At 53.3% G+C, this 115,343-nt stretch carries 88 protein-coding genes and 1 other RNA gene (2 of these 89 cut by a window edge); 43 read left to right on the top strand and 46 right to left on the bottom strand.

What is annotated here, in order from left to right:
* The 9 genes from CRO19_RS12915 to xerD all read right to left on the bottom strand — a co-directional run.
* Positions 1–433: the 5' portion of an urea carboxylase-associated family protein gene (locus tag CRO19_RS12915; protein ID WP_097097654.1), read on the bottom strand. Its footprint begins 215 nt before the window's first position; the window shows 433 of its 648 coding nt (coding positions 1–433); the start codon lies at positions 431–433; its stop codon lies beyond the left edge, outside the window.
* On the bottom strand, positions 417–1,049 hold the full coding sequence (locus tag CRO19_RS12910) for a DUF1989 domain-containing protein (RefSeq protein WP_097096164.1): 633 nt from the start codon (positions 1,047–1,049) through the stop codon (positions 417–419). The genes CRO19_RS12915 and CRO19_RS12910 overlap by 17 nt, the downstream gene beginning before the upstream one ends.
* A gap of 2 nt (positions 1,050–1,051) precedes the next feature.
* A complete protein-coding gene (locus CRO19_RS12905; protein ID WP_097096163.1) occupies positions 1,052–1,888 on the bottom strand; it encodes a transporter substrate-binding domain-containing protein in 837 nt (278 codons plus the stop codon).
* A gap of 261 nt (positions 1,889–2,149) precedes the next feature.
* Positions 2,150–3,001, bottom strand: coding sequence for a MurR/RpiR family transcriptional regulator (locus CRO19_RS12900; RefSeq protein WP_097096162.1), 852 nt, complete (start codon positions 2,999–3,001; stop codon positions 2,150–2,152).
* A gap of 131 nt (positions 3,002–3,132) precedes the next feature.
* The gene (gene lysS, locus CRO19_RS12895; protein WP_097096161.1) at positions 3,133–4,653 is read right to left on the bottom strand and encodes a lysine--tRNA ligase; all 1,521 of its coding nucleotides are present in this window, start codon (positions 4,651–4,653) and stop codon (positions 3,133–3,135) included.
* 9 nt (positions 4,654–4,662) lie between these two features.
* A protein-coding gene (gene prfB / locus CRO19_RS12890; RefSeq protein WP_097096160.1) for a peptide chain release factor 2 occupies positions 4,663–5,761 on the bottom strand; the annotation gives its coding sequence in 2 pieces (ribosomal slippage) (positions 4,663–5,685 and positions 5,687–5,761; 1,098 coding nt in all).
* Positions 5,762–5,959: 198 nt separating this feature from the next.
* The gene (recJ, locus tag CRO19_RS12885) at positions 5,960–7,687 is read right to left on the bottom strand and encodes a single-stranded-DNA-specific exonuclease RecJ (RefSeq protein WP_097096159.1); all 1,728 of its coding nucleotides are present in this window, start codon (positions 7,685–7,687) and stop codon (positions 5,960–5,962) included.
* A 6-nt stretch (positions 7,688–7,693) separates the two neighbouring features.
* Positions 7,694–8,407 carry a bifunctional protein-disulfide isomerase/oxidoreductase DsbC gene (dsbC, locus tag CRO19_RS12880; protein ID WP_097096158.1) on the bottom strand — a complete coding sequence of 238 codons (714 nt, stop codon included), beginning with the start codon at positions 8,405–8,407 and terminating at the stop codon, positions 7,694–7,696.
* Between the two features lie 22 nt (positions 8,408–8,429).
* Complete coding sequence (xerD, locus tag CRO19_RS12875) at positions 8,430–9,323, bottom strand: site-specific tyrosine recombinase XerD (RefSeq protein WP_370659792.1); 894 nt, start codon at positions 9,321–9,323, stop codon at positions 8,430–8,432.
* A 100-nt stretch (positions 9,324–9,423) separates the two neighbouring features.
* Between xerD and fldB the strand changes: the two genes are divergently transcribed.
* Positions 9,424–9,942, top strand: coding sequence for a flavodoxin FldB (gene fldB, locus CRO19_RS12870; RefSeq protein WP_097096157.1), 519 nt, complete (start codon positions 9,424–9,426; stop codon positions 9,940–9,942).
* On the opposite strand, the gene CRO19_RS12865 is transcribed toward fldB, so the two are convergent.
* Positions 9,939–10,358 carry a protein YgfX gene (locus CRO19_RS12865; RefSeq protein WP_097096156.1) on the bottom strand — a complete coding sequence of 140 codons (420 nt, stop codon included), beginning with the start codon at positions 10,356–10,358 and terminating at the stop codon, positions 9,939–9,941. The two genes, fldB and CRO19_RS12865, sit on opposite strands and share 4 nt — an antisense overlap.
* A complete protein-coding gene (gene sdhE / locus CRO19_RS12860; RefSeq protein ID WP_007890277.1) occupies positions 10,333–10,599 on the bottom strand; it encodes an FAD assembly factor SdhE in 267 nt (88 codons plus the stop codon). The genes CRO19_RS12865 and sdhE overlap by 26 nt, the downstream gene beginning before the upstream one ends.
* A 218-nt stretch (positions 10,600–10,817) precedes the next feature.
* Here sdhE and ygfZ point away from each other — a divergent pair, with 218 nt between their 5' ends.
* The gene (gene ygfZ, locus CRO19_RS12855; RefSeq protein WP_097096155.1) at positions 10,818–11,801 is read left to right on the top strand and encodes a tRNA-modifying protein YgfZ; all 984 of its coding nucleotides are present in this window, start codon (positions 10,818–10,820) and stop codon (positions 11,799–11,801) included.
* A 239-nt stretch (positions 11,802–12,040) separates the two neighbouring features.
* Here the strand turns inward: ygfZ and trhA are convergent, their stop codons facing one another.
* The 9 genes from trhA to CRO19_RS12810 all read right to left on the bottom strand — a co-directional run bounded on the left by trhA (position 12,041) and on the right by CRO19_RS12810 (position 23,121).
* Positions 12,041–12,694: a PAQR family membrane homeostasis protein TrhA gene (gene trhA / locus CRO19_RS12850; RefSeq protein WP_097096154.1), complete on the bottom strand. Its 654-nt coding sequence runs from the start codon at positions 12,692–12,694 to the stop codon at positions 12,041–12,043.
* Between the two features lie 241 nt (positions 12,695–12,935).
* The gene (locus tag CRO19_RS12845) at positions 12,936–13,679 is read right to left on the bottom strand and encodes an SDR family oxidoreductase (protein ID WP_097096153.1); all 744 of its coding nucleotides are present in this window, start codon (positions 13,677–13,679) and stop codon (positions 12,936–12,938) included.
* 185 nt (positions 13,680–13,864) lie between these two features.
* Positions 13,865–16,738, bottom strand: a complete 2,874-nt coding sequence (gcvP, locus tag CRO19_RS12840; RefSeq protein ID WP_097096152.1) for an aminomethyl-transferring glycine dehydrogenase — start codon at positions 16,736–16,738, stop codon at positions 13,865–13,867.
* A gap of 100 nt (positions 16,739–16,838) precedes the next feature.
* On the bottom strand, positions 16,839–17,225 hold the full coding sequence (gcvH, locus tag CRO19_RS12835) for a glycine cleavage system protein GcvH (protein ID WP_097096151.1): 387 nt from the start codon (positions 17,223–17,225) through the stop codon (positions 16,839–16,841).
* 23 nt (positions 17,226–17,248) lie between these two features.
* Positions 17,249–18,346 (bottom strand): glycine cleavage system aminomethyltransferase GcvT, encoded by a 1,098-nt coding sequence (gcvT, locus tag CRO19_RS12830; RefSeq protein WP_097096150.1) that lies wholly within the window; start codon positions 18,344–18,346, stop codon positions 17,249–17,251.
* Between the two features lie 422 nt (positions 18,347–18,768).
* Entirely contained in the window at positions 18,769–19,971 is a 1,203-nt protein-coding gene (ubiI, locus tag CRO19_RS12825) for an FAD-dependent 2-octaprenylphenol hydroxylase (RefSeq protein WP_097096149.1), read from the bottom strand.
* Between the two features lie 20 nt (positions 19,972–19,991).
* Entirely contained in the window at positions 19,992–21,170 is a 1,179-nt protein-coding gene (ubiH, locus tag CRO19_RS12820; protein ID WP_097096148.1) for a 2-octaprenyl-6-methoxyphenyl hydroxylase, read from the bottom strand.
* A complete protein-coding gene (gene pepP / locus CRO19_RS12815; RefSeq protein WP_097096147.1) occupies positions 21,167–22,489 on the bottom strand; it encodes a Xaa-Pro aminopeptidase in 1,323 nt (440 codons plus the stop codon). The genes ubiH and pepP overlap by 4 nt, the downstream gene beginning before the upstream one ends.
* A 50-nt stretch (positions 22,490–22,539) precedes the next feature.
* Positions 22,540–23,121 carry a YecA/YgfB family protein gene (locus CRO19_RS12810; protein ID WP_097096146.1) on the bottom strand — a complete coding sequence of 194 codons (582 nt, stop codon included), beginning with the start codon at positions 23,119–23,121 and terminating at the stop codon, positions 22,540–22,542.
* A gap of 170 nt (positions 23,122–23,291) precedes the next feature.
* On the opposite strand from CRO19_RS12810, the gene zapA reads away from it, so the two are divergent.
* From zapA to CRO19_RS12795, 3 genes are all read left to right on the top strand, one after another.
* A complete protein-coding gene (zapA, locus tag CRO19_RS12805; RefSeq protein WP_007890288.1) occupies positions 23,292–23,621 on the top strand; it encodes a cell division protein ZapA in 330 nt (109 codons plus the stop codon).
* A gap of 39 nt (positions 23,622–23,660) precedes the next feature.
* A non-coding RNA gene (gene ssrS / locus CRO19_RS12800) (6S RNA) lies at positions 23,661–23,844 on the top strand.
* A gap of 80 nt (positions 23,845–23,924) precedes the next feature.
* On the top strand, positions 23,925–24,521 hold the full coding sequence (locus CRO19_RS12795; RefSeq protein ID WP_097096145.1) for a 5-formyltetrahydrofolate cyclo-ligase: 597 nt from the start codon (positions 23,925–23,927) through the stop codon (positions 24,519–24,521).
* A gap of 38 nt (positions 24,522–24,559) precedes the next feature.
* Here the strand turns inward: CRO19_RS12795 and serA are convergent, their stop codons facing one another.
* Together serA and rpiA are read right to left on the bottom strand one after the other, a co-directional pair.
* Positions 24,560–25,798: a phosphoglycerate dehydrogenase gene (gene serA, locus CRO19_RS12790; RefSeq protein WP_097096144.1), complete on the bottom strand. Its 1,239-nt coding sequence runs from the start codon at positions 25,796–25,798 to the stop codon at positions 24,560–24,562.
* A 279-nt stretch (positions 25,799–26,077) separates the two neighbouring features.
* Positions 26,078–26,737 carry a ribose-5-phosphate isomerase RpiA gene (gene rpiA / locus CRO19_RS12785; RefSeq protein ID WP_097096143.1) on the bottom strand — a complete coding sequence of 220 codons (660 nt, stop codon included), beginning with the start codon at positions 26,735–26,737 and terminating at the stop codon, positions 26,078–26,080.
* Positions 26,738–26,917: 180 nt separating this feature from the next.
* Between rpiA and CRO19_RS12780 the strand changes: the two genes are divergently transcribed.
* A complete protein-coding gene (locus CRO19_RS12780) occupies positions 26,918–27,823 on the top strand; it encodes a LysR family transcriptional regulator ArgP (RefSeq protein WP_097096142.1) in 906 nt (301 codons plus the stop codon).
* A gap of 38 nt (positions 27,824–27,861) precedes the next feature.
* Here CRO19_RS12780 and CRO19_RS12775 read toward each other — a convergent pair whose 3' ends face one another.
* On the bottom strand, positions 27,862–28,590 hold the full coding sequence (locus tag CRO19_RS12775; RefSeq protein WP_097096141.1) for an oxidative stress defense protein: 729 nt from the start codon (positions 28,588–28,590) through the stop codon (positions 27,862–27,864).
* A gap of 216 nt (positions 28,591–28,806) precedes the next feature.
* Here CRO19_RS12775 and CRO19_RS12770 point away from each other — a divergent pair, with 216 nt between their 5' ends.
* The gene (locus CRO19_RS12770; protein ID WP_097096140.1) at positions 28,807–30,114 is read left to right on the top strand and encodes an MFS transporter; all 1,308 of its coding nucleotides are present in this window, start codon (positions 28,807–28,809) and stop codon (positions 30,112–30,114) included.
* Here CRO19_RS12770 and CRO19_RS12765 read toward each other — a convergent pair.
* Complete coding sequence (locus tag CRO19_RS12765; protein ID WP_097096139.1) at positions 30,101–30,799, bottom strand: IclR family transcriptional regulator; 699 nt, start codon at positions 30,797–30,799, stop codon at positions 30,101–30,103. The genes CRO19_RS12770 and CRO19_RS12765 overlap by 14 nt on opposite strands.
* A gap of 57 nt (positions 30,800–30,856) precedes the next feature.
* Between CRO19_RS12765 and CRO19_RS12760 the strand changes: the two genes are divergently transcribed.
* On the top strand, positions 30,857–33,115 hold the full coding sequence (locus tag CRO19_RS12760; RefSeq protein ID WP_097096138.1) for an FAD-dependent oxidoreductase: 2,259 nt from the start codon (positions 30,857–30,859) through the stop codon (positions 33,113–33,115).
* Here the strand turns inward: CRO19_RS12760 and argO are convergent.
* From argO to tkt, 6 genes are all read right to left on the bottom strand, one after another.
* On the bottom strand, positions 33,112–33,735 hold the full coding sequence (argO, locus tag CRO19_RS12755) for an arginine exporter ArgO (protein ID WP_097096137.1): 624 nt from the start codon (positions 33,733–33,735) through the stop codon (positions 33,112–33,114). The genes CRO19_RS12760 and argO overlap by 4 nt on opposite strands.
* 130 nt (positions 33,736–33,865) lie before the next feature.
* On the bottom strand, positions 33,866–34,741 hold the full coding sequence (gene mscS, locus CRO19_RS12750; RefSeq protein WP_097096136.1) for a small-conductance mechanosensitive channel MscS: 876 nt from the start codon (positions 34,739–34,741) through the stop codon (positions 33,866–33,868).
* Between the two features lie 188 nt (positions 34,742–34,929).
* Positions 34,930–36,009: a class II fructose-bisphosphate aldolase gene (gene fbaA, locus CRO19_RS12745; RefSeq protein WP_097096135.1), complete on the bottom strand. Its 1,080-nt coding sequence runs from the start codon at positions 36,007–36,009 to the stop codon at positions 34,930–34,932.
* A gap of 103 nt (positions 36,010–36,112) precedes the next feature.
* Positions 36,113–37,276 (bottom strand): phosphoglycerate kinase, encoded by a 1,164-nt coding sequence (gene pgk / locus CRO19_RS12740; protein ID WP_097096134.1) that lies wholly within the window; start codon positions 37,274–37,276, stop codon positions 36,113–36,115.
* Positions 37,277–37,327: 51 nt separating this feature from the next.
* The gene (gene epd, locus CRO19_RS12735; protein WP_097096133.1) at positions 37,328–38,347 is read right to left on the bottom strand and encodes an erythrose-4-phosphate dehydrogenase; all 1,020 of its coding nucleotides are present in this window, start codon (positions 38,345–38,347) and stop codon (positions 37,328–37,330) included.
* 346 nt (positions 38,348–38,693) lie between these two features.
* Positions 38,694–40,685 (bottom strand): transketolase, encoded by a 1,992-nt coding sequence (tkt, locus tag CRO19_RS12730; RefSeq protein WP_097096132.1) that lies wholly within the window; start codon positions 40,683–40,685, stop codon positions 38,694–38,696.
* A gap of 273 nt (positions 40,686–40,958) precedes the next feature.
* Between tkt and loiP the strand changes: the two genes are divergently transcribed.
* The gene (gene loiP, locus CRO19_RS12725; protein ID WP_097096131.1) at positions 40,959–41,711 is read left to right on the top strand and encodes a metalloprotease LoiP; all 753 of its coding nucleotides are present in this window, start codon (positions 40,959–40,961) and stop codon (positions 41,709–41,711) included.
* A gap of 73 nt (positions 41,712–41,784) precedes the next feature.
* Here the strand turns inward: loiP and CRO19_RS12720 are convergent, their stop codons facing one another.
* Together CRO19_RS12720 and speB are read right to left on the bottom strand one after the other, a co-directional pair.
* A complete protein-coding gene (locus CRO19_RS12720; protein WP_097096130.1) occupies positions 41,785–42,189 on the bottom strand; it encodes a YidB family protein in 405 nt (134 codons plus the stop codon).
* A 54-nt stretch (positions 42,190–42,243) separates the two neighbouring features.
* On the bottom strand, positions 42,244–43,164 hold the full coding sequence (speB, locus tag CRO19_RS12715; RefSeq protein WP_097096129.1) for an agmatinase: 921 nt from the start codon (positions 43,162–43,164) through the stop codon (positions 42,244–42,246).
* A 920-nt stretch (positions 43,165–44,084) separates the two neighbouring features.
* On the opposite strand from speB, the gene CRO19_RS12710 reads away from it, so the two are divergent.
* From CRO19_RS12710 to rfbC, 18 genes are all read left to right on the top strand, one after another.
* Positions 44,085–44,453 (top strand): hypothetical protein, encoded by a 369-nt coding sequence (locus tag CRO19_RS12710; protein WP_097096128.1) that lies wholly within the window; start codon positions 44,085–44,087, stop codon positions 44,451–44,453.
* A gap of 19 nt (positions 44,454–44,472) precedes the next feature.
* The gene (locus CRO19_RS12705) at positions 44,473–46,248 is read left to right on the top strand and encodes a polysaccharide biosynthesis/export family protein (RefSeq protein WP_320204481.1); all 1,776 of its coding nucleotides are present in this window, start codon (positions 44,473–44,475) and stop codon (positions 46,246–46,248) included.
* A gap of 53 nt (positions 46,249–46,301) precedes the next feature.
* Entirely contained in the window at positions 46,302–47,102 is an 801-nt protein-coding gene (locus CRO19_RS12700) for an ABC transporter permease (protein ID WP_097096127.1), read from the top strand.
* A gap of 11 nt (positions 47,103–47,113) precedes the next feature.
* Complete coding sequence (locus CRO19_RS12695; protein ID WP_097096126.1) at positions 47,114–47,764, top strand: ABC transporter ATP-binding protein; 651 nt, start codon at positions 47,114–47,116, stop codon at positions 47,762–47,764.
* 15 nt (positions 47,765–47,779) lie between these two features.
* Positions 47,780–48,982: a Wzz/FepE/Etk N-terminal domain-containing protein gene (locus CRO19_RS12690; protein WP_097096125.1), complete on the top strand. Its 1,203-nt coding sequence runs from the start codon at positions 47,780–47,782 to the stop codon at positions 48,980–48,982.
* Between the two features lie 256 nt (positions 48,983–49,238).
* Positions 49,239–52,550 carry a glycosyltransferase gene (locus CRO19_RS12685; RefSeq protein WP_097096124.1) on the top strand — a complete coding sequence of 1,104 codons (3,312 nt, stop codon included), beginning with the start codon at positions 49,239–49,241 and terminating at the stop codon, positions 52,548–52,550.
* Entirely contained in the window at positions 52,547–53,545 is a 999-nt protein-coding gene (locus CRO19_RS12680) for a hypothetical protein (protein ID WP_097096123.1), read from the top strand. Before CRO19_RS12685 ends, CRO19_RS12680 begins: the two co-directional genes overlap by 4 nt.
* Positions 53,526–54,620 (top strand): hypothetical protein, encoded by a 1,095-nt coding sequence (locus CRO19_RS12675; protein ID WP_097096122.1) that lies wholly within the window; start codon positions 53,526–53,528, stop codon positions 54,618–54,620. Before CRO19_RS12680 ends, CRO19_RS12675 begins: the two co-directional genes overlap by 20 nt.
* Positions 54,608–56,221, top strand: coding sequence for an aldolase catalytic domain-containing protein (locus tag CRO19_RS12670; protein WP_097096121.1), 1,614 nt, complete (start codon positions 54,608–54,610; stop codon positions 56,219–56,221). The genes CRO19_RS12675 and CRO19_RS12670 overlap by 13 nt, the downstream gene beginning before the upstream one ends.
* Complete coding sequence (locus CRO19_RS12665) at positions 56,205–56,861, top strand: HAD family hydrolase (RefSeq protein ID WP_097096120.1); 657 nt, start codon at positions 56,205–56,207, stop codon at positions 56,859–56,861. The genes CRO19_RS12670 and CRO19_RS12665 overlap by 17 nt, the downstream gene beginning before the upstream one ends.
* Complete coding sequence (locus CRO19_RS12660; protein WP_320204480.1) at positions 56,858–57,433, top strand: cytidylyltransferase domain-containing protein; 576 nt, start codon at positions 56,858–56,860, stop codon at positions 57,431–57,433. Before CRO19_RS12665 ends, CRO19_RS12660 begins: the two co-directional genes overlap by 4 nt.
* 582 nt (positions 57,434–58,015) lie before the next feature.
* Entirely contained in the window at positions 58,016–58,921 is a 906-nt protein-coding gene (locus CRO19_RS12655; RefSeq protein WP_097097651.1) for a glycosyltransferase family 92 protein, read from the top strand.
* 86 nt (positions 58,922–59,007) lie between these two features.
* Positions 59,008–61,026 (top strand): glycosyltransferase family 2 protein, encoded by a 2,019-nt coding sequence (locus CRO19_RS12650; protein ID WP_097096119.1) that lies wholly within the window; start codon positions 59,008–59,010, stop codon positions 61,024–61,026.
* Positions 61,014–62,042, top strand: a complete 1,029-nt coding sequence (locus CRO19_RS12645; protein ID WP_097096118.1) for a glycosyltransferase family protein — start codon at positions 61,014–61,016, stop codon at positions 62,040–62,042. Before CRO19_RS12650 ends, CRO19_RS12645 begins: the two co-directional genes overlap by 13 nt.
* A gap of 287 nt (positions 62,043–62,329) precedes the next feature.
* On the top strand, positions 62,330–63,403 hold the full coding sequence (gene rfbB / locus CRO19_RS12640) for a dTDP-glucose 4,6-dehydratase (RefSeq protein WP_097096117.1): 1,074 nt from the start codon (positions 62,330–62,332) through the stop codon (positions 63,401–63,403).
* A 1-nt stretch (position 63,404) separates the two neighbouring features.
* Complete coding sequence (rfbA, locus tag CRO19_RS12635; protein ID WP_097096116.1) at positions 63,405–64,286, top strand: glucose-1-phosphate thymidylyltransferase RfbA; 882 nt, start codon at positions 63,405–63,407, stop codon at positions 64,284–64,286.
* 9 nt (positions 64,287–64,295) lie between these two features.
* The gene (gene rfbD / locus CRO19_RS12630; RefSeq protein WP_097096115.1) at positions 64,296–65,183 is read left to right on the top strand and encodes a dTDP-4-dehydrorhamnose reductase; all 888 of its coding nucleotides are present in this window, start codon (positions 64,296–64,298) and stop codon (positions 65,181–65,183) included.
* Between the two features lie 59 nt (positions 65,184–65,242).
* Complete coding sequence (gene rfbC, locus CRO19_RS12625; protein WP_097096114.1) at positions 65,243–65,818, top strand: dTDP-4-dehydrorhamnose 3,5-epimerase; 576 nt, start codon at positions 65,243–65,245, stop codon at positions 65,816–65,818.
* Between the two features lie 80 nt (positions 65,819–65,898).
* On the opposite strand, the gene CRO19_RS12620 is transcribed toward rfbC, so the two are convergent.
* The 8 genes from CRO19_RS12620 to speA all read right to left on the bottom strand — a co-directional run bounded on the left by CRO19_RS12620 (position 65,899) and on the right by speA (position 94,251).
* Positions 65,899–67,143 (bottom strand): capsule polysaccharide biogenesis protein, encoded by a 1,245-nt coding sequence (locus tag CRO19_RS12620; protein WP_097096113.1) that lies wholly within the window; start codon positions 67,141–67,143, stop codon positions 65,899–65,901.
* A 13-nt stretch (positions 67,144–67,156) separates the two neighbouring features.
* A complete protein-coding gene (locus CRO19_RS12615; protein ID WP_097096112.1) occupies positions 67,157–69,274 on the bottom strand; it encodes a capsule polysaccharide biogenesis protein in 2,118 nt (705 codons plus the stop codon).
* 289 nt (positions 69,275–69,563) lie between these two features.
* A complete protein-coding gene (locus CRO19_RS12610) occupies positions 69,564–70,790 on the bottom strand; it encodes an HlyD family type I secretion periplasmic adaptor subunit (RefSeq protein ID WP_097096111.1) in 1,227 nt (408 codons plus the stop codon).
* Positions 70,787–72,958: a type I secretion system permease/ATPase gene (locus CRO19_RS12605; RefSeq protein ID WP_097096110.1), complete on the bottom strand. Its 2,172-nt coding sequence runs from the start codon at positions 72,956–72,958 to the stop codon at positions 70,787–70,789. The genes CRO19_RS12610 and CRO19_RS12605 overlap by 4 nt, the downstream gene beginning before the upstream one ends.
* Complete coding sequence (locus tag CRO19_RS12600) at positions 72,955–74,406, bottom strand: TolC family outer membrane protein (RefSeq protein WP_097096109.1); 1,452 nt, start codon at positions 74,404–74,406, stop codon at positions 72,955–72,957. Before CRO19_RS12600 ends, CRO19_RS12605 begins: the two co-directional genes overlap by 4 nt.
* 74 nt (positions 74,407–74,480) lie before the next feature.
* Positions 74,481–90,554, bottom strand: a complete 16,074-nt coding sequence (locus CRO19_RS12595; RefSeq protein ID WP_097096108.1) for an Ig-like domain-containing protein — start codon at positions 90,552–90,554, stop codon at positions 74,481–74,483.
* A 315-nt stretch (positions 90,555–90,869) separates the two neighbouring features.
* Positions 90,870–91,559, bottom strand: a complete 690-nt coding sequence (locus CRO19_RS12585; RefSeq protein WP_097096106.1) for an EAL domain-containing protein — start codon at positions 91,557–91,559, stop codon at positions 90,870–90,872.
* 712 nt (positions 91,560–92,271) lie between these two features.
* A complete protein-coding gene (speA, locus tag CRO19_RS12580) occupies positions 92,272–94,251 on the bottom strand; it encodes a biosynthetic arginine decarboxylase (protein ID WP_097096105.1) in 1,980 nt (659 codons plus the stop codon).
* Between the two features lie 792 nt (positions 94,252–95,043).
* Between speA and metK the strand changes: the two genes are divergently transcribed.
* From metK to ruvX, 8 genes are all read left to right on the top strand, one after another.
* A complete protein-coding gene (metK, locus tag CRO19_RS12575; protein WP_097096104.1) occupies positions 95,044–96,198 on the top strand; it encodes a methionine adenosyltransferase in 1,155 nt (384 codons plus the stop codon).
* 545 nt (positions 96,199–96,743) lie between these two features.
* The gene (locus CRO19_RS12570) at positions 96,744–98,138 is read left to right on the top strand and encodes a sugar porter family MFS transporter (protein WP_097096103.1); all 1,395 of its coding nucleotides are present in this window, start codon (positions 96,744–96,746) and stop codon (positions 98,136–98,138) included.
* A gap of 234 nt (positions 98,139–98,372) precedes the next feature.
* Positions 98,373–98,885, top strand: coding sequence for a SprT family zinc-dependent metalloprotease (locus CRO19_RS12565; protein WP_141400239.1), 513 nt, complete (start codon positions 98,373–98,375; stop codon positions 98,883–98,885).
* Positions 98,886–98,976: 91 nt separating this feature from the next.
* Positions 98,977–99,684 carry a deoxyribonuclease I gene (gene endA / locus CRO19_RS12560; protein WP_097096102.1) on the top strand — a complete coding sequence of 236 codons (708 nt, stop codon included), beginning with the start codon at positions 98,977–98,979 and terminating at the stop codon, positions 99,682–99,684.
* 73 nt (positions 99,685–99,757) lie between these two features.
* Positions 99,758–100,489 (top strand): 16S rRNA (uracil(1498)-N(3))-methyltransferase, encoded by a 732-nt coding sequence (rsmE, locus tag CRO19_RS12555; RefSeq protein WP_097096101.1) that lies wholly within the window; start codon positions 99,758–99,760, stop codon positions 100,487–100,489.
* Positions 100,490–100,528: 39 nt separating this feature from the next.
* Complete coding sequence (gene gshB / locus CRO19_RS12550) at positions 100,529–101,473, top strand: glutathione synthase (RefSeq protein ID WP_097096100.1); 945 nt, start codon at positions 100,529–100,531, stop codon at positions 101,471–101,473.
* Positions 101,474–101,555: 82 nt separating this feature from the next.
* Positions 101,556–102,119: a YqgE/AlgH family protein gene (locus CRO19_RS12545; protein WP_097096099.1), complete on the top strand. Its 564-nt coding sequence runs from the start codon at positions 101,556–101,558 to the stop codon at positions 102,117–102,119.
* Positions 102,119–102,535, top strand: a complete 417-nt coding sequence (ruvX, locus tag CRO19_RS12540) for a Holliday junction resolvase RuvX (protein WP_097096098.1) — start codon at positions 102,119–102,121, stop codon at positions 102,533–102,535. The genes CRO19_RS12545 and ruvX overlap by 1 nt, the downstream gene beginning before the upstream one ends.
* A gap of 90 nt (positions 102,536–102,625) precedes the next feature.
* Here ruvX and CRO19_RS12535 read toward each other — a convergent pair whose 3' ends face one another.
* Positions 102,626–103,618: a type IV pilus twitching motility protein PilT gene (locus CRO19_RS12535; RefSeq protein WP_097096097.1), complete on the bottom strand. Its 993-nt coding sequence runs from the start codon at positions 103,616–103,618 to the stop codon at positions 102,626–102,628.
* Between the two features lie 16 nt (positions 103,619–103,634).
* Between CRO19_RS12535 and CRO19_RS12530 the strand changes: the two genes are divergently transcribed.
* From CRO19_RS12530 to hemW, 4 genes are read left to right on the top strand one after another with little or no spacing between them, the layout of a single operon-like run.
* Complete coding sequence (locus CRO19_RS12530; RefSeq protein WP_097096096.1) at positions 103,635–104,342, top strand: YggS family pyridoxal phosphate-dependent enzyme; 708 nt, start codon at positions 103,635–103,637, stop codon at positions 104,340–104,342.
* 12 nt (positions 104,343–104,354) lie between these two features.
* Entirely contained in the window at positions 104,355–104,909 is a 555-nt protein-coding gene (locus CRO19_RS12525; protein WP_097096095.1) for a YggT family protein, read from the top strand.
* 20 nt (positions 104,910–104,929) lie between these two features.
* Entirely contained in the window at positions 104,930–105,523 is a 594-nt protein-coding gene (locus tag CRO19_RS12520; protein ID WP_097096094.1) for an XTP/dITP diphosphatase, read from the top strand.
* A complete protein-coding gene (gene hemW, locus CRO19_RS12515; RefSeq protein ID WP_097096093.1) occupies positions 105,516–106,658 on the top strand; it encodes a radical SAM family heme chaperone HemW in 1,143 nt (380 codons plus the stop codon). Before CRO19_RS12520 ends, hemW begins: the two co-directional genes overlap by 8 nt.
* A 32-nt stretch (positions 106,659–106,690) precedes the next feature.
* Here hemW and CRO19_RS12510 read toward each other — a convergent pair whose 3' ends face one another.
* The 3 genes from CRO19_RS12510 to trmB all read right to left on the bottom strand — a co-directional run bounded on the left by CRO19_RS12510 (position 106,691) and on the right by trmB (position 108,555).
* The gene (locus tag CRO19_RS12510; RefSeq protein WP_097096092.1) at positions 106,691–107,407 is read right to left on the bottom strand and encodes a YggN family protein; all 717 of its coding nucleotides are present in this window, start codon (positions 107,405–107,407) and stop codon (positions 106,691–106,693) included.
* Positions 107,408–107,509: 102 nt separating this feature from the next.
* Positions 107,510–107,836 (bottom strand): YggL family protein, encoded by a 327-nt coding sequence (locus tag CRO19_RS12505; RefSeq protein WP_097096091.1) that lies wholly within the window; start codon positions 107,834–107,836, stop codon positions 107,510–107,512.
* Positions 107,836–108,555 carry a tRNA (guanosine(46)-N7)-methyltransferase TrmB gene (gene trmB / locus CRO19_RS12500; protein WP_097096090.1) on the bottom strand — a complete coding sequence of 240 codons (720 nt, stop codon included), beginning with the start codon at positions 108,553–108,555 and terminating at the stop codon, positions 107,836–107,838. Before trmB ends, CRO19_RS12505 begins: the two co-directional genes overlap by 1 nt.
* 154 nt (positions 108,556–108,709) lie before the next feature.
* On the opposite strand from trmB, the gene mutY reads away from it, so the two are divergent.
* From mutY to mltC, 3 genes are read left to right on the top strand one after another with little or no spacing between them, the layout of a single operon-like run.
* Positions 108,710–109,795, top strand: a complete 1,086-nt coding sequence (mutY, locus tag CRO19_RS12495) for an A/G-specific adenine glycosylase (RefSeq protein ID WP_097096089.1) — start codon at positions 108,710–108,712, stop codon at positions 109,793–109,795.
* Entirely contained in the window at positions 109,795–110,067 is a 273-nt protein-coding gene (locus tag CRO19_RS12490; protein WP_097096088.1) for an oxidative damage protection protein, read from the top strand. Before mutY ends, CRO19_RS12490 begins: the two co-directional genes overlap by 1 nt.
* A gap of 54 nt (positions 110,068–110,121) precedes the next feature.
* Positions 110,122–111,201: a membrane-bound lytic murein transglycosylase MltC gene (mltC, locus tag CRO19_RS12485; protein WP_097096087.1), complete on the top strand. Its 1,080-nt coding sequence runs from the start codon at positions 110,122–110,124 to the stop codon at positions 111,199–111,201.
* A gap of 73 nt (positions 111,202–111,274) precedes the next feature.
* Here the strand turns inward: mltC and CRO19_RS12480 are convergent, their stop codons facing one another.
* Positions 111,275–113,422: an ornithine decarboxylase gene (locus CRO19_RS12480; protein WP_097096086.1), complete on the bottom strand. Its 2,148-nt coding sequence runs from the start codon at positions 113,420–113,422 to the stop codon at positions 111,275–111,277.
* Positions 113,423–113,718: 296 nt separating this feature from the next.
* Between CRO19_RS12480 and acuI the strand changes: the two genes are divergently transcribed.
* Positions 113,719–114,702: an acrylyl-CoA reductase (NADPH) gene (gene acuI / locus CRO19_RS12475; protein ID WP_097096085.1), complete on the top strand. Its 984-nt coding sequence runs from the start codon at positions 113,719–113,721 to the stop codon at positions 114,700–114,702.
* A gap of 74 nt (positions 114,703–114,776) precedes the next feature.
* Here acuI and CRO19_RS12470 read toward each other — a convergent pair whose 3' ends face one another.
* A protein-coding gene (locus CRO19_RS12470; protein WP_097096084.1) for a heme ABC transporter ATP-binding protein crosses the window boundary here: on the bottom strand, positions 114,777–115,343 show its 3' portion. It continues 213 nt past the right edge of the window; 567 of the gene's 780 nt are visible here — the last part of the coding sequence; its start codon lies off the right edge, out of view; the stop codon is at positions 114,777–114,779.

Genomic DNA, 115,343 nt, shown 5'->3' with positions numbered 1-115,343 from the left:
GATCGGGCAGCTTCGGCACCACCCGACCAAGACGTGCCAGCTCGCCGCGCACGCCCTCAAGGCAACCCTCGCCCTGATAGCCACGCTCGGCGAGAAACGCGGTGGTCGAGGCGGGCAGCAGCAGATCGTGACGCTTTACGCTGTCTTTGCCCAGCACCATCATCGGACGGCGACGGTTATTCACCAGACGCATCCCGGAACCGAGCAGATAACTGTTGCTGAATACCCGCGTGTGGTGCACCGACAACCATACGGCGGGATCGGCAAGGCTAAAGCCAAACAGCGACGCGACGGCCCCCTCGCCCAGCGCGGTGATGCGCAGCAGCTGACCGCGCAGCACGCGAATCGAACCTACGCTGCCCGGCGCAACCTGCACCGGTTCAGCCAGCGTGCGCACGGCGGTTTCTTCATAACTTTCACGCATTAACAGCATGATTCATCTCCTGAGCGTGAAAATGGTCGCTGACCACGATGTCGATGGGCGTCACCTGCAAACCGTTGCCGGGAATGATGTCCTGCGGGCAGGATGACACCGCGCAGATCAGGTCGCACAGCGCTTCAAAGGTGATGCTATCGCCCGCTTTGCTGTTGGGATCGGTGACTTCCATGCGGCCATCGGCGGTAACCGGACCGTTTTGGAACAGGTTGAACGGCTCCGGCAGCGAGAAGTAGGTCACCCCAAATGCCTTCATCCCTTCCAGCAGGTTATCAACGCAGTTGCGATGCCCTTCCACGCCGAAATCGACGCTAAAGCGCGTGCGATCGCAGGCCGGTACGTTGGCATCGTGAATGCCGATGCTGTCGGCAAGAATGCGCAGCATCGGGCGGTTTTCACTCGACCACAGCGCATCGCCGGGTTTGAAGAACAGCGACCGCAGCTGCTGGCGCGTATGCACCGGCGACAGCTTTTCGTTGAGATCGTCGGCGTTAACCGCGACAAAATCGGCGGCCTGCTGCCCTGCACTATCAATTACGGTAATAAACTGGCCTTTACGCACGCGAAAGGTTTTGCCAAAGCCGGCGGGCACCGTCAGGTTGGACTGGCACATAGTTACTCCTGCGGAATGAAGTCGCTGGCGGGCACGGTGAAGGTGGTGCCGAGATACTGCTGTTGCAGTTTGGTCAGCTCGCCATCTTTCTGCATCGCCAGAATATGATCGCTAATGGCTTTGTTCAGGCTGCCATCTTCTTTACGCGTCGCCCAACCCATCCACTGTGACGGACCAACTTCGCCCACCTGTGCCACTTTACCGGCGTATTTTTTCGCTACCGGCGCCAGTACTGAGATGTCGTCATAGACGAAATCGGCGCGTTTGGTCATCAGCGTGCTGACGGTTTGGTCCAGCGAATCCACGTTGATAATGACGATGGGTTTTTTACCCTCTTTCTTCAGCTGCTCGTTGAAACCCTTGAGCAGCTGTTCGGGCACGCTGGCGGTTTTCACTGCGCCGCGCAGGCCAGACAAACTTTCCGGACTCAGGGTTTTACCGCTGAAGGTTTTCGCCTCTGCTTCGCGCACCAGCACGCCGTTAACGGTTTTGCTGTACGGCACGGTGAACAACACTTTCTTCGCGCGTTCAGCGGTAACGTTGAGAGAGGAGCCTTCAGCATTGAAGGAGCCAGAGATCAGGCCCGGCAGAATGCCGCTGAAGGCGGTTTTCTGAAACTCGAGTTTCACGCCGAGATCTTTTGCGAAGGATTGCATGATCGCCACGCTGTAACCGGTGATCTCGCCTTTGTCGTCGGTGTATTCGTATGGCGGAAAGGTTGGATCGATACCGACGGTGATTTTGCCGCTGCTTTTGATGTCGGACAGCGTGTCGGCTTGCGCCTGCGCCACGGTGCCAACGGAAAGAAGTGCGGCGATCAGCAGTGCTGTTTTTTTCATTATGGTGTTTCCCTGGTGTTGGTGAAATGTCTTTTTCTACTGAGCATGTTTTGTGCCAGTTTTTTCACCACTGCGCAGAGGGCATCACGCCAGGTCAATCTTTAGCTAGTAAAATCAATTGGAAACAACTGTTTCTTTTTTTTATTTTTAATTTCTTTGGTTTCACAGGCGAGCGGGACGGCGGCTGTTGCTGGAGAGAGAGTTGGCAGGATTGCACTGCTTTGGTGAGATTTCTGGCGCGCAGTGCGCCAGCACGGCGCACTATTCTAGTTCATCGAGGGATTGGTGCAGCGCTTCAATTTGCGCGAGATGATCGTTACTGGCTTTACCCATTTGTCGGGCCACCAGTGAGCAGAGCAGATTACACACACCAGAGAGCGCGGCGGTGCTATCGAAGATCAGGCTGCTATCGGTATGGCAGCGAATCACCCATTGCGCGTGGCGCGCCGGTTTGCCGGAGAGCACGTCGGCGATATACAGCATGGGCACATTGCGCTCGGCTAATGCATTCATGGCCGTTTCCAGCGCCGGCATACGGCGGCGCAGTCCGACGCAAATTACCACGTCTTGCGCCGTCAGCGCCGCCATATGTTCCGCCAGCGAATCGCCCGGACGCGGCAGCAGGCGTACATCAGAATGGATATGAATCAGATCGCGATAGATCAAATGCGCAATGGTTTGGCTGTGGCGCCAGCCCATCACCACCACACGGCGTGCCTGGCTGATAGCCGTCACCGCCTGCTGCAGCTGTTCGCTATCCAGCGTGCGATAGCTGTTGACCAGGTTGGCGATCTCTTTTTCCAGGTGCTGCTGCATGATGCTGGCCAGTGGCGATGCGCTGGGTGCCGGTTGCAGATAAAGCGGCGAACCGCTGCTCTGCATCTCGCGCGCCTGACGGCGTGCGGCTTCATAACTCTCATAGCCGAGATGGCGAAAGAAACGTGTGGTGGTGGCTTTCGAGACGCCTGCGCTGTGCGCCAGTTCAGTGGCGGTGTTCATGGCTAACTGCCCGGGCGCGGCGAGAAGCACGTCGGCTAAGCGCTGTTCGTGGCTGGAGAGCTGATCCCAGTGCTGACGAATCCGGCCCTCTAACGTTGCCGCTTTTGCACTCATGGTGTTTCCCTGAAAATGAAAAAAACCATCCTGCACAGAGCGTGCCGGGTTGTCATCAGGAATTTTGTTTTATGCCGCTGGAATAAAAAAAGGTCGCCATGAATGGCGACCCTACGAGATATCGGAGAGGATTACTTGCCGGTTGGACGCAGTGCCGGGAACAGGATCACGTCGCGGATGGTGTGGCTGTTGGTAAACAGCATCACCATACGGTCAATACCAATACCCAAACCTGCGGTTGGTGGCAGGCCGTGCTCCAATGCGGTGACGTAATCTTCATCGTAGAACATCGCTTCGTCATCACCGGCATCTTTGGCATTCACCTGCTGCAGGAAACGCTCAGCCTGATCTTCTGCATCGTTCAGCTCCGAGAAGCCGTTACCGATTTCACGGCCGCCGATGAAGAATTCAAAGCGATCGGTGATTTCCGGGTTCTCGTCGTTACGACGCGCCAGCGGGGAAACCTCAGCCGGATATTCGGTGATGAAGGTTGGCTGAATCAGGTGCGCTTCGGCGGTCTCTTCGAAGATCTCCGTGACCACGCGGCCCAGTCCCCAGCTCTTCTCAACTTTGATATGCAGCGAGTTAGCAATCGCCACCGCTTTATCGAAGTCTTCCAGATCGCTCAGGTCGGTTTCCGGACGGTATTTCTTGATCGCTTCACGCATGGTGAGCTTCTCAAACGGCTTGCCGAAATCGAAGCTGTGATCGCCATACGGCACTTTGGTGGTGCCCAACACATCCTGCGCCAGAGTGCGGAACAGGCTTTCGGTCAGCTCGATCAGATCTTTGTAATCCGCATACGCCATATAGAGCTCCATCATAGTGAACTCTGGGTTATGACGCGGCGAAATACCTTCGTTACGGAAGTTACGGTTGATCTCGAACACGCGATCAAAACCGCCTACCACCAGACGCTTCAGGTACAGCTCTGGCGCAATACGCAGGTACATATCGATGTCGAGCGCATTGTGATGGGTGATGAACGGACGCGCAGAGGCACCGCCAGGAATCACCTGCATCATTGGCGTTTCCACTTCCATGAAGTCGCGGTTAACCATGAACTGGCGAATGCCGGCCATGATCTTTGAGCGTACTTTGAAGGTGTTACGTGATTCGTCGTTAGAGATCAGGTCCAGGTAACGCTGACGATAACGGGTTTCCTGATCGGCCAGGCCGTGGAATTTATCCGGCAGCGGACGCAGCGCTTTGGTCAGCAGACGCAGCTCAGAGATGTGGATCGACAGCTCACCGGTTTTGGTCTTGAACAGCTTACCGCGCGCGCCAAGGATATCGCCGAGATCCCACTTTTTGAACTGCTCGTTGTAAACGCCTTCTGGCAGATCGTCGCGAGATACGTAGATCTGAATCTGGCCGCCGACATCCTGCAGGGTGGCGAAGGAGGCTTTACCCATGATGCGGCGCGTCATCATACGACCGGCCACGCTCACTTCGACGCCCAGCGCTTCCAGCTCTTCGTTGCTCTTTTCGTCATAGCTGGCGTGCAGCAGATCGGCCGTGGTATCACGGCGGAAATCGTTGGGAAACGCCACGCCTTTTTCACGCAGCGCGTTGAGTTTTTCGCGACGCGCTTTCAGTTCGTTATTTAACTCAAGGGCGGCATCAGCGCTCTGCGGTTGTTGTTCAGACATGTCGGTTCCTTATAGCCCTGCTTTTAAACTTGCTTCAATAAAACGATCGATATCGCCATCCAACACCGCCTGGGTGTTGCGGGTTTCTACGCCGGTGCGCAGATCCTTGATGCGTGAATCGTCGAGAACATAAGAACGGATCTGGCTGCCCCAGCCGATATCAGACTTGTTATCTTCCGCTGCCTGCTTGTCCGCGTTTTTCTTCTGCATCTCATATTCGTACAGCTTGGCGCGTAACTGCTTGAAGGCCTGATCTTTGTTCTTGTGCTGTGAACGGTCGTTCTGGCACTGCACCACAATGTTGGTCGGCAAGTGGGTAATACGCACCGCAGACTCGGTTTTGTTAACGTGCTGGCCGCCCGCACCGGAGGCGCGGTAAACGTCGATACGCAGATCGGCGGGGTTAATGTCGATATCGATGTTGTCATCCACTTCCGGGTAGATAAACACCGAACTGAATGAGGTATGGCGACGGCCGCCGGAATCGAATGGGCTCTTACGCACCAGGCGATGAACGCCGGTTTCGGTGCGCAACCAGCCAAACGCGTAGTCGCCGATGATTTTAATGGTAGCGGATTTGGTACCAGCCACTTCACCGTCTGACTCTTCGATAATTTCGGTTTTATAGCCTTTGGCTTCGGCCCAGCGCAGATACATACGCAGCAGCATGCTGGCCCAATCCTGCGCTTCGGTGCCGCCGGAACCGGCCTGAATATCCATGTAGCAGTCAGCGCTGTCATATTCGCCAGAGAACATGCGGCGGAATTCCAGTTCGCCCAGCTTCACTTCCAGCGCATCCAGCTCGGCAACGGCTTCGTTGAAGGTCTCTTCGTCGTCGGCTTCTACCGCCAGATCCAGCAGGCCCTGCACATCTTCCAGGCCCTGACGCATATGATCTAGGGTTTCAACCACCGCCTCAAGCGAAGCACGTTCTTTACCCAGCGCTTGCGCGCGATCGGGTTCGTTCCAGACGTCCGGCTGTTCCAGCTCGGCGTTTACTTCTTCAAGGCGTTCTTTCTTGGCATCGTAGTCAAAGATACCCCCGAAGAACGTCGCTGCGCTCACTGAGGTCCTGAATACGATTTTTGACCGGATTAATTTCAAACATGGCTTTTCAGTCTTTTTTGACGATTCGGTGAAAGGAGATAAAAACTAACGCGCTAGTTTACCCGAAAGCACACCCACTTTGTAGCGGCGCGATTTATCGCGCATTGAATTGCGCCGCTACCATGTGTGCTTTCGATAATGAGGGTTTTTCATGCCTTAACGGACAACCAGTAGCGGATTGATGGCGACTTCATTTTTCCTACATCGGCCAGAGATGATCGATGATCAGCTGCACCGAGCGATTGCCGCGATACTCATTGATATCCAGTTTATAGGCCAACTGCACCTGCCGCACGCTGGTGTCTGGCCACAGCGTAGTATCCACGTTGAAGGCGATGCCATCTAACAGCGGGCCGCCGCCGATAGGCTCGATCATCACTTTCAGATGGCGTTCGCCCACCAGGCGCTGCTGCAGCAGTTTGAATTTACCGTCGAATACCGGTTCCGGGAATGCCTGACCCCATGGACCCGCTTCGCGCAGCATTTCAGCGGTGTGCAGCGTAAACTCCTGCGCATGCAGTTCGCCGTCTGACCAAATCACGCCCTGCAACGCTTCGCCATCCAGCCACTCATCAATAAGCGCGGCAAAACGTTCACGGAATGGTTCGTACTTTTCGCTTTGCAGCGACAAACCTGCCGCCATCGCATGACCGCCAAACTTAATCATCATGCCGGGGTACAGCGTGTCGAGACGCTCCAGCGCATCGCGCAGATGTAAACCGGCAATTGAGCGACCGGAACCTTTCAGCGTGCCGTCGCCGGCAGGCGCGAAAGCAATCACCGGGCGATGAAAGCGCTCTTTCAGCCGCGAAGCGAGGATGCCGACCACGCCCTGATGCCACTCCGGATGATAGAACGCCAGGCCAAGCGGCAGATCGGTATGCTGGCGCTCGAGCTCATCGCACAACGCCAGCGCTTCGCTCTTCATGCCCTGCTCAATCTCTTTGCGCGTCTGATTGAGCGCATCGAGTTCATTCGCCAGCATGCGTGCCTGAGAAATATCCTCGGTGAGCAGCAGCGCCACGCCGACCGACATATCATCCAGACGACCGGCGGCATTGAGACGCGGACCGACAGCAAAACCGAGATCGCTGGCGGCGAGCTGACGCGCATCGCGATTGGCAATTTCTAACAGCGCGCGAATACCCGCGCGGCACTTACCCGCACGAATGCGGCTTAAGCCTTGCCACACCAGAATGCGGTTATTGGCATCAAGTGGTACCACGTCCGCCACGGTGCCCAGCGCCACCAGATCCAGCAGTTCCGCCAGATTTGGCTCCGCACGACCGGCACTAAACCAGTTTTGCTGACGCAGATGCGCACGCAGCGCCAGCATCAGATAGAAAGCAACGCCAACACCCGCCAGCGAGCGCGAAGGGAATGCGCTGTCGTTGAGATTGGGATTCACAATCGCTTCGGCGGCGGGCAAGGTGTCGCCCGGCAGATGGTGATCGGTAACCAGCACCGGAATGCCATGCTGATGCGCAGTATCGACGCCGGCGTGCGAGGAGATACCGTTATCGACGGTGAGGATCATCTCTGCACCGCGCGCTTTGGCCTGCTCAACCACTTCCGGACTCAATCCGTAGCCATCTTCAAAGCGGTTTGGCACCAGATAATCAACGTTACCGCCCAGGCTACGCAGTGCCAGCACGGTTAGCGCCGTGCTGGTGGCGCCATCGGCATCAAAGTCACCAACTACCACGATGCGCTTGCCGGTTTGCAGCATCTGATGCAGCAGCGTAACTGCGCCTTCAATACCGCCGAGGGTTTGCCACGGCAGCAAATGTTTGGCACCACGTTCCAGTTCCAGCGCATCTTTCACGCCGCGTTGCAGGTACAGACGACGAAGCAAAGGGGGCAAATCAGCGGGCAAGCTGGCGTCGGCCTCAGCTTCGCGCCGACGGAGTTCAACAGAATGAATCACTGTGCGTTAACCGCCACGCTTCTGGCCGTCAAGCACTTGCTTCAGCTCTTGCGGTCCCTGATAGCCAGGAATCATCATACCGCTATCGGTAAGAATGGCCGGCGTGCCCTGAATACCAAACAGGATGCCCAGTTTGTACTGCTGTTCGATATTGATTTTGCAGGTGGCGGGCGCATCCATTTGCGGCGCATCGCCTTTCATCGCGGCATCGAAAGCTTTGTTGCGATCGGCACTGCACCAGATGGCACGCATGGCTTTTTCAACCTGACCGTTCAGCCCTTCACGCGGGAAAGCCAGATAACGAACGGTGATGCCGAGCGCATTGTAGTCCGCCATCTGCTCATGCAGCTTACGGCAGTAGCCACAGGTGATATCGGTGAACACGGTAATGACGTGCTGCTCTTTAGGCGCTTTGTAGACAATCATGTCAGGCGCCAGCGCGCTGACTTTTTTGTCCAGCAGCTGATTGGTGACGTTAACCGGCTGAGTGCCGCTAACATCATAAAGCGGCCCCTGAATCATATGTTTACCGTCTTCAGAAACATACAGCACGCCACTTTCTGTCAGCACGGTTTTCATGCCCGGCAGCGGTGAGGGCTGGATTTCCGCCTGTTGCAGGCCCAGTTTTTTCAGCGTTTGCTGAATGGCGTTGTCATCGGCATGCGCCAATCCAGTGAATGCGCTGACCAGCAGAGCCAGCATCGTGAGCTGCTTTTTCATCTTAAATCCTTGTTACCGCTTCTTAAGCGCGCGGATGATGCTGTTGATGTAACAGACGCAGGCGCTCAGTGGCGACATGCGTATAAATTTGCGTCGTCGAGAGGTCGCTGTGGCCCAGCAACATCTGTACGACGCGTAAATCGGCGCCATGGTTCAGTAAATGTGTGGCAAATGCGTGGCGCAACACGTGCGGCGACAGCTTTTCGCTATCAATACCGGCAAGGGTCGCATAGTGTTTGATGCGATGCCAGAAGGTCTGTCGCGTCATTTGTTGCGCACGCTGGCTGGGGAACATCACATCCAGCGTTTGCCCATTCAGCAGCCACGGCCGGCCATGTTCCATATAGTATTCAATCCAGTAAACCGCCTCTTCACCTAAGGGCACAAGGCGCTCTTTGTTGCCTTTACCGATGACCCGCACCACGCCCTGGCGCAGGCTGATATCACTGATGGTTAACCCTACCAGCTCGGTAACGCGTAATCCGGTGGCGTACAGCAGCTCCAGCATCGCTTTATCACGCAGTTCCAGCGGCACATCAATGCTGGGTGCCTGTAACAAGCGTTCAACCTGATTTTCGCTGAGATCTTTCGGCAAGCGCTGCGGCAGCTTAGGGGCAGAAAGCAGCGCGCTGGGATCGTCGCTGCGCACTTTTTCCCGATACAAATATTGGCACAAGCGGCGAATGGCGCTGAGGGTGCGCGCGGAGCTGGTGGCTTTATAGCCGCCCTCGACGCGCTCGGCGAGAAACTGCTGTAAATCAAGCGCTTCTAGCGTCAACAGCGTACGATCGTGATGGTGCAGCCAACCGATCAGCGTTTGCAAATCCTGCCGGTAGGACGCGAGCGTGTTCTGCGCCAGATTACGTTCAATCCAAAGCGCATCGAGAAACTGTTCGATCAGATCGCTGTCCTGCACTGTTATCTCCGCCCGTGTGAAATCGTGCTCATTATGCCTGAAAGTAGCCTGCTTCTGGTACAATTGCCCCCGAGTCAGTTTCAGTCAGAGCATTAATTGCATGAATATTGGATTATTTTACGGTTCCAGTACCTGTTACACCGAGATGACTGCGGAGAAAATTCGCGACTTTATCGGCGAAGAATTAGTCACGCTGCACAATTTGAAAGATGACGATCCGTCGCTGATGGAGCAGTACGATTTGCTGATCCTGGGTATTCCCACGTGGGATTTTGGTGAGTTGCAGGAAGACTGGGAAGCGATTTGGCCGCAAATCCCGGCCCTGAATCTGCGCGGCAAAATCGTGGCGCTGTACGGCATGGGCGACCAGGGTGAATATGCCGAATGGTTTCTCGATGCGCTCGGCATGCTGCACGAGCTGCTGCAGCCAATGGGCGTGCAGTTTGTCGGTTACTGGCCGCTAGAAGGCTACGAGTTCACCAGTAAAAAACCGCTGACTGCCGACGGCGCACAGTTTGTGGGTTTAGCGCTTGATGATGTGAATCAGTTCGAATTGAGTGATGAGCGCATCGAACAGTGGTGCGAACAGATTCTGACAGAAACCGCGGCGCTGCTTTAGGGCAGCGTTTGCTCCTCATGCAGAAAACAGCAGGCGCGTAACGTGCGCCATTCGCCGGGCGGCAGATTATCGTGCATCAGCCACAGCCGCCAGCGCTTACCCTGCTGATTACGCAGCACCAGCAAGACGCCAAACGGCAGCCAATCCGCTTTACGTTCTGTTCGCCAGCGCGCCTCACGCCACAGCCACTCGCCGTTCACGTCCAACGCCAGACAGCCTACGCGCTGCACCAGATGTCGCTCGTTACGCCAGCCTTCCACCAGCAGCAGTACTAAAATCGGCGCTATACACCACGCCCATTCGTCTGGCCAGCTCAGGCTCAGCAGTAAAGCCACGCACAGCGCAAACAGCGCCACATTCAGTGCTCGCGCACTGGGTGACGCCCGCAGATTACATCGCCACCGGACCGCGTTCACGATTGCGCTGCTGAATCAGTTTCACCATGCGTTTGAACTCGGGATCCACCGGTTCACCGTGATTCATCAACCAGTTGAACAAGTCAGGATCGTCACTCTTCAGCAGCGCGATAAACACCTGTTTGTCGGTATCATTAAGCGAATCATATTCGTACTTAAAGAACGGCATAATAGCGATATCCAGTTCCAGCATACCGCGGCGGCACGCCCATTGGACGCGGGCTTTGTCATTAATTTCCATGTCTCTCATTCCATGGCTAAAAACAGTGGAGCTCAGTGTACCTGCTTTTTTTTCTCGCTGCAGGCGCTGTGCTTATCCCTGTGCAATGTCTCGGCGTTACGGCCCTTGATTTGCAAAGGACATCACGCGATTTGTGCGCCAGATTCAGTAAACAGGTTGCAAAGCCGCACTGCTCTTTTACCATTGCTACCTATTACCTCATTAATCAGGAATGACCCATGTCGATTTTTACCCTTCCTCCCCGCCAGCCTGCTGCATCGGCACGCCTGCCTTTAACCCTGATGTCGCTCGACGAATGGGCACTGGTTAAGGTGCAGGGCAAGGACAGCACCTCTTATCTGCAAGGTCAGTTGACGTTGGATGTCGCCGCCATGGATGCAACACAACATCGCCCGGCCGCACACTGCGATGCTAAGGGGAAGATGTGGAGCAACATTCGTCTGTTCCATCGTGGTGAAGGTTATGCCTACACGGTTCGTCGCAACCTGCGCGAGCAGCAGCTGAATGAGCTGAAGAAATATGCGGTGTTCGCCAAGGTAACACTCGTCGCTGATGATGATGCGGTGTTGCTGGGCGTCGCCGGTTTCCAGGCACGTGCCGCGCTGGCAAACCTGTTCAGCACGCTCCCGGATGCGGAAACGCCGGTGGTGCAGCAGGATGAGAGCACGCTGCTGTGGTTTGCGCAGCCCGCTGAGCGTTTTCTGCTGGTGACGACGCCAGAACAGGCGCAGGTGCTTAAAGAGAAACTCGCCGGTGAAGCACAGTTTAACGACAGCCTGCAGTGGCTGGCGCTGGATATCGAAGCGGGTATTCCGGTAATTGAAAGCGCCACCAGCGCACAGCTGATTCCGCAAGCCACCAATCTGCAGGCGCTAGATGCCATCAGTTTCAAAAAAGGCTGCTACACCGGCCAGGAAATGGTTGCGCGCGCTAAATTCCGCGGCGCTAACAAACGTGCACTTTATTGGCTGGCTGGCAGCGCCAGCAAGGTACCCGACGTTGGTGGCTCGCTGGAACTGCAAATGGGCGACAAATGGCGTCGTACCGGTACTGTGCTCACTGGCGTGCAGCTGGATGACGGCAGCGTGTGGGTGCAAGTGGTGATGAACAATGATCTGGAGCCGGAAAGCGTGCTGCGTGTGGAAGGCGACGAAAGCGGCAAACTGACGATTCAGCCGCTGCCGTATTCATTGGCAGAATGATTGACGCTGTTTTAGGTGCACATGAATGTGCACCCTACGAAGTTCGTGCGGTTCTAATGTAGGGCCGCCATTTATGGCGTAATGCCCGTTAGTTAAGCGTGGATCGGTCACCATGAATGGTGACCCAACGTGGATATAGCCGGGTTTTTGTAGGGTGCGCATTCATGCGCACCTGCATAAACAGGAATTTTTTGCTTAAGTGACCAGCATTACGCCACTTATGGCGACCTGGCCGCAAGTTACATCACATAAAAATAGATTGCGCAGAAGTGCAATACGCTGCCACCAAGCACAAAGCCATGCCAGATAGCGTGGCTGTAAGGAATGCGGCGCGAGACGTAGAAAATCACCCCGAGCGAATAGACCACGCCACCGGCTGCCAGCAGCCAAATCCCGCCCGGCGACAGTTTGATTGCCAGCTGATAAATCACCACCAACGACAACCATCCCATGCTGAGATAGGTCACCAGCGACAGCGCTTCAAAGCGGTGGGCAAAGGCGATTTTGAACAGCACGCCGATCAGCGCCAGACTCCAGATCACCACCATCAAGCCCTGCGCTAGCGGCGAGTTAAGGCCTACCAGCAAAAACGGTGTATAAGTGCCGGCAATCAAAACATAGATGGCGCAGTGGTCGAATTTTTTCAGCCAGTATTTGGCTCTCTGATGCGGAATTGCATGATAAAGCGTTGAGGCAAGGTACAGCAAAATAATGCTGCCGCCATACAAACTGTAGCTGGTAATGGCTGTGATGTTAGCTTGAGATTCGACGGCTTGCGTTAGCATTAAGACCAAGCCGATGATGCCGAAAATGCAGCCAATTCCGTGGCTGATGCTATTGGCAATCTCTTCTGCCAATGAGTAGCCCTCGGCAATAATTCGGTTCTGTACCATGGAAGGGGATTCCTGAACAACGGAAAAAGCGAGTGTGCTATTTCTGAGCAACCAGAGTAGCGAAGATAAATTTCAGAGTACACATGTACGCTAAAATAAATGTGTCAGCGGGTGTGAACGGCTAGCGCGCAAATTTGGCTGCATTAACAGGTATCAGTCGCCATGAATGGCGACCCTACAATATTCGGGTACGATTTTGGAACGGCTTTTATAGGGACAGCATACATGCCAAACAGGTCAATTAGCGTCCGCCGGCGGCATCAATAAAAGTGCCCGTCACGTACGACGCAGCATCACTTGCCAGCCAGACAATTGCCTCGGCGATCTCTTCCGCCTGGCCGCCGCGCGCCATGGGAAGCGCACTCGCTAAACGATCCACTCGGCCCGGTTCGCCGCCATCGGCGTGCATTTCGGTATAAATCAGGCCTGGACGCACGCTGTTAACGCGAATGCCCTGCGCCGCCACTTCCAGCGATAAGCCTTTAGTTAGCGTATCCATCGCCCCTTTCGACGCGGCGTAATCCACATATTCACCTGGCGCACCAAGGCGTGACGCGGCAGATGACACATTGACGATGGCACCACCTTTGCCACCATGATGCGTGCCCATGCGTTTAACCGCTTCGCGGCAGCAGATAAAGGTACCGAGGACGTTGGTGGCGAACACGCGCTGAATGCGCTCGGCATCCAACTCTTCAACCCGACACTGGGTAAACAAAATTCCGGCGTTATTCACCAACACGCGCAGCGCGCCGTCTTGCTCATCCAGTTGGGCAAACATGCGCATCACCTGTGCCTCATCAGCGATATCGGCTTGTAGCGCAAAAGCGCTGCCGCCCTGCGCTTCGATTTCTGCCACCACGCTCGCCGCTTCAGCTGCACGCTGGCGATAGTTAATCGCTACACGATAACCGGCCTGCGCCAGCAATAAGGCCGTTGCACGTCCAATGCCGCGACTGCCGCCCGTCACCAATGCCAGATCCATTTTTGCCTCCAAAACAAAAGGGCCGAATAGTCGGCCCTTAATAAAATATATCCGGAATTTTAGCCTAGATAATTTGAGATGCAGCAAGGCGGCAAGCTCGTACATCCTCGGGAGCTTACATCGGTAAGTGACCGGGATGAAGGACCGCAGCCAACGCCGCTGCAGCTTAAGGTATGACGGCTAAATTACTGGTATTCGCTCATGGGTACACACGAACAGAACACGTTGCGGTCACCAAATACATCGTCCAGACGTTTAACGGTCGGCCAGTATTTGTTAGCGCTGCCTGCCGGGAACACCGCCAGCTCGCGGGTGTACGGGTGTGCCCAGTCACCGACGATTTCTGTCTGCGTGTGCGGGGCGTTCACCAAGGGGTTATCCTCCAGCGGCCACTCGCCATCGGCAACGCGGTCGATCTCCATGCGGATGGCCAGCATCGCATCGATAAAGCGGTCCAGCTCAATTTTGCTTTCCGATTCCGTTGGCTCAACCATCAGCGTACCCGCAACCGGGAATGACATGGTAGGTGCGTGGAAACCGTAATCGATCAGACGCTTGGCGATATCCAGTTCGCTAATGCCGGTTTGCTCTTTCAGCGGACGAATATCAAGAATACATTCGTGCGCCACGCGGCCATCGCGACCTGCGTACAGAATCGGATAAGCGGATTGCAGACGGCTGGCGATGTAGTTGGCATTCAGAATCGCCACTGAACTCGCCTGCTTCAGGCCTTCCGCGCCCATCATGCGGATATACATCCAGCTGATTGGCAGAATCGAGGCGCTACCGAAAGGAGCTGCAGAAACTGCGCCCTGCTGCGTCAGCACGCCGTCAATTTGTACCACGCTGTGACCCGGCACGAACGGCGCCAGATGCGCTTTCACGCCGATGGGGCCCATGCCCGGGCCACCGCCGCCGTGCGGGATGCAGAAGGTTTTGTGCAGGTTGAGGTGCGAGACATCCGCGCCGATGTAACCTGGCGTGGTGATCCCCACCTGCGCGTTCATGTTAGCGCCGTCGAGATACACCTGGCCGCCGTGCTGATGCACGATCTGGCACACTTCGCGAATGGTCTCTTCATAAACCCCATGCGTTGACGGATAGGTCACCATAATGCACGAGAGCTGCTCGCCAACCTGTGCGGCTTTCTCACGCAAATCGCCAAGATCGATATTGCCTTGTTTATCGCAAGCCACAACGACAACCGACATGCCCGCCATCTGCGCTGACGCCGGGTTGGTGCCGTGGGCCGAGCTTGGGATCAGGCAGACATTACGGCCGCCTTCGTTGCGGCTTTCATGGTAACGACGAATCGCCAACAGACCCGCATATTCACCCTGTGCGCCTGAGTTTGGCTGCATGCACAGCGCGTCGTAGCCAGTTAGCTGTACCAGCCATTGCGATAGCTGACCAATCATCTGCAGGTAACCCGAAGCCTGATCTGCCGGGCAGAACGGATGCAGCTCGGCAAATTCAGGCCAGGTGATCGGAATCATTTCAGCAGCGGCGTTAAGTTTCATGGTGCACGAGCCGAGTGGGATCATCGCCTGATTCAGCGCCAAATCCTTTTTCTCCAGACTGTGCATATAACGCATCATCTCAGTTTCACTGTGATGACGGTTGAACACCGGATGCGTCAGGAAGGCGCTTTCACGCACCTGACCGGCCGGAATCGCACTGTTTTCCGCCGCCACCGCCGTATCCAGCGCATCAATATCCTGGCCGTGCGCATCGCCCAGCAGGATGGCGAACAGTGCCAGCACGTCTTCACGCGTGGTGGTTTCATCCAGCGTAATGCCAACGGCATTATGGATATCACTGCGCAGATTGACGCCAAAGCTCAGTGCATGGTTCAGCACCGCGGCTTTATCAGCAACTTCTACCGTCAGCGTATCAAACCAGCTGTTGTGACGCAGTTTCAGGCCGCCGTTCTGCAGGCCAGCGGCCAGAATGCTGGTCAGACGATGAATGCGGGAAGCAATGCGCTTCAGGCCAGCCGGGCCGTGATAAACAGCATAAAGACCGGCGATATTCGCCAACAGCACCTGAGAAGTACAGATGTTGGAGTTGGCTTTCTCACGGCGGATATGCTGCTCACGGGTTTGCATCGCCATGCGCAGCGCGGTGTTACCGGCGGCATCGCGTGATACGCCAATGATACGACCCGGCATCGAGCGCTTGTGTTCGTCGCGACTGGCGAAGAACGCAGCGTGCGGTCCGCCATAACCCATCGGCACGCCGAAACGCTGTGCGGAACCGAACACGATATCTGCGCCCTGCTTGCCTGGCGCTTCTAACTGCACCAGCGCCATAAAGTCTGCCGCGACGCTCACCACCACTTTGCGGCTTTTCAGCTCGGTAATCAGTGAACGGTAATCGTGCACTTCACCGTGCGTACCCACCTGTTGTAGCAGCACGCCAAACAGATCGTCGTGATCCAGCGCCTTGTCTGCACTATCAATAATCAATTCGAAACCAAAGGTCTCGGCGCGAGTTCGCACCACATCCAGCGTTTGTGGATGAATGTCATTGGCGATGAAGAATTTTGTCGCGTTTTTCAATTTGCTGACGCGCTTAGCCATCGCCATGGCTTCTGCGGCGGCGGTGGCTTCGTCCAGCAACGAGGCGGACGCGATGTCCAGACCGGTTAGATCCAGCGTCAGGGTTTGGAAGTTCAGCAGCGCTTCCAGGCGGCCCTGCGACACTTCTGGCTGATACGGCGTATACGCGGTGTACCAGCCCGGATTTTCCAGCATATTGCGCAGGATAACCGGCGGCGTGATCACCGCGCTGTAGCCCATGCCGATCCAGGATTTGTAGCGGTGGTTCTGACTGGCAATGGCTTTCAGCTCTGCCAGCGCTTGCTGCTCGGTCGCGGCATCGCCCACTGCAGGCGGGCCTGGCAGCTGGATATCGGCAGGCACAATAGAACTGATCAATGATGAGAGCGAACGGGCACCAATCGCTTCCAGCATTAAGGCCTGTTGTTCCGGCGTAGGACCGATGTGGCGCTCAATGAAAGCACCGTTATGTTCGAGCTGGCTGAGAGTCTGGGTCATTTGCAGTAAATCCTGAATCGGGCTGGGTTACAAAAATGGCGTTAAGTCAAGCAGATAAAAAAAGAAGGCGCCGCTGTGCGTCACCTTCTGTCACTACCGGTTACTCGTCAATCGCGGCTTTGTAGGCATCGGCATCCAGCATGGAGTCGAGCTCTGATTCGTCGCTGGCTTTGATGCGGAACAGCCAACCCTCGGCGTACGGCGCGCTGTTAACCAGTTCCGGCGAATCGCCTAGCTGATCATTCACCGCGACGATTTCACCACTTAAGGGTGCATAGATGTCAGAAGCGGCTTTCACCGACTCCGCGACCGCGCAGTCATCACCGGCCGCGAAGGAGACGCCGACGTCTGGCAGATCGACAAACACCATATCGCCCAGCAGTTCCTGTGCGTGTTCGGTGATACCTACCGTGAAGGTGCCGTCAGCTTCTTTACGGACCCATTCGTGGCTATCGCGGTATTTCAATTCACTTGGCACATTGCTCATTGGCCATTTCTCCTGAAAAAAAATTACTGGGCGACCGGCTTACCGGCGCGAACAAAAATCGGTTTAGTGACTTTTACTGGCATTTCACGATTGCGGATTTCCACAATCGCCTGCTCGCCAATTCCCGCCGGCACACGTGCCAGCGCAATGCTGTAACCCAGCGTTGGCGAGAAGGAACCACTGGTGATAATACCCTGCTGCGGCTGGCCTTGTTCATCGGTGAAGCGCACAGTGAGACCGTTACGCAGCACCCCTTTTTCGGTCATCACTAAACCAACCAATTTTTCGGTGCCTTTTTCGCGCTGCGCTTGCAGGGCATCACGACCAATAAAATCACGATCGGCGGGCTCCCAGCTGATGGTCCAGCCCATGTTAGCAGCCAACGGCGAAACGCCTTCATCCATCTCCTGACCATACAGATTCATGCCCGCTTCCAGGCGCAGCGTGTCACGCGCGCCTAAACCCGCCGGTTTAACACCTGCGGCCAACAGCTGCTGCCAAAAAGCAGCGGCTTCAGTGGCAGGCATGGCAATCTCGTAGCCTGCTTCGCCGGTGTAACCGGTCGTTGCGATGAACAGGTTTTCCGCTTGTACACCGAAGAACGGCTTCATGCCGGTCACGGCGTCTCGCTGAGCGGCGCTAAACAGCGTTTGCGCTTTCTGCTGCGCATTCGGACCTTGCACCGCAATCAGCGCCAGATCGTCACGCTCAGTCAATTCCACGCCAAACGGCTGCGCATGCTGTTTAATCCACGCCAAATCTTTCTCACGCGTGGCGGAGTTAACCACCAGACGGAAGAAATCTTCGCTCATAAAGTAAACAATCAAATCATCGATGACGCCAGCCGAGGCATTCAACATGCCGGTGTAAAGCGCTTTGCCGGGCTGAGTCAATTTGGCGACATCATTTGCCAATAGATAGCGCAGAAACTCGCGGGTACGTGCACCGCGCAGATCGACGATGGTCATGTGGGAAACATCAAACATGCCGGCATCGTTGCGCACCGCGTGATGCTCATCCATTTGCGAGCCGTAATGCAGCGGCATCATCCAACCGTGGAAGTCCACCATGCGGGCACCGCATGCCTGATGCTGTTCGAATAGAGGCGTTTGCTGAGTCATAACCATCCTGTGAAAACAAGTAAGTGTGACGCGCCTGCGTCGCCTTATCAGGCTGACGCAAACGTTCTCTTTGTGCTGAAGTTATCACCGAATGCGGCAATTAACCATAAGCAAAACGAGGGTGAAACCCTAGCACTTTTCAACACCTCATCGAACACAGAACAGCATAAATCACTGCATTATTGTGATTAGCCTCGCACAAAATACGACTAAATTACTTTCATGCAGCAAACTGAGTGAATCAGGACCACAAACTTAAGGATGAGCATGGCGGCAACACTGATGCAGCATGAGATAAACTAATGCGAATTAAGGGGTAAAATTAGAATAAATCAAACGAGGCGCGATCGCGGTGCAGCGGTGCATCTTTACGGTGCAATAGACAAAAACGGCGCCCAATTGGGCGCCGTCAGCAAGGTGAATTAGCGGATCCAGCTGGGCAAGTCGTTCAGCCCCATTGCCTGTTTAAGCATCATGGGTTTAACGCCCGGTAAAGTATCGGCCAGCTTCAGACCGACATCACGCAGCAGTTTTTTCGCCGGATGCGTGCCGGCAAACAGCTCGCGGAAACCTTGCATCCCCGCCAACATCATCGCGGCACTGTGCTTGCGGCTGCGCTCATAGCGGCGCAAATAGAGATGCTGCCCAATGTCTTTACCTTCCTGATGCAGTCGACGGATCTCACCAATCAATTCTGCGGCATCCATAAAGCCGAGATTCACACCCTGTCCGGCCAGCGGATGAATGGTGTGTGCTGCATCACCCACCAATGCCAAGCGGTGCGCGGCGAAGTTACGTGCATAACGTGCCGTCAGTGGGAAGGTTCTGCGCTCACTCTCGACCTGACACAGGCCCAGGCGCATATCAAACGCCACCGACAGCTGTTGGTTAAACAGCGCTTGCGGCATGGATTGCAGGCGCGTAGCTTCCTGCGGCGAGAGCGACCACACAATTGAACACAGGTGCGGATCCTGCATCGGCAGGAACGCCAGAATGCCATCGCCATGAAACACCTGACGCGCGATGGCATCATGCGGCATGTCGGTGCGGATATTGGCCACTAATGCATGATGCTCATAATCCCAGAAGGTGAGCGGGATATCGGCTTTATCACGCAGCCAGGAATTTGCGCCGTCAGCGGCAACCAGCAAACGTGCGCTCATCATGCTGCCATCTTGCAACGTAATGAAGGCTTCGTTATCGCCAAAGGCCACCTGCTGCAACTGCGCGGGCGCAAACAGCGTGATATCGCTGCTGTTGCTGGCACGCTGCCACAAAGCGCTATGAATCACTTCGTTTTCGATAATATGGCCGAGATGCGATAGCCCCTGCTGTTCATCATCAAAGCTGATCGAGCCGAAGCTGTCCTGATCCCACACTTCCATACCGTGATAGGCGCTGGCACGCAGGGCCAGAATGCTTGACCACACGTCAAGCTTTTGCAGCAGACGTTCGCTGGCAGCATTGATGGCAGAAACGCGAATCGACGCGTTAGCCGCCGGATCAAATTGTGGCTCAGGTGCCTTTTCCAGCACGGCAACGCGTAAGCCGCTACCTTGTAATCCGCAGGCGAGGGCCAACCCCACCATGCCGCCACCGGCGATTGCCACATCAAAAGTTTGCATTGCTGCCCCTTAGTTCGTGCTTAACGCTTCACCCAGCCGAGCGTGCGCGCGGCAAGTGGGTTTCGCAGCCAAGGCAGATGGTCCATTGCCACCAGCCCAAGATTTCGTCCTGCTACTAACGGCGCATAGCGGTTAGCAAACAGTCGGACTAAACCGTCTGTAACGCCAATTGTGGCGGCACGATCGGGCTGACGCCGCGCGGCAAAGTGCTGCAATACGGCAAAACTGCCGGGATCGTGCTGCTGACGCCACGCCCCTGCTAACGTCTCTGCCAGTGACATCACATCGCGCAGGCCAAGATTGAAACCTTGTCCGGCGATCGGGTGCAGCGTCTGCGCCGCATTGCCCACCAGCGCCAGCCGATGCGTTACCTGACGTTCGGCGGTTTGCAGCGCCAGGGGATAATGTTCGCGTTGCCCGGCGTGGGTGAAACGCCCCAATCGCCAGCCAAACGCACGCTGGAGCGCTTGCAGGAAAGTCGCCTCGTCCCATTGCTTAATGGTTGCTTGCGCAGCAATCGGGTGACACCACACCAGCGACATACGGTTGCCGGACATCGGCAGCAACGCCAGCGGGCCATGTTCGGTAAAACGTTCGAAGGCGCGGCCCTGGTGCGGCAATTGCGTTGCAACATTGGCGATAACGGCCAACTGTTGATAATCATCGCGCTGCCAGGTGATGCCGCAGGAGGCGCCCAAAGGTGAACGCGAGCCATCGGCGGCTACTAATAATGCGCCATCCAGCTGTTCGCCGCTGCTGAGCGTAACCTGTACGCTATCCGGCGTGCGTGTCACAGAAGTGACGTGATCCGGACAGCGTAGCGTAACGCCGGGAGCCGTTTTCAGACGCTGAAAAAGGCGCTGCCCAACATCAAAAAGTTCCACCACCTGACCGAGCGCAGGCAGTTGATGATCGTCCGCTTTGAGCGAGACGAAGCCGGTATGACCGCGATCGGAGACGTGGATATCGGTGATAGCAGTGGCGCAATCCGCCAGTGAACGCCATAGGTCGATATCGGCTAATTGCTGGCAAGTGCCAGCCGCCAATGCAATGGCACGGCCATCGAAGCCCGGATGCGCACGGCTATCGGGTTGGCTACGCTCAATCAAGGTGACCGGTAGCTGGCCTTGCGTCAGGTGAGAAATCGCCAGCGCCAGAGTCGCACCAGTCATGCCGCCGCCGGCAATTAAAATACTCATGCGTGGCGTGCCGCCGCCATCAGCGCTTCGATCGCGTCAGCATCTTTCACCACGCTGTCGGTAAGATTTTCGTTGCCGTCCGCGGTGATGACGATGTCATCTTCGATGCGAATACCAATGCCACGATATTGCGGCGGCACTTTGGCATCTGGCGCGATATACAAGCCAGGCTCAACGGTCAGCACCATGCCCGGCTCAAGAATACGGTCGCGGCTTGGCGTGCCGTAATGGCCGACGTCGTGCACATCCAGCCCCAGCCAGTGGCTCAAACCGTGCATAAAGAACGGGCGGTGCGCCTGCTCTTCAAACAGCGTATCGATATTGCCATCCAGAATGCCGAGATCGACCAGGCCGGTAATCATGATGCGCACCACTTCGTCATTAACGTCATGGATGCTGATACCCGGGCGGAACATCGACAACGCTTTGTACAGCGAAGCGAGCACGATGTCGTAGATGGCGCGCTGCGGCTCACTAAACGTGCCGTTGACCGGGAAGGTGCGGGTGATATCACCCGCGTAGCCATGGAATTCGCAGCCAGCATCAATCAGCACTAAATCGCCGTCGCGCATTTCCGATTCGTTTTCGGTGTAGTGCAGAATGCAGCCGTTTTCGCCAGAACCAACGATAGTGTTGTAAGAGGGAAAACGCGCGCCGTGGCGATTGAATTCATGATGAATTTCACCTTCCAGCTGATATTCGAACATACCAGGACGACAGGCCTGCATGGCTCGCGTGTGCGCCAGCGCGCTGATTTTGCCCGCACGGCGCAGAATCTCAATCTCTTGCGCACTTTTGAACAGGCGCATCTCATGCACCCACGGACGCCAGTCGGTGATCGTATCCGGCGCACTGAGGTTTTGACGGAAGCCGCGACGCAATTTATCCAGCGCGCTAAACACCAGCTGATCCGCCTCAGCGTATTCGCCCTGCGCGTGGTACACCACGTCCAAACCATTCAGCAATTGATGCAGCTGCTCGCCGATGTCATCCCAAGGCAAGGCGCGATCGACACCCAATTTAGCCGGTGCGGCGTCCTGACCAAGACGGCGACCAAACCAGATTTCGGCGGTCAGATCGCGCACACGATTGAACAACACGCTGTGGTTATGCGTGTCATCGCTTTTGATTAATACCAGCAGCGCCTGCGGTTCGTTAAAGCCCGTGAAATACCAAAAATCACTGTTTTGACGAAAGTTATATTCGGTATCGTTGCTGCGCGTCACTTCAGGTGCAGCAAAAATCAATGCGGCACTGCCTGGCGCCATGCGGGCAATCAGCGCCTGACGACGCTGTTGAAACGTATCCAGAGTAATCATGTTTGCACTCCCTGTTGAAAACGGGCCACAACGTACCCGCATTGACGCGCTTAGTGTAACGTCGGTTTCTGCACTTCGGGTGCCGTTGGCTGATGCTGACGTGTGAAGGTGTCGTGGCACAGCAGAGCGGCTACGCGCACGTACTCAATCACCTCTTCCAGCGACTGCTCCAGCTCTTCCTGATCTTCGTCTTCGTCATAACCAAGTTGCGCGATGGTGCGCAGATCGTCGATGGCTTCACCGGTTTCGCCGGTGACTTTTTCCAGCTTAGGTTGTGTAACCCCTAAACCGAGCAGGAAATGGTTTACCCAACCGGCCAGCGCATCCGCGCGATCGAATACCGTGATGTCATCATCTTCCGGCAACATCAACTGGAACATAAAGCCTTCGTCTTCCAGCGTATTCGCCAGGCTTTCATGCAGCGCCTGCAACGGCTGAGACAGGCTTTGTGAAAACGCCATGCCTTCGTTGGTAAGATCGTGAACCATGGTTTTCCAGCTGGTATCCTGATTGCCGCCGCACAGAATCCCAGAGAGAAGTCCGTGCATTTCGGCTGGCGTCATACCCACGCCCTGCTGAGAAAGGGCCGCGGCCAGCGCGTTGTAACTAGGCGATGCGTTCGGTAAAGACATAAGCTTTGGTCGTCGTTGACAGAATAAGTTCGTGTTATGCTACCACCAGGTGCCTCTGGGTTTCCAGAAAAGGGGTTGTAAGTTATAACTCGGGTATATATAGTTTCGCTCCTCCCAACCCATTGACCGGTAAGGGAGATGCGATCGAAGTAATCAGTCAGGATGGTGGCATGTCTGCACAACCAGTAGATATTCAAATTTTTGGTCGTTCATTGAGAGTGAATTGTCCGCCTGAACAGCAAGATGCGCTGAATCTGGCCGCAGAGGATCTCAATCAACGGTTGCAAGATTTAAAAGTTCGCACTAGAGTCACCAATACAGAGCAACTGGTGTTCATCGCCGCGTTAAACATCTGCCACGAGTTGGCACAAGAGAAAGGTAAGACGCGCGACTATGCAGCAAACATGGAACAACGTATCCGCATGCTGCAACAGACCATTGAACAAGCGTTAGTTGAGCAAGGTCGCATAACCGATCGCCAGGGCCCTAATTTTGAATAAAGCTTCATGGTCCTCATGCTAGAGTGACGGTGAAGTACATTTTCTCTGAGATGTTTGCAAGCGGGCCAGTCCCCTGAGCCGATATTTCATACCAACAGAATGTGACGCTCCACAATTTGTGCGCATGCTCGGTCCGTCCGAGAAGCCTAATAGTTGTGACGGCATGTTCACCTTGAACCAAGGGTTCAAGGGTTACAGCCTGCGGCGGCATCTCGGAGATCTCCCTTCAGTAGTAAATCTGTTTCCCCGGTTCGCATGATATAATCGCTTTTAAAAAGCGATTATTCCGGGGATGTAGATACCATGCCAGCGCCCTCACTTCTCGACCGTCACGATATTCGTCAACATGTGCGCCATTTGCGCCGCAACCTCACGTCTGAGCAGCAGGAACAGGCCGCCGATCAGCTGGCTGAACACGCCATTAATATTGCGCCGATCGCCAATGCCCAACGCATCGCGCTGTTTTTATCGGTTGATGGTGAAATCAATACCCGACCGCTGATCGCCAAACTGTGGCAGCAAAAAAAGCAGGTTTATCTGCCGGTGCTGCACCCTTTCTCGCCAGGCAATCTGCTGTTTATTCGCTACACGCCCGAAACCACCCTTACGCCTAATAAACTGCGCATTCCGGAACCGCCGTTAGATATCACGCAACTGGCCACGCTGGACCAATTAGATGTAATGCTGGTGCCGCTGGTGGCGTTTGACCATCAGGGCCAACGTTTGGGGATGGGCGGTGGATTCTACGATCGCACGCTGCAAAACTGGCAGCAGCATGGTTTTCTTCCGGTGGGCATTGCGCATGATTGCCAGCGCGTGGATGCACTCCCCGTCGCGGCATGGGATGTCCCGCTGCCAGCAATATTGACGCCATCTAAACTGTGGCAATGGGAAGCGTAAGCAGAAAAAACAAAGGGCGCCAACGGCGCCCTGTTCGATCAGTACAACAGACGAGCGCGAATGGTGCCTGGAATGGCCTTCATCGCCTGTAGCGCTTTATCCGCCACATCTTCTGACGCATCAATATCAATGACCACGTAGCCCATTATCGGTGTGGTTTGCAGATACTGCGCAGCAATGTTGATGCCCTGCTCAGCAAAAATCTGGTTGATAGCCGTCAATACACCCGGACGGTTTTCATGGATGTGCAGCAGACGGCTGACGCTGGCTGCGTGCATCGGCAATGACACTTCCGGGAAGTTAACTGCAGACAAAGTAGAGCCGTTGTCAGAGTACTTTGCCAGCTTGCCAGACACTTCTAAGCCGATATTTTCCTGCGCTTCCTGGGTTGAACCACCAATGTGCGGCGTCAAAATCACATTGTCGAACTCGCACAGCGGAGAGTTGAAAGGATCGCTGTTGGTGGCAGGTTCAACCGGGAAGACGTCAATAGCGGCACCGGCCAGATGCTTGTTTGCCAGCGCATTACACAACGCGGGAATATCAATCACGGTTCCGCGCGCGGCGTTGATCAGCAGCGAGCCGGGCTTCATTAGCGCCAGCTCTTCAGCACCCATCATATTTTGCGTCGATGGCGTTTCTGGCACGTGCAGGCTGACCACATCGCTCATGTTGAGCAAGTCAGAGAGATGACGAACCTGCGTAGCGTTACCCAGCGGCAGTTTGCTTTCGATATCGTAGAAGAACACGTGCATACCCAGGCTCTCGGCCAGCACACCCAGCTGCATGCCGATATGGCCATAGCCGATGATACCCAGTTTTTTGCCACGCGCTTCGTAGGAACCGTTAGCGACTTTATTCCAGATACCACGGTGTGCTTTGGCGTTCGCCTCCGGAATACCGCGCAGCATCAGCAGCATTTCGCCAATCACCAGCTCAGCAACCGAACGGGTATTCGAGAACGGTGCGTTGAACACCGGTACGCCGCGTTTCGCCGCAGCGCCAAGATCAACCTGATTAGTACCGATACAGAAGCAGCCGACAGCCACCAGCTTTTCAGCGGCAGCAAAGATCTCTTCAGTCAGTTGGGTGCGGGAACGGATACCAATGAAGTGCGCATCGCGGATGGAGGATTTCAGCGACTCCGCATCCAGCGCCCCTTTGTGAAACTCGATGTTGGTGTAGCCTGCTGCACGCAGGTTTTCCAGCGCACTCTGGTGAACGCCTTCCACCAGCAGGAACTTAATCTTGTCTTTTTCCAGTGATACCTTTGCCATTTCCCGACCCTATTCAGAATTCAACGAGGACTACCATAAGGTAGCCTTCTGTCAAAATATCAAATATTTCGTGCGCAGCAATACAAACGATTGCCTGGCGACCAGCACGCGCCCATGCGTAGACAGCACAAAGCCGTACAAAATCATGGCATCTCTATAGGACAGAGTACGAACCTGCTGCTGATGAACCTTTTGTGACATAAGTCACCAAATTTCAGCCTGGCGAGAAAAGATGTTTTGCGCATGGAAATAACCGGCGCACTGCCTGCGCCGGACAGATCATTTTACGATGGTTTTCACGCCTTCAGCGCTGCCAATCAGCGCAACATCGGCACCGCGCGCGGCAAACAGGCCAACCGTCACCACGCCTGGCAGCGCGTTAATGGTTTTTTCCAGCTCGATGGGATTAAGAATACGCAGATTATGTACGTCGAGAATAATGTTGCCGTTATCGGTGATAACGTTCTGACGATACTCGGGCAAGCCGCCCAGCTTCACCAGTTCACGTGCCACAAAGGAACGCGCCATGGGAATGACCTCAACCGGCAGCGGGAAGTGGCCCAGTACATCAACTTCTTTCGACGCATCCGCAATACAGATAAATTTCTTCGCCACTGCGGCGACGATTTTCTCGCGGGTTAGCGCGGCGCCACCGCCTTTGATCATCTGCATCTGCGGGTTGATTTCATCAGCACCATCTACGTAAACCGACAGCTCATCAATCTCGTTAAGATCGAAGACATGGATGCCTAAGGCTTTCAGTTTCTCGGTTGAGGCTTCCGAGCTGGAAACCGCGCCTTCAATCTGATTCTTGATGGTGCCGAGCGCATCAATGAAATGCGCTGCGGTTGAACCTGTACCAACACCGACAATCGTGCCCGGCTCTACGTATTTTAGCGCTGCCCAACCTACCGCTTTTTTCAGTTCATCCTGGGTCATGGTATGTTTAAAACCTGTGCGACATCGAAGTGTGCGTAGTATAAAACAAGGCGTCGTAAAAAAGCGCGACTGTTAAACCGCCGATTTACGTCTTTGGAAGCCAGCCCGCAAAAAAGCGCCGCAGCACAATTTGACAGTTTTATGGCATAGTAATGTCCACCTGAACGAGAGAGAACAACAATGAAACGCCCGGATTATCGAACGCTTCAGGCGCTGGATGCTGTGATTCGTGAGCGCGGCTTTGAGCGCGCGGCACAAAAACTTTGTATTACGCAATCTGCGGTTTCTCAGCGTATTAAACAGCTGGAGAATTTATTCGGTCAGCCGCTGCTAGTGCGTACCGTACCGCCGCGTCCCACCGAGCAGGGACAAAAATTGCTGGCGTTATTGCATCAGGTTGAGCTACTGGAAGAGGAGTGGCTAGGTGACGATAACGGCGGAACAACGCCACTGCTGCTGTCGCTGGCGGTCAACGCCGACAGTCTGGCAACCTGGCTGCTGCCGGCGCTAAAAGATGTGCTGGCCGATTCGCCTGTGCGTCTGAATTTGCAGGTGGAAGATGAAACCCGCACCCAGGAACGTCTGCGTCGCGGTGAAGTGGTTGGTGCAGTGAGTATTCAGCCGCAACCGCTACCAAGCTGTTTGGTGGATCAACTGGGCGCATTGGATTATCTGTTCTGCGCATCGCCAGAATTTGCCGCACGCTATTTCCCAAACGGCGTTACGCGCTCGGCGTTACTGAAAGCGCCGGCGGTGGCATTCGACCATCTGGATGATATGCATCAGGCATTTTTACAGCAGAACTTTGACCTGTCGCCGGGCAGCGTGCCCTGCCACATCGTTAACTCATCAGAAGCCTTTGTGCAGTTAGCCCGCCAGGGTTCCGTGTGCTGTATGATTCCGCATCTGCAAATTGAGCGCGAGCTGGCGCAAGGTGAGCTGGTGGATTTAACGCCGGGTTTGTACCAGCGTCGGATGCTGTATTGGCACCGTTTTGCTCCGGAAAGTCGCTTGATGCGCAGCGTAACAGATGCGCTGATCGCGCATGGTCATCGCGTGCTGCGTCAGGATGTTTCGCCGGTGTAATGTTCAGGTCGCCATAAATGGCGACCTGATATCAAGCGTTACGGCGTATTCGGTTTGATTTCGAATACTACATCCACCTGATCGTCGAAGTGAATGCTCTGCTGCTCGTAAGTTTGCTGCGCGGTGGTGTCTGCGGGTGCGGCGGCGGCTTTATACATGCGCGCCATCGGCATTGGCTGGTAGTTAGCAACGTGATAACGAATGCTGTACACCGAACCCAATTTTGCGTTGAAACCTTCTGCCAGCGCATTTGCCTGCTGCGTCGCATTGGCGATCGCCACTTTACGCGCCTGCTCTTTATAGCTGTCCGGATTCGCCACGCCCAACTCCACTGAACGGATCTCATTCAGGCCCGATTTCAGCGCACCATCCAGCAGTTCGTTCAGCTTATCTAGCTTACGCAACGTCACCTGGACCTGACGCTCAGCACGATAACCTTTCAGTACTGACTTACCCTCTTTGGTGTAGTCGTACTCCGGCTGCGTACTCAGGTTTGCCGCATCGATATCTTTTTTCTCAATACCATTCTTTTGCAGGAAATCGAAGTATTGCGCCACGCGGTCATCAGCTTGTTTTTTTGCTTCCGCCGCGTCTTTCGAGGAAACATTAACCACAATAGCGAGCGTCGCAATATCGGGTTTGGCATCAACACTTGCTTGCCCAGAAGTCACCACATGCGGTCCATTTGGCAATTCACCCGCCTGGACTACACCGGACATTGCGCCAGTGCTCATTACGGCGGCTAGCGCCAGTGCTTTCAGTTTCACGAAAGTCCTCCTTGAGGGATTCAATTTGCAGGTCGCCACTATGGCTAAACCCAAAACACATTACCATGCGTGATGGTCTGAGTTTTGAATTGACAAAAAGTTCGGGCAATCTGCTGTTTTAACGTCGCCGCGATCGCAAAGTTTGGTGAACAGATTCGCCAAAATCCCACTAAATCGTTTCTATTAAAGAAACACTCGGCATTCGGGAGTTGCATAATGACTGAACAACCGCTTAGCCAAACCGCTACCAGCATGCGAGCAGGACGTACCCGCTTTCTGATGCTGGGTTTGGTGTTTATTAATATCATTATCAACTACATGGACCGCACCAATCTGTCGGTTGCCGCCACTGAGATGGCTGGCGAATTACGCTTCACGCCGATGGAGATGGGGTTAATCTTTTCCGCCTTCGGCTGGATCTATGCCGCCTTGCAGATTCCCGGAGGATTTCTCATCGATCGTCTCGGAGCTCGCCTGGTCTACGGGGTTGGCTTATTTGTCTGGTCGCTCATTACCCTACTGCATGCTTTTGCCAGCACGTTCGCCGCGCTGTTTGGCCTGCGCTTGGGTGTCGGCGCGTTTGAAGCACCGGTGATGCCCGCCAATAATCGGGTGATTTCCAGCTGGTTTCCGGAGCACGAGCGCGCCAGCGCCATTGGTATCTACTCATCCGCACAGTTTGTCGGGCTGGCCTGTATGACGCCGCTGCTGTTCCACGTGCAGGATGCGTTTGGCTGGCGCGGCCTGTTTCTCATCACCGGGTTGGCGGGCATGGTTTGGGCGCTGCTGTGGTATTGGCTTTACCGCGAGCCACATCAACATAAACGGGTCTCCGCAGCAGAACTGAACTACTTGCGCCATAACGGCGCGCTACTGCAGAGCGAGCAAGGCCATCACCCCACCAAAGCATGCTGGCGTGATTTAGCGCAGATGTTCCGCAGCCGCAAATTGGTCGGCATCTATATTGGACAATTCACCATCTCCGCCACCTTCTGGTTCTTTCTCACCTGGTTTCCCACCTATCTGGTGGAGTATCGCCACATGGGGTTCATCAAAAGTGGCTATGTGGCATCGGTGCCCTACTTCGCCGCTTTCTGCGGTGTGCTGCTGGCCGGATTTGCCTCAGATCGCATGATGCGACGGGGTGTATCCACCAGCGTGGCACGCAAGTTACCGGTGATCCTCGGGCTGTTCCTGACGCTTTTCATCCTCGGTGCCAATTACACCGACGATTCGACACTGATCATTGTGTTTATGTCGCTGGCATTCTTCGGCAACGGTTTGGCAACCATCACCTGGGTTTTTGTCACCGCACTGGCTCCGCGCCATTTGATTGGCCTGGCGGGCGGCGTGTTTAACTTTACGGGGGCGCTCTCTTCCATCGTGGTGCCAATTGCCATTGGCGCCTTGATTGATGGCGACAACTTCGCACCAGCTTTGGCGTTTATCGCCGTGCTGGCCGCTATTGGTATCGGTAGCTATCTATTTATTGTGGGGAAAATTGACCATGTTAGTGCGGGCTAATCAAAACCTGCGCCAGAGTTTGCAGCTGTTGCAGACGCTCCGCGAGATGCGCCTCATCAGGCTGCCAGATTTTAGCAAAGGCCAGCGCCGCGCGATTGTTATCGATTGGCTGCGCCATGCTGATTTCACCGTCATCACGATGCCAAATCAGATGGTCTTCACCACGCTTGCGCGCCAGCAGCGGAGCAATTTGTTGCCACTGCGCATCGCTAAAGCGCGGTTGCAGCGCCTCATCACTTTCAGCCGCCAGCAGCGACACGCCAATTACCGATTGCCAGGCAGGCAGCATACGAAAGCCAGCCAGCGCCTGACTGGCGCTGGTACGTTCGCCGGGCTCAGAGTGCCAGATATAGATCACCTGATCTTCCCACAGTACGCCCAGGGCAACCACGATATCACGCGGCGCGTGAAGTTCCAGCTGTGGCAAAGCCTGCGCAAACAGCGAAGAGCCGCGAATCGCCTGCGCCGCCAGCGCGTGAATGCCAGGACCAGGCAGATAACGCCGATGTTCATCCTGCGTCGTCAGACCTATTGCAGCCATGGTCATCAGCAGCCGATTAACCCGCGTGCTATTCATCCCCATCTGACGTGCCAATTCACGACAACCTACGGCTTTGTCGCTGGAAACCAGATATTGCAGGCAGCGAATACCATCAATCAGGCTTTGGTTGGGTTGAGAAGACATAGATCACCTGCGGCGGGTAAAACTCAATCTTAGCCTTAGCCATAGAGGAATGAAATGATGCAAATTTTCTCATCACAAAATGCACGCGACTTTCCTCAGCAACAGCTGCAGGCAGACTTATTGGTTGCCGGTGGAGGTTTAGCGGGCGTGTGTGCCGCTTTAGCCGCTGCACGCGAGGGGCTGAGCGTGGTGTTGATTCAGGATCGCCCGGTGCTGGGCGGCAACGCCTCCAGTGAGGTACGCCTGTGGGCTAACGGTGCCACTTCTCACATGGGCAATAACAACCGCTGGGCGCGCGAAGGCGGCATCATGGGCGAGATCATGGAGGAGAATCTGTGGCGTAATAAAGAGGGCAATCCCGTGCTGTTTGATCTGGTGCTGCTGGATATTGTGCAGGCACAGCCGGGACTGACCTTACTGCTCAATACTGTGGTTACTGATATCGAAAAATCTGGCCGCCGCCTGCAGGCCGTACAGGCATTTAACGCTATCAACCAGACGCACTATCGGGTTTCGGCCGCGCAGTTTATTGATGCCAGCGGAGATGGCGTCCTGGGCTATCTGGCCGGTGCCGCACATCGTGTCGGCGCAGAATCCGTTGACGAGTTTGGCGAGAAAATGGCGCCAGGCGAAAATTTTGGTCACAAGCTCGGGCATTCGATCTACTTTTACACCAAACGCACCGCACAGCCCGTCCGTTTTGTACCGCCCTCTTTTGCCCTGAAAGAGATCAGCGCTATTCCGCGCTACCAACGCCTGAATGCCACTCTCAACGGATGCGATTTATGGTGGCTGGAATGGGGCGGACGGCTGGATACCGTGCACGAAAGCGAAACCATTAAGTGGGAACTGTGGAAAATTGTCTGGGGCGTGTGGGATTACATCAAAAACGCCGGTGAATTCCCGGATGCCGCTAACCTCACCATTGAATGGGTTGGGCTCATTCCCGGCAAGCGCGAGAGCCGACGTTTTCTTGGCGATACGCTGCTCTGCCAGCAGGACATCATTGAGCAGCGCGATCACTACGATGCCGTGGCGTATGGCGGCTGGTCGATTGATTTGCATCCGGCCGACGGCGTCTATAGCCAACACGAAGGGTGTCGTCAGTTTCACAGCAAAGGCACCTACACCATTCCATTCCGCGCGCTGTACAGCCAATCGCTGGATAATTTGCTGTTAACCGGCCGCCTTATCTCCGCAACACACGTGGCATTTGGCAGCGCACGCGTGATGTGTACCTGCGGCGTACTGGGTGAAGCCGTGGGACGCGCAGCCGCCATCTGTCAGCGGCAACAGCTTACGCCCGCCGAGCTGGCGCAGCCGGATCGGGTGGGAGACTTGCAGCAACAGTTGCTGCGTCAGGGCGCATTTATACCGCGCGTGCCGCTGGCGAATCCCGCCCGAGACGCACAGGTTACGGTCAGCAGTACGCTACAGCTGCGCGCCCTGCCCGCGGATGCAGGATGGCAGCCCATGACATCTCGCTGCGCACTGCTGCTGCCGATAAAAGCAGGCGAACGGTTGCCGGCCATCACCGTGCAACTGCGTGCCGCGCGGGCGCAAACCTTACAGGTGTCGCTGCTCACCAGTGACAACCCCGCCAATACCTGCGGCGATCGCCCGCTCGCCGCGCAACGCATCGAGGTCAACGATCAGGGCGCTTATCGCCTGAATTTTGATTATCTGGCCGATAGCGATCGCTATCTGTTTATCGCTTTTGCAGAGAATCCGGATATTGAGATGGCGCTGACCAGCCAGCGTTTGCCGGGCGTGATGATGGTGTTTAATAGCCTCAACCCTCGCGTAGCAAAACGTACCCGTCAGATTAATGATGGTGATTACGGGGTTGATGAGTTTGATTTTTGGTTGCCGCGTCGCGCGCCGCAGCAAATCCTGCTGGCCTTTGCGCTGGAAGCGCCGCTGCAGCTGTGGCATCGCGATTATTTGCTGAATGGCAAGTTACGTCCGGAACGCCACACAAACTGTTGGGTACCGGCGCTGGACGACGCACATCCCCACGTAAGCTGGCAATGGCGGGAACCGCAGCAGGCGCGCCAACTCACCTTGTTATTTGATAACGATTTCGATCATGCGATGGAGACGGTGCAGATGGGGCATGCGCAGTCGATAACGCCACACTGCACCACGCATTATCGCTTGTGGCTGGATGACACATTACTGGTTGAAGTGCAGGAAAATCACCATTCACTGTGTCATCACCTTGTGCCGCAGGAAATGCGTTTCCGCCAGATCAGGCTGGAACTGCTCGCCAGTGCGGGTTCGCTGCCCGCACTTTACGGCTTACATCTGCATTAGAACGCAGCTATCCCCTGGCGCGCCAGCTGGATGGCGATAAACCACATCACGCCACCAACCAGCAGATTAATAACGCGTTGCGCCCGCACGGTGCGCAATCGTGGTGACAGCCATGCCGCCATCAGTGCCAGGCCAAAGAACCAAATAATTGACGCGCTAACGGTGCCAAAGGCAAACCAGCGGCGTGCGTCCACTGATGGCAACTGACTGCCCAGGCTGCCAAGTACTACAAAAGTATCGAGATAGACGTGCGGATTGAGCCAGGTTACCGCCAATAGTGTGGCGATAATGCGCCAACGTCCCTGCTTCAGCTCGGCTTCAGAAGCCAACGACACATCACCTTGCCATGCACTGCGCAACGCACCCCAGCCATACCACAGTAAAAATGCCACGCCCGCCCAGGTAATGATCATCAGTAAGATGGGTGATTGGTTCAGCAACGCGCTGCCGCCAAAAATTCCACCACAGATCAGCGCAATATCGCTAAGGGTACAGAGCGCAGCGGTCATCAGATGGTAATGGCGCTTAATGCCCTGATTCATCACGAAAGCATTTTGCGGACCTAATGGCAGGATTAGCGCGGCACCAAGGGCAAGCCCTTGTAAATAAACAGATAACACAGTGTCATTCCTGAACAATAAGAAGATGCTGTGCAGTATAGTGAGGTGAGAGTATTAGAGGAAATTGAAAGAATTAATTGCTCATTAGTTTCATTAATAAAAAAGGCACCCGCAGGTGCCTCTTGCTCAATTACTCGGTGCGAGCGGGCAGCTGTTGCTCGCTTTTCACCTGATGCAGATGCACATCCATCTGCGGATAAGGAATACCAATTCCATTCGCATCCAGCGTGCGCTTGAAGTTCTTCATCAGGTCCCAATAGACGTTTTGCAGATCGCTGCTTTTGCTCCAGCAACGCACGACAAAGTTGAGCGAGGAGGCCGCCAGTTCGTTCAGGCCAATCTGGATACCGAGATCTTTTAAGACGCGCTCATCCGCTTCCACCACTTCCTGTAACAGTGCAATGACCTGATCAACATCCGCATCGTAGGCCACGCCAATGATGAATTCATTACGACGAATCGGTTCACGTGAATAGTTAATGATGTTGCCGGCAATGATTTTACCGTTTGGCACCACCACAATTTTGCCATCGGCGCTTTTCAGGGTCGTAGAGAAAATCTGTACGTTCTGCACGGTACCCATCACACCACCAAGATCAACAAACTCACCGGTTTTGAACGGACGGAAGGTCACCAGCAGCACGCCGGCAGCAAGATTCGACAGCGACCCTTGCAATGCTAAACCCACGGCCAAACCAGCGGCACCCAGCACGGCGATCACCGAGGCGGTTTGCACGCCAACGCGACCCAATGCAGCAATAATGGTGAACGCGATAACGCCGTATCGCACCATCGCCGAGAGGAAATCAGCCACGGTGGCATCAATATGACGCGCCAGCAGCACGCGGTTAATGGCATTTGAAATAATGCGTGCGATGAACATACCAATGATGATGGTAACGATCGCCGCCACAATATTGACCGCATAGCTAAGGATCAGTGCCTGATTACGTACCAGCCATCCACCGGCACTGTTAATGCCATTAACGACATTTAAGTCTTCCATTTGTTAGCCCTGTTATTGAGTTTCCCGCGGGAAAATGCAAAAAACTGCCAGATTGACTCCGACACTCCGATTACAAGGTTAAACAAAAATAGGGCGAAGCGCCAAAAATGGCCTGAATTCGTGGGATTTTCCAGACGAGACGCATAAAAAAAGGCCCTTTCGGGCCTTTTTTGTACTGTAAGGAATAATTACAGAACGTCGACAGCGTTAAGTTCTTTGAATGCTTGTTCCAGACGAACAACCATTGATGCCTGCGCTGAACGCAGCCAAACGCGTGGATCGTAGTATTTCTTGTTCGGGCTATCAGCGCCGTTCGGGTTACCCAGCTGGCCTTGCAGATAGGCTTCGTTCTTTTTGTAGTACTGCAGGATACCGTCCCAAGTTGCCCACTGGGTGTCGGTATCGATGTTCATTTTGATTACGCCGTAACCGATTGATTCTTCGATTTCTGCCGCAGAAGAACCTGAACCACCGTGGAACACGAAGTTAAGCGCGTTGTGCGGCAGATTATGTTTCTTGGTTACGTATTCCTGAGAATCACGCAGGATGGTTGGGGTCAGTTTCACATTGCCTGGCTTGTACACGCCGTGCACGTTACCGAAGGAAGCCGCGATAGTGAAACGTGGGCTGATTTTGTTCAGCTCGGTGTAGGCGTAATCAACGTCTTCTGGCTGGGTGTACAGGGCAGAAGCGTCCATGTGGCTGTTGTCCACGCCGTCTTCTTCGCCACCGGTGCAACCCAGTTCGATTTCCAGGGTCATATCCAGCTTAGCCATACGCGCCAGATACTTAGAGGAGATCTCGATGTTCTCTTCCAGTGACTCTTCAGACAGATCAATCATGTGCGAGGAGAACAGTGGCTTACCGGTTTTCTTGAAGTGCTCTTCGCCAGCGTCCAGCAGACCATCGATCCACGGCAGCAGTTTCTTCGCGCAGTGGTCGGTGTGCAGGATAACTGGCACGCCGTATTTTTCAGCCATCAGATGCACATGATAGGCACCCGCAATAGCACCAGCGATTGCCGCGCCTTGTGGCTCATCAGTTTTAAAACCTTTACCGGCGATGAAGGCAGCACCACCATTGGAGAACTGAACGATGACCGGCGCTTTCACTTTGGCCGCAGCTTCCAGTACCGCGTTGATGGAATCCGTGCCAACGCAGTTAACTGCAGGCAGAGCGAATTTGTTTTCTTTCGCTACTTGGAAAATTTTCTGAACGTCGTCACCAGTGACAACGCCGGGTTTTACGAAATCAAAAATTTTAGACATGGTTGTGTCCCGTTTCGTTACCGTTCATCCCCGAAGGGATTGCGATTTGATTGCCCAAAAAGGGCTAGCCTTCAGGCGACGCCGAAGCGCCGCCCCCAAAGAGTTACTGCTTCGCGCGCTCTTCCAGCATAGCAACTGCTGGCAGTTTTTTGCCTTCCACGAACTCGAGGAATGCGCCGCCGCCGGTAGAGATATAGGAGATCTTATCTTCGATACCGAACAGGTCGATAGCGGCCAGCGTATCGCCGCCACCGGCAACAGAGAATGCATTGCTATCAGCGATGGCGTTGGCCACGATCTCGGTACCTTTACGGAAGTTAGGGAATTCGAACACGCCAACCGGACCGTTCCACAGGATGGTTTTCGCGTCTTTCAGGATCGCAGCCATCGCGTTCGCAGTTTCGTCGCCGAAGTCCATAATCTCTTCGTTATCCGCAACTTCGGTAACCTTTTTCACGGTTGCCGGTGCAGTTTCAGAGAATTCCGTGCCTACGCGGGAATCAGTAGGAACCGGGATGCCGTGCTCGTCACGCAGCTTTTTCGCCGCTTCAACGAAGTCTGGCTCGTACAGTGACTTGCCCACTTTATTGTCGATGGCAACGAAGGTATTCGCGATACCACCGCCCACGATCACGGTGTCGGCGATCTTAACCAGCGACTGCAGCACGTCAAATTTGGTAGAAACTTTAGAACCGCCTACCACAGCAACCAGCGGACGCTCTGGATTGCTCATCACTTTACCCAATGCTTCCAGCTCAGCAGACAGCAGCGGACCGGCACAAGCGATAGGCGCGAACTTGCCCACGCCGTGGGTAGAAGCCTGCGCACGGTGCGCAGTACCGAACGCATCCATAACGAAGACGTCGCACAGCGCGGCATATTTCTTCGACAAAGTTTCTTCGTCTTTTTTCTCGCCTTTGTTAAAGCGTACGTTTTCCAGCACCACCAGCTCACCCGCGCCAACTTCTACGCCTTCGAGATAGTCTTTCGCCAGGGTTACGTTGGTGCTGTTCAGTTTTTCTTTCAGGTAGTTAACAACCGGCAGCAGGGAGAACTCTTCGTTGTATTCACCTTCAGTCGGACGACCTAGGTGAGAGGTAACCATCACTTTCGCGCCCTGTTTCAACGCCGCTTCGATGGTAGGCAGAGAAGCACGAATACGTGCATCTGACGTCACTTTCCCTTCTTTCACTGGCACGTTGAGATCGGCACGGATCAGAACGCGTTTACCAGCAAGATCCAGATCGGTCATCTTAATTACAGACATGGTGAACCCTCTCGTTGATTCTCATAAGTTTTGCCAGACGCAGTCCGCGTCTTACCTGAAACCGCTTGCGGCCATTGCTAACGTCGTGTCGATCATGCGGTTAGCAAAGCCCCACTCGTTGTCACACCAAACCAGCGTTTTGATAAGGTGATGACCACTAACCCGCGTTTGCGTGCCATCAACGATGGCACTGTGCGGATCATGGTTAAAATCTACTGAGACTAACGGTAATTCCGTATAGTCAACTATACCACGAAACGCCCCTTCTGACGCGTTTTGCAGCAACGCGTTGACCTCACACGCCTTCACCGCCTCGCGCACAGACACGCTTAAATCAATGGCTGTCACGTTGATGGTGGGTACGCGCACCGCAATAGCCTCGAAGCGATCGTTAAATTTCGGAAAAATACGGGTAATGCCAGCAGCAAGACGCGTATCCACCGGAATGATCGATTGACTGGCGGCGCGGGTACGGCGCAGATCGCTGTGATAGGCGTCAATCACCTGCTGATCGTGCATCGCTGAGTGAATGGTGGTTACGGTGCCCGACTCAATGCCAAACGCGTCATCCAACAATTTGATCACCGGAATAATACAGTTGGTGGTACAGGATGCGTTGGAGACGATGCGGTCAGTTTGTTTAAGAGCTTGTTCGTTTACACCGAACACCACGGTGGCATCAAGATCGTTACCGCCAGGATGCGAGAACAACACTTTCTTCGCGCCCGCCAGCAAATGTGCCTCGCCATCGGCGCGGCTACCGTAAACGCCGGTGCAATCCAGCACGATATCCACATTCAATTCTCGCCACGGCAGCACCTCTATTTCGGCCTGATGCAGGATGCGGATGGTGTCCTCGCCAACAAACAGTTGGTCGCGCTCCTGGCGCACATCAAAGGCAAAACGTCCATGGCTGGTATCGTACTTCAGCAGATGCGCCATGCCGGCGGCGTCCGCCAGTTCGTTAATGGCGACCACGGTGATTTCAGCCCGGCGGCCGGTTTCATACAGAGCGCGCAACACGTTACGCCCGATACGACCAAAACCATTTATTGCTACGCGAACGGTCATCTCTACCTTCAACAACACCCGAAAAAACGTGCCGATTAGCCTGAGCGTTTCACACCGTTTTGTACAGGGAATTATTGTCTGTCAGCAGAGGCAAAATGTAGAAACTCGCTCACGACTGAAACGGTTCAGCTAGAGTAATGCAACAGAGGAATAACGGGAATGATTGCGATCAATTGAGTGGCAGAATATTGGATCTACGTCACAAATTTTGCATGAAAAAATTATTACTGCAGGAATAATTGAACCGTTTCAGGTTAGAGGTAGGAGATGTGGTACAGATGCGCGCGATGAATCGCGCCGCTACAGGCGGTGCATAACCGGTAGCGGCGCAATTTATTACGCAAAATTACAGAATCGATTTCGCCGTCTTAACTACGTTCTCAACGGTGAAGCCAAACTCTTTGAACAGCTGATCCGCCGGCGCTGACTCACCGAAGGTGGTCATACCGACGATTGCGCCGTTCAGGCCGGTGTATTTGAACCAGTAATCGGCGATGCCCGCTTCGATTGCCACGCGTGCGGCAACGGCTTTCGGCAGCACGGATTCACGGTACGCCGCATCCTGCTTATCGAAGACGTCGGTAGACGGCATAGAGACCACGCGCACCTTACGGCCTTCGGCCGTCAGCTGCTCATACGCCGCCACCGCCAGCTCCACTTCGGAACCGGTAGCGATCAGGATCAGCTCAGGCGTTCCCTGGCTGTCTTTCAGCACGTAACCGCCGCGCGCCACATTAGCCAGCTGCTCAGCGCTGCGATCCTGCTGTGCCAGGTTCTGACGCGAGAAGATCAGCGCCGATGGACCGTCAACGCGCTCGATGGCGTACTTCCACGCCACTGCAGATTCAACCTGGTCGCACGGGCGCCACAGGCTCATGTTTGGCGTCACGCGCAGGCTGGCCATCTGCTCAACCGGCTGGTGCGTAGGGCCATCTTCGCCCAGGCCAATCGAGTCATGCGTGTAGACCATGATCTGACGGATTTTCATCAGCGCGGCCATACGTGCGGCGTTACGCGCGTACTCAACGAACATCAGGAAGGTGGCGGTGTACGGCAGGAAGCCGCCGTGCAGCGCAATACCGTTGGCGATAGCGGTCATACCGAATTCGCGCACGCCGTAGTGAATATAGTTGCCCGCCGCGTCTTCATTGATCGGCTTAGAACCCGACCACATGGTGAGGTTGCTTGGCGCCAGGTCAGCGGAGCCGCCCAGGTATTCCGGCAGGATTTTACCAAATGCTTCAATGGCATTCTGCGAGGCTTTACGGCTGGCGATTTTCGCCGGGTTGGCCTGCAGCTGCTCAATGAATTTCTGCGACTCGCTGGCCCAGTTAGCTGGCAATTCGTTGTTCACGCGACGCTTGAACTCAGCAGCCAGCTCCGGATGCGCGGCAGCGTAGGCAGCAAACTTCTTATCCCACGCAGACTCTTTCGCCTGGCCGGCTTCTTTAGCATCCCACTGCGCGTAAATGTCTGAAGGGATTTCGAACGGACCGTGGTTCCAGCCCAGCTGCTTGCGGGTCAGCGCGATTTCATCGGCACCCAGCGGCGCGCCGTGCGAGTCGTGCGTGCCGGCTTTGTTCGGCGAACCGAAGCCGATCACGGTTTTGCACATCAGCAGCGAAGGTTTATCGGAAACCGCTTTGGCTTCTTCCACCGCTTTCTTAATCGCGTCAGCGTCGTGACCGTCCACGCCGCGCACTACGTGCCAGCCGTAGGCTTCGAAGCGTTTCGCGGTGTCGTCCGTGAACCAGCCATCCACGTGGCCGTCGATAGAGATGCCGTTGTCATCATAGAAGGCAACCAGTTTGCCCAGCTTCAGGGTACCGGCGATGGAGCACACTTCGTGAGAAATGCCTTCCATCATGCAGCCGTCGCCCATAAACACGTAGGTGTTATGGTCTACGATGTCATGACCGGGACGGTTGAACTGTGCCGCCAGCGTGCGCTCGGCAATGGCAAAACCGACTGCGTTTGCAATGCCCTGACCCAGCGGGCCGGTGGTGGTTTCCACGCCAGCGGTGTAGCCGTATTCCGGATGACCTGGAGTTTTAGAATGCAGCTGACGGAAGTTCTGCAGTTCGCTCATTGGCAGGTTGTAGCCAGTGAGATGCAGCAGGCTGTAAATCAGCATTGAGCCGTGACCGTTAGACAGCACGAAGCGGTCGCGATCTGCCCACAGCGGGTTAGTAGGGTTATGGTTCAGGAAGTCACGCCACAGCACTTCGGCGATGTCCGCCATGCCCATTGGGGCACCCGGATGTCCCGAATTGGCTTTCTGTACTGCATCCATACTTAACGCGCGAATGGCGTTGGCAAGCTCTTTACGAGAGGGCATCTTCTACTCCAGGTCGGATTAATGCTCCGCCACGCTTAACTTATTGTAATTAATCAGTTATAAGGCGAAGCGAGAAAAAAGTCGCACATCAATGTACATGAAAATCAGGGCAAAAGTACATGCATCGGGGTGCTAAATCACGGCGATTCGGTTGCATTTCCAGCCTTGTCTGCTAGCAAGTGAACAACTTGCGAGCTATAACCAAAGCGTTTAAACGCCTGTGTCTGTTTCAGGTGTTTGTTTTCTTTACCTTGTTACTCAAAGGATGATGATATGAAAATGAGAGCCACCGTTCTCGCTCTGGGCATGGCTTCGCTATTAAGCGGTTGCCAGGGATTCGATAACAACGCGCTGCTGCAATCTGGCGCACAGGCCTATCAGGCCTATACGTTGAACGATTCACAGGTGAAGGCGTTAAGCGATCAATCCTGTGCGCAGATGGATAAAGACAACCAACTGGCCCCCGCTAACAGTGAATATCAGCAGCGACTGAACAAAATCGCTGCCGCGCTGGGCGACAACATCAACGGCGTGCCGGCCAACTACAAGGTGTACCTCACCAAAGACGTCAATGCCTGGGCGATGGCGAACGGTTGCATCCGCGTCTACAGCGGGTTGATGGATATGATGACCGACAACGAAGTGGAAGGCGTACTCGGCCATGAAATGGGCCACGTGGCGCTTGGCCATACGCGCAAAGCGATGCAGGTTGCGCTCACCACCACGGCAACGCGCAGCGCGGCGGCATCGGTTGGCGGCGTGATTGGCTCGCTATCGCAGTCGGAACTGGGTGAAATGGGTGAGAAATTAGTGAATGCACAATTCTCGCAAACCCAGGAGTCTCAAGCTGATGATTACTCTTACGATTTGCTGAAAAAGCGTGGCATTAATCCACTCGGCTTAGCAACCAGTTTTGAGAAACTGTCGAAGCTGGAACAGGGTCATCAGAGCACAATGTTTGATTCGCATCCTGATTCTGCAGCCCGCGCGCAACATATTCGTGACCGGATTGCATCGGGTAAGTAATGTGCATAAAAAAGGAGCGCATCAAAGCGCTCCTTAACACGTAGGGTTGGCATTCATGCCAACCAGGCAAAACTCAGCGCTTAAACAAGCCGTCCACCATCGCGCCCAAATCCTGCGTACTGGACGTATCGATGTGTCCCTGCGGCGACAGCTTATCAATTACCTGCGGCAGCAGCGCCGCCAGCGTGCCGGATGCACCATTCACATCGGTACCCAGCTTATCCGCCAGCGACTGCAACTGATCCTGGCCGAGCGCATTTTGAATCTCGCCGCTATTAACCGGTTGATTGTTACCGCTGCCAATCCAGGTATTCAGCACCTGCCCCAGGCCGCCCTGCTGGAACTTTTGCAGCAACACTTCAACGCCGCCCTGCTCCTGCACCCAGTTCCAGATAGCCATAAGCTGCTGGAGCTGATTGCCCTGCCCGCTTCCGTTGTTATTTCTCAGCGATCCAACTAAATCATCAAGTAAGCCCATCGTTGCCTCCGCAGATTAATTGACTGCCAGTAAGTGTAGCCGCAAGCGCAAGGATTAACCTTTATTCGCCGCCTGTACGTGCAGCATATCGAGTGCCAACGTCGCCGCCGCCAGCGAAGTCAGATCCGCGTGATCGTAGCCCGGCGCCACTTCCACCAGATCCATACCGACAATATTCATGCCCTGCAAACCACGAATCAGCTTGGTAGCTTTGTCGCTGGTCAGGCCGCCAATCACTGGCGTACCGGTGCCCGGCGCGTGTGCAGGATCGAGGCAATCGATATCAAAAGTCAGATACACCGGCAGATCGCCAACGGTGCGCTTCACTTCCGCCAGAATATCGTCAACGCTGCGATCGTTGACCTGCGCCGCATCCAGCACGTTAAAACCGAGGCTCTTATCGAACTCAGTACGGATACCAATTTGCACAGAGTGCTGTGGATCGATCAGGCCCTCTTTCGGCGCGGTGAAGAACATAGTGCCGTGATCGAAGGTTGGACCGTTGGAATAGGTATCGGTATGCGCATCAAAGTGCACCAGCGCCATTTTGCCAAAGTGCTTAGCGTGCGCGCGCAGCAGCGGCAGCGTCACGTAATGATCACCACCGAAGGTCAGCATGCGCTTGCCGTTCGCCAGCAGCTTCTCAGCGTGCGCCTGCAGTTTATCTGACAGATCCTGCGAATCGCCGAAGGCATAAACCAGATCGCCGCAATCGACGACATTCAGACGCTGACGCAAATCGAAATCCCACGGCCAGCGGCAGCCTTCCCATGCCAGGTTGGTGGAGATCTGACGGATGGCGCCGGGTCCTAAACGGCTGCCCGGACGGCCTGATGTTGCCGCATCGAAAGGTACACCGGTGATCACCCACTCGGCGTCGCTGTCGTAAGGCTGGAAGTTAACCGGGAAACGCATGAAACCAAAGGCGTTGGAAACCAGGGAATTATCGTACTGATTGCCCAGGGTGTTATACATAAATCGTCCTCTTCCTTATAAAGGCTAGGTTTAATACCCTCAATACTTCATGTTGCAGGACGGCGGCAAACGAGCGAATCCCGATGAACTTACTTAGGTAAGTGATTGGGATGAACGAGAGCAGCCAACGCGCCTACAGCATGAAGTATGGCGGATATAGATGAAAAAAATCCCCTCCGCGTCGTTAGCCCGACGAGGAAGGGATGTGTTAAGCGCGATTATCGCGAAGATTGCCTCGCCCTGCAATCGACGCTTGCAACGCCGATTAACAAAATAGCCACTAAGAAATATTGATAATGGACAAGATAATTTCAATTAATTTAATTATCCGTCATCTTAAACCGGACTATAGACGTATTTTCATTTAGCAGCTTCAATTAGCCGATAAACGTGCATTTTCGGGCGCGCGAATGATAATTCCTGAAGATGCTGATTAAATAATCAAGCTTCATTTCAGCAAGTTACTCCTCTCTACTTAAAATCCCTTTTCCGCACGCGCTCCTCTAGTTACCGAAATGCTTACAACTCTGTCAGCTCTTACGCAAATTCAATAATTTTAAGACACGTATAATACGGCTGTTTTTTGAGCATGGAGCCCATCTCAGAAAATAGCTTTATCTAATGAACTTGAAATGTTCCAGTGCACAGGTAGCTGTAAAGCCTGGGGCGGTAGCGTACCAATTTCCACCCCACTCTATTGGGGGCGCTTAGTTAAAAAATGATTCGAGGCGCATAAGGCTAATGTGCACCCACTCTTTTTTACTCATGATGTCGATTATCATTTTCTCTTCTAAGCCTTTTTTCAAATGCGGTTAATTACTTCTTTTCATTACTCATCATGAATATTTTGTTCATGCCATGCCGCATTGGTTTTTCAATATTTACACGTCAGGTTTTAAGTACATGGAAACTATTTGCAAATGAACAAAACTATTCGCTTTATGGTGATGCTGCTCGCTCTGCCTCTTGCTGGCTGCGCCTATTCGCCCAAGCAGGTCGATGCATCACGTCCGCTGGTCAATAAGTCCGATGTCACTCATCTCCAGGCTATGCCGGAAAATCTCCAGCAATCACTGAATACGCTGCCGCAGGGAGCTGCCCTGAGCGCCAATGGCGCCACCTTTACGTTAGGCCAGCGTTATGTTTCCGCCCTCGGACAGGATTGCGTTGAGTTGTTAGTCAACAGTAACCGCAATCAGTCCCAACGTACCGCGTGTAAGAGCGCTGATCGCTGGTATCTGATCCCACAACTGGAACAGGCGTCTGTCAGAAACCTGATCGCTGAGTAATAAATCGATGATAAATGTTGTGAAAAAAACCAAGTTTCGTCAATTAACCGCCCTGCTGCTGCTAATGTGCGCCGCTTGCAGCTCCTTTGTAACGCACGCTGCCGACACGTCGGATCAGGTACCCACGTTTGGCATGAATGCCCCCGCTAATGCAGCCGACAGCGGGCGTACACAGCTCGGCGGCCAGGCTACGTTGGGTGGCCAGACTAATGCTGTACCGGGAGCCGGTACGTTTGCTCAGCAAAACCGTCAGGGCATGCTATTACCGGGTGAAACAGACGTAAGAAAACTTCTGCCACAATCTGAATCAGGCTTGCCGCCACCTTATGGTGCAAACTTGTTTGCCGGTGGTTATGAAACCGAGCGCAGCGACGGATTGAATGACAATTATCTCATCGCGCCAGGAGATAAACTGAATATATGGATTTGGGGCGCAGTGAACTTCTCCAATGTCGTCACGGTTGATAACCAGGGGAATATTTTCATTCCTGATGTCGGCCCAATTAATGTGCAGAACGTGGCGGCCAGCAAAGTTAATAATTTGGTCAGTAGCCATATTAGCGATGTTTTCACCAATAATATTAGCGTTTACGTCAATTTATTAACAGCCACCCCAGTCAGCGTATTTGTTACTGGTCCAGTGATCCGTCCTGGGCAATATGCAGGACAATCATCGGACAGCGTTCTTTATTACCTGAAACGCGCCGGTGGTATTGATCCCGATCGTGGGAGCTATCGTCAGATTAAAGTCATCCGTCATAACCGGGTTATTCGCCAGATAGATCTCTACGAGTTTATGCAGCAAGGTAAGATGCCTAAACTTTCGCTGAAAGATCAGGACGTCATCCTCGTGGAACCGCAAGGTCCGATGATCAATGTCGCGGGGAAAGTGCGTAATCCCTTCCGTTTTGAGTTGAAGGAAAATGACACGCTGGGCTCGGAGCTCATCGACTATGCGCTCCCTCTGGCAAAAGTCAGTCACGTGGGTGTTATTGGTACCCGCTCTTCCGGACCTTTCTCGGTATATCTTCCATACAAAGATTTTGCTCACATCCAGCTTAACGACGGTGACAAAGTCCTGTTTAACGATGATATGCATGCCCAGGTTTACGATGTGCAGGTTTCGGGCAGTTATCAGGGGCCTTCTTTCTTCACCGTGCGCAGAGAAACCCGACTACATGACCTTCTAAATCACATTCCGATTGATCCTAACCTGGCAGATTACGGCTCCATTTATGTCATGCGTAAAAGCGTGGCGGCGCGGCAAAAAGAGATGCTGGATGAGTCGCTGAACCGCCTGGAACGCAGCGTATTTACGGCTCCTGCCAGCTCGGATGGAGAAGCCTCTATTCGCGCCAAAGAAGCTGAACTGGTGATGAAGTTTGTGGAGAAAGCACGCAAAGTTCAGCCATTAGGTAAAGTGGTGGTCGCCGATAAAGGTGTGATTGCCAATATCCAGCTGGAGCAAGGCGATCAGATTGTTATCCCGTATAAAACTGACCTGATTCAGGTGGGTGGCGAAGTTATGGTGCCGCAGGCCGTGGTCTTTAACCCACATGCCAGCCTCGATGACTATGTAGCCTGGGCAGGTGGCTTTACTGAGCGCGCCAATGACCAACGTATTGCGGTTATTCATGCCAACGGGCTAATGGAGTTTATGGGCAAAGGCGATGTGATGCCGGGCGATCAGATTCTGGTCATGCCGAAAGTTGATAGCAAAACCCTGCAGTCAATCAAGGACATTACCCAAATCATCTATCAAGTTGCCGTGGCTTCGAACGTTATCCTGAGATAATCCCCAAGGTAGCCTCGCCTGCAGGTGAGGCTACCATAAGGTCATAATTTTCTATGTTTAAACCCGTTCTTAACCAAATACCGCGCAGCTCGTTTCAGGTGCTACGCGATGTCACCTTTGGCCTGCTTATCCGTGAATTGAAAACCCGCTTTGGCAGCTACCGACTAGGGTATGCGTGGGCCTTATTGGATCCATTGCTGATGATTAGCGTATTTAGCCTGATTTTTGGCATGCGCGGACAAAGTGGGTTTGGCGGGGCACCTGCACCACTATTTATAACCGCCAGTTATTTACCCTTTTTGTTTTTCCGAAATGTGGTGAGTAAACTGCAATTGGCAGTCAGTGCAAATAAAGCTCTGTTTTGTTATCGACAGGTCACTCCGTTCTCCACTTTTGTTGCTCGCTTTATTCTCGAAGCCATTATTGGCCTGTTTGTGGGCTGCGTACTGGTATTGGGATTATTATGGTTTGGTTTTGATGCTATTCCGCACGATCCTTTGCAGGTCATTCTTATCTATTTCTTACTGATGATTTTTTCATTTTCACTCGGTATAAATTTCTGTGTTCTAAGTAATTTATTTAAAGAAGCAGATAAGTTTCTCAGCCTGATGATGATGCCGCTGATGTTTATCTCTTGCGTTATGTATCCCCTTGCAACCGTACCACCGCAGTTTCAGCACTGGTTTATTTGGAACCCGCTGGTACATGCCATTGAGTTGATACGCTGCGGCTGGATAACGGGCTATGCCAGCCCTGACGTCAGCTGGAGCTACCTAATCAGCTTAACGTTAGTGCTACTGACATTTGCCATGAGTTGCTATCGCCTGAGCCATCGTCGACTGCTCGCCAGCTAGGGCTTAATAAGATGATTATTCTTGATAACGTAACGAAGTATTATCCCACCAAATTTGGCCGCAACTATATATTACGTGACGTGAGCCTGACATTACCGCGCAATCGCAATATTGGTATTTTAGGATCGAACGGAGCAGGAAAATCCACCCTGCTGCGCCTGCTGGGCGGGATGGATATGCCCAATAAAGGAAAGCTAACGCGTCACTGTCGTGTTTCCTGGCCACTCGCTCTTGGCGGTGGTTTTCAGGGCAGTATGACCGGACGAGAAAATACCCGCTTTGTCTGCCGTATCCATGGTGTCCGCGACACACAGGCTATTGAAGAGTGGGTGAAAGAGTTCTCAGAAATCGGCCAGCATTTTGAATTGCCGATTAAAGCCTATTCCAGTGGTATGAAATCAAAATTCGCATTTGCCATGAGCATGGCCTTTGATTTTGACATCTATCTGACTGACGAGATTACCTCAGTGGGCGATGCCCGCTTTAAACAGAAGTGCATTGACGTTTTCACAGAAAAACGCCAAACCGCAAACCTGATTATGGTCACACACGATATAAAGAACTTACGCCAGCAATGCGACATGGGAATAGTGCTGCGTAATAACACTCTTGAGATGTTTGACGATATTGAAGACGCCATTCGTATTTATCAAAATTTATAACAAGCCAATAAAACCATGAACCAGCCAACTCGTTCCAAACCCGCTTCGTGTTTAAAGCGCAAACTTAAAAAATTAAAAACCAAGCCTAAGAGTTTTATTGTTGATTCTAAAGGTTATAGCCTTGCTCATCGTTCCTGGAAAAAAAGCCTTAAGCTTGGCAGCTTTCTATGGGTGGTGGTCTGTTTTGCCATAGCCGGAATCTACTTTGGTTTTATCGCCTCCGATCGCTATGTCAGCCGGGCTGAGATCGTTGTAAAGCAAGCAGACCAGCTTAAAATGTTGCCCGATGCCCTATCACTATTGGGTCTGGGTGGCAGTAATCATCAAGATGTGCAGCTTATCCAGGAGTATCTTAAATCTCCCGATCTGCTGGCAAAACTGGATAAAGAATTGGGCTTGAAAGCCCATTACCAGAACCACCAAGTAGACTTTTTTTCCCGCCTCGGTAGCAACATCAGCCAGGAAGCATTCCTAAAATATTATCGCGATCATCTGGCGCTGCGTCTGGATGAAATATCCGGCGTAATGACAATCGAACTGCAGGCCTTTGATCCCGCGTATGGCCAGAGAGTCATCAAATTGATGTTGCAAGAATCCGATCGCTTCATTAATAAATTGGGACACCAGGTAGCGCTGGAACAGCTCGCCTTTGTTGAAAAAGAAGTCGGCCGTGCTTACCAACGGCTTCAAGCCGAGAAAGTCAAAGTGCTGGAGTTCCAGAATAACCACCACCTAATTAGCCCGGAATCTACCAGCAGCGCCCGCTTGGGTGTGGTAAGCCAAATTGAAGGCGAATTGGCGCGTCAGCAGGCACAACTGAAACAGTTACAAAGCTACATGAACGAAACGGCACCTGCCGTTATCTCTGCGCAGGCCACCGTCAATGCATTAACTCAGCAGCTAACGCAGGAACAAAACCGCTTAACGGGCGTTGATAAAAACGCCATGAATGAAGTCACCGCCAGTTATTTAGATGTACAAACCCAGGCAACACTGGCGGCGGACATCTATAAAACGGGGCTTATTACCCTTGAGCAGTCCAGAGTCGAAGCATACCGCAAACTTAAGCATCTATTGGTGGTTAGCCAGCCTTCGCTCGCTGAAGATGCTGAATATCCGCGACGCCTCTATAACTTAGCTACCGTCGGCGTACTGCTTAGTTTGATGTATGGCTTGATTGTGATGGGATTAGCTACTTTGAGAGAGCATCAGGATTAGTATTTAAAACATATGGAAATAAAGGTGTAAAGATTTAAATGAGCAATTAAAATTAATGCCATAGTGAAGTTTATTAAGTGAAAACCTTAAAAACAAAACACTTAAAACATTTAATAAGCGCAAACCACACTAAAACAGTTGGGTTATATTTTTGAAACACCTCTATATTTATTTTTATTATTGTTAGAACTGTAATAAAACTAACACCCCACTATTTTCATAGGTTGAAAAACCATCAATATAAATTGTAGGATCTATGTTTAAGCGAAAAAAGAAGACCATATCATCACCAGAATTAGATACCGAATTTTACGGGGAATATTACAACGATCTTTCCGATAAAAGCGACGAAGACTTACAGCGACATTGGCAACAGTATGGGATACATGAAAGACGCAGTCCAAATATACAGCAGCTACTAAAAAACCATGAATTACACAATATAAATGAATATGAATTTGAAATAGATCCTGACTTTTACTGCCGAAATTACCCTGATATTGGTCAAAGTGGCGGATTGAATAAAACCCAGGCAAAAATACACTGGCTAATCCATGGAAAAAAAGAAGGCCGTGCTAGAACATTGGCCGAATGGATGAAAACACACGGTGGTTATGCTTCCCTATCAATAAATGAAAACGATATTGAAAAGTTTATAGATTTAAACAAAGATAATGACCAGCATGTAACAATAGAAACGATCCAGGACGTTCTTAGAGGAAAAATATTTCAACCTATAAAATTTGCTGATAATCCTGGTGATAATGCAAGTTTCTATGAACGGCTTGGTAAATCATTTTATCTCACCTATAAAGAGAAAGGTTCGGAACATGAGCGTCTAGCGGCTCGTTCAGCTTATCAATTGTCTCTGTATTTTCATTCTACAGCGCGCGTTTTAGAACTTCTTGGAAACACTTATTTAGATGCAGGAGATTTTAGGGCTGCATTAAATATATATTATGAAGCTCAAATAAAGACAACTAAAAATCACAAGGAAAATTCAAGCCGTTACTTGTATACATCATTAGCAAAAGCCGAAAGTGCATGTCATTTGCATTATGAAGCATTAACAACCATTGCCAAAGGCTGCAATTCTCATCCAGAGTTCACACAACAAATAGAACAATTAGATTTATATGCAAGAAAATATTTCACTAGTCTTTCAAGTCAATTACAATCACTAGCGATACTTGATAAGCGAAAAGATTTACGAGATATTACCTGGCAGTGTACTGAAAACATTTATAAGTCATACCTTTCTGCTTATGGGGACACAAATAATCCGAATCCAAAAGTCAGCATCAATAGTAATCGAATCCTTATTGTTGGTGATTATCATATTCCTCAATGTGTACGGTATCGTATCAACCAAAAAGCAGAGCAGCTTAAGCGGCAAGGAAAAATTGTCACTTGTATTAGTTGGACAGATTTAGCTGACAAGAGTAATGAATTAGCCTTAAATGATATAGTCATATTTTATAGAGTACCAGCAGTACCAGAAGTAATTAAAGCCATTGCAAAAGTCAATGCTGCCGGAAAATTGTCATTCTTTGAAATAGATGATCTACTTTTTGATACGTTATATCCCGCAAATCTTGAGAGTTATGGTGGGTACGTTACATTAGACACTCACATTGAGTTGCGTAAAGGTATGGGGCTGTTTTATGCAGCGGCACGATTATGCCAGTACGGTATCGCATCAACACTCCCTCTCTGTGAAAAACTTAAGGTATTAGTTTCAAATGGTATGTGTCTTCTTCATCGTAATGGGATAGATGATCGTGATATTCTCAGAAACGTTGAACAAAAAAATGATGGGACTATTGATATTTTTTATGGAAGTGGTACGCAGGCACATAATAGTGATTTCACTGAGCTAGCCCTACCTGCACTAACACGAATTTTACAAAAATATCCCCACGTACGATTAATTATCGTAGGTTATTTAAAACTACCGACTCATTTTATCGAAAATTTTTCTTCACAGTTGAAGCAAGTTCCACCAATATCAAGCATCAAAGCTTACTTGAGTTTACTGCAACAGGCTGATATTAATTTGGCAGTATTACATGATGACCCAATAAATGCGTGTAAGAGCGAATTGAAATGGTTAGAGGCCGCTCGCTTCAGCGTCCCATCCGTATTAAGTAGCACTCAGAACTATAGAGATGTACTTATTGATGGAGAAGATGCTTTACTTGTCACGAGTAAAGAGGAGTGGTTTACTGCATTATGTAAATTAGTTGAAAATAAAAATTTAAGACAGCAATTAGCTCAAAAATCTTTTGCAAAGGCAGAAGAGAATTATAGTACTGACTCTCTCGGCAGACAATTCGCAACTCAACTTGATGGTCTTGTTAGTAAAAAGCCTAAAAAACATAAAATTGCTTTGGTTAATGTTTTTTTTCCTCCTCAGTCCATTGGTGGAGCTACACGCGTCGTAGCTGATAATGCAGCTATTCTTCAACATAAGTACGGAAATGACATTGAACTTACGGTATTCACTACTGATGAACGCTGTACCAAACCTTATCAATTAGAAACATACAGGCAAGAAGGGATTACCGTTTACCGTTCAACGGTACTTCATCGTGAAAATATGGATTGGCATCCTCAAGATCCCGAGATGTATTCACTTTTTGAAAAATTTCTAGAGCTTGAAAAACCTGATTTGGTACATTTCCACTGTGTGCAAAGGCTAACTGGTTCAGTAGTGGAAGCTACAAAGAATGCTGGCATTCCGTATATTGTTACTGTACATGATGCATGGTGGATTTCAGATTACCAATTCTTGGTAGATTCCAATGGCAAAGTATACAGTGAAGGACATCCAGATCGTTTTGCTCCAAGGGCACTACCTAATAACATTACATTTTCACAATCAATAGAGCGTGCAGAATATCTTACTGATTTATTATTAGGTGCCAATAAGTTATTAACAGTATCAGAATCATTTGCAGAAATTTATCGTAAAAACGGTATCAACCAAATTCATATCAATCGAAATGGTATTAGTTCTAACCAACCTTGGGCGTTAAAGGAAACCAGTGAAAGTAAAAAGGTCATATGCGGACATATCGGTGGCATGTCGGAACATAAAGGCTACTTCTTATTGAAATCAGCAATTGAAAAATTGCAACCAAATAATATTGAATTAATTGTTGTAGACCATAGCAAAGACGAAAATTATTTAGAAAAAACTCTATGGGGAATAGTTCCGGTAACTATTTTGGGGAGATTCTCCCAAGATAATATTGTTGAGCTTTACCGTCAAATAGATGTACTTTTTTCTCCATCAATATGGCCTGAAAGTTTTGGACTGGTAACTCGAGAGGCTGCAGCATGTGGATGCTGGATAGTAGCAAGTGATCGCGGAGGCATAGGCGAAGATATCATTGAAGGTGAAACTGGATTTATAATAAAACCTGAGGCAGAGTGTTTGAATAAAGTACTCAACACAATTAATTGTAACACTGTCAAATTTAAAGGGGTTGCACCCCCTAAAGTGATTCGCTTTGATTGCTCACAAGTTGATGAACTTTTTAAAATTTATGGAACTCTAGTATGAATATCATCATTGAAAAAAATAACATTCACATTCTTTTAGACAGTTGTAAAGATCCTTTTATTGAAATAAAAGGCTTACCATTAAAAAAACCTTATGAATTAAAAGCAGAAAAAGATGGTTATGTTCTAATAATACAAATTGATGCAATTGATATTTTTGAAAGCATTATCTCTGTCAATGAAATTGATGTTAATTTTGATAAATTCATATTAGATAAAAATAATTATTTTAACGATGATTACATGACTGAGAGTATCGTAAATGCGGGAGCTAGAAAATTCACAAATGATGAATTATATTTCCTTGTTAAGAATAACATCAAAAAAATACCTCTTAACTGCCCATATTTAGGAGCGATGCTAACAATTATTTCCTATCGAATAATAGATGATCTTGACAAGAGAAAAAACATAATAGATGACATTGTTTGTTTAAAAAGAAAGTACGACGCAGCCGTCGATGATACCAACCCGCACTCGATAAGATGGTTTATATCATCTTCTGCAACATTAGCAATGTTACTAATAGCACTAGATAGAAAAGAAGAAGCAAAAGAATTTCTTAACTTAGTAAAAAAAAATTATTATAGAATTAATCTTAACCCTTTATGCTATTGGAATGCCATTCAAGGGATGATTCTTTTATCTCTGTTATATATCGAAGATGACCAGTGGGAGTTAGCAGGAAATCTTTTATTATCTCAGTTTATTTTCTCTAGAAATAGCTTGATAGACCTCTACAATCCTAGAAATGATTGGTTACTTGCTCAGTTATCTGACTGCACTGCACTTCTGGAATTAGGAAAATTGAGCTTAATAATATCCACCAGGTGCCTTAAAAATAACATTAATTCTTCTACAAGAATATCACCATTCAATGGAAATAATAAAATAGTTGAATTATCACCCTTGTTCATTAGATTTAGAACATTGAGTAATAAAGTCGATTTTTTTAACACCATTAAAGAGAAAATAGATGCCAGAAAGAATCAATAATAAAAAATGCATTATTGGGCCATCTCATATCGTGCGGTGGGAACAATTATTCAACAATGTCCTTACAGAACTTCCTCATTATGATAACTATGCTATAGGAGGGCTTCCTATATGGGATGAAGGACTGCTTTCGTTTTTAAATGAAGCAGTTAAGAAATATGATGAGATTTATATTTTAATTGGCGACTTTAGATTTGGAAATGCCGTTTTAAACAATGAAAAAACACGAAGCCTCGGAATTGTAAAAGAGAACATCAACAGTGTAAATGATTCAATAATGCTAGCAAAATGTCTTGATTCACTTGATGTAATTAGTGAAATGAAAAACGTTAAGCTTATATTTTGGGATCTATACATTCGTGAATTCACAAATAAAAAATCAGGTAGACATTCTGAGGGGGATGAATATAACCACCCCCATTGGAATTATGCTTTCTTTGAAAAAAGATACCATTCTAAAACAATAGTTCTGAGTGAATTAAATAATTTAGACTTAGACTTCCTGTTTATAGATTCAAGTTTGCATCCATCTATATTTGGCTACAATTTCTTACTAAACTTAGTAACAAACAATTCTGTGACTGACAGTTTCCTCTCTTGCTTAAGGTTTAGGTGTGCTATTGATAAAGAACTCAACTGCTCTAAGCCAACCGTTATCATAGGTAATGGTGTTTTTTTTAGAACCATTCATTATTATTTATCCAAAGGCATTATATCTCTCAATGTTAACGTGCAAACATCAAGAGCTGATGATGCATTATTTACTAAGCGACAAGAAGAAAGAAGGCTAATTTTTTTCTCTGAATATAGAAACGAATATGCAAGAGAAAAAGCACAATCCTATTTAGAAAAAGCAAACTGGAAAGAAAAAACTTACATTGATTTTCCAAATCTAAAAAACAGACTTCGATCTAGCATTATTTTTGAAATCACGAACGACGTCCCGAACTTCCTGTTTATATATGCATTACTGAAGAGCTCAATGAACGGTAACACGCAAGATAAATTTGATATTAATGCATTCAAAGACTCATTAAACAAACATTTTATTAGGAACTGCTTATGTTTATCTTAGATTGTACATTACGTGATGGTGGCTATTACAACAACTGGGACTTTCCAGATAACATTGTAACTTCATACTTAAAATCTGCAGCTGAGGCGAATATAGATTATATAGAACTCGGACTTAGAAATTTCCCTCAATCAGGATTTTTAGGTGCATATGCATATACTACCGAACAACATCTTAACACACTGGAGTTACCAAGCGGACCAACATATGGCGTAATGGTTGATGCTAAAACAATTCTTAGCGCAAGCATTGGTATTGAAAATGCGCTTGAAAAGCTTTTTGTACCAGCGGAAAAGAGTAAAGTTAAATTAGTAAGAGTGGCAGCACACTTTAATGAAGTTGAGCACTCTGCACCAATTGTTAAAAAGCTTAAAGAGATGGGATATTTAGTCGGTTATAATCTTATGCAGGCTGGAGGTAAACCAGACCATATTATCGCCGAAAAAGCAAGATTAGCAAGAGAATGGGATGTATTAGATGTACTCTACTTTGCTGATTCTCTTGGGAATATGGATAGTTTGGAAGTTGAGCGTATTATTTCAGCTCTGCGCACAGAATGGCGAGGACCGATCGGAATTCACACTCATAACAACATGGGTAAAGGTTTAGACAATACAATTACTGCTATTGATAAGGGTGTGACATGGGTTGATAGTACAATTACCGGTATGGGTCGTGGTGCTGGAAATACTCAAACTGAATACTTACTTGCGATTTTAGACAAAAATAATAAAAAATATAATCCATCGCCTATTTATGATCTTGTAATTCGCCACTTTGAAACTATGCAAAAGGAGTATGGCTGGGGTAGTAATTTACTTTATTTCTTAGGCGCTCAGAATGATGTTCATCCAACTTACATACAAAACTTACTATCTAACACTCACTACGAAACGGATGAAATCGTTGGTGCAATAAAATATTTAAGTGATCTCGAAGGCGCTACATCTTATAATGGCTCAGTCCTTGATTCAGCATTGAAATTTAACTCCGATTTAGTTCCTCCATCAGGAACAGCTCTAATTGAAAATAAATTCCTTGCACAAGATGTTCTTCTATTAGCTAATGGCTCAACATGTGAACGTTATAAAAAAAGCATTGAACTATATATTAAATTAAAAAAACCGATAGTCATCTCCGTAAATTTAAATAAACACATCAATGAATCATTGATAGACTACATCGTCGTTTCTCATAATGTAAAATTCCTTTCTGAATTCCATAAATATAAAAAATTAAACAAAACTCTTATATTGCCTAAGCATCGTTTTAGTTGCAGTGAAATGTTAGAAATTGAACACCTGAACATCATAGATGTAGGCTTTAATAGTTCTTCTACTACATATTCAATCAAAAATTATGTTGTTAACTCTCCATATGATCTAACAAGTGCATATGTACTTGGACTCTTAGCCATGGCTAATCCTAAGTCAATAAAATTAGTTGGTTTCGATGGATATGGTAAGGGCGATCATCGACAACATGAAATGTTGGAAATTTTAGGTGAATATAAAAAACTAAGTCCCAAATGTGAGCTTACCTCTTTAACGCCGACTGAATATCCAGTTAATCAAGGATCAATTCATGCAATCCATTCATAATTACGATATTTATATTTTTGATTGCGACGGTGTTATTCTGGATTCAAATAGATTAAAAATCGATGCAATGACTCAGACATTAAATAGTTTCTATTTTAAAACATCCAGCGTAGACAAATGTATAGAATACTTCACTAATAACTTTGGCCTATCCCGTTTTCATCACGTAAAATTTTTCCTGGAAAATTTTTTAGGTGTTCGACATGAAGAAAAACAAGTCATTCAATCATCTATATTAGAAAGATTTGCATCTCATTGTGACGACTTATACCTCACCGCAAGTATCACTTCTGGTTTCGAAGATTTTATTTCCTCAATTCATGGGCAAAAATATATAGCCAGCGGTTCAGAACAAGTCGGATTAGTACGTTCTTTGCGAAAAAGAGGCTTAGATGTCTATTTTTCTGATATTTATGGCTCGCCAGAGAGCAAATCAAACCTGGTTTTAAAAATTCTTAAAAAGGAGAACAATAGTAATGCAGTAATGTTTGGCGACGCAGTATCAGACCTGATCGCGGCCAAAGAAAATGGAATTGATTTTATAGGATATTTAAAGCATTCAAATGTTAGTTCCTCACTAACAGAACTGGCACTGAATAATGGACATAGTGTAATAAATTCATGGGGAGACATTAAATGATTACAGCTTTCCTTCCCTGCCGTAAAGGTAGTCAAAGAATATCAGATAAAAACATTAAGGATTTTTCTGGAATCAAAGGAGGATTATTAAGAATAAAATTAAACCAATTGAAAAACTCTTCTTTAATACATTCAATAGTCGTATCATCAAATGATGAAAGAGTGTTAGAGTTAGCCAGTAAGGATAAGGATTCAAGAATAGTTTTAGATGAAAGACCTGACCATTTAGGAAGTTGTGCCACAACTACGGATGACCTTATAAAATATGTCCCTACGATTATCAGTGACGAGCATATTATTTGGACACATGTTACTTCTCCATTTATAACAGATATTGATTATAATAAAATAATAGACTCTTACTTTTCTGTGCTTCAACAGGGCTACGACTCTTTGATGACCGCACATAAGTTGCAAGGTTTTATTTGGAATGAGTATCATCCTGTTAGTTATAATAGAGATGAACTGAAATGGCCAATGACTCAGAAAATAAAACCTCTTTATGAAGTTGATAGCGGAGCATTTATTACCACTAGAGATAACTATATAAACTTTCCGACCGAATTGGAATAAAACCTTTTATCTACATGCAAGAAAAAATAAAATCTTTAGATATCGACTGGCCAGATGATTTCAAACTTGCGGAACAATTATGGAAATACAAGCAAGAACTAGAGAGAGATAATATTGGGAATGGAAGATGATATAAACATCAAACTTTCATCATATTACCCCTTCTTTCAAAATACTTTTCTTTCAGTCAAACAATCATAGAAGCTTGAATAAAACCGCACGTGAAATTGAAAAGACCATCTCACACCTCTTTTTAATAATGGATATTAACTCATGTTTCTCATGCTTATCTTTCAGGATTAACGCTTCCACTCGCAAGCATCTATTTAGCATAAATAATTCATATGTAATTACTGATTTTTGCAGCAACCAACAGAGGACCATCTCAATCTGAAATAAGGGTTTAACTTGAATTCATCCTCCCCCTCCACTCAATATTACTCTGAAGTGTGATAAATTAATTATCTGGCTAGTTGAGTTAAACCTCACTTCCATTCGTTAAAAATATATCTTTCCTGTGCCATCTTTTCCATATTACATATGATGCTGGCACAGGGTTCGACCAATAAATTGGATAATCCTTTGAACCTTCATATTGCAGCCATCATAAAAGATGAATGCTCAGGCTTACTTGAATGGATAGCCTGGCATCGCGTTTTAGGCGTAACGGGTTTTATTATTGCTGATAACGGAAGTCGTGACGGAAGCAGAGAGCTACTCGCCTCCCTGGCGCGCTTGGGAATTGTTACCGTATTCGATCAGCCAAATCTCTATAATCAAAAACCCCAAATACCCGCTTACGATCGCATTTTGCGCACCTGTTCACGCGATATTGATTTGCTGGCCTTTATCGATGCCGATGAATTTTTATTACCGCTATCAACGGACATAAATTTACCCGAATTCTTTGGTGCGCGCTTCGTGGATGACAGTGTTAGCGCTATTGCTCTTAACTGGTCTAACTTTGGCTCCAGTGGAGAAGTGTTTGCTAACGAAGGATTGGTTACAGAACGCTTTACCAAGCGTGCGCCGCTAAAATTCAACGTTCACCATAACTTCAAGAGTGTAGTGAGGCCGGAGCGCATCAATCATTTCCATAACCCTCACTTTGCTAATCTGCGTTATGGCCGTTATATCGATGCGCGGGGAAATGATCTGGTTCCTCATCCAAAACACAGTTACGGAGTGAGTAACGAAGTCATCTGGGACGGCGTGCGCGTTAACCACTACGCCGTCAAATCCCTGGAGGAGTTCCTGCTCGGCAAGCACCTGCGCGGCAGCGCGGCCACAGCTAATCGCGTTAAACATAAAGCCTATTTCAAAGCCCACGACCGCAATGATGAAACCTGCTTACTTGCAGCGTCACTGGCGCCCAAAGTGAAAGTGGAAATGGCGCGGCTACAAGAGTTGCTGGATGCCCTGCCCGAAGAAACACCGCAGAAAAAGCCATCCTGGCTGGGTAAGCGAATGAAAACCTTGCTGGGTTGAGCTGCACCACACCTTTTATATTCCCGAATCACCTTTCAACAGGAGCCCGGAGGCGGCCTTCCCTCTCCCGGTCCGTGAATTCTCATATGCATAATTGCCACTGGCAGCCTCTGGCGCTACCCACTTCCTGGTCAACGCGCGCTGGCTGGTTACTTATTCAGGGAACTCTGCGCACCCATCAACCGCGCGGAGAAACCCGACTGCGCTGGCAGTGTCGCCGGGGAATATGGTACGAGCAGATTCTGCCGATCACACGCCGTGGCACCTTACAGGAAATGGTCTTCCTGCCAATGGGAGCTAACCAGCTGTTTCTGCTTGCCAGTAGCGAAGGAGCGGATTGCCAGTTTGAGGTTATCCGCCTTGCACGCATATCTTCACAAGAAAGCCTGTGGCGCCGGTTGCGTCGGGTATGGCCTTTTTATCAGCGGTTGACCGCACACAAGCGGAGGCGGCTGGGGCTGAGCTGGCATTTATGGTTTACCGATTTGCAGCAGGCCTATGATCTGGTGGGTAAGATTCGCGATGACAAACCGCTACACGCCTACGAACACTGGCTGGCCAATTTTGATCTAATACAGCACGGCGAGCGCCGGGCCATTGAACGCCTGCTTGCTCGCTGGAACACCCTTCCCCGTGTCTGTCTGCATCTGGTTAACGGCAACGATAACGCGGCTCGTCGGCGCACACTGGCCAGCATTGCAGCGCTTTGCTACCCGACAGATCTCGTCACTGTGGTTGAACATGGTGCGACGCCATCGCAAACCAACAGACCTACCGGTGAATGGCAATGGACGATCCCAATGGGGGCAGAGCTGGCTCCTGCAGCTCTCGTCTGGTTGGCACATCAGCTAAGGCAAACGCCTAATGCGCAGTGGATTTACGGCGATCATGATCTGCTGGATGACAAAGGTAAGCGTAATGCGCCAAATTTTAAGCCGGACTGGAATGAGACGCTGCTGCAGAGTCAAAACTATATCGGCTGGTGCGGCATGTGGCGCGAAGACGGCACATCACACATCCCCCAAAATGAGGGAGAGTGCCATGGTTGGTGGCTGCAGCTGTCCAGCCAGCATGAGACTTCTCATATTGCACATATTCCCGCGCTGTTAATGCATTTGCCTGCTGCCGCGCAACAGCCTGACGACTATGAAAATCTTGCGCGTCAGTTATCCGCTTTCCCGGCCGGGGTTGTCGTGGAAGCTGCTCCTCACGGTATCTGTCGCTGGCGCTGGCCACTGCCAGCAACCTTGCCGCGGGTCTCGGTGATTATTCCCACCCGCAACGGCCTGACGCACCTTAAAGCTTGCATCGAAAGTGTCGCGCAGCAGACCCGCTATCCTAATATCGAAATGGTGGTGATGGACAACCAGAGCGACGATGTTGCTACTCTTGCTTATCTGGAGCAGATCAGCTCGGACTATGGCGTACGGGTTATTCGCTGGGATAAGCCGTTTAATTATTCAGCTATCAACAATGCTGCGGTGCGCGAGGCAACCGGTGAACTTGTTTGCCTGCTCAATAATGACACCGAAGTACTCAACCCATTATGGCTGGATGAGATGGTCTCACATGTTCTGCGCCCTGGCGTGGGCGTGGTCGGTGCCCGACTCTATTACGCCGATGGACGTATTCAGCATGCAGGGGATGCCGTCGGACCAGGCGGCTGCGCCGACCATTTTCACAGTGGCCTGGCTGCCGATAAACCCGGTTATCAGCGCCGAGCGGTATGCGCGCAGGAACTGTCGGCAGTGACGGCTGCTTGCCTGTTAACCCATCGCCAGCTCTTCCTCGATCTGGGCGGTTTGGATGAAGTTAATCTGCCAGTGGCATTTAACGACGTAGACTATTGTCTGCGCGTGGGTGAAGCGGGGAAACGGATCGTGTGGACACCGTTTGCTGAACTTTATCATCATGAATCAGTATCTCGCGGAAAAGATGCCACCCCGCACCAGCTGGCGCGTGCACAACGAGAACTGCGATATATGAAAAAACGCTGGGCGCAGCGGTTAAAACACGACCCTGCTTACAATCCTAACCTGAGCTATGACCGTCCTGACTTCTCCTTAAGTCATGCTCCCAACGTGGTGCTCCCATGGATGAGTTAATCAGAAAAGCACTCTTTAGACCCTACTTAAGGTTGAATAAGCAGAGTATCGACAATCAACATGATGCCTGGTCTGAATGCCGCTCATTATTAATTCTGCATGAGGGAGATTCGCCAACGCTGGCGTATTTTGCGGAGGCAATAAAATGTCGCTTTCCCGCAGCAGAGTGCCAGTTAGTAGATACGTTAACGACGCCGGCGATGACCTTTGATAAGGGTGCCGCCATCGTGGTTATCCGCTTTATTTCCCAGCAATGGCAACGCGAAATCGAGCGTAATATCGATGCGCTCTCGCAGGTTATCTATTTTATGGATGATGACCTGTTTGATCCTTCAGCATTAGAAGCCCTGCCCAAAGCTTATCGAACCAAAATAATCCGCCGCTCTGCGTCCCAGCATCGTTGGATCACCGAACACTGCGACACTATCTGGGTTTCAACACCGTTTCTGGCGAACAAATATGCGCATCTTAAGCCAGACGTAATTGCGCCGTTGCCCCTATCCCGAACGTGTACGCAGCGGCAACCCGTGAAAATTGCCTACCATGGTTCTCGCTCGCATCAGGCGGAAAAATACTGGCTGCGGCAAGTGATCGAGGGGGTACTCACGGCGTGCCCACAAGCCAGTTTCGAAATTTTTGGCGAGCACGAAATCTATAAACTCTACCGTGACCTGCCTCGAGTGACGATCCTGCATCCGATGAGCTGGCAAAATTATCTGGATTATACCCTTCATCATCATGTCGATATTGGCCTGGCTCCTTTGCTGGCATCAGAATTTAACCAGGCACGCGGGCCGGTGAAATTTTACGATTTCGTCCGCATGGGCGCGGTGGGCGTATATAGCAACTGCGCCCCCTACAGTGATTTTATCGAGCAAAATATCAATGGCGTGCTGCTGAATAACGATCCACAGAAGTGGGTAGAAACGCTGACGCTATTGGTTAATTCCGATCAAAAACGTCAACATCTGGCAAGCAATGCCCTGGCGTTTACTCAGACATTAACGAATCTTTAGATATTTTCTCTTGCATTCAGTGAGTTAGATAATCACACCATACTCCCCTTTATGATCACCCTTATCTACTCAGTGAAATACCGACAACTCTGCACGGTCTTATGCAATTTCAATTTTCACTGATTGCGTATAATACGCTGAACTTTTGAGCAGATACCTGACCCGCTGATTTCTGCCTTATCCATCCTATTAATAGTTATTAAGCGCTCTGGCAGCTCTAAGCCAGAGCGATAGCATGTTCATATTTAATTTACTCTGTACGCAGAGTCTCTTGAGGCTATTTCGAAATGAAATTCATTGTCACTGGCGGTGCGGGTTTTATTGGCTCTGCCGTTGCACGACACTTAATCAATAATACTGATCATCACGTTATTGTCATCGACAAGCTAACTTACGCCGGTAATCTCGATTCCCTCAGTGACGTTGCCAAAAATGAACGTTTTCACTTTGAACACGTTGATATTTGTCAACAGCACGAGCTGGAACGCATCTTTGCTCAGCATCAACCTGACATTGTGATGCACTTAGCGGCTGAAAGTCATGTTGATCGCTCAATTGATAAACCCGATGCCTTTATTCAAACTAACATTGTTGGTACTTATTGTTTACTGGAAGCAGCCCGCGCATATTACGGTAAGCGTCCTGCCGCGCTGAAAGAGCAATTTCGTTTTCATCATATCTCTACTGATGAAGTTTATGGTGATCTGCATGGTGTGGATGACCTCTTTACAGAAAATACCCCTTACCAGCCCAGCAGCCCGTATTCGGCATCAAAGGCCGCCAGCGATCATCTGGTACGGGCATGGAATCGTACCTATGGTTTTCCGGTATTAATTACCAATTGTTCAAACAATTATGGCCCTTACCATTTCCCGGAAAAACTTATTCCACTCACCATATTAAATGCCATCGCGGGTAAGCCTTTACCGATTTACGGTAATGGTATGCAAATCCGTGACTGGCTTTATGTCGAAGATCACGCACGCGCGCTGGTTAAAGTGGCAACCGAGGGGGAAATTGGCGAAACCTATAATATCGGCGGACATAACGAACGTGCGAATATCGATGTTGTAAAAGAGATTTGCTCAATCCTGGATAATTATATTACGAAAAAACCAGCAGGGATTAAACACTTCGCCGATCTCATTACTTACGTGGCCGATCGACCGGGCCATGATATGCGCTATGCGATTGATGCCAGCAAGATATTTAATGATCTCGGATGGCAACCGGAAGAGACCTTTGAAAGTGGCATCGAGAAAACCGTGATGTGGTTTTTGAATAATCCAACCTGGTGGCAACGTGTTATTGACGGTTCATATTCAGGCGAACGCTTAGGTTTGCCAGAGGAAACAAATTAAGATGAAAGGTATCATTCTCGCCGGAGGTTCTGGCACGCGCCTTTATCCTATTACTCAGGGCGTATCCAAGCAGTTATTACCGGTATATGACAAACCGATGATTTATTATCCGATTTCTGTTTTGATGCTCGCTGGCATTAGAGAAATCCTGATCATCACCACACCGGAAGATATGCCTTCTTTCAAACGCTTGCTGGGCACCGGTGAGCAATTTGGCATAGAACTATCATGGGCAGTACAACCCTCTCCAGATGGTTTAGCTCAGGCATTTATTTTGGGTGAGGATTTCATCGGTAATGATTCCTGCGCTTTGGTACTGGGCGATAATATTTTCTTCGGACAAAGTTTTGGTAAAAAACTAGAGAGCGCGGCCAGCTTAAACTGCGGAGCCACGGTATTTGGTTATCCTGTTATTGATCCTGAACGTTTTGGCGTCGTTGAATTTGACCCTGAATTCAATGCGATATCGATAGAAGAAAAACCGGTCAAGCCTAAGTCAAATTACGCAGTAACCGGTCTCTATTTTTACGATAACCATGTGGTTGAAATGGCTAAACAGGTTAAGCCCTCAGCAAGGGGTGAACTTGAAATAACCACGTTAAACCAAATGTACCTGGAACAGGGTAATTTGAAAGTGGAATTATTAGGCCGTGGTTTCGCCTGGCTGGATACCGGCACCCACGACAGTCTCAATGAAGCATCACAATTTATTCATACCATTGAAAAGCGGCAGGGAATGAAAGTCGCTTGCCTGGAAGAAATTGCCTTCAATAAAGGCTGGCTAAATCAGGAACAGGTATTAAAGCAGGCTAAGCTGATGCAAAAATCTGACTATGGCCGCTATCTGCACCAGCTTATCGCCTTAGAATCCGCCACGCAGTAAGGGATCGGTATGAATATTTTACTGTTTGGCCGCAGCGGACAAGTGGCTTGGGAACTGCAACGTTCCCTCTCTCTTCTCGGGAGCGTGACGGTCGTTGATCGACACCATGAAGCGCTGTGCGGCGATCTCACCCAGCCTGAAGGTATTGCAAATACCATTCGCTCTCTCAAGCCTGATGTGGTGGTTAACGCCGCGGCCTATACGGCGGTAGACACTGCAGAACAGGATAGGGAATCCGCATTGCTGGTAAATAGCGAAAGCGTGGAAGTTATGGCGCGGGAGACGGCCCAGCTTGGTGCTTTGTTGGTGCATTACTCTACGGATTATGTCTTCGATGGCAGCGGCGACCACTACCGAAAAGAGCATGAAGCCACCGGACCACTCAATGTGTATGGCCAGACTAAGCTGGCCGGTGAACACGCCATTGCTCGCCACAATCCGCGCCACTTTATTTTTCGTACCAGCTGGGTGTATGCCAGCCGTGGAAAAAACTTCCTGCGCACGATGCTAAAACTTGCTGATGAAAAATCGAGTTTATCGATTATCAACGATCAAATCGGCGCACCGACCAGCGCAAGCTTAATCGCTGATTGTACCGCCATCGCTATTCGGGATGAGATACAGCATAAATCTAAATATGGTACTTATCATCTGGTCGCTAGCGGTGAATGTTCATGGCTAGAGTATGCAAAATATACGTTTAGCGTGGCCAGAAAATATCATACAGCCAGCAAGATAAATACCGTAACCAGTATATCAACGGCTGAATATCCTACTCCGGCCAGAAGACCGTTAAATTCACGACTATCCAACAGAAAATTCCAGCAGGCATTTATTGTAACCCTGCCTGACTGGCGTTGCGATGTGGCGCGTGTTGTTTCAGAACTTGTTTCTTAAGAACAAGACTTAACTCGCTAACGCACCACTTGCATTAAAACTTATTAAGAAAAATAAGCATGAAGATTATTAAAACGTCAATACCAGAAGTGATCATCTTTGAACCCACCGTATATGGCGATGACCGCGGATATTTTTGCGAAAGCTTCAATCAGCGAGCTTTCGAAAACGCAGTCGGTCGCCCCGTCAATTTTGTCCAGGATAATCACTCGAAATCGAGAAAGGGTGTATTACGCGGATTACATTATCAATTAGCCCCACAGGCTCAGGGTAAACTGGTGCGCTGCACTGTTGGCGAGGTGTTTGATGTCGCGGTGGATATCCGCCAGGGATCTGCAACCTATGGCAAGTGGGTGGGGGTAATACTCAGCGCGGAAAATAAACGCCAACTATGGATACCCGAAGGCTTTGCGCATGGGTTTATGGCTCTGAGTGAGAGTGTCGAGTTTCTCTACAAAACAACCAACTATTACTCACCACAACATGAGCGCAGTATCCGCTGGGATGATGCAGAAATTGGTATCGCGTGGCCGAATATTGATGTTGAACTGATTATTTCAGAAAAAGATAAACTGGCCGACAGTCTTAATAGTTCATTAAGTGAACAAGCCGATTCCCTGGCAACGATAAGTTAGAAAGCATCCATTCCCCACCTATATTATAAAGGCGCAATACTTTGCGCCTTTATCTTTAATTCTGATTACGTTCCCTGCAATCACACCACATCCATTCTTTCATTCATCTCCCTGAAGACCACACTCCTTTCCCCTTCACGACGCGGTTTATCACCACCGTAATAAACCGCATTGATTTGCGTATTAGCAATGATATGAGTTCTGAACTTCTTAAATAATCCCATATCCGGTTTAAAGCTGGCATTCCAGAATTGATTCAGCTGTCCCTGATAGGTTAATCCCTGAATATCATAAAACGCGTTGCCCATGACCTTTAGCGGCTTTCCATGGATTAATGCCGAGATCCCAACAGTACTGTTGATGGTGATAACGGCTTTTGCATGATTCAGCAGTTCAGGCAAAGGTAAATCGTGAACATAGATGACTCTGCCCGCGACGCCATAATCTTTGCACAGCTTATTAATCAGAGGTGCATATAAGCGGTGCCCGCGATCCATGGGATGATGCTTAATCACTAAAAACGCATCACGCGATGCGCCCTTTGAAAATGAAAAGATCACTTCATTAATATAATCGCGCACATCTTCATATGGACTATGATTGCGAATCTGACTGTCATTGTAGACTTGCAAAACCGCGAGGAAAAAACGCTGATCCAGGCTGGACTGCAGTTGGGATAACACATTGCGCTGACGCCAGCCGTACCACTGCTTACGCCAGTAAGCCCTTACCCAGCACTGGGCTTCATACCAGGGTGAGAAGGACTTATGGTGGCGATAGTTTTTAAATTCATGGCGATAAAACCAGCCGACGGCGTAATACCACATGGCGTGGCCAATGCGCTTCTGGGTGGAAGGCTGGAAGGGTTCAATCTGCACCGCATGCATTTCAGGTAATTGGCGATAGAACTCGGGATCGCGCGGTAATGATGAGAAGGCATTCACGCCGCCCTCTTCTACCGTAATAAAGTGCGGACGCAAATAGCCCTCTTCAAACGCAATAAAACGAATTCCTCTCGCCTGTGCCCAGCGCTTAGCCGCCAAATGCATAGGCCGACAATCACCGAAACAAAGAATCGTATCGAAATTATATTCCTGATGCGTATCGCGCAGCCATGTCGGAAATTGTTTTTCTGATTTTAAATAAGGCAGATATTTACGCTGGCGACAGTAAAAACGATCGGCACCGTTAAATACCACATTCACGGCTTCACGATCGTGAGATTCCAGCCATTCAGCAATATCGTTAAAAAAAGGTCCCATTGGGCCCTGCAGTAAAAGATATTTTTTACCGGCCATCAGTTTTTTAAAGGCATTCCCTTTCATCACTTACCTTCATTTAAAATTGATATTTACGCAGCGCGACTTTTAGCACCATCGCCAGTTTGCGTGATTGCCGTATGGCATAGCCTTTTTTGCCGCTGCAAAGCTGCATCTGCGCTCGCGGCGCTTCATGCAGCCACGTCACCGCCTCTTCCACGCTTATCGCGTTCTGTCGTACCGGATGGATATAGGTGGGATAGGCAATCAGCGCCTGATAAACCAGGTCCGCTAGCGTTAACTGACGCTGGCGACGGCTGGAGCGGTATTCGTCAACGGTCACACCCCAGTTGGCGTAAAACGGCATGCCGTAACAGTGCACTTGCTTGCCGTGCAGTAACGCTTCAAATCCAGACAGCGAGGTCATGGTATGCAACTCATCAACGCGCTGAATGCACTGGATAATATCGGCATCAAGTGCCTGATAATCCGCTAAGCGCGCTACCTCTTCGGCGGCAATATCACCTTTACGGTTGCCGACAAGCACATCGGGATGGGGTTTGTAAATAATGAACGCGTCAGGATTGCGTTCGCGTACGGTACGCAGCAGCGCCAGATTGGTATTGATAGCGAAGGTGCCGGTTGCAATCGAGGCATCATCTTCCACCTGGCCCGGCACCAGCAGCACGCGTTTGCCCTTAGCTGCTGCCGGCAAGATGAACTCCGCGCCAAGGTTATATTTGCTGATTTTGGTTGCCACTAAGCGCTGGTGCAGCTGCTCCGCACGCATCCGCTGCGCCGGGGTGAGATCGCTGTTATTCAGCAACTCTTCCAGATCGCTCGGCCGCGATGCATCGTAATAAATGCCGCGTTTATCCAGCACCAGCGACAGCGGCGCCAGCAGATCCGAGCCCAAACCGGAGGAACGCAAAAAGCCATCTTCCATACGCCAGATCGGCAGATGCCGCCCGCGCAGTTTGTCCTGCCAGCGCTGTTCATGTCGCACGCCCCACACCACGCAGGCTGTGGCCTGACGGCTGCGCGGCGCAAAACTCAAGCGATTAGCCGACGTACGCAGAAAAGGTTTGAGGATGGTCGATTTCCACAGCGTTAAGCCCGGCGCCCATAAATGTCCGTGGCGCTGCTGCTGATGACGGCGCTGCAACTGTAGCCAGTTCAGCACATCAAACAGCGTCCCGGCTGTACCGCTCACCGGATGAATGTAGCGGCAGTAACGCAGATAAGCGGCAGCAAACAGTTCATGCAGCGTGGCGTTGCCACGACGCTGCGCCAGCTGTTGCGCCTTAGGATGGCGATCGTCGGTTAAGCCCCAGCCCGCATACCACGGCTGACCAAAGCAGGTCACCGGTTTACCCGCCAGCAGCGCTTCAAAGCCATACTGCGACGTCACCGCATACACCCGCGAGACGTGACGCAGCAGCGACTGCGGGCTAACGTTATCCGCCATCAGATGCACCCGCGCAGAGGCTTGCAGATGGGCGAAATAGCCGGCTTTTTTGCCCTGCAACACATCCGGATGGACTTTCACCCACACCATAGCGCGCGGGTTTTCATCCAGCGCAGCCTGTAACATCGCAGCAAAATGCTCTGCACACGCGTTGCCATATTGCACCGACACATCGTTGAAGGTTTGATCCACCACCAGCACGATTTCGCGCTTTAGCATTTCGCCCACGCTAAATGCCGGGGCGTGATTGTATTTCGACAAATCCCCCGCGACGATAATATCCATCGCCTGCTGTGCGTCAGCATGCAGCGCCTGATTGCCAGTACGATCCTGGATCAATCGCTCCAGCGTGCTGGGCTGGCGCGCATCGTAATAGATGCCCTCACTATCCAGCACCATCGAGAGCGGCGGCGCGCCATTTACGCCTAAATCCAGCGAGCGGATAAACCCATCTTCCAGCCGCAAGATGGGTTTACCTGCCGCCAGCGCCATCTCCACCGGCTTATGCGCGCTGGGCCGATGGCCCCACACCGCAACGGTGGTGATGTCGTCAGGTATCGCGCGGCGCGCAGAGAGCTTGTGACACGGCTGTGACAGAAAAGTGCGCAGATGCGGAATGCGCCAAATGCCGGAGGAAAATATGCCGATGGAGCCTGTCTCACTAGCGGTGACAGAGGCGATCGGCTCGACGCTCTGCGCCGAACCAGCGGAGACGCGAGTTGCAGACATACCAGTTCCTGTGTGTGAAGGTGTTGCAGATTCTGTAGCAACCCCTTCATCCCAGTGACGGCATTGATACATAAGACGTAATGTGTAATCAGTCGAAAATTCGAACAGGCGCTATTTTTATGCTTTTTGCGCGTAGCTAAAAGTGCGGTTACCTGACAGTTATGTCGCCTTTAGCAAGCTTTGAGGCCGTTCTTATTGAAAGGATTGATTTATTCTGAAGAGGGAAGAAGAAACAGGCTTGAATGGGTAGAGGTATTGTTAGGTCGCCGTCCCTGGCGACCCGCGTAAATCAGCGTTCGCGCATCGCCTCCTTACCTTTGTTAAACGGTTTGATCAGGTAATCCATTATCGTCTTCTCACCGGTTTTGATATCCACCGCAGACACCATTCCCGGACTGATGGAGAAGCGTTTTCCGGCTTTATTCTGCACATAGTCGTTATCGGTGCGAATAAACACGCGGTAATAGTAAATCTCTGGTTTGACCTCATCCTGAATGGTATCCGGCGAGATACTCTCTACCACGCCGTTAAGGCCGCCATAAATCGCGTAATCATAAGCCGAGATCTTCACCACCGCGCGCTGGCCGGGATGGATAAAAGCGATATCACGCGGTGAAAGGCGCGCTTCAATCAGCAGGCGATCGTTCATTGGCACAATATTCATCAGCTCGCCATTCGGTGGCACTACGCCGCCAACGGTGGAGACTTTGATGTTTTTCACGATGCCGCGCATCGGCGAACGAATGGTCATACGCGTTACCGTGTCTTCACGCCCTTTCACCACTTGTCCCATGCTGTCGGCTTCGGCGTTGGCCTTTGCCAGCTCTTCACGCGCCTGCACGTAATATTGCGACCGCATATCCGTGAGCTTTAGCTCCAGATCCGACTTATCACGCTGCAGGCGCAGCACCTCTACGCTACTGGCGGCGCCAGTTTTAGCCAGCCGCTGAGTGATAGCCAGCTCGCGGTTGGCCAGCGCCAGTGACTGATTAAACTGCGCGGTGGCATCAGCGAGCTGTGCGCGGCGGGTTTTGTACAGCCGCGCTTCTGAGGCCTTCAGATCGGGAAATTTATCCAGCTCCGCCGGAAACGTCAGCGGCTGATCGTTCACTTCGGCAGTCAGACGCGCAGCCGCAGCCAGCGCAGCGCGATAGCGTGCCGCACTCTCTCCGACGTTGGATTGCGAGCGAGTGGCATCAAGGCGCGCGACGATTTGCCCGGCCTGCACCTGATCGCCTTCATGCACATAGAGTTCAGTCAGGATGCCGCCCTCCAGCGATTGCAACACCTGATCGCGCGAACTGGGAATCACTTTGCCGGTGCCGGTAGAAACTTCATCCAGCACGCCAAACCACGCCCAGATCACCGTAATCAGGATCAACGCGGTACTGATGACAATCAGGCGCACCGCGCCGGTGTAGTGAGTTTCGGATCGCAGCTCGCCCAACAGATCGTCGGAGGAATCCACTTCTGCTGCGGTCACCAGCCGCAGTCGTGCCGGGAGTTGTTTTATCATGCTTGCGCCTCCGGCTGGCCGCCACTGGCGCGCGGCGGCGGCAGAGCATTCTCTTTCGGACTATCCATCACCAGCTGTCCCTCCTTCAGCACCAGCACACGATCCACCAGCGCGAGGATCGCCGCGCGGTGCGTCGCCACGATCAGCGTGCGGCCGTTCAACCACTGACCGAGACGCTCAATAAACTCTTTCTCGGTGTGATCGTCGAGCGCTGCCGTCGGCTCATCCAGCAGGATAATATTGGGATCGCGCAACAGCATGCGCGCCAGCAGTAGCGACTGGCGCTGGCCACCGGACAATCCCGTGCCGCCTTCCATGATCGGATGATCGAGGCCGAGCGGCAGACGACGAATAAAATCTGCCCCACCGCTCACGGTCAGCGCACCGAAGATCGCATCATCGGTGGCGTGTGCCGCGCCGAGGGTGAGATTTTCACGCAGCGTGCCGTGGAACAGGCGCGCATTTTGCGTCAGCAGGCCGACGTTGCGCCGCACATCCGCCACATCAATATGTGGCAGGCTGAGGTTATCCAGCCGCAGCTCGCCGCCGACGAGATCGATGCCGCCGATCATCGCCTGCAGCAACGTTGATTTACCCGATCCGTTGCGCCCCAGCACCGCAACACGCTCGCCGGGCTTGATGGTCAGACTTTTGATGCGCAGCGCGATAGTCAGCGAATCGGTGTAGTAACGAAACATCGCGTCGGTAAATTGGTAGTGACCAAACAGCACCGGCGAGTGGATCCGCGTCTCGTCCTTACTGTTTTCCACTGGCAAGTTCATCAGCGCATCGAGGCTGCCTTTTGCCGCTTTTACCTGCTGCCAACGCGCCAGCACGCCGCACAGCGTGGCCATCGGCGCAATCATGCGCGACGAGAGCAGCGAGGCGGCAACAATCGCACCGGTGGTGATATCGCCGTCGATCACCATCGGCGCACCAATCACGATCACGCTGGCATACACCAACCCTTGCACCGTTACGCCCCAGGTGATCAGCGAGTGCATCACTTTGCGCATCTCGACGCCGGATTGCGCGGTGATGCGAATGTAGCTGTTCCACTGCTGCAGGAAACGATCTTCCGCCTGCATCAGCTTGATGTCTTCCAGCCCCTGCACGCTCTCCACCAGCACCGCGTTACGCAGCGTCGACTCCTTGAGATTCTGCTGCGCCAGTTTTGACAGCTTTTTCTGGCTCATCACGCCCGGCAGCACCATCAACAGCACCGCCACTGGCGCAATCCACGCCAGCTGCGGCGCGATAATCGCCATCACTAGCAGGAACAGCAGGAAGAACGGCATATCAACAATCGCCGTCACCGTGGTGGAGGTGACCATTTCGCGGATCGACTCCAGCTCGCGCAGCTGTGAGATAAAGGTGCCGGTCGAGCGCGGTACGGCGCTGTTGCGCAGCCGCAGTGCGTGACCAAATACCCGATCGGAAACGCGCATATCGGCGCGTTTACCCAGCAGATCGGTCACGTGATCGCGCCCGACGCGCAGGATGTAGGTAAACACCACCGAGATAATTACGCCGATATACAGCACATACAGCGTTGGATAGGATTGCGCCGGAATCACGCGATCGTACACCTGCATCGAGAAGATGATGCCAACCAGCGCCAGCAGGTTGATCAGGAACGATCCCAGCATCACGTAGCCGTAAGGTCGCAGATCGTGCAGTACCAGGCGGCGCAGCCAATCCGGCTTTACCCCGGCGAGATAGCGATCGACGCGACTGTCCTTGGCCGCGGTGACCGGACGCAGCGCGGCGGCAAAGCGGATTTCCGGTAGCAGCGTTGCCAGCGCAATCGGCGCGGGCTGCTCATCACCGGCGAAGTGCACGCGCACTTCATCGTCCCCATCAAACTGGGTAATCACGCCCACCTGGCCATCGGCCAGCTCTATCGCCAGCGGCAGCCGCCAGCTGGTGATCTCCCACTTATTCTCTTCATACAGCTGCAGCGATAAACCCGCCTGACGCGCCAGATGGCGCAGCGCTTTGTCGCGCGTCTGTTTGCCCTGCCATTCGGCGGCGGCCATGATCATGCCCGGCGAACAGGGCAAGCGATAATGGGTGGCAATCAGGATGATGGCGGTGGCCCATCCGTGTAAGGGCACGTTGCCCCCGGAGGCGCTGTCGGGCGCATCGGGAATCTGTAATTGCGTCATGGCTGGATCTCCACGGACTGGATCCGCTGATTATTCAGTGCAAACGCTGACCGCATATGTCCGGTGCTGTAAAGGCAATCGAGCTGCAGTGAGCGTAACTGGCTGATGGTTTGCTGCAGGGTGAAACGCGTCTGGAACACTTCCTGCTCGGCGTTCAAAACATCCAGTAAAGGACGCGTGCCGAGTTGCAGATACTGATCCTGATACAGCGACTGGGTTTTCTCGCCCAGCGACTGCTGCCGTCCCATAATCGCGAGGCTCAGCGACAGGCTTTGCGACTCGTTCTGCGATTCACTCAGCTGCTGGCGCGCTTTCAGTCGCGCCGAGTTGACGGCCGCATTGGCGGCCTGCAAGGCATTGGCTGCCGCATCCCGGCTGGCGGTGATACCGCCGCCCTGATACAGCGGCATTTCCACTTTCACAAACGCCGAATATTGCGTGCGATCCAGCGTCTCGCTGCCGGAGTAATGATTGTTGAGATAGTGCGTTACCTGCGGCTCCAGCGAGAGGGTTGGCATGTTCTGCGCATTGGCATTATCGAGCTTGGCCTGCGCCTGATTAGCCTGCGCCCAGGCCGCTAATACCGAGGGATTGAGCTTGTCATCGGCTTTCGCCACCTGACAGGATTGGGTCAGTTTGGCGGGGAAATCATCGCTAACCTTCTTCACCAGCGGCCAGCCGAGATAGGTCGCCAGCGTGGCGCGCCAGCGGTCAAGATTGGCCTGATACTGGATTAACGTGGTGCGCGCACCTTCGATACGCGCGTCAGTTTGCGTGGCATCGGAGAGTGAAGCCGCGCCCTCTTCATTACGCTGCCGCGCCAGATCGCCAATTTTACTCAGCGCCGCCAGCTGCTGCTGGGCAATTGTCACCAGCTGTTGATAACCCTGCACTTCCACCAATGCCGCAGCGGTATCGTGCGCGACGGTATCGATGCTGACCAATACGTTGGCCTGCTCCTGCGCCACGCCAGCTTCGGCGGAGCGTACCGAGCTGCTCACCTTGCCAAAGTCATACAGCATCTGCGACACCGACAGCACAAACGACGGGCTGAAGCCCTTCTCGCTGTAGGCGTTGCTGTAGCCGTTGTTCATGCCGGCGCTGATCTGCGGATAGTATTTGGCTTTCGCCACATCAACCTGATTGGCCTGTTCCAGCATCTTGCCCACGGCCTCGGCGATATCCGGATGCCACTGGACAGCGCGCTGTACCGCCTGGTTGATGGTGAGAAAGTCGGGTACGTTTGCCAGTGCGGGTTCGGCCACCTCACCGGTTAATGAAGGGAGTTCTTGCTGTTGCGCTAAACCTGCCGAGGTGATCTGCCCCGCGCGGGTTAACGCGTCACTGGCCGCTAAAAGTTGAGAACTGTAAAGTAAAGCCATGCCCGCACAGAGAACGCTGAGCTTAAACGAACGGCGAAAAGTTGCGCCTGAGTGCATCAGTTCCATCGATAGTCCACCAGTCATTAAAGAGAAAGGGGCACATCCTTGTGCCCTTACTGCATCCCTGCTTCACCGAGTTACTAGACCGTGTGGGTTTGGTGCGGTTGTTGCAGCAACTCCTCCAGCGAAACGTTCACGCCTTCCAGCGTAATCAGCTGCGTTGCGCTGTAACCCGTACCGCTACCATCACGGTCAATTGAGAGCACCGTATTACCGTCTGAAGTATGGTCCACTTTCACGAAATCATTAATATTACTTGTGGAATCATTCCAGCCGATTAGCAAGTTGCTGACGTCAATTTTGTCGCCCTGCGCAACATTGAAGTCGGTCCAGGTATCGTGACCGTTACCGCCGGTCGCATCGGCGCTCGCCAGCAAGTGATACACCAACGTATCGGCGCCGGCACCACTGGTGATGGTGTCGTCGTAAGCGCCGCCAGAAAGCGTGTCAGCCCCGGCGGTGCCTGTGATGGTTGGGTGTAGCTCGATGGTGAACGACTGCGTGGTGATGGTGCCATCGCTGGCCGCCAGGGTATAACTGAACACCTCTTTGTGCGTGATAGATTGTCCATCCACGCCCGCATTAAGCGAGTAGGTATAGCTGCCGTTGGCCGCAATCGTCAGCACCCCGTAGTCCCCCGCAACCGTCGTTGTGCCCACGCTGTGCACGGTGGTGATATCGCCGTGTTCATTAGTGATGCTCAAGGTTCCGCTATGGCTGGCGGTTGACGAACCGTAGATGCTGCCGCTGGCATCGTGGTCATTTGCCGCTTCGGTAAACAGGCTGTTGGTGGTTACCAGCGTGCTGGTTGACGCACCGTTATGCAGGTTTACCGTCAAGGTTGCCGAGGTCACCGCACCGCTGGCATCCCTTACCGAGTAGCTAAAGGTGTCCGCGGTAGGCAGCGTGTCGATATCCAGACCGGCCTTCAGTACATAGGTGTAGTTACCGTGCGAGTCGATGGTCAGCGTACCGTACGTGGTGTTGATCACCGTGTTCCCGCTCGATCCCACCACGCTGCCAGACACCGTGGTAATCGCCGTCCCCGTCGGAATCGTACCGGCGACGGAGCTGGTGTCGTTGGTCAGCAAGTTACCTGTCACCGTTGCCGCCACCGTTACCGCCAGCGTGGTGAAATCGGACACCGTGCTGATGGTGGTGGTCGGCAGCAGGTTGACGCTCACGTTGGATCCAATCACCACGGCATAGGTGCCGGTGCCCAGATTGCTATAGGTCACGTTGGCGCCGGTTTGCGTACCCAGAGAAATCAAGCCGGTTGACAGGTAATTAGATCGGGTATTGATCAACAGCCAGGTGCCATTGGTCTGCTGCTCATAGAGGTACATGGAGTAGGTTGAGATCAGACTGATCCCGCCCACCGAACCGTTGAGCGTCACGCTGCGCGTATCGTCGTTGCCGACGCTAAACACATAGGCATTACCGTTGGAGAGCACGGTAGCATTGAGGACGCTGCCCAATCCCACGTTGGCAAGTGCCACATGCGAAACGCTGGTGGTACCGTTGTTGACCGTCGCCTGCGTGGTGCTGTAGTCCACCTCGTTGGTGTCATTGGTGGCCACAATACGAATCGCCCCGGTAAGCGGTGTGCTCGTTGAGACGTTACCCGCACGGTCCGTCTGGATAACCGACAGGGAAGCACCGGTGGTCTGGGCTGTGGTCAGGTTAACCGACCATGCACCGCCCGCGCCTACCGTCGCAGTACCCAGCGATGCCCCGCTGGCATCACGCACGGTGACCGTCGCGCCGACTTCGCCGCTACCGGTTACGGTGGTACCTGTCGCGTCAATCGCCAGACCGCTCACTGCAGCAGGTGGCACGGTATCAACGTTCACCGTTACCGCTGTATTACCGGTGCTGACGTTGCCCGCCGAGTCCGTCACGGTGGTGGTCAACGGATGCGCACCGTTTGCCAGCGCGGCGGTGGTGAAGGTCCAGCTTCCCCCTGCGCCTACCGTGACGGAACCGAGCGCGGTGCTGCCATCGAAAATGGTCACCACTGCGCCGACTTCCGCGGTGCCGCTCAGCACCGGAGTGGTGTCGCGGGTGTACGCGCCATTGGTCAGCGTCACAGGCGTACTGCCCGCATCGTCAACAATGGTGAGCGTACTGGCCGCTGGCGCGACGGTATCGACGGTCAGCGTGGTCGACACGTTCGGGCTCACGTTGCCCGCCGCATCGGTTGCCGTAACGTTCAGCGTGTGCGCACCGTTGCTCAGCGTGGTAGCAATGAAGCTCCAGCTGCCGTTGCTGCCCACCGTGGTGGTGCCCAGCAGCGTGCTGCCATCGTAGACGCTGATCTTCGCGCCAACTTCGCCGCTACCGGTCAACAGCGGTGTGCTGTCGTTGGTGATGCCGTTGTTGGGAATGGTCACCGCCGTGCTGCCGTTGTTGTTCGAGGCCACCAGGTTGGTGACCGCTGCCGGCGGCGTGGTATCGATAATCACCGACGCCGAGGTAGTGCCGCTGACGTTGCCGGCGGCATCCGTTACCGTCACGCTCAGCGGATGCGTGCCCTGCGTCAGTGCTGCGGTGGTGAAGGTCCACGCGCCGTTGCTGCCCGCCGTCACCGAACCAATCTGGGTGCTGCCGTCGAAAATTTTAACGATGCTGCCCGCTTCCGCCACGCCGCTCAGGGTTGGCGTGGTGTCATTGGTGGCACCGCCGCTCGGCACCGTGGTATTGGTGACGTCGTTGGTGATCACCAGCGTTGAAGCTATTGGTGCCACGGTATCCACGGTGATGGAAACCGGCGTGGTGGCTGCACTGGTGTTACCCGCTGCATCGCTCACCGTTACGCTCAGCGAATGGGTCCCGTTGCTGAGCGTCGCCGTGGTGAAGGTCCATGCGCCGTTGGTGCCCGCAGTAACCGATCCCAGCACCGTGCTGCCGTCGTAGATGGTGACAATCGCGTTCGCTTCCGCCGTGCCGCTCAGGGTTGGCGTGGCGTCATCGGTGATTGCACCATTAGCCAACGGGCCCTGACTGGTACCGACATCATCGGTGATCACCAGGTTCGTCACCGGCGCAGGGGCGACGGTATCGATGGTCAACGTCGTTGACGCATTCGGACTCACGTTGCCCGCTGCATCGGTTGCTGTGACGTTCAGCGTGTGCGCACCGTTGCTCAGCGTGGTAGCAATGAAGCTCCAGGTACCGTTGCTGCCCACCGTGGTGGTGCCCAGCAGCGTGCTGCCGTCGTAGACGCTGATCTTCGCACCGATTTCACCAGAACCCGTCAACAGCGGCGTGCTGTCGTTGGTGGCACCATTATTCGGGATGGTCACCGCCGTGCTGCCGTTGTTGTTCGAGGCCACCAGGTTGGTAACCGCTGCCGGCGGCGTGGTATCGATAATCACCGACGCCGAGGTGGTGCCGCTGACGTTGCCGGCGGCATCCGTTACCGTCACGCTCAGCGGATGCGTGCCCTGCGTCAGTGCTGCGGTGGTGAAGGTCCACGCGCCGTTGCTGCCCGCCGTTACCGAACCAATCTGGGTGCTGCCGTCGAAAATTTTAACGATGCTGCCCGCTTCCGCCACGCCGCTCAGGGTTGGCGTGGTGTCGTTGGTGGCCCCGCCGCTCGGCACCGTGGTATTGGTGACGTCGTTGGTGATCACCAGCGTTGAGGCGGTCGGCGCCACGGTATCCACGGTGATGGAAACCGGCGTGGTGGCCGCACTGGTGTTACCCGCGGCATCTTTCACCGTCACGCTCAGCGGGTGGGTCCCGTTGCTGAGCGTCGCCGTGGTAAAGGTCCAGGCGCCGTTGGTGCCCGCAGTAACGGAACCCAGCACCGTGCTGCCGTCGTAGATGGTGACAATCGCGTTCGCTTCTGCCGTGCCGCTCAGGGTTGGCGTGGCGTCATCGGTGACCGCGCCGTTGGCCAGCGGGCCCTGACTGGTACCGACATCATCGGTGATCACCAGGTTCGTCACTGGCGCAGGTACCACGGTATCTACCGTCAAGGCGAAGGAAGCATTGGGACTGACGTTGCCCGCCGCATCGGTCGCCGTAACGTTAAGCGTGTGTGGGCCGTCTGCCAGGGTTGGCGTGGTGAAACTCCAGTTGCCGTTACTGCCTACGGTGACCGAACCGATCAGCGTGCCGCCATCGTAAACTCTCACGATACTGCCCGCTTCCGCCGAGCCGCTCAGCGCTGGCGTGTTGTCATTGGTGCTACCGCCCGCAGCAATCGCGATCGGCGTGCTGCCGTTGTTGTTGGCGGCGCCCAGCCCCGTCACCGCAGGCGGTGCCACGGTATCGATGGTGACGGTCGCCGAGGTGCTGCCGCTGACGTTACCTGCGGCATCCGTCACCGTGACGCTCAATGGGTGCGCGCCCTGGTCCAGTGCAGCCGTGGTGAAGCTCCAGGTGCCCGTATCGCTGGCGGTCGCCGTGCCCAGCAGCGTAGCGCCATCATAAATAGACACTTTACTGCCCGCTTCCGCCGTACCGCTTAGCGTTGGCGTGCTGTCGTTGGTGGATCCGCCGTTCGGCACCGTATTGCCCGTCGCGTCATTGGTGATCTGCAGCGTGGCGTTAGCGGGTGCCACCGTATCCACGTTAACGGTGAAGGTGGTGGCGCTGCTGGTGTTACCCGCCGCATCACGCACCGTGACGCTCAACGGATGCGCACCTTCGCTCAGGGCTGCCGGGGTAAAGCTCCATGCGCCGTTGCTGCCCGCCACTACCGAGCCAAGCACCGTGTTGCCGTCGGAGATAATCACCACGTTGCCTGCTGTCGCGGTGCCACTCAGCGTTGGCGTGTTGTCATCGGTTGCGGCGCCGTTGACAAGCGCTCCTTGCGTTGCGCCCACGTTGTCAGAAACCACCAGATCGCTGACGGGCGTCGGTGCCGCAGTGATCACGGTGAGGCTGACCGATGCGTTCGGGCTAACGTTGCCTGCCGCATCGGTCGCCGTGACGTTCAGCGTGTGCAGACCATCAGAGAGCGTTGGCGACGTGAAGCTCCACGCGCCATTGCTGCCCGCCGTCACCGAACCAATCTGCGTGCTGCCATCGAAAATTTTAACGATGCTGCCCGCTTCCGCCGTACCGCTCAAGTTTGGCGTGCTGTCGTTGGTGGTGCCGCCTGCGGCAATCTGCACCGGCGAGCTGCCGTTGTTGTTCACCGCGATAAGGTCGTCGATGCCCGCTGGTGCCACCGTATCGACCACCACTGTAGCAGTGCTTGATGCCACGCTGGTATTACCCGCAGCATCGGTGACACGCACGCTGAATGAATGGCTACCCTCACCCAGTTCGGCGGTGGTGAAGCTCCACGCGCCGCCCGTTCCGGCAGCCACAGAACCCAGCACCGTCGTACCGTCATACACGGTGATCACACTGCCGACTTCCGCCGTACCGCTCAGGGTTGGCGTGTTGTCGTTGGTAGCACCTCCGTTCGGCACCGTCGTGCTGGTCACATCATTGGTGACCAGCAGCGTTGAGGCGTTAGGTGCCACGGTATCCACGGTGAGATTCACCACCTCAGAGCGAGGTCCGACGTTACCTGCGGCATCGGTCACCGTTACGCTCAGCGCATGGTTACCCTGATTAAGGGTTGGAGAAGTAAAGCTCCACTCCCCGCTGCCATTCGCCGTGGTCGATCCGATAACGGTGTTGCCATCGTAAACGGTGACAATGCCGTTCGCTTCCGTCGTACCGGTGAGCTGCGGCGTGCTGTCGTTGGTGATGCCGTTGTTGGCAATCGGCACCGGCGTGCTGCCGTTGTTATTGGCGGCCTCAAGGTCGGTCACCGCCACGGGCGCCGTGATGTCAACGTTGATGGTAATCGGATCTGACTGGACACCGTTGTTGCCGGTGGCATCTGTCACCAGCACGGAGATAGCATGAGCCCCTTCCGTCAATGCTGCAGGCGTGTAGCTCCACTGCCCATTGGCATCGGCGGTGACGCTACCCAGCTCGGTTTCACCATCGAAAATCCTGACAATATTACCTGGTTCAGTCAGTCCACTCAGTGCTGGCGTGCTGTCTTTGGTGTAAGCGCCATTTGTCAGTTCGACCAGCGTGCTGCCGCTGTTATCCGTAATTTCCAGCGTGGTGGTGGCCGGTGGTAAACCGGCTTCGATGATGATGGTGAAGTCCGGCGATGCCGGGCCCACGTTGCCAGCTTCGTCTTTCACCGTTACGGTGAAGCTATGGCTGCCATTGCTCAGCGCGGCGGTGGTGAAGCTCCACGCGCCGTTAACGGCCGTCACACTGCCTAACAGCGTGGTGCCATCGTAGATGGAGACCACACTTCCGCTCTCGGCTGAGCCGCTTAGCGTTGGCGTGTTGTCATCGGTAGTCTGGCCTTGCGTAAGTTCACCGGTGCTGGTGCCGACATTATCGGTGATCACCAAATCGGTGACCGCCACCGGTGGCACGGTATCGATATTAATCGTAATCGGTATCGCTTCCGCACCGGTGGTACCCGCTGCGTTGGTCACCGAGACGGTGAAACTATGCTGCCCCTCGCCCAGCTCTGCGGTTACGAAGCGCCAGACTCCGTTATCGCCCACCGTGGTGGTGCCGAGCAGGTTATCGCCGTCGTAGATATTGATGGTCGTACCCGCCACACCGGTCCCGCTAATGACTGGCGTGTTGTCGTTGGTATTCCCATTATCCGCTACCTGTACCGGCGTGGTGCTGACGTCGTTATAGACAGCAAAGCTCAGTACCGCTGCTGGTATTGAGGTATCCACCGTTAGCGATACCGCAGCATTGGAACTGACGTTACCGGCTGCATCCGTCACGGTGACGTTCAGCGTATGAGTCGCATCGGCCAGCGCCGTGGTGGTGATGCTCCATGCGCCGTCGCTGCCTGCCACCGCTGACCCCACCAGCGTGGTGCCGACGTAGGCTCTGACGATGGCATTGGCTTCCGCCGTACCGCTGATCGCCGGCGTGCTGTCGTTGGTAATGCCGCCGTCAGCAATGGTGACTGGCGTGCCGCCGTTATTGTTCTGCAGCAGCAGACCTTCCGCCGGCTGCGGAGCCGTAGCATCCACCAGCACGGTAAAGCTGGCCGACGGCGCACTGACGTTACCCACCTCATCGGTAACCGTTGCGGTCAACGTATGCGAACCATCGGTCAGGGTCGGGGAGTTGAAGCTCCATGTGCCATCGGCAATCGCGGTGGTTGAACCTATCACCACATTGCCATCGTAAATGGTCACCACGCTACCCGCTTCGGCGTTGCCACTCAGCAGCGGCGTGTTGTCATTGGTGCTGGTGCCATTCGGTACCAGCACTGGCGTCGTACCATCATCGTTTCTGACCTCCAGCGTTGCGGCGGCAGGCACCGAGGTATCGACGTTGAAGTCGATTGCCGTTGAGGCCGGGCTCACATTACCAGCGGCATCAACCACCGTGGTGGTCAGGCTATGCGGACCGTCACCCAGCACCGGTGAGGCGAAGCTCCACTGGCCGTTACTGCCCACCGAAGCGCTGCCAAGAATCGCGTCACCATCACGAATAATTACCGTGCTGCCCGCTTCTGCCGTGCCGGTAAGGAATGGCGTGTTGTCATTGGTGATACTGCCATTAGCAATAGCAACCGGTGAGGCGCCATCATCATTGCTGACGATAATCTCTGCGGCGGCGGCCGGCGGCGTGGCGTCCACTACCACGTTAATGGTGGTCGGTGCGCTGACGTTGCCAGCGGCATCGCTTGCCGTCACGCTCAGCGTGTGAGAGCCATCAGCCAGCGCCACAGGCGGGGTGAAGCTCCATGTACCGCCAGCGCCGACGGCGACCGATCCCAGCACGCCATTCTGATCGGAGACGGTAATGATGCTGCCTTCTTGCCCCGCACCGCTTAGCACTGGCGTGTTGTCGTTAGTCAGACCGCCGTTTGGAATGGCGATGGCCGCACCGCCTACATCATTGGTCAGCGTCAGCTCAGTTGCGGCCGGCGGCGCAACGGTATCCACCGTCACCGTCACGGTGGCGCTCGGTGCGCTGGTGTTACCTGCGGCATCGCGCACGGTGACACTCAGATTATGTGTGCCATCTGTTAGCGTCGGTGAGAAGCTCCAGTCGCCCTGTGCATTGGCGATGGCGCTTCCTAACACGGTGGTGCCGTCAGAGACGATGACAATGCTGTTCGCTTCTGCCACACCGCTCAACACTGGCGTGCTGTCGTTGGTCGTGCCGTCGTTGGCAATCGGTACCGGCGTGCTGCCATTATCATTGTTCAGCACGAGGTCAGTCGCCACAGCCGGTGCAACGGTATCAACGCTAAACGTAACCGGTGCAGAGGCCGGGCCCACGTTACCTGCAGGATCGGTCACCGTCGCCGTCAGGCTGTGGCCGCCTTCGCCCAGCAGCGGCGAAGTGAAGTTCCAGTTACCATCGCTGCCGACAATCGCGGTGCCCAGCACGGTGCCGCCATCCAGCACGGTTACCGTGCTACCTGCTTCAGCCGTTCCCGTGATAAGCGGTGTGGCGTCGTTGGTGCTGCTGCCCCCATCAATGGCGACGGGCGAGCTGCCATTGTTATTACTCAGCGTAATATCGTTCGGTGCCGCCGGTGGCGTAAGATCGATGTTAAATTCCAGTGCGGCGGATGGTGCGCTAACGTTACCCGCCGCATCGGTCACGGTGGTGGTCAGGCTATGTGGACCCTCACCGAGGGTTGGCGAGGTGAAGCTCCAGTTGCCGTCGTCGCCAACCACTACAGAGCCCAGTACGTTGCTACCATCAGAAATAATGACCGTACTGCCCGCTTCGGCGCTGCCGCTCAACAGTGGCGTGGTGTCATTGGTCGCGCCGCCTGCGGCAATCGGTATCGCCGTTTCACCTGAATCATTGCTCAGCTGCAGACCAATGGCCGCAGACGGCGCTTCGGTATCCACGGTAAAGGTGATGGCTGGGGAAGGCGTGCTGATGTTGCCTGCGTCATCGGTTACCGTCGCCGTCAGGCTGTGCTGGCCCTGGCTCAGGGCCGGAGTGGTGAAGCTCCATGTGCCATCGCTACCAACAATGACTGAGCCCAATACCGTGTTGCCATCGCGCACGGTGACGATGCTGTTGGTTTCCGCAGAACCACTCAACACCGGAGTGGTGTCATTGGTTGCACCACCGGAGGCGATGGGTGTTGGCGTCGTGCCCTGATCGTTATTGAGCACAACGTCAGCCGCAGCAGGCGGTGGCGTGGTATCGATGGTCACCGCGATGGCCGCCGATGCCGGACCGACGTTACCGGCCGCATCGGTTACCGTGGTGGTGAAACTGTGCAAGCCTGTGTCCAGCGGCGTTGCAGGCGTAAAGCTCCATTGACCATCGGTTCCTACGGTTGTACTGCCCAGCACCGTGGTGCCATCAAGCACCGTGACGATGCTGCCCGCTTCGGCATTACCACTCAGCACTGGCGTGGTGTCGTTGGTACGGCCGCCGGTATCAATTGGCACCGCCGTGCCGCTGTTGTCATTGCTGAGTTGCAGATCGGTGGCCGCGACGGGTGGCGTGGTATCCACGGTGAAGACAATTGGCGTGGAAGCCCCGCTGCTGTTACCTGCCGCATCGGTTACCGTGGTGGTGAGACTGTGGCTGCCCTCGCCCAGCGGCGTCGCGGGCGTGAAGGTCCAGTTGCCCTCGCTATCAACGTTAGCCGTGCCCAATACGGCGTTGCCATCACGTACCGTGACGATACTGCCGGCTTCTGCGCTGCCCGTTAGCACTGGCGTGCTGTCGTTGGTGACCCCGCCTGCTGCAATCGCCGTACCGCCATCGTTGCTGAGTTGCAGTTCACTTGACGTTGCCGGTGCCTGCGTGTCGACGGTAAAGGCAATCGGCGTTGATGGTTCGCTAACGTTACCGGACGAGCTGGTCACCGTGGTGGTCAGGCTGTGTGCGCCCTCGCTCAGCGTTGGTGTGGTGAAGCTCCAGCTTCCATCGCTGCCGACGGTGACGCTGCCCAGCACCGTGTTGCCATCACGTATGGTGACAATGCTGCCTTCGGTTGCCGTACCGCTGATCGCCGGTGTGGTGTCGTTGGTCGCACCGCCGGAGGCAATCGGCACCGGCGTGCTGCCATCGTCATTATTGAGCACCACGTTTTCTGCCGCAGGCGGCTGAGTGGTGTCAATGTTTACGGTGATAGGCGAGGACGCTGCGCCCACGTTGCCTGCCGCATCGGTCACCGTCGTGGTAAGCGTATGTTCGCCAGCGGTGAGCGGCGTCGTCGGAGTAAAGCTCCAGCTTCCGTCACTGCCGACGGTGGCGGTACCCAGCACGGTGGATCCATCCAGCACCGTCACGGTGCTGCCCGCTTCCGCCGTACCGCTCAACGCTGGAGTGGTGTCGTTAGTGGTGCCACCTGCCGCAATCGGCACGGATGTGCCACCTTCGTTGTTGCTCAATTGCAAATCGGTCGCCGCTGCTGGCGGCGTGATATCCACGGTAACCAAAATCGGTGCCGATGGGGCGCTGGTGTTGCCTGCCGGGCTGGTCACCGTCGCGGTCAGGCTATGGTTGCCCTCGTTCAGCGCTGGGGTGGTAAAGCTCCATTCCCCGCCGCTGCCCACGGTAACGCTGCCCAGCACGGTGCCGCCATCAGAGACCGTAATCGTACTGCCTGCTGCGGCGGTTCCGCTCAGCACCGGCGTAGGATCATTGGTCGCCGCGCCGGAGCTAATCGGTACTGGCGTGCCGCTGGTATCGTTACTGAGCTGCACACCACCGGGTGCGGCAGGTGCGGTGGTATCGATGGTAAAGGTCAATGGCGCACTTGGCGCGCCAACGTTACCGGCAGAATCGGTCACGGTGGTGGTCAGGCTATGCGGGCCATCGCCAAGTGTCGGGGAGGTAAAGCTCCAGCTGCCATCATTGCCGACGGTGGCGGTGCCGAGCACGGTCGTGCCATCAGAAACGGTGACGGTACTGCCCGGCTCCGCGCGACCGCTCAACATGGGAGTCACATCGTTGGTGGCACCGTTCTCGGCCACGGGCACCGGCGTACCACTGCTATCGTTCGCGAGCTGCAGATCGGTAGCCGCAGCCGGTGGTGTGGTATCAACAATCACAATCACCACGGAAGAAACCGGACCGACGTTACCCGCCGTATCGGTAACCGTGGTGGTGAGATTGTGCTGTCCTTCGCTTAACGCATTGTCTGGCGTAAAGCTCCAGTTGCCATCGCTGCCGGTGGTGGCGGTACCCAACACGGTGGTGCCATCAGAGACCGTTACGATGCTGCCCGGCTCCGCGCTGCCGCTTAAGGTTGGCGTTGTGTCATTGGTGGAACCGCCCGCCGCAATCGGCGTGCCGTCCTCGTTACTGAAGTGGACATTGCCTGCTGCGGCTGGCGGTTGAGTATCAACCGTCACCGTCACAGGTGAAGAGGCCGGGCTGGTGTTGCCAGCCGGATCGGTAACGGTAGATGTCAGGCTATGATTACCATCGCTCAGCGCAGGCGTGGTGTAACTCCAGTTGCCGTCGCTATCCACCGTAGTGGTGCCAAGCACGGTGGTACCATCTGAGATGGTCACCGTACTGCCCGCTTCGCCGGTTCCCGTCAGGGTCGGCGTGTTGTTATTGGTGCTGCCGCCTTGTGGAATCGGATCGCCTGAGCCGTCGGTCAGCCCCACGTCAGCGGGTGCCGTCGGCACCACGGTATCAATGGTGATGGTAATGGTTGGCGTATCCGTTACCACGCCGGTGGTGGCATTGGTGGCGGTGGCGTGGAAGGCGTACGTGCCGTCATCCAGAGCCGCTGGAGTAAAGTTCCACTGACCATCGGTTCCTGCTACCACACTGCCAATAACCGTCGTACCGTTGTACAGCGTGATTACATCACCCGCGCCCGCCTGCCCGCTCAAAATCGGCGTCGTGTCGTGGGTGCTGGCGTTGTTTGGCAGTTCAACCATCGTGCTGCCGCTGTCATCCGTCACGATCAGCAAGCTGTTGGTGGCCGGAACACCGGCGTCAACATTAAGGCTAAAGGCCGGTGAAGTCGGGCTGACATTGCCTGCCGCGTCGGTCACCGTGGTGGTCAGGCTGTGCTGGCCGTTGGTCAGCGCCGCCTCTGGCGTAAAGCTCCAGCTTCCGTTGCCGCCGACAGTCGTCGAGCCCAGTAGCGTAGTGCCGTCATAAACCCGCACCACCGATCCCGCTTCGGCGGTACCCGTAAGGGTTGGCGTACTGTCATCGGTGGTTGCGCCCGAGGCCAGCGGACCCGTGCTGCTGCCGACATTATCGGTCACGACAAGGCCGCTTACTGCGGCTGGCGCGCTGGTATCCACACTGAAGGCAATCGGCGCGCTCGCGGGGCTGACGTTACCGGCCGCATCGGTCACGGTGGTGGTGATGCTGTGATTACCGTCGCCCAACGCTGGAGTCGTGAAGCTCCAGTTACCATCGCCGCCTACGGTAACCGTACCGAGCACGGTGGTGCCATCAAGGATGGTCACTTTGCTGCCTGCTTCCGCCGTACCGCTTAGCACTGGCGTGGCGTCATTGGTGGCGCTGCCGGAGATGATCGGCTGCGTGATGCTGCCGGTGTCATTGGTCAGTTCAACACCGCTCGCTGCATCCGGTGCGAGGGTATCAACGGTAATGTTGATGGTCGCCGTATCGGTGACGTTGCCGTTCGCATCTGTAATCGTGCCGTGCAGCGCGTGCGCGCCATTGGACAGGTTTTGGGTGTAGAAAATCCACTGACCATTACTGTCGGCCGTGGTGCTACCAAGCAGCGTATTACCGTCATACAAGGTGATAATGTTGCCCGCGCCCGCCAAACCGCTGAGAACCGGGCTGTCGTTATTGGTGCTGGCACCGTCAGTAAGCTGTGCAACGGTGTTGCCATTCTCATCAGTAACTTCCAGTGACGCGCTCGCGGGTGGAATATCCGCGTTCACGGTCACGATTACCGGTGGCGTGGCCGGACCAACGTTGCCTGCGGTATCGGTGGCCGTGACGGTGAACGTGTGGCTGCCATTACTCAGCGTTGGCGTGGTAAAACTCCAGCTGCCATCTGCGCCCACGCTGGTAATGCCCAGCAGCGTCGTGCCATCGTAAATGCTGATAGTGGCATTCGGCTCACCGGTGCCGCTGAGGGTCGGGGTACGGTCATCGGTGATATCCCCGGAGGTTAAGGGCCCCTGGATTGCGCCGACGTTATCCGCAATCACCAGGTCGCCCACCTGCGCCGGCGGAGTGGTATCAACAGTGAGTGTAATCGGCGTTGAAGCTGGGCCCGTGTTACCGGCGGCATCGGTGACCGTGGTGGTCAGGCTATGATTGCCCTCACTCAGCGTTGGCGAGGTAAAGCTCCAGCTGCCGTTGCTGCCTACCGTCGCGCTTCCCAGCACCGTCGTCCCGTCGAGGACAGTGACGATGCTGCCCGGCTCCGCGGTACCACGCAATATTGGCGTGTTGTCGTTGGTGGTGCTGCCTGACTCAATCGGTGTCACCACGCTGCCGCTGTTAACGGTCAATTGCAGATCGCCTGTCGCGGACGGTGCCACGGTATCGATGATGATGGTGAGAGTAGCAGAATCGGTTACATTACCGGCGGTATCGGTCGCCGTTGCGTGGAAGGCATACGTGCCGTCGATCAGCGCGGCTGGCGTGAAGCTCCACTGCCCATCGGCTCCAGCCGTGGTGCTGCCCAGCACTTCCGTGCCGTTGTAGAGTGTGACAACCGCCCCTGCCGAGGCCAATCCGCTGAGGATTGGCGTGGTATCGTGCGTACTGGCGCCCTCGGACAGGACTTTCAAGGTATTACCGCTGTCGTCGGTGATCTCAAGCGTACTGTTGGTGGGCGGCACGCCAGCATCCACGGTGAAACCAAATCCGGTTGTCGCCTGACTGACGTTGCCTGCCGCATCGGTCACCGTCACGCTTAACGTATGCGGGCCATTATTCAGCGCGGGTGTGGTAAAGCTCCAGCTACCGTCGCTGCCCACCGCAACGCTGCCCAACAGCGTGCTGCCATCATAAATTTTAACGATCGCGTTCGCCTCGCCATTACCGGTTAAGGTTGGCGTGCTGTCATCGGTGGTCGCGCCAGCGGTCAGCGGGCCGGTGGAAGCACCAACATCATCGCTTACCACCACATTGCTGGCTGCCGCAGGTGGCTGGGTATCCACGCTGAAGTTGATCGGATCGGATGCCGGCCCCACGTTACCCGCCGGATCGGTGACGGTGGTAGTGAGACTGTGGTCACCTTCAGAGAGCACGGGTGAAGTGAAACTCCACGTGCCATTGCTGCCCACGGTAGCACTGCCCAGCACGGTGGCGCCATCGCGCACGGTGACAGTGCTGCCGGGTTCAGCCGTCCCGCTCAGCACCGGCGTAGTCGTATTGGTCGCACCGCCAGAAGCGATAGGCTCTGCCGTGCTGCCTGCGTTGTCACTCAGTTGTAAATCACCGGCCGCGGCCGGGGCGATGGTATCAATGGTGATGGTGATGATTGGCGTTTGGGTGACATTGCCAGAGGTGTCTTCCACTGAGGCGTGGAACGCATAAGAGCCATCCGCGAGCGCGGCGGGTGTGAATGTCCACTGTCCATCGCTACCCGCAACGACGCTTCCCAGCACCGTGCTGCCGTTGTACAGGGTAATCAGTGCCCCCGCCGTGGCCAGACCGCTGAGCGTTGGCGTGCTGTCGTGCGTGCTGGCACCATTGCCGAGCTGGACCAGCGTATTGCCGGAGTCATCGGTGATTTCCAGTGAGGTGGTGGCTGGAGGGGCATCTGCCTGAATGGTCACGCCATAGGCCGTAGAAGCCGGGCCAACGTTACCGGCCGCATCGGTTTGGGTGACGGTAAAGCTATGAGCGCCGTTACTTAATGTTGGCGTCGTGAAGCTCCAGGCGCCATTCGCGTCGACTACCGCCGTGCCGAGCAGCGTTTGCCCGTCATACACGCTGATTGTGGCACCCGCTTCACCTATCCCACTGAGCGTTGGCGTGCTGTCATCCGTTGTGCCGCCGTTATTTATCGTGCCCGAACCATCGCCAAGAGAGAGGCCCGTCGCAGCGGCGGGCGCGTCGGTATCAACGGTAAAGGTGATGGTGGTAGCGGGGCTGGAATTACCTGCCGCATCGGTGGCGGTGATGCTCAGCGTGTGGCTGCCTTGATCGAGGGCTGGACTGGTAAAGCTCCATGTGCCATTGCTTGCTACGGTAACGCTGCCAAGCACGGTATCACCATCACGAATGGTAATAATACTGCCCGCTTCGGCCGTGCCCCTGAGCACTGGCGTGGTGTCGTTGGTTGCGCCGCCGTTGGTCACGGGCAGCACGGTAGAGCCGCTATTGTTCTCCACGCTCACGCCAGTAATCGCGGGGGGTACGGTATCAACGGTGAAATCCACCGGATTTGTAGCGGCACTGGTATTACCGGCAGCGTCTGTCACCGTTGCCGTTAGGCTGTGCTGGCCGTCTGCCAGCGCAGGTGTGGTAAAGCTCCAGCGGCCATCGGCCCCTACGGTAACGGTACCGAGCAGCGTGGTGCCATCGTAAACGCTAACAATCGCACCCGCTTCGGCGGTGCCACTCAGGGTTGGGGTGTTGTCATCGGTAATGGCACCAGCGCCAATCGTGCCCTGATACGGGCCAACGTTGTCACCGATCGCCAGGTCACTAATGGCGCCTGGCGCTGTGGTATCGCCCCCGCCATTGTTACCGCCGTTATTACCCCCATTATTTCCGCCGTTATTACCGCCATTGTTGCCACCCTCATTGTCGCCCGGCGTGGAATTTCCCCCACCACCACCGCCGCCGCCACCTGCAATCAGTGCACCTAAACCGGCCAGGGCTGCGCCACCGATACCAAAGGCGGCGATGGTGCCGTCGTTAGTGGTGTTTTCGGCTAACAGGCCTTCAGTGCTATCGATGGAGACGTAATGGAAACCTTCTGTACCGGGATCTTCAACCCACCACATCGCGCCGCGATCGTCTAACAGAACCAGATCGCTATCGCCATTCGGGCTGTAAAAATTATGAATAACAAGCACTTCACCAGACTTTGTTGTAACAACTAAATCATTACCATTGCGTGTGAAAGACTTAATATCAGACTGATTAAGATGCAACTGAACTACACTCGGAGCGGTCAAATTAACTTGATTACCACTCAGCTCAGAAGCAATCGTCCCACCTTTTGGGGTTACTGAGATATTATTCATGTTATCGAGATCCCGCGCAGATATTCATTCCATAAAAATACCCGGCATCCGCAGATACCGGCTTTTACAGCGAATAATCATCAAGATTATTCACTTCTTCTCTTGATCGATCTCATACAAACTCATGATGAAATCGCGTTGAGTTTTGCTTAGCCGCCATCCTGATAACTGATTGGATTTATTTCTTAAAATCACCACGGGATAAATAGTTTTATTTTCATCCGGCCGGGCACAGATGACATGAAATGCCTGGAGGCCAGACTTAGACATATTTCACATTCCCAATGGATAAAACCCATCCAACAACAATCAGAATTACGCTATAAAATCATCGAGATAGACGCTCTGCCAGAAATAGCCCTGCATGCCTAAAATCGCTTTGTGCGACAGCAGGTCGACCTGGTGTTGGGTTTCAACACCCTCAACGATCACGCCGTTGCATAAGTCGTTGAGATGGCCAAGCAGAATGTCAAAGGTGCGACCGTCGCCAAATTGCCAAAAAAAACTTTTGTCAATCTTGACGATTTCAAATATTCCGCTATCGAGCATGTTCAGGTTGGAATAACCCGGACCAAAGTCATCGAGCCATAAAGGGGCGGGCGTCACTTTCGCAACACCTTTTAAAATGAGCAGATCGGCACTATTAAAACGTGCGGTGAAAAATGTTGATATTTCCAGACGCAGTTGCGTCAGTTGAGCCAGTTTTGCTTGTATTTCATCGTCTTTAAAAATGCTGGCTACGATATCGCGATCAACATTGACACTGACAATCTGATCAAACCCTTTCTGGTATAGCTGAATAAGTTTTTCGATCTGGTGGAGGAATAACTGCCATTTAACGTCAGCAGAAAGCTGACTGAAGAAACCTGCATCCCTTTTGGGGTTACGCTTATTATTGATCTCTGCGTCATCGATAAAACGCGTTAACAACTCTCGGGCAATCACCTGACCGGATAAATCGTACACCGGCTCCAATATGAAGAGATTCTTCGGTGGATTGCTCATTTCATGCTCCTTACTGCAACAGCCTGATAGCACTAAACTGTCAGGATTACTCATGTAATAAGTAAGGGAAACATTGATAAAACTTAATACCTTAACTGAAGGTTAACGTACAACTAACACTTTGAGAAATAGATTTCAGTAAACACTGCTGGCACCTTTAATCGTTTAAACCAATCAATAACGCAGGTAAATTTCTTTAAATTTCACATAATGATCAGATAATTCCTAGAAAAATTTAAGTTATCGCTCACCTTGACAGGCCAGAAAAACAGTACCTAATTGAATTTTAATAATAAAAATTAAAGCAATATCTATTGATTTTTATTTTTGACTTAAAATGCGTAAAATTACATTCAGAATCCATGATTCCAAAAGATACCAGAAAACAAAATTACCCAAAGTGACTATTCAACCCTTAATGTTTAAATTTTAATTATGCATGCAGCTTGTTTCATAACAGATTACCTGTTCAATGGCTGACAAATCAGCGGCTAATGAAAAGATATTGCTGCAAGGAATGAACAAGACGATTCGCTTTATTAGCAAAAAGAATGAGATAGCGAGAACGCTATTAATGCAGATTAGTGGGCAGGACGTTACAAAGTATTGAAGGGTGATAGCCTTCACAAATTAATAAAAAAGAAGCTGTGAAGTGAGGATATTGCCAGAAAAAAACCGAGCTTCTTACGAAGCTCGGCTAAGTCACGATGACTTACTCGTCTTCAAGATAGGTATAGCCGTACAATCCACTTTCAAATTCGGAAAGGAACTGTGCGCGTAACTCTTCATCAATATCGGTCTGCTGGGTTACCTGATCGCGGAACAGCGTCATCAGATCGTTAGGATTCAGCTGCACATACTCCAGCATATCCGCCACGGTATCGCCCTCATCGGAAAGCTGTACTTCTACGCTGCCATCCGGGAAGGCAAACACATCAACCGCTTCAGTATCACCGAACAAGTTGTGCATGTTACCGAGGATTTCCTGATACGCGCCCACCATAAAGAAGCCAAGCATCGGCGGATTATCGATGTCGTACTCCGGCATCGGCATGGTGGTCGCAATACCATCGCCATCGACGTAGTGATCGATGGTGCCATCGGAGTCACAGGTGATATCCAGTAACACCGCGCGACGCTTAGGCATTTTGTTCAGCCCTTCCAGCGGCAGCACCGGGAACAGCTGATCGATGCCCCATGCATCCGGCATCGACTGGAACAGCGAGAAGTTGACGTAAATTTTATCCGCCATCCGCTCCTGCAGCTCATCGATAATCGGGCGGTGCGCGCGGTTGCTCGGATCCAGATGCTGCTGAATATAGTGGCAGATGCTTAGATAAAGCTGCTCAGCCCAGGCGCGCTGGCCAAGATCGTAGGTGCCTGACGAGTAGCCGGTGTGAATATCGAACAGATCCATCTGGCTATCATGCAGCCATTCGCGTAGCGAGCGGCGGACATCAGGTTCGTGCATCTCCTGCCACGTATCCCACAGGCTCTGAATCGGACGCGGAGAATCCACATCCGGCGCCACCGGCGTACTGAATTCGTTGCGTTCCACACCAATAATATTGGATACCAGCACCGTATGGTGCGCCGTTACCGCACGGCCAGATTCGGTGATCACCGTTGGATGTTCCAGTCCGTTCTCTTCGCAGGCATCACCAATCGCCCAAATAACGTTGTTGGCGTATTCATTCAGACCGTAGTTGACCGAACAATCGGACTGCGAACGCGTACCTTCATAGTCCACGCCCAAACCGCCGCCCACATCAAAACATTTGATGTTAACGCCCAGCTTCGCCAGCTCAACATAGAAACGCGCCGACTCACGCACGCCGGTGGCGATGTCGCGAATATTCGACATCTGAGAACCGAGATGGAAGTGCAGCAGCTGCAGGCTGTCGAGACGGCCGGCCTTGCGCATGATGTCCACCAGCTGCAGCACTTGCGATGCCGCCAGACCAAATTTGGATTTCTCGCCGCCGCTCGACTGCCATTTTCCCGAGCCCTGCGAAGCCAAACGCGCACGGATACCGAGACGCGGTATCACGCTCAAGCGCTCGGCTTCTTCCAGCACCAGGCGCACTTCAGTCATCTTCTCGATCACCAGATAGACTTTATGCCCAAGCTTTTCACCAATCAGTGCCAGACGAATGTATTCGCGGTCTTTGTAGCCGTTACAGACGATCACCGAGCGGGTTTTACCCGCATGTGCCAGCACCGCCATCAGTTCGGCTTTCGAACCGGCTTCTAAGCCCAAAGGTTCACCAGAGTTGACCAGCGATTCAATCACGCGCTTATGCTGGTTAACCTTGATGGGGTAAACCAGGAAGTAGTCACCTTTATAGCCGTAGGATTCACGCGCCCGTTTAAAAGCGGCGTTAATCGAACGCAGGCGATGCTGGAGGATCTGCGGAAAGCAGAACAGCGCAGGCAGACGTTGTCCGTCGGCCTCGCGCTCTTTAACCAGTTTCGCCAGGTCAACGCGCACTTCCGGCCGATCCGGATCGGGGCACACGCTGATGTGCCCGAGCTCGTTGACGTCGTAATAGTTATTTCCCCACCAGGCAATGTTGTAGGTACGCAGCATTCTGCTTGCTTCCTGATCGTTCATTGCCACCTCCTGCATGGAGCGGAGTGAACCTTGTTCGCCAGCTGACGAACCCTTGATATTCTTCATGTCGTCAGACATCGCGGACCTCAATTTTCCGTTGAAATATGAATTTGTTACCGAGTTTTGTCATGGTGACGCCGGGTAAAAATTGCCTCATCCTGCTTGCTGCCTCTGTAAGGTTGCAACGTGCAATGCTGACTGTAAGTGTAAAACACCGCGCCGGAGTCGGGGCAAAATAGCCTGAGACGTCCACGGTCAGTAGACAGCGAAATGCAGTAATAGATGCAGAGAAATGTTAACCGGCGCTCGTGTCGGGCTGATTATCGCAACGGGCAAAACATCGACAGGAGAAAAGAACAGATTGGGAATGTGAAAGGAGTGCCTGCGCGCTGAAGCCGCGCTGTGAACCAAAGAGAGTGAAAGAGTGGTTCATTGAGTTTAATCACCTCCATCGCCTGCTAACAGCATGCGAAAAACGGCTTGGGTGAAAGTCAGAGTAAACGGCATCTGACGGCGCGACGCACAGCGGCGTCATCCTTTTTGCGCTGCAACAGCAGCGGCGTTTTATACCGCCAGATGCGCGAAAATGCAAAATCTTTGTCAGCTAACTGCGTGGGGTGTCAGGAAATTATTCCACTTGTAATGTTGCGGAAAATGCGGGATCAGAAAAAGCACTGGAAAAGTGCTCACTGAGTAACCTAGAATAGCCGTCCAGATGGTTTTCCATCTAAACTGATTAACATCCAGGCGGTGTGAGCCAACGCTCCCGCTTCCTACTGCTTGCGGCTTTGCCTGAAGGGGCGTCGAGTCGGCCTGGCCCAGCTTGCGCTACGCAGTCGTATTCAAACCATTTGTAAGGTAAAGAACAGAATGGCTAAACACCTTTTTACATCTGAGTCCGTATCAGAAGGACATCCTGATAAAATCGCTGACCAAATTTCCGATGCCGTGCTCGATGCGATCCTGGAACAGGATCCGAAAGCACGCGTGGCCTGCGAAACTTACGTTAAGACCGGTATGGTGCTGGTTGGCGGTGAAATCACCACCAGCGCTTGGGTTGATATCGAAGAGATCACCCGTAATACCGTACGTGAAATCGGTTATGTCCATTCCGATATGGGCTTTGATGCCAACTCTTGCGCGGTACTGAGCGCAATTGGTAAGCAATCTCCAGACATTAACCAGGGCGTTGACCGCACCGATCCGCTGGAGCAAGGCGCGGGCGACCAGGGCCTGATGTTCGGTTACGCCAGCAACGAAACGGATGTGCTGATGCCAGCGCCGGTCACTTATGCGCACCGTTTGGTGCAGCGTCAGGCGGAAGTGCGTAAAAGCGGTTCACTGCCGTGGCTGCGTCCAGATGCGAAAAGCCAGATTACCTTCCAGTACGATGACGGCAAAATTGTTGGTATCGATGCGGTTGTGCTGTCTACTCAGCACGCTGAAGAGGTGACCACCGCCGATCTGCGTGAAGCGGTGATGGAAGAGATCATCAAGCCGGTTCTGCCGACGGAGTGGATCAACGCCAGCACCAAATATCACATCAACCCAACCGGTCGTTTTGTGATCGGTGGCCCAATGGGCGACTGCGGCCTGACCGGGCGTAAAATCATCGTGGATACCTACGGCGGCATGGCACGTCACGGTGGCGGCGCATTCTCAGGTAAAGATCCGTCAAAAGTTGACCGCTCTGCCGCTTATGCAGCGCGCTATGTGGCGAAGAACATCGTCGCGGCTGGCCTGGCTGACCGTTGCGAAATCCAGGTTTCCTATGCCATCGGCGTGGCTGAGCCAACCTCCATCATGGTTGAAACCTTCGGTACCGAAAAAGTGCCAACTGAACAGCTGACGTTACTGGTGCGCGAGTTCTTCGACCTGCGTCCATACGGTCTGATTCAGATGATGGATCTGCTGAAGCCGATCTACAAAGAGACGGCAGCATACGGCCACTTTGGTCGTGAGCACTTCCCATGGGAGCAGACGGATAAAGCTGCGCAGCTGCGTGAAGCGGCGGGTTTGAAGTAAGCTAAGACGTAACCTTTTTTATCGAGCCCGCCATTGGCGGGCTTTTTTATGCCATGAGCGCATGAAGGTGTAACCGGTCGCCATGAATGGCGACCCTACGCGCATCAAATGAGGGATTCCCCTATTACCGTAGGGTCGCCATTTATGGCGACCACCCTATCACTTCCCACCTCACCCTCCGATTTAAGGCACATTGTTCCTTTTCAACTAGCGTCTACACTTCTTTCACCCCGCTTACAACTTAGTGTTAACGATTACATTTTGAAATCCTTTAACAATCGGCAATTTAGAGATTTTTCAGCGTAGTTATTGCTGTGAAAATGCGTTATTTTCAGCGTCGTCTGATAGCCGATAATTAGTGCGATGTCAGAAACTTAAAGGGTGCTATACCTTACTGGTTACGTAACTATTTCGGGCGGAAAATGCTGGATTGCAGGGTTCCGGCGTGTGTAACCGATTACACTGGTGTGATCGCTCTCACTTTTTTCCGCTGACAGGTTTCATAACATTGATAACAACAACGATGGATAAACTTTGGAGGCATCATGCCTAATAATAATCACAAGGGCAGAACGTCGAATAAGGTCATGACCTTGTTCGTCTGCTTTTTAGCGGCGCTGGCCGGCTTGCTGTTTGGTCTGGATATCGGCGTTATCGCCGGTGCTCTGCCTTTCATCGCGAAAGACTTTAACGTTACTGCGCACCAGCAAGAGTGGATTGTCAGCTCAATGATGTTTGGTGCTGCAGTGGGTGCGGTTGGTAGCGGCTGGATGTCATCGCGTCTGGGTCGTAAAAAGAGCCTGATGGCGGGTGCCATTCTGTTCGTTATTGGTTCGCTGTGGTCGGCGGGTGCAACCAGCCCAGAAATGCTGATCGCCGCACGTGTGGTGCTCGGTCTGGCGGTGGGTGTCGCGTCCTATACCGCTCCGCTGTATCTCTCTGAGATCGCTCCGGAGAAAATTCGCGGCAGTATGATTTCTCTCTACCAGCTGATGATCACCATCGGTATTCTGGCCGCGTATCTCTCCGATACCGCGTTCAGTGACGCTGGCGCATGGCGCTGGATGCTCGGCATTATCACCATTCCTGCCGTGTTGCTGCTGATTGGCGTGTTCTTCCTGCCGAACAGCCCACGCTGGCTGGCCGCCAAAGGGGATTTCCGCAGTGCTGAACGCGTGTTATCGCGTCTGCGTGATACCAGCGAACAAGCAAAACGCGAACTGGATGAAATCCGTGAAAGCCTGAAGATTAAACAGTCAGGCTGGCAGCTGTTCCAGAGCAACAGCAATTTCCGCCGCGCGGTGTTCCTCGGCGTGCTGTTGCAGGTCATGCAGCAGTTCACCGGTATGAACGTCATCATGTATTACGCGCCGAAAATTTTCGAAATCGCCGGCTTTGCCAACACCACACAACAAATGTGGGGCACGGTGATTGTCGGTCTGGTGAACGTGCTGGCCACCTTTATCGCGATTGGTCTGGTGGATCGCTGGGGCCGTAAGCCTACGCTGCTGCTGGGCTTCCTGGTCATGGCCGTCGGTATGGGCGTGCTGGGTACCATGCTGCACATTGGCATTCACTCGCCGGAAGCGCAGTACTTCGCTATTGCGATGCTGCTGATGTTCATCGTTGGTTTTGCGATGTCTGCCGGTCCGCTGATTTGGGTACTGTGTTCAGAAATCCAGCCGCTGAAAGGTCGCGACTTTGGTATTACGGTGTCTACCGCGACCAACTGGATTGCTAACATGATTGTCGGTGCCACCTTCCTGACCATGTTGAATACGCTGGGCAATGCACCAACCTTCTGGGTGTACGCCGGTCTGAACGTATTCTTCATTCTGCTGACGCTGACGCTGATTCCAGAGACCAAAAACGTCTCGCTGGAACACATCGAACGCAATCTGATGTCAGGCAAGAAACTGCGCGATATCGGGCAGAAATAATCCCGCTAAGCGAATGCAAGGGCTGCCAACGGGCAGCCCTTTTTTGTTTGGACTGCGCATCGCGCCACATAACCGTGCGGTCGCCATATAAATGGCGCCCCTACGTTTATGGTGCGGAATTTTCGTAGGGTCGTCATTTATGACGACCGCTTCACATTTAACCAAACACCAGGTCGCCATTGATGGCGACCCTACAAGTTGATTCAACTGCTGCAACCTTTTATGCTGCCCCACATGAAAACACCGCGCCTTCCCATCGCCATACAACAAGCCGTCATGCGCTCGCTGCGCCATTTTTTACAGCTGGCGAATGAAAAACTTGAGCGTCGCTTTGATGAGCCAAACCTGGTTTATCAGCAGCGCGGCACGGCGGCGGGCACCGCATGGCTGGAAAAGTGGGAAATCCGCATTAATCCTGTGCTGCTGCTGGAGAACCAACAGGCGTTTGTTGATGAAGTGGTGCCGCACGAACTGGCGCATCTGCTGGTGTGGAAAACCTTTGGCCGCGTGCCCCCGCACGGCAAAGAGTGGAAATGGATGATGGAGAGCGTACTCGGTGTCCCGGCACGTCGTACCCACCAGTTTGAAATCGATTCGGTGCGCAGCAATACGTTCCCCTATCGCTGCCGCTGTCAGCAGCACCAGCTGACTGTGCGTCGTCACAACCGCGTGCTGCGCGGCGAAAGCGAATATCGTTGCGTACACTGCAAATCCCTGCTGCAACCCGGTGAGTTTTTAGCAACATAGCTCAGCAACCTAGTCCTGAAATCTCATATCCCGTTCGTCATCATTCTGTTACCCTGCCGCCCTTTTTCAGGACCAGGTTAATTTTTGGAATATGTCTCGCAAAACATTGCTGTTTCTTACCCTATTAGTTGCTCCGCTTAGTGCTTATAGCCTCAGTTTCACTAATTATCATCAAAACAACTTTCAGCAGGCCAAAGCCTATGCCGCACAAATCAATGCTGATGCACCCGCGGACTTCTACTGCGGCTGCAAAATCAGCTGGCACGGCAAAAAAGGCGTACCGGATCTGAGCAGTTGCGGCTACAGCGTGCGTAAGAACGCCAATCGCGCCGAGCGCATTGAGTGGGAGCATGTTATGCCGGCGTGGGAATTCGGCCATCAGCGCCAGTGCTGGCAGAACGGCGGACGTAAAAGCTGCAGTAAAGATGCCGATTACCGCCGTATCGAGAGCGATTTGCATAATCTGCAACCGGCGATTGGCGAAGTGAATGGCGATCGCAATAACTTCCAGTACAGCCAGTGGAACGGGGGCGAGCAACAGTATGGCCAGTGCAGCATGAAAATCGATTTCAAGCAGAAGCTGGCGCAACCGCCAGAGCGGGCACGCGGAGCGATTGCCCGTACTTACTTCTATATGCGCGATCAATATCATCTGCGCCTGTCACGTCAGCAAACCCAGCTTTTCACCGCCTGGGATAAGCAATATCCGGTGACGCAGTGGGAGTGTGAGCGCGATAATCGCATCGCTAAAATACAGGGAAATCATAATTCCTACGTTCAGCAGGCTTGCCAGCGCTGAAAGCGCTACCCTACACTAGCTTTTTTCGATTGCGCCGTGTCCGCTGACACGGCATAACGCTGGCAGGAACCGCATGCGTATACCTCGCATTTATCATCCCGAACCTCTCGAAGTTAACAGCGAAGTCCTCCTTGATGAAGACGCCGCTAACCATGTCGGACGCGTGCTACGCATGACGGCCGGTCAGCAGATCGAACTGTTTGATGGCAGTAATCTGACTTTTCACGCTGAAATCACCCAGGCTGATAAAAAGCGTGTAAAAGTAAGGGTCCTTGCCAGTCAGGCGGATAACCGCGAATCCCCGCTGCATCTGCACCTCGGCCAGGTGATGTCGCGCGGTGAAAAAATGGAATTCACCATCCAGAAATCGATCGAACTTGGCGTGAATGTGATTACGCCGTTGTTTTCTGAACGCTGCGGCGTAAAGCTGGATGCCGAGCGACTGGCAAAAAAGATTCAGCAATGGCAGAAAATTGCGATTGCCGCCTGTGAACAGTGCGGCCGCAATCGCGTGCCAGAAATTCGCGAACCGATGACGCTGCTTGCCTGGTGTGCGGAAGCCGATGAAGGCCTGAAGTTGAATTTGCATCCGCGCGCGAACCACAGCATTAATACGCTGCCGCAGCCGGTTGAGCGCCTTCGTCTGCTGATTGGCCCGGAAGGCGGCTTATCTGCCGATGAAATTGCCATGACGGCGCAGCAGGGTTTCACCGATATTTTGCTCGGACCACGCGTGTTACGTACCGAAACCACCGCGCTCACCGCCATCACGGCACTTCAGGTGAGGTTTGGCGACCTCGGTTAAGCGATACTTTTGGTTGAATACCCCTTTGAGGAGAGAATAATGATCAAGCTTGGCATCGTTATGGACCCTATTTCGTCCATCAACATTAAAAAAGACACCAGCTTCGCCATGTTGCTGGAAGCACAGCGCCGTGGTTACGAAATTCATTACATGGAGATGAGCGATCTCTCCCTGCGCGGTGGTGTGACTTACGCGCGCACCCGTTTGCTCAGCGTTGAGCAGAACTACGAGAGTTGGTACACCTTTGGTAACGAGCAGCTTATTCCGCTGGCCGATCTCAACGTCGTGCTGATGCGTAAAGATCCGCCGTTTGACACCGAATTTATCTACGCAACCTACCTGCTGGAACGCGCGGAAGAGCAAGGCACGCTGATCGTCAACAAACCGCAAAGCCTGCGCGACTGCAACGAAAAGCTGTATACCGCCTGGTTCGCCGACCTGACGCCAGATACCTTAGTGACGCGCAACAAAGAGCAGCTGCGCGCCTTCTGGCAGGAGCACGGTGATGTGATCCTGAAACCACTGGACGGCATGGGTGGCGCGTCCATCTTCCGCGTGAAGCAGGATGACCCGAACTTTGGCGTGATCACCGAAACCCTGACCAATCACGGCCAGAACTTCTGCATGGCGCAGAACTATCTGCCGGCGATTAAAGAGGGTGACAAACGCGTGCTGGTGGTGGATGGCGAACCGGTGCCTTACTGCCTGGCGCGTATTCCACAAGGTGGCGAAACACGCGGTAATCTGGCCGCCGGTGGACGAGGTGAAGCGCGTCCGCTCAGCGATAGCGATTGGGAAATCGCGCGTCGCGTCGGTCCAACGCTCAAAGCCAAAGGGCTGATTTTTGTCGGCCTGGATATCATCGGTGATAAACTGACTGAAGTTAACGTAACCAGCCCAACCTGCGTACGTGAAATCGAGGCCGCGTTCCCGATATCAATCACTGGCATGCTGATGGATGCCATTGAGAAACGCCTGGGCTGATGCCGTCGGAGTGCGAGCTCCGTGAACACCCAAAACCGGCGCTGTCGCGGCTGCGTCGGTTATTTTTGGTATACGAGTGATAATGAATTTACAGCATCATTTTTTAATTGCGATGCCGTCGCTGCAGGACCCGCTATTCAAACGCTCCGTGGTGTATATCTGCGAGCACAATGAAGATGGCGCCATGGGTTTGATCGTAAACAAACCAATGGAAAACCTGACGGTCGAAGGCATTCTTAAAAAGCTTAAAATTAGCGCATCCGAACGTGACCCTGCCATCAAACTGGATAAGCCGGTCTTTGCCGGTGGTCCGCTGGCGGAGGATCGTGGTTTTATCCTGCACTCCGCGCAGCGCATCTACTCCTCAAGCATTCGTATTTCCGATACCACCGTCATTACCACCTCGCGTGATGTGCTGGAAGCGATCGGGACCACTTCGCAGCCAGATAACGTACTGGTCGCGCTGGGATATTGTGCCTGGGAGAAAGGTCAGCTTGAAGATGAGCTACTGGAGAACGCCTGGCTCACCTCACCGGCTAACACCAACATTCTGTTCCAGACGCCCATTGCGGAGCGCTGGCGCGAAGCCGCGCGCGGTTTAGGCGTGGATATACACAATATCGCCACCGATGCAGGGCACGCCTGATGGCCAGTGAAACCTTACTGGGCTTCGATTTCGGCACCAAAAGTATCGGCGTTGCCATTGGTCAGCAGCTTACGGGCACTGCGCGGGCGCTGACGGCCCTGAAAGCGCAAGACGGCACGCCAGACTGGAACCTGATCGAAAAGCTGCTGAAAGAGTGGCAACCCAATTATGTAGTGGTTGGATTGCCGCTGAATATGGATGGCACCGAACAAGAACTCACCGCGCGCGCGCGTAAGTTTGCCAATCGCCTGCACGGTCGCTTTGGCGTACGCGTCGAGCTGCAGGACGAACGCCTGAGCACCGTTGAGGCGCGTGCCGACCTGTTTGAACGCGGTGGTTTTCGTGCGCTGCAAAAAGGCCAGGTCGATTCCCAATCGGCGGTGATTATTCTCGAAGATTGGTTCGATACGCATTAAAACGCATTCAAAAACCAGGTGCGCATAAATGCGCCCCCTACGGGTGACTTTCGTAGGGTCGCCATTCATGGCGACCGCTACAACCCCTGTTCAAATCATCCCCGCCTGCTGACGCGCCTGCTCGCTCTGGGCAAAGGTTTGCATCCCGGCCTGCGCACCGGTTTGCAATACGCCAGGCAACTGGTGCATTTTCCCTTCGCGGATCAGGTTCGCCACCGCCGGCGTCGCCACCAGCACTTCAAATAAACCAATGCGTCCGCCCGCCTTTGCTGGCACTAAACGTTGCGCCAGCACCGCTTTAAGGCTGCCCGCTAATTGGGTACGCACCAGGTTTTTCTCCTCGGCGGGAAACACGTCTACTAGCCGATCCACCGCCTGGGTTGCACCACGCGTATGCAGCGTCGCCAGCACTAAATGGCCGGTTTCTGCCGCGGTAAGCGCCAGGCGGATGGTTTCGCTATCACGCAGTTCACCAAGCAGAATCACATCGGGATCTTCGCGCAGCGCGGCTTTTAGCCCATGTTGAAACGAGGCGCAGTGCGCGCCTACTTCGCGCTGCTGAATTAACGATCGCTGACTGTGATGAACAAACTCGACGGGGTCTTCCAACGTCAGGATGTGCCGCGCCTGTTGGCGATTAAGGCTATCCACCATCGCTGCCAGCGTGGTGGATTTGCCGCTGCCGGTGGCGCCGGTAATCAAAATTAGCCCCTCCTCCAGCTGTAATAGCTGGCTCACCACTTCGGGCAAATGCAGGCTGTTGAGATCCGGCGCACTGCTGGCAATTAGCCTCAGCGCCAGCGATAAACCGTGACGCTGCATAAACAGGTTGGCGCGCAGTCGCACGCCGCTGGTCAGCGTCATGGCAAAGTCTACGTGGCCGTTTTCCTCCAGCTCGGCCTGCTGCGGTGCCGTGAGCCACTGCTGCATAACGCTTTCCAGCCAGCCGCCTGCTAGCTCGCTTTGCTGCGGGATCGGCTCCAGCACGCCTTGTCGGCGCCAGTGCGGCAAATGTCCGCTGCAAAGGTGCAGATCGGCGGCGTTATGCTTTACACTAAGCGCCACCATTTCATCCAACTCCATTTAACTTCTCCTGACTATGACTTCCATTGAGCACAACTTACAGCAAGTGCGTGAGCGTATCGCCGCTGCCGCCGCACGTTGCGGGCGCGCGCCAGAAGAAATTACGCTGCTTGCAGTGAGCAAAACTAAGCCTGCGAGCGCGGTCGCAGAAGCCATCAATGCGGGGCAACGCGCGTTTGGTGAAAATTACGTGCAGGAAGGGGTTGAAAAAGTGGCCGAACTGGCCGCACATCCTGATTTGCAATGGCACTTTATCGGTCCGTTACAATCCAATAAAAGCCGTCTGGTGGCGGAAAACTTTGCCTGGTGCCATACCGTTGATCGACAGCGTATCGCGCAGCGCCTGAACGATCAGCGCCCGGCGTCGTTACCGCCGCTCAACGTGTTAATTCAGGTAAATATCAGTGACGAAAACAGCAAATCTGGCATCATGCTGGAGGCGCTGCCGGAGCTGGCGCAGCACATCGCCGCATTGCCGCATCTGCGCCTGCGAGGACTGATGGCCATACCAGCGCCAGAAACAGAATACGCACGTCAGCTGGCGGTTTGCGAAAAGATGGCCGCCGCGTTTCATGCCTTACAACAGGATTATCCTGACGTCGATACGCTTTCTCTGGGAATGAGCGACGATATGGACGCGGCAATCGCCGCGGGCAGCACCATGGTGCGGATTGGCACCGCCGTTTTTGGCGCGCGGGATTATGCGCGACCTTCACAACAATAATTGAGGAACCTCATGTTAACACTGACGTTTTTAGTCAAAACGCTGATCGATTTGTACGTGATGGTGCTGCTGCTGCGCATCTGGATGCAGTGGTCGCGCTGTGACTTCTACAACCCGCTGGCGCAGTTTGTCGTGAAGATCACCCAACCGATTATCAAGCCACTGCGCCGTATCATTCCGGCGATTGGCCCGATTGATACTGCATCGCTGCTGCTGGCGTTTGTGCTGACTACGCTAAAATATCCGCTGCTGCTGCTGATTCAGGTCGGCGTGTTCTCAGTGGACCCCACCAATTTATTGGTTGGCCTGCTGTCGCTAATAAAGTCCGCCGGTTATCTGGTGTTCTGGGTGATCATCATTCGTTCGCTGATGAGCTGGATCAGCCAGGGGCGCGGCCCGATGGATCAGGTGTTGCTGCAGCTGACTGAACCGCTGATGTCACCAATTCGCCGTATTCTGCCCGCGATGGGCGGCATCGATTTCTCTGCCATGATTGTGATTCTGGTGCTGTACGCGCTGAATTTCCTCGGCATGGACCTGTTCCCAGGTCTCTGGTATTTGCTGTAATTCGTTAATCTGGAACTGTTATGCAAAAAGTTGTTCTCGCGACCGGTAATCCGGGCAAAGTTCGTGAGCTGGCCGATCTGTTAGCGGCCTTCGGACTCGATATTGTGGCGCAAACTGAACTCGGCGTGGAGTCAGCGGAAGAAACCGGCCTGACTTTCATCGAAAATGCCATTCTCAAAGCGCGTCATGCGGCTGCTATCACTGGATTGCCAGCCATTGCCGACGATTCCGGATTGGCGGTCGATGCGCTGGGCGGCGCGCCGGGTATCTACTCCGCGCGCTATGCGGGCGTTGACGCCAGCGACCAGCAAAATCTGGATAAGCTGCTGGTGGCGCTGGAAAAGGTGCCGGACGCTGAACGTCAGGCGCAGTTCCACTGCGTGCTGGTGTATGTGCGTCATGCGGCCGATCCTACGCCGCTGGTGTTTCACGGCAGCTGGGCCGGTGAAATCACCCGCTCAGCCGCTGGCGAAGGCGGTTTTGGTTACGATCCCATCTTCTATGTCCCTGAATTAGGTAAAACGGCGGCTGAGCTGAGTAAAGACGAAAAGCGCGCCGTCTCTCACCGTGGTAAAGCATTGACGCTGCTGCTGGAAGCGATGCGCAATGCCTGAATTACCTCCGTTAAGCCTGTACATCCACATTCCGTGGTGTGTGCAGAAGTGCCCGTACTGTGATTTCAACTCTCACGCGTTAAAAGGCGAGGTGCCGCACATAGAGTATGTGCAGCACCTGCTGAACGATCTCGAACAGGATTTGCCGCTCACCGCGGGGCGCGAGGTGCGCACTATCTTCATTGGTGGCGGTACGCCAAGCCTGCTGAGCAGCAATGCGATGCAGATGCTAATGGACGGCGTACGCGCGCGTTTGCCGTTGGCTGCCGACGCAGAAATCACCATGGAAGCCAATCCCGGAACCGTGGAAGCCGATCGCTTCAGCGGTTATCAGCGCGCGGGGATTAACCGTATTTCGATTGGCGTGCAAAGCTTTAGCCCGCAAAAGCTGGAGCGTCTGGGCCGCATTCACGGACCGGAAGAAGCGGTACGCGCGGCGCAGCTGGCGGAAGGCTTAGGTCTGCGCAGCTTTAACCTCGATCTGATGCACGGCTTGCCGGATCAGTCGCTGGAAGAGGCGCTGGACGATCTGCGCCAGGCGATTGCCCTCAATCCACCGCATCTATCGTGGTATCAGCTGACGATCGAACCGAATACCTTATTTGGCTCGCGTCCACCGCAACTGCCGGATGACGACGCGCTGTGGGATATTTTTGAGCAAGGCCATCAGCTGCTGAGCGCCGCTGGCTATCAGCAATATGAAACCTCGGCCTACGCTAAACCCGGCTATCGCTGCGAGCACAACCTAAACTACTGGCGCTTTGGTGATTATCTGGGCATTGGCTGCGGCGCACACGGCAAGCTGACGCAGCCGGATGGCCGCATCGTGCGCACCGTTAAAACGCGCCATCCACGCGGCTTTATGAAAGGCAATTATCTCGATAAAAAGCACGAGGTGGCGGAAAACGACAAACCGTTCGAATTCTTTATGAACCGTTTCCGTCTGCTGGAAGCCGCTCCGCGCGCGGATTTCCGTCGCTATACCGGTATGGATGAGCAGGTGATTCGCCCGCAAATTGATGCCGCGATAGCGGTGGGATACGTGGTGGAAAGTGCTGAATACTGGCAGATTACTGAGAAAGGGAAGCTGTTCCTGAACTCGCTGCTGGAGCTGTTTTTAAGCGAAGATGAATAAACAGAAGGCCGGGAAACCGGCCTTCTGCTTTGTTAACCTTTAACGCCCTGCATCAACCCTTTGCGTTGATCTTCCAGCACGGTGACGCGATTACACACTTCGTGGCCGAAATTCTGGAAATCCTGTTCCTGCTTGTTCCATTCCGCCTGCACCGATTGCTGTAAGCCGCCAAGGTTGCCCATGATGGCCTGCAGCGGATTGCTGCCGTTCGCCGCCTGGCTGCTGCCCATCTCGTTGAGGCTATCCTGCATGATGCCGCCCAATGTGCTCTGCACCAGCTTCTCGCCTTCTGCACGCACCTGATCGATGGCCTGATGATGGAAGGTTAATCCATCCGGGCGATGCTCAATGATACGGTTCATTTGCTGCTTGAGCTGGCCATCCAGTTTGGTGAGACGATTGCGTACGTTGCTGTTAGCGCCAAGCTTCTCAACAATCACTTTGTCCAGCGCCACGCGGCTACGCTCCAGACGCGAGGTCGCGCCGCTGTCGATCCACGGCAAATCGCGACGCAGCGCGGTTTGATAATCAATGGCTTTCTGGCGCGTTGCGTTGTCAACGCTGACCTTCTGCCCATTAAACTGCACATCGCCCTGCGGCGTGATTTCAAGGTTGCCGTTGCTGCCCACCACCTGCACGCTCTGTGGTTTAACAATCACATCATCCTGTGGCTTAACGCTACATTCATACGCAGCCTGAGCCTGAGTTGCCGCCAGCAGCAGCGCGGCGATAAGTGCCTTACGAACCATGAAATCTCCTGAACAATAAAAAGGTCGCCAAAAATGGCGACCCTACGACGGATTTCGTAAGGTGGCCATTGATGGCCACCAACACGCATCAACCATTAAAGATTAGTCCCACCAAACGTCGAAGAGTTCAGTTACTTGAATATCAGAAAGGTTATGCTGCTCAAGCCATTTACGCACCAGCTCGCGGTGCTCATCGGTGCACTTGCCGGTTTCCTGCAGGCAAACCAGACCTTCCCACACCAGATAACCGCTGCCGTCATACGCCAGACCATTCGGTGCGATCACTTCATTAATGAACTGATCAACAGTCGCATCAATTTGCTCCTCAGTTGTGCCTTCGGCGAAACGCCAGGCCACGGAGAAACCCAATTCCTGAAACTCATCAATATGCAGTTTTTTACGCAAACGGCGGCTACGCTGTACGGCCATTATTTCACCCTCTCAAACATCAGATCCCATACGCCATGGCCCAGTCGCTGCCCGCGCTGCTCAAACTTGGTTAACGGACGCGTTTCGGGACGCGGCACGTAATTGTTACTTTCCGACTGATTTTTATATCCGTCGATGCTGCTCATCACGTCTAACATGTGTTCGGCGTAGGCTTCCCAGTCGGTTGCCATGTGGAACACGCCGCCCAGCTTCAACTTCCGCATCACCAGCTCAGCAAACGGCACCTGTACGATGCGACGTTTGTTATGGCGCGCTTTGTGCCACGGATCCGGGAAGAACAGCTGCACCATACGCAGCGAGTTGTCCGGAATCATCTTCTGCAGCACTTCCACCGCGTCGTGACACATCACGCGCAGGTTCTCAACGCCCGCTTCTTTGGCTGAGGCCAGGCAAGCGCCAACGCCCGGCGCATGGACTTCCAGCCCGAGGAAGTTCTGGTGCGGATTATTCTGCGCCATGGTCACCAGCGATGCGCCCATGCCGAAACCAATTTCCAGCACCACCGGCGCGTCACGACCAAACAGCGTCACCAGATCCAGCGGTTCCGGCTGGAACTCAACGCCCATCTCCGGCCATAAATTATCGAGCGCGAGCTGCTGTCCTTTCGTTAAGCGCCCCTGGCGGCGCACAAAACTGCGGATACGGCGTAATGGCCGCCCGTTCTCATCAAATTCTGGGGTGATGACGTCATTAATCATGTTGAAGCCTGCTGGTTAGCCTGTTCTGGGAAACGGGCATTATGCAAAGTTAGAAAGCAGAAGCAAGCCTTTGCAATGTTCCGGTTTACACCCTGATGTCTCTGTGCTGGAATTCCTGCCTGATTGTAGAGTAAACACGGAAAATTTCCTTCTTATGATGCAAGCGCCGACGTTCGCGCAACAAGTGCTGGATTGGTATCAGCGCTTCGGTCGCAAAACCCTGCCGTGGCAGCAGGAGAAGACGCCATACAAAGTGTGGCTCTCTGAAGTGATGCTGCAGCAAACGCAAGTGACCACCGTTATTCCCTATTTTGAACGCTTTATGGCGCGCTTCCCGACGGTCAGCGATCTGGCCGCCGCGCCGCTGGACGAAGTGCTGCATCTGTGGACCGGCCTTGGCTATTACGCGCGGGCGCGCAATCTGCATAAAGCGGCTAAGCAGGTGGTGGAGAAGCACGGCGGCGAGTTCCCACGCAACTTTGATGATGTGGCGGCATTGCCGGGTATTGGTCGATCGACTGCTGGCGCGGTGTTATCGCTGTCGCTGGGCCTGCATTTCCCGATTCTGGATGGTAACGTGAAGCGCGTGCTGGCGCGCTGCTACGCGGTTGGCGGCTGGCCGGGCAAAAAAGACGTTGAGAAACGTCTGTGGCAGATCAGCGAAGAGGTTACGCCCGCAGAAGGCGTTAGCCAGTTCAATCAGGCGATGATGGACCTTGGGGCATTAGTATGTACTCGCTCACGTCCTAAGTGTGAAATCTGCCCGCTGAACAGCCGCTGCGTGGCCTATGCCAATAACAGCTGGACCAACTATCCCGGCAAGAAGCCGAAGCAGACCTTGCCGGAACGTAGCGGCTGGATGCTGATGATGCAGGATGGCGACGATGTGTGGCTAGAGCAGCGTCCGCCGGTCGGCTTATGGGGCGGGCTATTTTGCTTCCCGCAGTTCACCAGTGAGCAAGCGCTAACTGACTGGCTAAGCGACCGTGGCATTCAGGCTAAGCCACAGCAGCTCACGGCGTTTCGTCATACCTTTAGCCATTTCCACTTAGACATTGTGCCTATGTGGCTAGCGTGGCCTTCCGCTGGGTCGCTGATGGATGAAGCGGGCGGTCTCTGGTATAACTTAGCGCAACCACCGTCAGTGGGTTTGGCAGCGCCGGTTGAGCGCTTGTTGCATGAACTGCGCCATCCCCAGCAGCTTACGCGTCGATCGGGCGTGACCGAAGAGGAAGAGTAATGAGCCGCACCATTTTTTGTACTTATCTGCAACGCGACGCTGAAGGCCAGGACTTTCAGCTCTATCCTGGCGAACTGGGTAAGCGCATCTTCAATGAGATCTCCAAAGAAGCCTGGCAGCAGTGGATGTCCAAGCAGACCATGCTGATCAATGAAAAAAAATTGAGCATGATGAACCCGGAAGATCGCAAAGTGCTGGAGAAGGAGATGGTGAATTTCCTGTTCGAAGGCAAAGACGTGCACATTGAAGGTTACACCCCGCCAGAAAAATAACCGTTCAGGGCTTCCCTTTGAAGCCCTCTTTTTCGAGTCAGGCACGCATTAACAATGAATAAAAAACTGATAGCACTGTTGGTGATTGCACCACTTTTGGTCTCCTGCTCCGGACAAAAAAAATCGCAGTATCATGAAGAGTGGGTCAAGGACACCAACGGTTTCGATATCCTGATGGGTCAGTTCGCCCACAACATTGAAAATATTTGGGGCATCAATGAGGTTCTGATCGCCGGACCGAAAGACTACGTCAAATATAGCGATGGTTATTACACCCGCAGTCACATCAACTTTGACAGCGGTAGCATCACCATTGAGACCATTTCCGGTACCGATCCGATGGCCAGCCTGCGCCAGGCAATCATCACCACGCTGTTGATTGGCGAAGACCCGGGTAATGTCGATCTCTACTCTGATGCCAACGATATTCAAATCAGTAAAGAGCCGCTGCTGTACGGCCAGGTGCTGGATAACACCGGTCAGCCGATTCGCTGGCAGGGCCGCGCCGGCAACTTTGCTGACTATCTGATTCAGAACAAACTGCAGAAGCGCACTTCCGGATTGCATGTCATCTGGTCGGTGACCATTCCGATGGTGCCGAACCACCTTGATAAGCGTGCGCACAAATATCTGCCGATGGTGCGTAAAGCGGCGGAACAATATGGCGTCGATGCCTCATTGATTCTGGCGATTATGCAGATTGAATCGAGTTTCAACCCCTATGCGGTCAGCCATTCTGATGCGCTGGGTCTGATGCAGGTGGTGCAGCATACTGCCGGCGTCGATGTGTTCCGCATGAAAGGCAAAGGCGGCAAGCCGAGCCGCAGCTATCTGCTTGATCCTGAGAATAATATTGATGCGGGCACCGCGTATTTGTCGCTGCTGCAGAGAAGCTATTTAGGTGGGATTCAGGATCCGGTCTCGCGGCGTTATGCGGTGATCACTGCGTATAACGGCGGTGCGGGCAGCGTGCTGCGCGTGTTCTCCAGCGACAAAGATCGCGCCTTCTCGTCGATTAACGGTATGTCGCCAGCCGAGGTATATCAGACGCTGACCACCAACCATCCATCGGCGGAATCGCGTCGTTATCTGTACAAAGTGAGCCAGGCGCAGCGCAGCTATCGTCGGTTCTAGGACGGTGCGATGATTGAAACGGTGGGCATAAATGCCCACCCTACACGTAAGGTCGCCATTTATGGCGACCTTGTTAAACCATCATATTCGCCACCAGATGCTTACGCCCGTTCTCCCCTTCCTCGGTGTAAACCCCTTGCAGCTCCGGCGAAAAGCCCGGCAGGAGATTGATGCCCTCTTCCAGCGCGAGGAAATAGCGCTGCACCGCCCCGCCCCACACTTCCCCCGGCACCACGCACAGCACGCCTGGCGGATAGGGCAATGCGCCTTCTGCCGCAATGCGTCCTTCGGCTTTGGCAATGGGCACCAGCTCCACTTCGCCGCGAATATACGCCTGATGCGCATCCTGCGGATTCACTTTCACCGGTGGGAAACAGGCCGAGCGGAACATCGCTTTCTGTAAATCCTTCACGTCGAAGCTGACGTAGAGATCGTGCATCTCCTGGCACAGGCGGCGCAGCGTGTAATCTTTGTAACGCTCGATATTCTTGCGATAGACGCTCGGCAGCACTTCCGCCAGCAGCGCATCCTCACGCACGTGCTGCTCAAACTGCACCAGCATCGCCACCAGATGCGCCATCTTCTCCGGTGTTTCAGCGGGCGTCAGCAGGAACAGAATCGAGTTCAGGTCGCACTTTTCCGGCACGATACCGTTCTCACGCAGGTAGTTAGCCAGAATCGTCGCGGGAATGCCGAAGCGGGTGTATTCACCGCTGGCGGCATCAATGCCCGGCGTGGTGAGCAGCAGCTTACACGGGTCGACCAAATACTGATCCTGCGCGTAACCTTCAAAACCGTGCCACTTCGCCCCCGGTTCAAGACTAAAGTAAGCAGGATCGGCGGCAATGGCTTCGGTTTCCGCCGTTTGCCACAGCTTGCCGTGCACTTTTTCTGGCAGGAACGGTTGGATCATCTCACAGCGTTCCAGAATCGCTTTGCGCGCATCAATGCCGATGGTGACGCACTCGTGCCACATGCTGCGCCCCGCTTCGCCTTGGTGCATACGGGCGTTGATATCCAGCGCGGCAAACAGCGGATAGAACGGGCTGGTGGAGGCGTGCAGCATAAAGGCATTATTGAGGCGCTTGTGCGGACAGAAGCGCTTTTGCCCACGGATGTGATTGTCTTTCTTGTGGATTTGCGAGGTCTGCGAGAAACCGGCCAGCTGCTTGTGCACTGACTGCGTAACAAAAATACCGGGATCGTTCGCGTCCAACTCCAGCGTCAGCGGCGAGCAGCCGGCCATCAACGGGATGAACTGCTCATAGCCGACCCACGCTGAGTCAAACAGGATGTAATCACACAGATGCCCGATGCGATCGACCACCTGCCGCGCGTTGTACACCGTGCCGTCATAAGTACCAAGCTGGATAATCGCCAGGCGGAAAGGCCGCTGATCCTGAGCGCGATGCGGCGCCACTTTCGCAATCTGCTCACGCAGATAGGCATCGTCAAAGCAGTGCGCATCAATGCCGCCGATAAAGCCAAACGGGTTACGCGCCGCCTCCAGATACACCGGCGTTGCGCCCGCCTGAATCAGCGCACCGTGGTGATTGGATTTATGGTTGTTGCGGTCAAACAGCACCAGATCGCCGCGCGTTAGCAGCGCATTGGTCACCACTTTATTGGCGCTGGAGGTGCCGTTAAGCACGAAATAGGTTTTGTCGGCGTTAAACACTTTGGCCGCGAACTTCTGCGCATCTTTGGCGGAGCCTTCGTGGATCAGCAAATCGCCCAGCTTGACGTCAGCGTTGCACATATCGGAACGGAACACGTTCTCGCCATAGAACTCATAAAACTGCCGTCCCGCCGGATGTTTGCGGAAAAACGCGCCGCCCTGATGTCCCGGGCAAGCAAAGGTGCTGTTCTGCATATCAACGTAGCGCGTGAGCGTATCGAAGAACGGCGGCAGCAATGCTGATTCATACGCCAGCGCCGCGTCTTCCAGCGCCTGCCACTCTTCCGGCGCGCCGTTGATTTCAGCGGTGACGCCCGGCAGCTTTAGTACGTCTTCATCGAACGCATTGGCGACAAACACCGGCAGATTAAAGCCGATCTTCTGCAACAGCGTTAACACACCGCTGCGCGTATCTGACAGGGTGACCACCACCGCAGCGACATCGGTGAAATCAGTATTGTCCAGCGTCACCACGTCGCGTGTGGTATTCAGGCTGAGACTTGGCGCGACAGCAACGCTGGCAGCAATTTTCAATGGGTTCATAACACAAATCCCTGAGCAAGGATGAGTGGGTGCCGATGGCACAGCAATGAGGAGATTTCCTCGGCGAAAGTCATAAGGGAGTAGATGGCTGACTGGGGCGCAATCATGTCATCTTTTTTTTGCAGGAACAACCGTACCCTCACCCCAGCCCTCTCCCGTTATACGGGAGAGGGAGCAGTCGGAGCGATAATTAAGCGCTGCTGGATCGGTTCCCTCGCCCGCTTGCGGGAGAGGGTTAGGGTGAGGGAAAAAAAGGAGTACTATTATTCAACTTTCCTCAACCAGCCGGAGGCTACATGTTTAAGGCATTGGTCATTGAAAATGACGAACAGGGTTATCGCACCACCTTGCAAGACCTTTCAGAAAAACAACTTCCCGATCAGGATGTCACCCTCGAAGTAAGCTACTCCACGCTCAACTACAAAGACGCGCTCGCCATCTGCAACAAAGGCCCGATTGTGCGTCAGTTCCCAATGGTGCCAGGCATCGATTTTGTCGGCCGGGTGATTAGCAGCCGCCATCCTGAATGGCAGCAGGACGATGTCGCGCTGCTCACCGGCTGGGGCGTGGGTGAAAAACATTGGGGCGGACTGGCGCAGAAAGCCAGCGTTTCGGGTGACTGGCTGGTGAAAGTGCCGTCCGCGCTCAGCCCGCTGCAAACCATGGCGATTGGCACCGCCGGTTTCACCGCCATGCTGTGCGTGCTGGCGCTGGAGAAACAGGGCATCACGCCACAGCATGGTCCGGTATTAGTCACCGGCGCGAGCGGCGGTGTCGGCAGCTTTGCCGTTAGCCTGCTGGCGCGGCTTGGCTATGAAGTAGTGGCTTCCAGCGGGCGCGCCAGCGACAGCGATTATCTGATCAACACGCTGGGCGCTGCCTCGGTTATCGATCGTGCGGAACTGAGCGAGCCAGGCAAGCCGCTGGCGAAAGAGCGCTGGGCGGCAGCAATTGATAGCGTTGGCAGCCACACGCTAGCTAACGTGTTAGCAGGCATCAAGCGCGATGGCGTGGTCGCAGCCTGCGGCATGGCGCAAGGGTTAGATCTGCCAACCAGCGTGGCGCCGTTCATTCTGCGCGGCGTGATTCTGGCGGGCGTGGATAGCGTGATGTGCGCAAAACCGCTGCGTCAGCAGGCGTGGCAGCGTCTGGCGGAACTGGTGGATGGCGACTTGCTGCAGCAACTCACCAAGGTGATTCCGCTGAGCGAAGCGCGGGAAGGTGCCGAGCAGCTGCTGGCGGGGAAAGTGCGTGGCCGGTTAATCGTTGATTGCCGCTGATGTGTCGTAGGGTCGCCATTCATGGCGACCTGGTGGGCATGAATGCCCACCCTACGAAAACACAGGCATTACAATCAGGCTCGCAGTTGGATTTGCGGCCTGCTCTTTCCCTCCTGCATCACCACATCCAGCTCCGCCTGATACCAGCGCGTCAGCGTGGATTCGGTCATCACTTCCTGCGGTGCGCCCTGCGCCACCAGTTTGCCCTGATGCAACAACAACACGCGATCCGACCACAGCGATGCGAGATTAAGATCGTGCAGCACGGTACAGACGCTAAAGCGTCCGTTGCGCGTTAAGCGGTGCAGCAAACGCAAACTGTGCTGCTGCCAGTACAGATCGAGCGCCGACGTCGGTTCATCAAGAAACAGCCAGCCGCGCGGACCATCGCCATGCCACAGCTGCGCCAGCACGCGCGCCAGCTGCACGCGCTGCTGCTCCCCGCCAGAGAGCGAGCGATAATCGCGCTTTGCCAGCTCGAGGCTGCCGGTGATGTACATCACCTCTTCGATAACCGCTTTCGATTGGCTGGCCGGCCAGGGCGCACGGCCCATCGCCACCACTTCAGCCGCCACTAACGGAAAGGTGAGGCTGTTTTGCTGACGCATTACGGCGCGGCGCTGCGCCAGCGGTTCACGCGG

Source organism: Candidatus Pantoea floridensis (genome assembly GCF_900215435.1).
In the GTDB taxonomy this organism is placed as follows: Bacteria; Pseudomonadota; Gammaproteobacteria; order Enterobacterales; family Enterobacteriaceae; genus Pantoea; species Pantoea floridensis.
This window is presented reverse-complemented; position numbering and strand designations above follow the sequence as displayed.

Coding starts and splice junctions, on each gene's coding strand:
- fbaA (WP_097096135.1), bottom strand. CDS start 36,009: ATGTCTAAAATTTTTGATTTCGTAAAACCCGGCGTTGTCACTGGTGAC.
- CRO19_RS12845 (WP_097096153.1), bottom strand. CDS start 13,679: ATGGATCTGGCATTGGTGACGGGCGGCAGTCGCGGCATTGGACGTGCA.
- ubiI (WP_097096149.1), bottom strand. CDS start 19,971: ATGCAAACTTTTGATGTGGCAATCGCCGGTGGCGGCATGGTGGGGTTG.
- trhA (WP_097096154.1), bottom strand. CDS start 12,694: ATGGTACAGAACCGAATTATTGCCGAGGGCTACTCATTGGCAGAAGAG.
- CRO19_RS12585 (WP_097096106.1), bottom strand. CDS start 91,559: ATGAGCAATCCACCGAAGAATCTCTTCATATTGGAGCCGGTGTACGAT.
- CRO19_RS12520 (WP_097096094.1), top strand. CDS start 104,930: ATGCAAAAAGTTGTTCTCGCGACCGGTAATCCGGGCAAAGTTCGTGAG.
- CRO19_RS12615 (WP_097096112.1), bottom strand. CDS start 69,274: ATGTCTGCAACTCGCGTCTCCGCTGGTTCGGCGCAGAGCGTCGAGCCG.
- serA (WP_097096144.1), bottom strand. CDS start 25,798: ATGGCAAAGGTATCACTGGAAAAAGACAAGATTAAGTTCCTGCTGGTG.
- rpiA (WP_097096143.1), bottom strand. CDS start 26,737: ATGACCCAGGATGAACTGAAAAAAGCGGTAGGTTGGGCAGCGCTAAAA.
- CRO19_RS12525 (WP_097096095.1), top strand. CDS start 104,355: ATGTTAACACTGACGTTTTTAGTCAAAACGCTGATCGATTTGTACGTG.
- CRO19_RS12780 (WP_097096142.1), top strand. CDS start 26,918: ATGAAACGCCCGGATTATCGAACGCTTCAGGCGCTGGATGCTGTGATT.
- CRO19_RS12720 (WP_097096130.1), bottom strand. CDS start 42,189: ATGGGCTTACTTGATGATTTAGTTGGATCGCTGAGAAATAACAACGGA.
- hemW (WP_097096093.1), top strand. CDS start 105,516: ATGCCTGAATTACCTCCGTTAAGCCTGTACATCCACATTCCGTGGTGT.
- epd (WP_097096133.1), bottom strand. CDS start 38,347: ATGACCGTTCGCGTAGCAATAAATGGTTTTGGTCGTATCGGGCGTAAC.
- CRO19_RS12770 (WP_097096140.1), top strand. CDS start 28,807: ATGACTGAACAACCGCTTAGCCAAACCGCTACCAGCATGCGAGCAGGA.
- gcvP (WP_097096152.1), bottom strand. CDS start 16,738: ATGACCCAGACTCTCAGCCAGCTCGAACATAACGGTGCTTTCATTGAG.
- sdhE (WP_007890277.1), bottom strand. CDS start 10,599: ATGGAAATTAATGACAAAGCCCGCGTCCAATGGGCGTGCCGCCGCGGT.
- CRO19_RS12685 (WP_097096124.1), top strand. CDS start 49,239: ATGTTTAAGCGAAAAAAGAAGACCATATCATCACCAGAATTAGATACC.
- fldB (WP_097096157.1), top strand. CDS start 9,424: ATGAATATTGGATTATTTTACGGTTCCAGTACCTGTTACACCGAGATG.
- gcvH (WP_097096151.1), bottom strand. CDS start 17,225: ATGAGCAATGTGCCAAGTGAATTGAAATACCGCGATAGCCACGAATGG.
- metK (WP_097096104.1), top strand. CDS start 95,044: ATGGCTAAACACCTTTTTACATCTGAGTCCGTATCAGAAGGACATCCT.
- CRO19_RS12490 (WP_097096088.1), top strand. CDS start 109,795: ATGAGCCGCACCATTTTTTGTACTTATCTGCAACGCGACGCTGAAGGC.
- CRO19_RS12565 (WP_141400239.1), top strand. CDS start 98,373: ATGAAAACACCGCGCCTTCCCATCGCCATACAACAAGCCGTCATGCGC.
- zapA (WP_007890288.1), top strand. CDS start 23,292: ATGTCTGCACAACCAGTAGATATTCAAATTTTTGGTCGTTCATTGAGA.
- CRO19_RS12695 (WP_097096126.1), top strand. CDS start 47,114: ATGATTATTCTTGATAACGTAACGAAGTATTATCCCACCAAATTTGGC.
- rfbC (WP_097096114.1), top strand. CDS start 65,243: ATGAAGATTATTAAAACGTCAATACCAGAAGTGATCATCTTTGAACCC.
- gshB (WP_097096100.1), top strand. CDS start 100,529: ATGATCAAGCTTGGCATCGTTATGGACCCTATTTCGTCCATCAACATT.
- rfbD (WP_097096115.1), top strand. CDS start 64,296: ATGAATATTTTACTGTTTGGCCGCAGCGGACAAGTGGCTTGGGAACTG.
- CRO19_RS12670 (WP_097096121.1), top strand. CDS start 54,608: ATGTTTATCTTAGATTGTACATTACGTGATGGTGGCTATTACAACAAC.
- CRO19_RS12660 (WP_320204480.1), top strand. CDS start 56,858: ATGATTACAGCTTTCCTTCCCTGCCGTAAAGGTAGTCAAAGAATATCA.
- acuI (WP_097096085.1), top strand. CDS start 113,719: ATGTTTAAGGCATTGGTCATTGAAAATGACGAACAGGGTTATCGCACC.
- CRO19_RS12605 (WP_097096110.1), bottom strand. CDS start 72,958: ATGACGCAATTACAGATTCCCGATGCGCCCGACAGCGCCTCCGGGGGC.
- CRO19_RS12480 (WP_097096086.1), bottom strand. CDS start 113,422: ATGAACCCATTGAAAATTGCTGCCAGCGTTGCTGTCGCGCCAAGTCTC.
- CRO19_RS12910 (WP_097096164.1), bottom strand. CDS start 1,049: ATGTGCCAGTCCAACCTGACGGTGCCCGCCGGCTTTGGCAAAACCTTT.
- speB (WP_097096129.1), bottom strand. CDS start 43,164: ATGTATAACACCCTGGGCAATCAGTACGATAATTCCCTGGTTTCCAAC.
- CRO19_RS12595 (WP_097096108.1), bottom strand. CDS start 90,554: ATGAATAATATCTCAGTAACCCCAAAAGGTGGGACGATTGCTTCTGAG.
- lysS (WP_097096161.1), bottom strand. CDS start 4,653: ATGTCTGAACAACAACCGCAGAGCGCTGATGCCGCCCTTGAGTTAAAT.
- CRO19_RS12810 (WP_097096146.1), bottom strand. CDS start 23,121: ATGTCTTTACCGAACGCATCGCCTAGTTACAACGCGCTGGCCGCGGCC.
- tkt (WP_097096132.1), bottom strand. CDS start 40,685: ATGCCCTCTCGTAAAGAGCTTGCCAACGCCATTCGCGCGTTAAGTATG.
- endA (WP_097096102.1), top strand. CDS start 98,977: ATGTCTCGCAAAACATTGCTGTTTCTTACCCTATTAGTTGCTCCGCTT.
- CRO19_RS12535 (WP_097096097.1), bottom strand. CDS start 103,618: ATGGAGTTGGATGAAATGGTGGCGCTTAGTGTAAAGCATAACGCCGCC.
- pepP (WP_097096147.1), bottom strand. CDS start 22,489: ATGATTACTCTGGATACGTTTCAACAGCGTCGTCAGGCGCTGATTGCC.
- dsbC (WP_097096158.1), bottom strand. CDS start 8,407: ATGAAAAAGCAGCTCACGATGCTGGCTCTGCTGGTCAGCGCATTCACT.
- CRO19_RS12650 (WP_097096119.1), top strand. CDS start 59,008: ATGCATAATTGCCACTGGCAGCCTCTGGCGCTACCCACTTCCTGGTCA.
- CRO19_RS12680 (WP_097096123.1), top strand. CDS start 52,547: ATGAATATCATCATTGAAAAAAATAACATTCACATTCTTTTAGACAGT.
- CRO19_RS12795 (WP_097096145.1), top strand. CDS start 23,925: ATGCCAGCGCCCTCACTTCTCGACCGTCACGATATTCGTCAACATGTG.
- ubiH (WP_097096148.1), bottom strand. CDS start 21,170: ATGAGTATTTTAATTGCCGGCGGCGGCATGACTGGTGCGACTCTGGCG.
- CRO19_RS12710 (WP_097096128.1), top strand. CDS start 44,085: ATGAACAAAACTATTCGCTTTATGGTGATGCTGCTCGCTCTGCCTCTT.
- CRO19_RS12700 (WP_097096127.1), top strand. CDS start 46,302: ATGTTTAAACCCGTTCTTAACCAAATACCGCGCAGCTCGTTTCAGGTG.
- CRO19_RS12675 (WP_097096122.1), top strand. CDS start 53,526: ATGCCAGAAAGAATCAATAATAAAAAATGCATTATTGGGCCATCTCAT.
- pgk (WP_097096134.1), bottom strand. CDS start 37,276: ATGTCTGTAATTAAGATGACCGATCTGGATCTTGCTGGTAAACGCGTT.
- CRO19_RS12905 (WP_097096163.1), bottom strand. CDS start 1,888: ATGAAAAAAACAGCACTGCTGATCGCCGCACTTCTTTCCGTTGGCACC.
- CRO19_RS12570 (WP_097096103.1), top strand. CDS start 96,744: ATGCCTAATAATAATCACAAGGGCAGAACGTCGAATAAGGTCATGACC.
- CRO19_RS12760 (WP_097096138.1), top strand. CDS start 30,857: ATGCAAATTTTCTCATCACAAAATGCACGCGACTTTCCTCAGCAACAG.
- mltC (WP_097096087.1), top strand. CDS start 110,122: ATGAATAAAAAACTGATAGCACTGTTGGTGATTGCACCACTTTTGGTC.
- CRO19_RS12600 (WP_097096109.1), bottom strand. CDS start 74,406: ATGGAACTGATGCACTCAGGCGCAACTTTTCGCCGTTCGTTTAAGCTC.
- CRO19_RS12510 (WP_097096092.1), bottom strand. CDS start 107,407: ATGGTTCGTAAGGCACTTATCGCCGCGCTGCTGCTGGCGGCAACTCAG.
- loiP (WP_097096131.1), top strand. CDS start 40,959: ATGAAAATGAGAGCCACCGTTCTCGCTCTGGGCATGGCTTCGCTATTA.
- CRO19_RS12900 (WP_097096162.1), bottom strand. CDS start 3,001: ATGAGTGCAAAAGCGGCAACGTTAGAGGGCCGGATTCGTCAGCACTGG.
- CRO19_RS12645 (WP_097096118.1), top strand. CDS start 61,014: ATGGATGAGTTAATCAGAAAAGCACTCTTTAGACCCTACTTAAGGTTG.
- CRO19_RS12690 (WP_097096125.1), top strand. CDS start 47,780: ATGAACCAGCCAACTCGTTCCAAACCCGCTTCGTGTTTAAAGCGCAAA.
- CRO19_RS12620 (WP_097096113.1), bottom strand. CDS start 67,143: ATGAAAGGGAATGCCTTTAAAAAACTGATGGCCGGTAAAAAATATCTT.
- mutY (WP_097096089.1), top strand. CDS start 108,710: ATGATGCAAGCGCCGACGTTCGCGCAACAAGTGCTGGATTGGTATCAG.
- CRO19_RS12665 (WP_097096120.1), top strand. CDS start 56,205: ATGCAATCCATTCATAATTACGATATTTATATTTTTGATTGCGACGGT.
- CRO19_RS12545 (WP_097096099.1), top strand. CDS start 101,556: ATGAATTTACAGCATCATTTTTTAATTGCGATGCCGTCGCTGCAGGAC.
- speA (WP_097096105.1), bottom strand. CDS start 94,251: ATGTCTGACGACATGAAGAATATCAAGGGTTCGTCAGCTGGCGAACAA.
- gcvT (WP_097096150.1), bottom strand. CDS start 18,346: ATGACTCAGCAAACGCCTCTATTCGAACAGCATCAGGCATGCGGTGCC.
- CRO19_RS12505 (WP_097096091.1), bottom strand. CDS start 107,836: ATGGCCGTACAGCGTAGCCGCCGTTTGCGTAAAAAACTGCATATTGAT.
- ygfZ (WP_097096155.1), top strand. CDS start 10,818: ATGTCGATTTTTACCCTTCCTCCCCGCCAGCCTGCTGCATCGGCACGC.
- rsmE (WP_097096101.1), top strand. CDS start 99,758: ATGCGTATACCTCGCATTTATCATCCCGAACCTCTCGAAGTTAACAGC.
- CRO19_RS12765 (WP_097096139.1), bottom strand. CDS start 30,799: ATGTCTTCTCAACCCAACCAAAGCCTGATTGATGGTATTCGCTGCCTG.
- trmB (WP_097096090.1), bottom strand. CDS start 108,555: ATGATTAATGACGTCATCACCCCAGAATTTGATGAGAACGGGCGGCCA.
- rfbA (WP_097096116.1), top strand. CDS start 63,405: ATGAAAGGTATCATTCTCGCCGGAGGTTCTGGCACGCGCCTTTATCCT.
- mscS (WP_097096136.1), bottom strand. CDS start 34,741: ATGGAAGACTTAAATGTCGTTAATGGCATTAACAGTGCCGGTGGATGG.
- CRO19_RS12610 (WP_097096111.1), bottom strand. CDS start 70,790: ATGATAAAACAACTCCCGGCACGACTGCGGCTGGTGACCGCAGCAGAA.
- rfbB (WP_097096117.1), top strand. CDS start 62,330: ATGAAATTCATTGTCACTGGCGGTGCGGGTTTTATTGGCTCTGCCGTT.
- ruvX (WP_097096098.1), top strand. CDS start 102,119: ATGGCCAGTGAAACCTTACTGGGCTTCGATTTCGGCACCAAAAGTATC.
- CRO19_RS12530 (WP_097096096.1), top strand. CDS start 103,635: ATGACTTCCATTGAGCACAACTTACAGCAAGTGCGTGAGCGTATCGCC.